This window comes from Nitrosospira lacus, from assembly GCF_000355765.4.
Taxonomy (GTDB): Bacteria; Pseudomonadota; Gammaproteobacteria; order Burkholderiales; family Nitrosomonadaceae; genus Nitrosospira; species Nitrosospira lacus.
The window spans coordinates 3,168,266-3,261,088 of record NZ_CP021106.3; the positions used below are offsets into that span (position 1 = coordinate 3,168,266).

The 92,823-nt window shown below is 53.8% G+C and carries 77 protein-coding genes, 1 tRNA gene and 1 riboswitch (1 of these 79 running past the window's edge); of the genes, 31 read left to right on the top strand and 47 right to left on the bottom strand.

The annotated features are described in order from the left end of the window. From EBAPG3_RS14455 to EBAPG3_RS14495, 9 genes are all read right to left on the bottom strand, one after another. Positions 1-290, bottom strand: the 5' portion of a protein-coding gene (locus tag EBAPG3_RS14455) for an NADH-quinone oxidoreductase subunit B family protein (RefSeq protein WP_004174412.1). It extends 256 nt beyond the left edge of the window; the window shows 290 of its 546 coding nt (coding positions 1-290); its start codon is at positions 288-290; the stop codon falls past the left edge of the window. Then, positions 283-1,008, bottom strand: a complete 726-nt coding sequence (locus EBAPG3_RS14460) for a 2Fe-2S iron-sulfur cluster-binding protein (protein WP_004174413.1) — start codon at positions 1,006-1,008, stop codon at positions 283-285. Before EBAPG3_RS14460 ends, EBAPG3_RS14455 begins: the two co-directional genes overlap by 8 nt. Continuing rightward, a complete protein-coding gene (locus EBAPG3_RS14465; RefSeq protein ID WP_004174414.1) occupies positions 1,005-2,798 on the bottom strand; it encodes an NAD(P)H-dependent oxidoreductase subunit E in 1,794 nt (597 codons plus the stop codon). The genes EBAPG3_RS14460 and EBAPG3_RS14465 overlap by 4 nt, the downstream gene beginning before the upstream one ends. An 18-nt stretch (positions 2,799-2,816) precedes the next feature. Next, entirely contained in the window at positions 2,817-3,827 is a 1,011-nt protein-coding gene (hypE, locus tag EBAPG3_RS14470) for a hydrogenase expression/formation protein HypE (RefSeq protein ID WP_004174415.1), read from the bottom strand. Further along, on the bottom strand, positions 3,820-6,090 hold the full coding sequence (gene hypF, locus EBAPG3_RS14475; protein WP_227869230.1) for a carbamoyltransferase HypF: 2,271 nt from the start codon (positions 6,088-6,090) through the stop codon (positions 3,820-3,822). The genes hypE and hypF overlap by 8 nt, the downstream gene beginning before the upstream one ends. An 87-nt stretch (positions 6,091-6,177) precedes the next feature. Continuing rightward, the gene (gene hypD, locus EBAPG3_RS14480; protein WP_004174426.1) at positions 6,178-7,311 is read right to left on the bottom strand and encodes a hydrogenase formation protein HypD; all 1,134 of its coding nucleotides are present in this window, start codon (positions 7,309-7,311) and stop codon (positions 6,178-6,180) included. After that, positions 7,308-8,042 carry a hydrogenase nickel incorporation protein HypB gene (hypB, locus tag EBAPG3_RS14485; protein ID WP_227869231.1) on the bottom strand — a complete coding sequence of 245 codons (735 nt, stop codon included), beginning with the start codon at positions 8,040-8,042 and terminating at the stop codon, positions 7,308-7,310. The genes hypD and hypB overlap by 4 nt, the downstream gene beginning before the upstream one ends. A 61-nt stretch (positions 8,043-8,103) precedes the next feature. Next, positions 8,104-8,490 (bottom strand): hydrogenase maturation nickel metallochaperone HypA/HybF, encoded by a 387-nt coding sequence (locus EBAPG3_RS14490; RefSeq protein WP_227869232.1) that lies wholly within the window; start codon positions 8,488-8,490, stop codon positions 8,104-8,106. Continuing rightward, complete coding sequence (locus EBAPG3_RS14495; RefSeq protein WP_004174436.1) at positions 8,465-8,683, bottom strand: HypC/HybG/HupF family hydrogenase formation chaperone; 219 nt, start codon at positions 8,681-8,683, stop codon at positions 8,465-8,467. Before EBAPG3_RS14495 ends, EBAPG3_RS14490 begins: the two co-directional genes overlap by 26 nt. A gap of 307 nt (positions 8,684-8,990) precedes the next feature. On the opposite strand from EBAPG3_RS14495, the gene EBAPG3_RS14500 reads away from it, so the two are divergent. The 4 genes from EBAPG3_RS14500 to EBAPG3_RS14515 all read left to right on the top strand — a co-directional run bounded on the left by EBAPG3_RS14500 (position 8,991) and on the right by EBAPG3_RS14515 (position 13,458). After that, a complete protein-coding gene (locus tag EBAPG3_RS14500) occupies positions 8,991-10,499 on the top strand; it encodes a hypothetical protein (RefSeq protein WP_004174441.1) in 1,509 nt (502 codons plus the stop codon). Between the two features lie 14 nt (positions 10,500-10,513). After that, on the top strand, positions 10,514-11,155 hold the full coding sequence (locus EBAPG3_RS14505; RefSeq protein WP_004174446.1) for a DUF3047 domain-containing protein: 642 nt from the start codon (positions 10,514-10,516) through the stop codon (positions 11,153-11,155). Positions 11,156-11,489: 334 nt separating this feature from the next. Next, on the top strand, positions 11,490-12,041 hold the full coding sequence (locus EBAPG3_RS14510; protein ID WP_004174447.1) for a Slp family lipoprotein: 552 nt from the start codon (positions 11,490-11,492) through the stop codon (positions 12,039-12,041). Between the two features lie 166 nt (positions 12,042-12,207). Continuing rightward, positions 12,208-13,458, top strand: a complete 1,251-nt coding sequence (locus tag EBAPG3_RS14515; RefSeq protein WP_004174448.1) for a YfiM family lipoprotein — start codon at positions 12,208-12,210, stop codon at positions 13,456-13,458. Positions 13,459-13,641: 183 nt separating this feature from the next. Here the strand turns inward: EBAPG3_RS14515 and EBAPG3_RS14520 are convergent, their stop codons facing one another. From EBAPG3_RS14520 to EBAPG3_RS14555, 8 genes are all read right to left on the bottom strand, one after another. After that, on the bottom strand, positions 13,642-14,031 hold the full coding sequence (locus EBAPG3_RS14520) for a TIR domain-containing protein (RefSeq protein WP_004174449.1): 390 nt from the start codon (positions 14,029-14,031) through the stop codon (positions 13,642-13,644). Between the two features lie 81 nt (positions 14,032-14,112). Beyond that, positions 14,113-14,505, bottom strand: coding sequence for a RidA family protein (locus EBAPG3_RS14525; RefSeq protein WP_004174450.1), 393 nt, complete (start codon positions 14,503-14,505; stop codon positions 14,113-14,115). Between the two features lie 98 nt (positions 14,506-14,603). Then, complete coding sequence (locus EBAPG3_RS14530; RefSeq protein WP_004174452.1) at positions 14,604-15,053, bottom strand: hypothetical protein; 450 nt, start codon at positions 15,051-15,053, stop codon at positions 14,604-14,606. A gap of 576 nt (positions 15,054-15,629) precedes the next feature. Beyond that, on the bottom strand, positions 15,630-18,020 hold the full coding sequence (locus EBAPG3_RS14535) for a sucrose synthase (protein ID WP_081607216.1): 2,391 nt from the start codon (positions 18,018-18,020) through the stop codon (positions 15,630-15,632). Then, positions 18,004-20,169: an HAD-IIB family hydrolase gene (locus tag EBAPG3_RS14540; protein WP_004174457.1), complete on the bottom strand. Its 2,166-nt coding sequence runs from the start codon at positions 20,167-20,169 to the stop codon at positions 18,004-18,006. Before EBAPG3_RS14540 ends, EBAPG3_RS14535 begins: the two co-directional genes overlap by 17 nt. Next, positions 20,166-21,077, bottom strand: coding sequence for a PfkB family carbohydrate kinase (locus EBAPG3_RS14545; RefSeq protein WP_004174458.1), 912 nt, complete (start codon positions 21,075-21,077; stop codon positions 20,166-20,168). The genes EBAPG3_RS14540 and EBAPG3_RS14545 overlap by 4 nt, the downstream gene beginning before the upstream one ends. Positions 21,078-21,472: 395 nt before the next feature. After that, on the bottom strand, positions 21,473-22,207 hold the full coding sequence (ubiE, locus tag EBAPG3_RS14550) for a bifunctional demethylmenaquinone methyltransferase/2-methoxy-6-polyprenyl-1,4-benzoquinol methylase UbiE (RefSeq protein ID WP_004174460.1): 735 nt from the start codon (positions 22,205-22,207) through the stop codon (positions 21,473-21,475). Positions 22,208-22,261: 54 nt separating this feature from the next. Further along, positions 22,262-22,678 (bottom strand): gamma-butyrobetaine hydroxylase family protein, encoded by a 417-nt coding sequence (locus EBAPG3_RS14555; protein WP_004174462.1) that lies wholly within the window; start codon positions 22,676-22,678, stop codon positions 22,262-22,264. 40 nt (positions 22,679-22,718) lie between these two features. Here EBAPG3_RS14555 and EBAPG3_RS14560 point away from each other — a divergent pair, with 40 nt between their 5' ends. Then, on the top strand, positions 22,719-22,958 hold the full coding sequence (locus tag EBAPG3_RS14560; RefSeq protein ID WP_040851117.1) for a hypothetical protein: 240 nt from the start codon (positions 22,719-22,721) through the stop codon (positions 22,956-22,958). A gap of 122 nt (positions 22,959-23,080) precedes the next feature. Here the strand turns inward: EBAPG3_RS14560 and EBAPG3_RS14565 are convergent, their stop codons facing one another. Beyond that, a complete protein-coding gene (locus EBAPG3_RS14565; protein ID WP_004174467.1) occupies positions 23,081-23,590 on the bottom strand; it encodes a hypothetical protein in 510 nt (169 codons plus the stop codon). A 238-nt stretch (positions 23,591-23,828) separates the two neighbouring features. Between EBAPG3_RS14565 and EBAPG3_RS14570 the strand changes: the two genes are divergently transcribed. The 4 genes from EBAPG3_RS14570 (at position 23,829) to lysS (ending at position 28,751) form a co-directional block, all read left to right on the top strand. Beyond that, positions 23,829-24,953: an S-(hydroxymethyl)glutathione dehydrogenase/class III alcohol dehydrogenase gene (locus EBAPG3_RS14570; protein ID WP_040851127.1), complete on the top strand. Its 1,125-nt coding sequence runs from the start codon at positions 23,829-23,831 to the stop codon at positions 24,951-24,953. 111 nt (positions 24,954-25,064) lie between these two features. After that, on the top strand, positions 25,065-25,919 hold the full coding sequence (gene fghA / locus EBAPG3_RS14575) for an S-formylglutathione hydrolase (RefSeq protein WP_040851119.1): 855 nt from the start codon (positions 25,065-25,067) through the stop codon (positions 25,917-25,919). Between the two features lie 186 nt (positions 25,920-26,105). Then, positions 26,106-27,210 (top strand): peptide chain release factor 2 gene (prfB, locus tag EBAPG3_RS14580; protein WP_151898968.1). Its coding sequence is split into 2 segments (ribosomal slippage): positions 26,106-26,186 and positions 26,188-27,210, totalling 1,104 coding nucleotides; the frame shifts between segments, so codons are not numbered across the junction. Between the two features lie 8 nt (positions 27,211-27,218). Beyond that, positions 27,219-28,751, top strand: coding sequence for a lysine--tRNA ligase (lysS, locus tag EBAPG3_RS14585; RefSeq protein ID WP_004174480.1), 1,533 nt, complete (start codon positions 27,219-27,221; stop codon positions 28,749-28,751). A gap of 124 nt (positions 28,752-28,875) precedes the next feature. Here the strand turns inward: lysS and hpnA are convergent, their stop codons facing one another. The 4 genes from hpnA to EBAPG3_RS14605 form a co-directional block, all read right to left on the bottom strand. Further along, positions 28,876-29,874 (bottom strand): hopanoid-associated sugar epimerase, encoded by a 999-nt coding sequence (gene hpnA, locus EBAPG3_RS14590; protein WP_227869233.1) that lies wholly within the window; start codon positions 29,872-29,874, stop codon positions 28,876-28,878. A gap of 197 nt (positions 29,875-30,071) precedes the next feature. Next, the gene (locus tag EBAPG3_RS14595) at positions 30,072-31,721 is read right to left on the bottom strand and encodes a MutS-related protein (RefSeq protein WP_085922071.1); all 1,650 of its coding nucleotides are present in this window, start codon (positions 31,719-31,721) and stop codon (positions 30,072-30,074) included. A 543-nt stretch (positions 31,722-32,264) separates the two neighbouring features. Continuing rightward, complete coding sequence (locus tag EBAPG3_RS14600) at positions 32,265-33,689, bottom strand: TolC family outer membrane protein (RefSeq protein ID WP_004174248.1); 1,425 nt, start codon at positions 33,687-33,689, stop codon at positions 32,265-32,267. 110 nt (positions 33,690-33,799) lie between these two features. Continuing rightward, positions 33,800-34,465, bottom strand: coding sequence for a protein-L-isoaspartate O-methyltransferase family protein (locus EBAPG3_RS14605; RefSeq protein WP_040851087.1), 666 nt, complete (start codon positions 34,463-34,465; stop codon positions 33,800-33,802). Positions 34,466-34,528: 63 nt separating this feature from the next. Continuing rightward, a riboswitch (TPP riboswitch) is annotated at positions 34,529-34,635 on the top strand. A gap of 40 nt (positions 34,636-34,675) precedes the next feature. On the opposite strand from EBAPG3_RS14605, the gene thiC reads away from it, so the two are divergent. Both thiC and EBAPG3_RS14615 read left to right on the top strand, forming a co-directional pair. After that, entirely contained in the window at positions 34,676-36,583 is a 1,908-nt protein-coding gene (gene thiC, locus EBAPG3_RS14610; RefSeq protein ID WP_004174251.1) for a phosphomethylpyrimidine synthase ThiC, read from the top strand. Positions 36,584-36,921: 338 nt separating this feature from the next. Next, positions 36,922-37,746, top strand: coding sequence for an undecaprenyl-diphosphate phosphatase (locus tag EBAPG3_RS14615; RefSeq protein ID WP_004174257.1), 825 nt, complete (start codon positions 36,922-36,924; stop codon positions 37,744-37,746). 53 nt (positions 37,747-37,799) lie between these two features. Here the strand turns inward: EBAPG3_RS14615 and EBAPG3_RS14620 are convergent, their stop codons facing one another. After that, positions 37,800-38,252 carry a rhodanese-like domain-containing protein gene (locus tag EBAPG3_RS14620; RefSeq protein ID WP_004174259.1) on the bottom strand — a complete coding sequence of 151 codons (453 nt, stop codon included), beginning with the start codon at positions 38,250-38,252 and terminating at the stop codon, positions 37,800-37,802. A 295-nt stretch (positions 38,253-38,547) separates the two neighbouring features. On the opposite strand from EBAPG3_RS14620, the gene glnA reads away from it, so the two are divergent. The 3 genes from glnA (at position 38,548) to EBAPG3_RS14635 (ending at position 42,118) form a co-directional block, all read left to right on the top strand. Further along, positions 38,548-39,957 carry a type I glutamate--ammonia ligase gene (glnA, locus tag EBAPG3_RS14625; protein ID WP_040851080.1) on the top strand — a complete coding sequence of 470 codons (1,410 nt, stop codon included), beginning with the start codon at positions 38,548-38,550 and terminating at the stop codon, positions 39,955-39,957. Between the two features lie 80 nt (positions 39,958-40,037). Continuing rightward, positions 40,038-40,697 (top strand): SEL1-like repeat protein, encoded by a 660-nt coding sequence (locus tag EBAPG3_RS14630; protein ID WP_004174269.1) that lies wholly within the window; start codon positions 40,038-40,040, stop codon positions 40,695-40,697. 164 nt (positions 40,698-40,861) lie between these two features. Next, positions 40,862-42,118 carry a putative Na+/H+ antiporter gene (locus tag EBAPG3_RS14635; RefSeq protein ID WP_004174271.1) on the top strand — a complete coding sequence of 419 codons (1,257 nt, stop codon included), beginning with the start codon at positions 40,862-40,864 and terminating at the stop codon, positions 42,116-42,118. A gap of 32 nt (positions 42,119-42,150) precedes the next feature. Here EBAPG3_RS14635 and EBAPG3_RS14640 read toward each other — a convergent pair whose 3' ends face one another. From EBAPG3_RS14640 to EBAPG3_RS14660, 5 genes are all read right to left on the bottom strand, one after another. After that, on the bottom strand, positions 42,151-42,453 hold the full coding sequence (locus EBAPG3_RS14640) for a LapA family protein (protein ID WP_004174273.1): 303 nt from the start codon (positions 42,451-42,453) through the stop codon (positions 42,151-42,153). Positions 42,454-42,650: 197 nt separating this feature from the next. Next, positions 42,651-43,481: a D-alanyl-D-alanine endopeptidase gene (pbpG, locus tag EBAPG3_RS14645; RefSeq protein ID WP_004174274.1), complete on the bottom strand. Its 831-nt coding sequence runs from the start codon at positions 43,479-43,481 to the stop codon at positions 42,651-42,653. A gap of 348 nt (positions 43,482-43,829) precedes the next feature. Further along, on the bottom strand, positions 43,830-46,895 hold the full coding sequence (locus EBAPG3_RS14650) for an EAL domain-containing protein (protein ID WP_051048884.1): 3,066 nt from the start codon (positions 46,893-46,895) through the stop codon (positions 43,830-43,832). A 119-nt stretch (positions 46,896-47,014) separates the two neighbouring features. After that, the gene (locus tag EBAPG3_RS14655) at positions 47,015-47,473 is read right to left on the bottom strand and encodes a response regulator (protein WP_004174280.1); all 459 of its coding nucleotides are present in this window, start codon (positions 47,471-47,473) and stop codon (positions 47,015-47,017) included. A 318-nt stretch (positions 47,474-47,791) separates the two neighbouring features. Next, entirely contained in the window at positions 47,792-49,798 is a 2,007-nt protein-coding gene (locus tag EBAPG3_RS14660) for a PAS domain-containing sensor histidine kinase (protein ID WP_151898969.1), read from the bottom strand. A 47-nt stretch (positions 49,799-49,845) separates the two neighbouring features. Between EBAPG3_RS14660 and EBAPG3_RS15250 the strand changes: the two genes are divergently transcribed. The 4 genes from EBAPG3_RS15250 to EBAPG3_RS14675 all read left to right on the top strand — a co-directional run bounded on the left by EBAPG3_RS15250 (position 49,846) and on the right by EBAPG3_RS14675 (position 52,128). Further along, positions 49,846-50,127: a hypothetical protein gene (locus EBAPG3_RS15250; protein ID WP_161493803.1), complete on the top strand. Its 282-nt coding sequence runs from the start codon at positions 49,846-49,848 to the stop codon at positions 50,125-50,127. A 144-nt stretch (positions 50,128-50,271) separates the two neighbouring features. Then, the gene (locus EBAPG3_RS14665; RefSeq protein WP_004174284.1) at positions 50,272-50,904 is read left to right on the top strand and encodes a MotA/TolQ/ExbB proton channel family protein; all 633 of its coding nucleotides are present in this window, start codon (positions 50,272-50,274) and stop codon (positions 50,902-50,904) included. 2 nt (positions 50,905-50,906) lie between these two features. Further along, on the top strand, positions 50,907-51,308 hold the full coding sequence (locus EBAPG3_RS14670; protein WP_004174286.1) for an ExbD/TolR family protein: 402 nt from the start codon (positions 50,907-50,909) through the stop codon (positions 51,306-51,308). A gap of 10 nt (positions 51,309-51,318) precedes the next feature. Further along, entirely contained in the window at positions 51,319-52,128 is an 810-nt protein-coding gene (locus EBAPG3_RS14675) for a hypothetical protein (protein ID WP_004174292.1), read from the top strand. 71 nt (positions 52,129-52,199) lie between these two features. Here EBAPG3_RS14675 and EBAPG3_RS14680 read toward each other — a convergent pair whose 3' ends face one another. The 7 genes from EBAPG3_RS14680 to EBAPG3_RS14715 all read right to left on the bottom strand — a co-directional run bounded on the left by EBAPG3_RS14680 (position 52,200) and on the right by EBAPG3_RS14715 (position 62,762). Then, entirely contained in the window at positions 52,200-54,020 is a 1,821-nt protein-coding gene (locus EBAPG3_RS14680; RefSeq protein WP_004174294.1) for a S9 family peptidase, read from the bottom strand. A gap of 326 nt (positions 54,021-54,346) precedes the next feature. Continuing rightward, positions 54,347-55,558: an endonuclease/exonuclease/phosphatase family protein gene (locus EBAPG3_RS14685; RefSeq protein ID WP_151898970.1), complete on the bottom strand. Its 1,212-nt coding sequence runs from the start codon at positions 55,556-55,558 to the stop codon at positions 54,347-54,349. Positions 55,559-56,701: 1,143 nt separating this feature from the next. Next, the gene (locus tag EBAPG3_RS14690; RefSeq protein ID WP_004174297.1) at positions 56,702-59,113 is read right to left on the bottom strand and encodes a S8 family peptidase; all 2,412 of its coding nucleotides are present in this window, start codon (positions 59,111-59,113) and stop codon (positions 56,702-56,704) included. Between the two features lie 22 nt (positions 59,114-59,135). Continuing rightward, a complete protein-coding gene (locus tag EBAPG3_RS14695; RefSeq protein ID WP_040851084.1) occupies positions 59,136-60,206 on the bottom strand; it encodes an AAA family ATPase in 1,071 nt (356 codons plus the stop codon). 282 nt (positions 60,207-60,488) lie between these two features. Continuing rightward, on the bottom strand, positions 60,489-61,007 hold the full coding sequence (locus EBAPG3_RS14700; protein WP_081607211.1) for a terminase small subunit: 519 nt from the start codon (positions 61,005-61,007) through the stop codon (positions 60,489-60,491). A gap of 201 nt (positions 61,008-61,208) precedes the next feature. Further along, positions 61,209-61,661, bottom strand: a complete 453-nt coding sequence (locus tag EBAPG3_RS14705) for a hypothetical protein (RefSeq protein ID WP_004174302.1) — start codon at positions 61,659-61,661, stop codon at positions 61,209-61,211. A 369-nt stretch (positions 61,662-62,030) separates the two neighbouring features. Then, positions 62,031-62,762, bottom strand: a complete 732-nt coding sequence (locus EBAPG3_RS14715) for a hypothetical protein (RefSeq protein ID WP_004174304.1) — start codon at positions 62,760-62,762, stop codon at positions 62,031-62,033. 285 nt (positions 62,763-63,047) lie between these two features. On the opposite strand from EBAPG3_RS14715, the gene EBAPG3_RS14720 reads away from it, so the two are divergent. Genes EBAPG3_RS14720 through EBAPG3_RS15110 form a run of 4 tightly spaced genes read left to right on the top strand, consistent with a single transcriptional unit; the run spans position 63,048 to position 72,739 of the window. After that, positions 63,048-66,374, top strand: coding sequence for a helicase-related protein (locus EBAPG3_RS14720; protein ID WP_004174306.1), 3,327 nt, complete (start codon positions 63,048-63,050; stop codon positions 66,372-66,374). Continuing rightward, complete coding sequence (locus EBAPG3_RS14725) at positions 66,367-70,506, top strand: Eco57I restriction-modification methylase domain-containing protein (protein WP_004174308.1); 4,140 nt, start codon at positions 66,367-66,369, stop codon at positions 70,504-70,506. The genes EBAPG3_RS14720 and EBAPG3_RS14725 overlap by 8 nt, the downstream gene beginning before the upstream one ends. Further along, the gene (locus EBAPG3_RS14730) at positions 70,503-72,437 is read left to right on the top strand and encodes an AAA family ATPase (protein WP_004174310.1); all 1,935 of its coding nucleotides are present in this window, start codon (positions 70,503-70,505) and stop codon (positions 72,435-72,437) included. Before EBAPG3_RS14725 ends, EBAPG3_RS14730 begins: the two co-directional genes overlap by 4 nt. 17 nt (positions 72,438-72,454) lie before the next feature. Continuing rightward, a complete protein-coding gene (locus EBAPG3_RS15110; protein WP_151898971.1) occupies positions 72,455-72,739 on the top strand; it encodes a hypothetical protein in 285 nt (94 codons plus the stop codon). A 150-nt stretch (positions 72,740-72,889) separates the two neighbouring features. Here the strand turns inward: EBAPG3_RS15110 and EBAPG3_RS14735 are convergent, their stop codons facing one another. The 3 genes from EBAPG3_RS14735 to EBAPG3_RS14745 form a co-directional block, all read right to left on the bottom strand. Then, the gene (locus EBAPG3_RS14735; protein ID WP_004174312.1) at positions 72,890-74,122 is read right to left on the bottom strand and encodes a tyrosine-type recombinase/integrase; all 1,233 of its coding nucleotides are present in this window, start codon (positions 74,120-74,122) and stop codon (positions 72,890-72,892) included. Between the two features lie 2 nt (positions 74,123-74,124). After that, positions 74,125-74,553 carry an Arm DNA-binding domain-containing protein gene (locus EBAPG3_RS15675; protein ID WP_040851086.1) on the bottom strand — a complete coding sequence of 143 codons (429 nt, stop codon included), beginning with the start codon at positions 74,551-74,553 and terminating at the stop codon, positions 74,125-74,127. 171 nt (positions 74,554-74,724) lie between these two features. Then, positions 74,725-74,817: transfer RNA gene (locus EBAPG3_RS14745), tRNA-Ser, on the bottom strand. 102 nt (positions 74,818-74,919) lie between these two features. Here EBAPG3_RS14745 and mltF point away from each other — a divergent pair. After that, positions 74,920-76,314, top strand: a complete 1,395-nt coding sequence (gene mltF, locus EBAPG3_RS14750) for a membrane-bound lytic murein transglycosylase MltF (RefSeq protein WP_227869234.1) — start codon at positions 74,920-74,922, stop codon at positions 76,312-76,314. Between the two features lie 199 nt (positions 76,315-76,513). Next, entirely contained in the window at positions 76,514-77,152 is a 639-nt protein-coding gene (locus tag EBAPG3_RS14755; RefSeq protein ID WP_004174315.1) for a peroxiredoxin, read from the top strand. Positions 77,153-77,305: 153 nt separating this feature from the next. On the opposite strand, the gene cysG is transcribed toward EBAPG3_RS14755, so the two are convergent. Further along, a complete protein-coding gene (gene cysG, locus EBAPG3_RS14760) occupies positions 77,306-78,718 on the bottom strand; it encodes a siroheme synthase CysG (protein ID WP_004174316.1) in 1,413 nt (470 codons plus the stop codon). Next, complete coding sequence (locus EBAPG3_RS14765; protein ID WP_085922074.1) at positions 78,719-79,069, bottom strand: hypothetical protein; 351 nt, start codon at positions 79,067-79,069, stop codon at positions 78,719-78,721. Positions 79,070-79,407: 338 nt separating this feature from the next. On the opposite strand from EBAPG3_RS14765, the gene EBAPG3_RS14770 reads away from it, so the two are divergent. From EBAPG3_RS14770 to EBAPG3_RS14800, 7 genes are all read left to right on the top strand, one after another. Further along, positions 79,408-80,250 carry a 3',5'-nucleoside bisphosphate phosphatase gene (locus EBAPG3_RS14770; protein ID WP_004174318.1) on the top strand — a complete coding sequence of 281 codons (843 nt, stop codon included), beginning with the start codon at positions 79,408-79,410 and terminating at the stop codon, positions 80,248-80,250. Positions 80,251-80,507: 257 nt separating this feature from the next. Further along, complete coding sequence (locus EBAPG3_RS14775; RefSeq protein ID WP_004174320.1) at positions 80,508-81,140, top strand: L-threonylcarbamoyladenylate synthase; 633 nt, start codon at positions 80,508-80,510, stop codon at positions 81,138-81,140. Then, positions 81,133-81,780: a site-2 protease family protein gene (locus tag EBAPG3_RS14780; RefSeq protein WP_004174322.1), complete on the top strand. Its 648-nt coding sequence runs from the start codon at positions 81,133-81,135 to the stop codon at positions 81,778-81,780. The genes EBAPG3_RS14775 and EBAPG3_RS14780 overlap by 8 nt, the downstream gene beginning before the upstream one ends. A 26-nt stretch (positions 81,781-81,806) precedes the next feature. Beyond that, a complete protein-coding gene (locus EBAPG3_RS14785; RefSeq protein ID WP_004174324.1) occupies positions 81,807-83,009 on the top strand; it encodes a tryptophan--tRNA ligase in 1,203 nt (400 codons plus the stop codon). A gap of 149 nt (positions 83,010-83,158) precedes the next feature. Next, positions 83,159-83,968, top strand: coding sequence for a segregation and condensation protein A (locus EBAPG3_RS14790; protein ID WP_004174326.1), 810 nt, complete (start codon positions 83,159-83,161; stop codon positions 83,966-83,968). Continuing rightward, positions 83,934-84,551, top strand: coding sequence for an SMC-Scp complex subunit ScpB (gene scpB, locus EBAPG3_RS14795; RefSeq protein WP_004174328.1), 618 nt, complete (start codon positions 83,934-83,936; stop codon positions 84,549-84,551). The genes EBAPG3_RS14790 and scpB overlap by 35 nt, the downstream gene beginning before the upstream one ends. A 147-nt stretch (positions 84,552-84,698) precedes the next feature. Continuing rightward, complete coding sequence (locus EBAPG3_RS14800; RefSeq protein ID WP_040851095.1) at positions 84,699-85,325, top strand: ParA family protein; 627 nt, start codon at positions 84,699-84,701, stop codon at positions 85,323-85,325. Positions 85,326-85,423: 98 nt separating this feature from the next. Here EBAPG3_RS14800 and EBAPG3_RS14805 read toward each other — a convergent pair whose 3' ends face one another. The 7 genes from EBAPG3_RS14805 to EBAPG3_RS14835 all read right to left on the bottom strand — a co-directional run bounded on the left by EBAPG3_RS14805 (position 85,424) and on the right by EBAPG3_RS14835 (position 92,639). Further along, positions 85,424-87,514 carry a CopD family protein gene (locus EBAPG3_RS14805; RefSeq protein ID WP_004179626.1) on the bottom strand — a complete coding sequence of 697 codons (2,091 nt, stop codon included), beginning with the start codon at positions 87,512-87,514 and terminating at the stop codon, positions 85,424-85,426. Beyond that, positions 87,511-87,918, bottom strand: coding sequence for a copper resistance CopC family protein (locus tag EBAPG3_RS14810; protein WP_040852906.1), 408 nt, complete (start codon positions 87,916-87,918; stop codon positions 87,511-87,513). The genes EBAPG3_RS14805 and EBAPG3_RS14810 overlap by 4 nt, the downstream gene beginning before the upstream one ends. Positions 87,919-88,028: 110 nt before the next feature. Beyond that, the gene (locus EBAPG3_RS14815; RefSeq protein WP_004179623.1) at positions 88,029-88,565 is read right to left on the bottom strand and encodes a hypothetical protein; all 537 of its coding nucleotides are present in this window, start codon (positions 88,563-88,565) and stop codon (positions 88,029-88,031) included. 103 nt (positions 88,566-88,668) lie between these two features. After that, positions 88,669-89,232 (bottom strand): hypothetical protein, encoded by a 564-nt coding sequence (locus tag EBAPG3_RS14820; protein ID WP_227869235.1) that lies wholly within the window; start codon positions 89,230-89,232, stop codon positions 88,669-88,671. Between the two features lie 280 nt (positions 89,233-89,512). Next, the gene (locus EBAPG3_RS14825) at positions 89,513-90,760 is read right to left on the bottom strand and encodes a methane monooxygenase/ammonia monooxygenase subunit B (RefSeq protein WP_004179619.1); all 1,248 of its coding nucleotides are present in this window, start codon (positions 90,758-90,760) and stop codon (positions 89,513-89,515) included. After that, entirely contained in the window at positions 90,760-91,584 is an 825-nt protein-coding gene (locus tag EBAPG3_RS14830) for a methane monooxygenase/ammonia monooxygenase subunit A (RefSeq protein ID WP_004179617.1), read from the bottom strand. Before EBAPG3_RS14830 ends, EBAPG3_RS14825 begins: the two co-directional genes overlap by 1 nt. 242 nt (positions 91,585-91,826) lie before the next feature. Beyond that, on the bottom strand, positions 91,827-92,639 hold the full coding sequence (locus EBAPG3_RS14835; RefSeq protein WP_085921897.1) for a methane monooxygenase/ammonia monooxygenase subunit C: 813 nt from the start codon (positions 92,637-92,639) through the stop codon (positions 91,827-91,829). Positions 92,640-92,823: the final 184 nt, after the last annotated feature.

The following is a 92,823-nucleotide window of genomic DNA, read 5'->3' on the forward strand; positions in this document are numbered from 1 at the left end:
AGGGCAGGAACATTGCCATTGATAGCGCATGCGCCGATCGCCACCAGTATCTTGCAGTTATCGCGGAATTCCTTGAGCACATGGGCGTTCTCTGCGTTACTTACACCGCCCTCCACGATGCCGATATCGCATGCCCCGCAATGCTTGATATCAGTAAAAGGCGTGCGGTCGAACTCGATCATTTCAAGAAGATCGAACAACTTTTCGTCAATATCCAACAGGGACATATGGCAGCCAAAACAGCCAGCCAGGGAACAGGTTGCCACCCGAATCTTGCGTTTCTCATTCATGATCCGGCTTCCCCTCTTCCGTCGATTCCATCTGGACTTCGCTGATTTTCTTGCGGTCGAATGTGCGCTGCCCGATAGGTATCCTATAGCCCTGACGCTTGATCAGGATGGCGCCTGTAGGGCAGACATGGGCAGCCCTGTCGGTTACGACGAGATTGGTATCACCTAATCTGCCGCTGGCTGCGTTCACCACCAGATGTGCGTGAATACCGCGGCCGGAAATACCGAATACGTTTTTGCCGTCAACCTCACGGCTGGCACGGACGCATAACTCACAGAGAATGCAACGGTTGAGATCGAGAAAAACATCGGGATGCGAAGCATCCACTTCCCGCGGCGGATAAAAGTGCGTGAAATGGGGGCTCAGCATATTCAGGTAATAGGCAGCCGCCTGTAACTGACAATTACCCGATGCCTCGCATGCCGGACAAATATGGTTGCCTTCCACGAAGAGCATCTGCACCAGTACCTTGCGATCATCGTTAAGCTCAGGCGTATTGTTTGCGACCACCATATCCTCCGCCGCGGGCATGGTGCAAGATGTCATGTTGCGGCCGTTGACGCTGACAACGCACAGCTTGCAGCTCCCGTGTGGCTTGAATTCCGGGTTATGGCACAGATGAGGAATATAGACTTGGGCTCCCAGCGCAGCATCCATGATGGTCTGGCCATCGGTGAATGGCACTATTTTCCCATCGATGGTGATTGTCTTGTTCATGGCAGGTGCGCCCACGGATCGTCCCTGCCGGTAATCTTGCGTGCGGTCTCCAAGGCACCGTCCAGGTCAAAAGCCGGTTCGAATACCAGATTCTTCAGCTTTTGCCCGCAGGCATCGGGGAATTTTTCCAGCATATCCAATACCGGATTCGGCGCCGTATGTCCCAGTCCGCAGTGACTCATAGTTTTCATGATATGGCCAAGATGCTTCAACTCCTCCAGATCGGAAGCCGTACCGTGGCCATTCGCTATTTTATCCAGGATTTTTTTCTGCAACTGGGTTCCCACGCGACACGGGGTACAGAAGCCGCAGCTTTCATGGGCAAAGAAATGCGCAAAGTTCTGCACTGCCTGCAATATGTCCCGCCCGCGCTTGAATAGGGTGATTGCCCCCGCGGTAGGCAGATCCTCAAAGGAAATGCAGCGTCCAAACTCCTTCGAGGAAACCAGAAAGCCGGAGGGTCCGCCTACCTGAACCGCGCAGGGATCTTCCGCATCGCAGTCGTCCAGTATTTCATGCATGGAAACGCCAAACGGGTATTCGTAAATGCCCGGTCGGGCGCAATCACCGGAGATGCTTAGAATCTTGCTGCCGCTAGACTGCCGTGTACCCATCCGCGCGAACCACTCGCCTCCGTGCGCCGCAATTCTGGCGGCGCAGGCGAAGGTTTCAACGTTGTTCATCACGGTGGGCTGATCCAGGTAGCCCTGCGCTGCCGGGTATGGCGGGCGATTGCGCGGGCGGCCGCGCTTTCCTTCCAGTGATTCGATCAATGCCGACTCTTCGCCACAAATATAGGCACCAGCGCCTCGATGAATTTCAATATCGAAATCGAAACCCGCCTCACCCAGGATATTCCTGCCCAATAACCCGACAGCTCGCCGCCTTGCCAGTATGTCTTCGAGCTTCTCCAGCAAATAGCGATATTCACCGCGTAGATACAGGAACCCCTTGACAGAACCCATCACCCTTGCACCGATGGTCATGCCTTCAAATACCAGATCGGCATAACTGTTCAGCAGCACACGATCCTTGAAAGTGCCCGGCTCGCCTTCATCCGCATTGCAAACAAGGTAATGCGCCAATCCTGGAGAATCCCGGCATCCTGTCCATTTATCGGCAGTCGGGAAACCCGCTCCGCCACGCCCGCGCAATCTGGATACTTTGATCTCCATCAGGGTCGCATCGACGCCTCGTTCCAATGTCGCCCTGATTGCAGCGCCCCGCTCCAGCGGCTCTCCCAATAATACGCCTGCTCGCCGGATGTTATCCTTGACCTCGAACAGCACGGATGGCCAGCGCGAAACGGGGATCCTGTCACGGATCAAATCCCCGATCAGGTCGAGCCGCTCCTGGTTCAGATTGGTGAGCGGCCAGCCGTTGACCAAAGCTGCCGGCCCTTGGTCACACATGCCCGTGCACGAAGTATGGTCGGCGCTCACCCGGTTGTCCTCCGACACCTTGCCTGGCTCCAACCATAGCTTGTTGCAGAAATCGCGCATCAACTCTGGATTGCCCAGCATCTGATCGGTAATATTATCGGAAAAGAGGATGCGATATTCGCCTGCCGGTTTGAGGGACAGGAAGGAATAGAAGCTGGCCGTTCCTTCGACGCTCACCCGTGGCAGCCCGAGGTCCTCTGCGATGCAGGTAATTGCTTCGGGAGGAATAAAGTGAAAAGCCTCCTGTACATCAAGAAGGATCTGCAACAGCCGGTTCGGCTCGCGTCCATGTCGTTCAATTATGGGCGCGAGCTGCTGTTCGATATGAGGAAACTCGCAAGGCTCCATATAAACCTTCCTTGATTATCAGCATATTCTGGGGAGCGGATCATCCTCCAGTTCTTCCAGAATTCTCTCGCCACCCAGTTCGGTTTGTAGCACCACATGTGCGCGTCCCGCGTTGACACTGCCGATGATCGCAGCCTCGCGCCCTTGTGGCAGCGCCTGAAGCCGCGTCAGCGCTTCAGGCGCCTGGGAGGCTTCCACCACCGCTACCACTCGCCCTTCGCAGGCCAGAAACAGGGGATCGTAGCCTAGCATTTCGCACACGGCCGCCACCTGTTCTCGCACCGGAATCGCGGTTTGGTTCAACCTCACCTCCAGCCCGGTGGCGCGGCAAATTTCATGCAGCACCGTTGCGAGTCCGCCACGCGTAGGATCTCGCATGAAGCGCAACCCGTTCAGCGATGCCAGCGCCTGTGTCAAAGGAAATACGCTTGCCGCATCCGACAATAATTCACCGCGCAGACCGAATTCTTCCCGCGCCAGCAGGACAGCGATACCATGATCGCCCACCGGTCCGCTTACCAGAACCGCATCGCCGGGTTGCACGCGATCCAGTCCAAGCTGAAGATGTTGGGCGCGAACGCCAACGCCAGTGGTAGCAAGATAGAGCCCTCCCACCTCCCCGTGCGGCAATACCTTGGTATCGCCTGCCACTATAACCACCCTTGCTTCACGCGCGGCCTCCGCGAGACTGGCGATAATGCGCTCCAGCCGGGCAATGTCGAAACCTTCCTCAATAAATGCATTAAGCGTCAGATAGTACGGCGTGGCCCCCGACACCGCGAGATCGTTTACCGTTCCATGCACTGCCAGCGAACCAATGGTGCCGCCCGGAAACTCCAGCGGCTGCACGGTAAATCCATCGGTTGTCACCATCACCACGCCTCCTCCCTCCATCGCGGGCAGTGCCACCGCATCCGCCTGCACATTGAGCAAGGGGTTGGCAAGATGGCGTGCGAATACGGTTTCGATCAATTCGCGCATATAACTCCCACCGTTGCCATGAGCGAGACGGATGTGCGTATCATCCATGCGCGCATTCCGCTTCGGCAAGCTGGCCAAACGCGATACCGCCGTCATTGCTGGGTAGCCTCTCTGGCAGGTGCGCATCGAATCCGGCTGCGGCAAGCTGCGCCGCTGCCAATTCGGCAAGTAATTTGTTCTGAAATACCCCACCCGTGAGGCCGACCCGATCGAAAGGGGTTGACGCGTGAATGTATTGTGCCTGGGCAACAATGGAACGCGCCAGGCTCATATGAAATTGCATTGCCCTTTGCGCCACTGGCACATCTCCCTGTAGTAACGCCTGTATCAGTGGTTTCCAGTCCGCCGTCAACAAGCCGGATGCATCCTTCTCAAGCGGCAAATCCATTGCTTCAGCGTTGCCCGCCGCAGCGCTTTCCAGATACATTCCAGCCTGACCCTCGTAACTCGCCTTATCGATCAACCCGAGTAAACTTGCCGCACCGTCAAACAAACGGCCAACCGCAGTGGTGACCGGTGCATTTAATTTCTTCTTCCATGCTTTTTTCAGCAACGTGGCATCAGCGACGCAAGGCTGATCATCAATACCGCTCTCCCAGCATAGCGACATGCCCGAACGCCATGGCTCGCGTCCGGCCCGCTCTCCGCCTGGAAGCCGGAATGGCCTCATACGGGCAGCACGGCGCCATGCGCCGGGATACCCATGCAGCGCCTCGCCGCCCCATAACGTGCCATCTTCCCCCAAGCCAACACCATCCCAAGTGAATATCAGCCATGTCCCGCCGCGATGGCGCTCCATACAATGTTCCATCGCCAGTGCCGACGCATGGGCGTGGTGGTGCCAGACGCGGATAAGCGGCAATCCCCGCTGTGCGGCCCAGCGGCTGCTTGCGTAGCCGGCATGCGCATCGCAAACGATGGCTTGCGGGATAACTCCATACAAGCGCTGAAAATCAGCGATAACCTGCTCGAATACGGCAAGACTGCGTGGAGCATCCAAATCACCAATGTGGGGAGCGAGTACCACTCGCCTGCCCCACCCCAAGGCAACACTGTTTTTCATGTGACCGCCAACAGCAAGCACTGGCTGCGCGAACAGGCGGGGAAAATCAAGCTCCATCGGTGCCACGCCGCGCCCCGCTCGAATCAAGCGGGCCTTACCCGCGATGATACGCATTACCGGATCATCCGCCGGACGCGCAATGGGGCGATCATGATGCAGGAAAATACGCGTCACATTGCCCAGCCGCTTTTCCACCTCTGTATTGTCCGTCATCACCGGCTCTCCGCTTATGTTTCCAGAAGTGGCAACCACCGGATTGTTAAACTCATCCAGCAACAGGTGATGCAGGGGGCTATAGGGCAGCATTGCGCCGATTTCCCTCAGCCCCGGCGCAATCGATTCCGGCAGCGTGGAATCCATGCGCCGGCGTAAAAGTACGATGGGACGCATGGGTGTGCACAGCAATACCCGCGCCGCGGCATCGATTTCCAGCTCCCGCTGCACGCGCTCCATGCCATCCGCGCCGCGCCATGGGAACATCAGTGCAAGCGGTTTGTGCGGCCGCTGTTTATTGGCACGCAGCCGCCCGACAGCCGTGCCGTTGTTCGCATCACACATCATATGATAGCCGCCGATGCCTTTAACCGCGACGATCTCGCCTTGGCGTAACGCAGATACGCAGGCAGCCAGTGCGGCAGCGCGCTCGACATGTCCGCTGGGCGTGACCAGGCAAAGTTGCGGACCGCACGCCGGGCACGCCACCGGCTCGGCATGAAAGCGGCGGTCGAAAGGGTTTTCATATTCAGCCCGGCACGCTGAACACAATTCGAACCCCGCCATGGTGGTGTTGAGGCGATCATAAGGCAGGCGCGTGATCAAAGTGTAGCGCGGCCCGCATTGAGTACAGTTAATGAAGGGATAGCGATAACGCCGGTCACCCGGTGTTTGCATCTCCCGCTTGCAGTCGTCGCACAGAAAATAATCCGGTGGAATATGAATTTCCGCTGCCTCAACCGCCGAACTCAAGACGATTTCGAAACGATCCAGCTTTCGATAGGAAATCCTTTCGACACAAATCATTTCGGGTTGCGCCAGAGGCGGCGCCTCGGCAAGCAGCGCAGCGCCAAACGCATCGAGCATGGGTTTTTCGCCTGCAGCTTCGATCAAAACCTGGCCCGATAGGTTTTGCACACGTCCCGTTAGATGGAATCGCTGCGCCAAACGAAAAACGAATGGACGAAAACCTACGCCCTGTACCCGGCCAGTCACCATCCAGCGGCGTGCCTCCGGCTCCGTACGTTCAACCACTTGCTGATCCTTTGCATTCATCGGGCGTATCGTGCAGCCGAATTGAAATTCCCGCTTCAGAGAATGACAGCAGGATTCCTGAAACCCTTAACCCATATCGGCGGTTGGTGTGTTTTTGGCTGAAATTGCCGCATTGGTCCTCACGCCGGCTGCCCACCATATCCGGCAGGCGCCTTCGTCCGATACCATGCACGGGCCGATAGGGGTTTTAGGAGTGCAGGCGCGGCCATAAATCTTGCACTCGTTTGGATTGATTTTTCCTAGAACCACGCTCGCGCACTCGCAGCCCGGTGGCATTTGGCCGGCACGCTTGCGCCCCTCGGTATCGAAATCCGGGTATTGCGAGCGCGCATCGTTCCCCGAAAAACGGGGGTTAAGCGCGAAACCCGAAGCCGGGATAACGCCAATGCCGCGCCAATTGGCATCGGTATCATCCAGTGCTTGCGCGATTTGTGCTTGTGCCGACCGGTTTCCTCCGGGACGAACCAGCTCGGGATAACAGTTATCGAGAAAACGCTCGCCTTCAAGCAGCTGGCGCAACACGGAATACATTGCCGCCAGCAGCGAGACCGGCATGAAACCGGCGACCGCTGTGGGGATATTGTGTTTTTTTACCACGAAAATCCATTCTTCCGGTCCCATCACCGTTGAAACATGACCGGGTGCAACTAACCCATCGAAGCCAGGAGTATCCGAGTCAAGCAGCATCGCGACCGCAGGCCAGGTGCGCCTGGCCGACAATAATACAAACAAATTATCCGGCACCCCCTCCATCAACATGGCCGCCACCGGCGCGGTAGTGGTCTCGAAGCCAGCGGCAAAAAACACCACTGCGCGTGCCGGATTCTGCTGTGCAATTTTTACGGCCTCACGCGGACTGGCAATTGGCCGGATGTCAGCGCCACCGGCTTTGGCCTGCTCCAGCGAACGCACCTGACTTTTGGGTACATTCACGGGCACACGCAACATATCACCAAAGGCAACCAGGATCACATCCGCACGCAGCGCAAGTTGAATCGCCTGGTACACATCTTCTTCCGGACACACGCACACCGGGCAGCCCGGCCCAGCGATCAGTTCAACGGTCTTGGGTAGGGCACTCCTTATACCCGCCATCGTGATCGAGCGCTCATGCCCCCCGCACACATTCATGATTCGCACCCGGTGATCCAGCGGAAGCGCATGGATCTTCGCAAGCCAATCCTGGGCGGTAAGCGTCACGTGACTCTCTCACGCAAATGCATACTATCGGATTGTATTCCGGATCGCGCAGTTTTATCCTGACTCCCCTGTGTGCGTTGGCTGGCCAGTTCATCGCGTAGCCAATCCAGCCAGGCCTGCAAGCCAAGCTTCCTGCGTGCGGAAATCTGCATCACGGGGGCCCGGCTCGCGAGTTTGCGAAGATTCGACTCGGCCCGCGCGGAAACGAAATCATCCAGCACCGGCAGCAGATCGCTTTTGGTAAAAAGCACCACATCCGCAACGCGGAATATCGGCGGATACTTGGCCGGTTTGTCGTCTCCTTCGGTAACAGAAAGCAGTGTGACGTTACGATGCTGGCCGAGGTCAAAGCTGGCGGGACACACCAGATTACCGACATTCTCGATAAACAGAATGTCCAGTTCTTCAAGCGGAAACTGATGCAACGCATCATGCACCATGTGTGCGTCCAGATGGCACGCCGAGCCAGTGGTAATTTGATATGCTGGCACGCCTCGGGCGCGGATGCGTTCGGCATCATTCTCGGTTTCCAGATCACCTTCGATCACACCGATACGGCACTCATTTCGCAATGCATCAATGGTTGCCTCAAGCAGCGTGGTCTTGCCCGAACCCGGGGAAGACATGAGGTTGATTACCAATAGCCGGTGCTCATCAAAGTACCGCCGGTTACATGTCGCCTGATCGTCGTTTTTGGCCAGCAGATTCTTCAGCACCGGAACGGCTGTCATGCCGCTCGCCGGCTTGTAGGCGAATTGGCGATTCCCGGGCGTAATATTGCAGCCACACGTATCACACATCATCCGTTCCTCTCTCTGACATAATCAGCCCGACGCTCATGAGTGTCATCTCATCGCCGCTCACCAGTCGGGTATGATAGTCACCACACGCGCCGCATATCAACCGGTTCGGCTCAGCTTCTGTCTCCGCACCGCAGGTCGCGCAACTCACTTTGAGCGGCACCGGTTCGATCACCAGCGTGGACCCCGCCGCCACCGTGCCTGCGCTGGCAAAGGGATAGGCATGTTGCAGTAATAAAGGCTCCACTCCGGCGAGGGGACCAACCCTCAATTTGACCAATTCAACGCTTTGCGCGCCATGGCTTGTTGCAATCCGTTCCACCTGGGCAATCAAAGCCTGACAGATCGAAAGCTCATGCACCGCTTGCCTCGGAGGCAAGCATCTCGTCGTGCAGCTCCCAAGCCGAGCGGGCCTCCTGTTCACTCATTATCTGGATCGCATACCCCACGTGCACCATGACGAAATCGCCAATCGCTATCGTCTCACCCTGCATCAGGAACAGGCTTACCTCGCGCGTAACACCTTTGGAGGCACAGCGCGCGTTAAAGCCGTCGATTTCGACGATTTGCATGGGGATGCCTAGACACATGGAAATATTGTCGGCTTAATTTCCGATGAATTCAAGCGTAACTTTCCCTAGGATCCAGGTACCGGCAAATTCCTGGTTGCTCCGTCTCATTCTCCATTCAAGGCAATTTCAGGAACTTGCCCCGCGTCGGGCTCAACCATTCGAGCCAGGCCTTTTCTTTAAGTTTTTCTTTCTTCGTATGAATTTTTTTGAATGCCTGTGTTCCAATCTTGCCCACTATAGATCCGTCTTTACAATTAAGGTGGACAGAAAACATACGGCGAGCGATAACATATAAAGGAAGAGATCCGTGGATAATTCCACCGGTTCGCATCGCACGACTCAAGCCTCCATAGCGCCAGCCAGGATAAAGTTACTCCCGCTGGTGTTCACGCTGCTTCTGACTGGCTGCGCCACGGTTGGAACCCATCCGGCTGCATCACTGGCCGACGCTTTGACTATCTGCCGCGCACTGTATCAGGAAGTCGATGCAGTCATCGACCGTGAGGAGGTGCGCGACCATGGTTCATCACCGGTTCGAGGTTTTCCCTATCTGCGTACGACCCGCGTACTCGCTTCGTTGCGTGACAAGCTGGCCGAACCCGGCCACTGGCGGACATGGATCGGTCATATGGCCGATCTTGACGCACAGGCGCGTGCGCTGGAATTGCGCAATCTGTCTGTCCCCATAGGGGGCTATCCCCAAGGTGCTCTACTCTACGAACTCAGCAGTTGCCGCGAACAACTGGTGACCGCTGATCTTGCGCACCCGGAGCGCCGCGCCCTGTTACGCAATGCTGTTCACGTACAGGATGACTATGTGGCCTGGTGGCAGGTGCTGGGCCTCTACCCGCTTACTGCGCCGATTGTGTCGGCCGGCATCTCAGCCTGGCATAACGAAACCCGCAATACCTTTTCCACAAAGCTGGCATCTCTTCCTGTAGCCGGCAGGCTGGTGCGTTGGATGTCCACATCATCCAGCATCCCGCTCAACGTCCGGCAAACAGCCGAAATTCTGCGCCGCTCACTTGATCCGCTCGGCATCCCGCTGCCAGCGGCTACTGACCTCGACCGGCTTTTCGATACCTATGCTCCGTTATGGGAAGTGGACGTAGTCGATGAGAATGATCGTATTGGTATGTTGCAGTGGAAAAACGGACCGGTGATAGATATTATCCGTCCAACACTATACCGGAAGGTTTCGCATACACGTCTCGGTAATCAGGTATTGCTGCAGCTTAATTACATCGTCTGGTTTCCGGCGCGTCCCGGCAACGATGTCTACGCTGGCCGACTCGATGGGATCAATTGGCGGGTAACCTTGAGCCCGGACGGGGAGCCATTGTTGTACGACGCCATCCATAACTGCGGCTGCTATCACGAATTCTTTCCGAGCCACCACCTACGCTTGCGCAAAGATCTTCCCGCCTTTTACTTTGAACCTCCCATGCTACCGCAACAAGCGCCAGCGCCCGAACGGCAGCCGCTGGTGCTGCGTATCGCCCATCACACCCACTTCATCCAGAGACTCTACCACGATGAATCGCCGCCCGGATTATTACCGGCACCGCAACCACTGGCGCGGGAAGAATATGATGTGCTGCGCTCCCTGCCTGCTGACGAAGGTTATCGCAGCCTGTTCGGTGCATTTGGCCTGATTGCCGGGACAGAGCGTACCGAGCGTTTTCTTCTGTGGCCGATGGGCATCCGGTCGCCAGGCGCAATGCGCCAATGGGGGCGCCACGCCACCGCTTTCGTTGGACGCAGGCACTTCGATGATGCTTTTCTCATCGAGTCGCTGTTCGAAAGAACACCGTAAGCATGGATACGCGCATGAACAAATTGCTATATTGGGCAGCGATCTGTTTCCCCGTGCTGTCATGGGCAGCGGATGACCGTGTTGACATCGCCCGCTTCTCACGGAGCGACCTGAGTGGCTGGCAATCTAAAGCGTTTGCTGGCGAGACCCGCTATTCCCTCCAGAACAAGGATGGGAGAACCGCCCTGCGCGCCGACAGCAATGCCGCCGCATCAGGACTGTACCGCGAGGTAAGTATCGATCTCGGCAAAACGCCTATCCTCAATTGGACGTGGCAAGCCGGGAACATACTGGCGGGTGCTGATGAGCGCACGCGCGCCGGCGACGATTACACCATGCGCGTTTACGTAGTCTTTTCCGGCGGACTGCTATTCTGGCGCACGCGCGCTATCAACTATGTGTGGTCAAACAGCCAACCTGTCGACAGCAGCTGGCTTAACGCTTTTACCAATAATGCGCGTATGATCGCAGTGGAATCCGGCCCTGCCCGCCTCAATCACTGGGTTAGCGAGAAACGCGACGTCCGTGCCGATTTCAAGCGCCTGTTTGGTGAAGAGCCTGGCCGGGTCGACGCCGTGGCAATCATGACCGACACCGATAACACGCGCACAACGGCAACGGGCTGGTATGGTGATATCTGGTTCACCAAAAAATGACGGCAGCTGTTTAGTCGCGGATGGTACTGCACGGGTCCGCATGCAATCGGACATCCACGTTTGTATATCGCAGGGTATGGCCGGACGGTCTTCTCATTTGGAGCGCCTGAAGAAAATCAATAAGATACTTGCAGATTTTCTCGCCGATTGAAAATCCTACTGATACCGTACTTTTTAGTATCCGATGCCGGAATCATCATCTGCTATAACTGTCTTATGGGGGATATTCATTGGTATTTCTGGTTCCCAAGCCATGCTCATCGGGATTACGGATAAACGCGATACTAAACTCTGGGCGGATATCCCCAGTGTTCATAATCGAGGGAGAATAGACATGAGACGGTATTCATTATTGGTCTGTTTGTTACTAAGCGCTTGCGCCGGGCTGCCGTCAGCGGTCAGGGATGTCCCCGTAAAGGATATTTCTTATAGCCAGGCCAGCCAAAATCTGAACAGTTATAAAGATACATCTGTCAGGTGGGGCGGAGTCATTATCGATGTGGAAAACGAGCAAAATTTCACCCTCATACAAATATTGTCCTATCCTCTCAATTACTATGGCCGTCCGCAATTAAACAAGTCCAGCGAGGGACGCTTTGTCATTAAAAGCACCGAGTTTCTTGATCCCGCGGTTTATGCGAAAGACAAGGAAATAACCGTTGCCGGAACGCTGCAAGGTGATATCGAACGTACCATAGGCAAGAAAACCGTCCGGTTGCCGTTGCTGGCATCCAGGGCCATTTATTTGTGGCCTGTCTATCAAGCCAGTCCCTATTATGGATACGGTTATTCGGGGTTTGGTGGATATGGCTTTAATCCCTATTTTGGATACGGATATTATGGCAGCCCGTATTACTGGGGAGGGTGGTACCGACCATATTGGTGAGAGGTGAGTTTCATCTCCTGCAGATCTTTCATTTTCCGCATGCTCATTTCATATACTCCGCGCTTATTCTTTAAGAATCAAGGTTGAAGCGATAAGCGGTCAGCCTCCAGAATGGTGATCTGGCTCATCTGTGCCATTTTGGCTCCAAAAACCACTGTAGATAGTCATGCGCAAACTCGCGTTTCTGGTTGTTACTCTGCTACTGGCTCTCCCCTTGGTGCTACTGGCGCTGGTGATTCTTGCCGTGGAAGACCGCCCTCGCGTCGACCGCCAGGTAATCCTTACCCCGGAACACGTGGAGCGTGCGAAGCGGATCGTTGATGCACATCGTGATTGGGTTCGCCCCGGAATGCTGGCCTCGGCCAGAATAATGCCAGGGGATGCTGATCTGGCTGCGAACTATCTGGCCAACCGTTTCGGGAAAGGCAGCGCACAGGTAGCGCTCGCTGACCGCAATGCCATTATCCGTCTGAGTCTCCCATTGAGCGGATATCCACTCGACGGCTACCTGAATCTTGAAGCAACGCTGGTCGAGACGGCCGAACTCCCGCAACTTCAATCGGTGACTATCGGCAACCTCTCGCTGCCCGACGCGCTTACGGACATGCTTTTACCTCAGCTTGTGCGTTGGCTGCGCTATAGCCCGGAATATCGTACTGGACTCGACGCACTGCGGCTGGTGAAAATGTCACCAAATGAATTGAGCATCTTCTATCGTTGGGAAGGAGGGGTTTCTGACGAAGTCCGGGCAGCAGTCGTCGACAAAGACGAGCGGGAGCGGCTGTTCCGTTATCAATCCCTGCTGGCCGCGAATAGCAGACAATATGGTGCCGTGGTGCCGCTTGCGGAGGTTCTGCCGCCACTGGTGCGCCTTGCGAGTAAACGTTCGGTAGATGGGGAAGTCGCGGCAGAAAATCGCGCGTTGATTTTAGTGACGACATTTTACGTGCTTGGCATTTCTTTGGAACGGGTTCTTCCGGAAGCAGCGGGCTGGCCTCGTCCGGTTCGTCAAACGGTTACAATCGATGGACGTGACGACTTTGCAAAGCATTTCATGGTTTCCGCCTCTATCGCCGCCTATGCCGATACTGCATTAGCCGATGCAATTGGCTTGTACAAGGAGGTCGAAGATTCACGCTCCGGGAGTGGCTTCTCATTCAATGACATCGCCGCCGATCGTGCCGGCACAAGATTTGGTGAAAGGGCTGTGTCAGACGAATCCTCGGCACAACAACTTCAACGCCGCGTAGCGGCAGGACTGAAAGATTCGGATTTGATGCCAATCTGGTCGGATTTACCGGAATTCATGTCCGAGGCCGAATTCAAACGGCGGTTCGGTGGGATTGATGCACCCGCCTACCGCGGGATGATGAAGAAGATCGAGCAAAGAGTTGCAGCCCTGCGTGTACTGCACTGAACACACATATCTACTTATAGCATTTACCCTTGGTTTCATCCATATTTCCGGCGAAAATTGCGGGGGTGACTGGGGAAGCGAACAGGCGCTCAGCATGGACGCCTCTGCTCAGCGATGGCGCCCTCCTGGATAAGGTCAGATTTTTTAGGCAATTTCCTTTAGGCCGCCTGCATGGGATTCGCTTTACAGTCTATTGAGAAAGGTTGAAATGGTAGGCCAGGTCCAGGAATCGATCTCGCGGTCGCCCACAGGATCAGGTAATTTAGATGGCAGCTTCTCGGCATCGCCATGAAGTAACAGCACGGGCATTCTGCCCTCGTAGGCACAACGTATTTCCCACAGTTGACCGTCTGCTCTGACAACGTTTTTCGTAATAAGGGCGATCACGCCATCACACCCGGTAACTTTGTCCCGGCACTCTTCTTTCCAGGCGGGTTCCCACGACTGCTTGACGGGCATATCCACAAACGAGAAGCCGGTTTGTTCCTTGTTCAATTGTTCGAGAAGCTGATCGCGCAGTTTGATATCTCTGAGTGCGAAGCTGACAAACACCTTGTTCGTTTTTGCGGCCATTCATTCCTCCCTGGAAATCAATTTATTTTAGCAACACCCAAACCATAAAACCACTTCACTACCACCCATTAATCTACCACGTCAAGCGTCAGCAGAGCCCCGGCGGGCCGTTGCCTGGATCTCGATACGCATTCGGGGATCGGACAAGCCGGCCGAGATCATCATGGCTGCCGGCCTAACCTCACCAAGATACTTGCGCATGGTCGGCCAGCACTTGGGGAAGTCCGCCGCGTCAGGCAATACATAGGTTACCCGGACAACATCCCGCAAACTGGATCCCGCTTCGTTCAGCGCCGCCTGAATATTTTTAAAACATTGTTCGGTCTGCTCCATCAGATTATCCGAAATTGTCATTTTGCTATAGTCGAACCCGGTCGTGCCAGAGACGAAAATCCAATCGCCATCCACGACGGCCCTTGAATAGCCGATCTCCTGTTCAAATGTGGAACCTGAACTTATTAACTGGCGCGGCATAAAACATTTCTCCTTGACTGGAATTCCACTAACGCCTGATGACTACGCGACAATTGGCAGAGAATCAATAGAAAAAAACCGTAACTGACCTATATTCCTCAATGAGAAAAACACTGGTTCTTGTCCGACACGACAGTACAGGCATATCGCATCTCCTGAACACCCCCTGCCCGGTTGAATACGTATTCCGCTCTCAGCCCTTTGAATTGAGCAGGAGTGAAGGAAACCCCATCGGGGATAAGGCGTTTCTCATTCCAGAATCTCACTCTGCAGAAGTCAGCCGCAGACCGGCATATTTTGCTAAGTGCGGCCCCATACACCGCCTTATCCATATCCCGCTTGCTATCAATCAGGACAAAATGAATGTAATTTCCTGAATTTCCAAGCTCAAGCGAGCGAACAAGCCGCCAGCCATCGCCATGCAGATCCGGTTGTGATTCAGGTTGCTGCTGCGGCTGGAGCTGCGACTTTGGCTGCTGCGATGCGGCAAAAACCGGCCACGAAAAAACGAGCGTGACTATTGCAACACTTATAATTCTCGTGCTCACAAATACTCCTTAGCTAATCTTTTGCCAGTCACATAAACTGGAAAATTCCATCTGGCTCTCTACGAAAGAATTTGGGAAGAAGCAAGTATCCCTCGCAAATCCGCGAAAGTGATTCGAACGCAAGGAAACAGAGGCGGAAAACGCACCTAATAAACATTTCAATGGCTTGCTTTCTTCTCCATCCAGTCGCTCATGCCATCTCAAAAATAGAGCACCAGTCAGACGTAACGATGAAACATAAGACTTTCATTCTATCAATAAAGAATCAGTCCGAGCAAATCGTAAGGGGTCTAATTATCTGACCAATCCGGTCGTGTTGGCCGCCACCTCGCGCAGGCCAGAGTGGAGCGAAAATGACGCGGTCTGCTCAAAGGCCTGATAGAGTTCCATTTGCCTTCTCTACCATCACTTGCTGGCGGAAGATACGCCTGCCTCCGGATTCTCCTGTACAAGCGAATAAGCCGCTTATCAAGCGGGGTGCACGCAAATTGGAACCGCTAGAAACACCACATTTAAAGGGAGGGGAAGAGATTTCCTGCAAACGTTCAATCGCGCCACACGCGGTGAAACAGGTTTTCAGTGATTTGGGAGCAGCGCCCGTGCCATGGGTCGAAACTGCAGATGATAAAACATATTGAGATAACGTGCGGTTTCTTCATGCTCCAGATTGCTTACAAATTTCCAGAAGCCGTAGATACGTGACAAAGTCATCATCTGTTCCGCATAAATACGCCATGTATAACGTGATTCGACTCGTTTCAGAGCCATTTCAGAGACTTTATTCCAGAAATCCGGATCGGCTGCTGAGCGTGCAAAGAAATCTGCCATGGCGGTGGCCGCCGCCAAACCATCGTTGGGGTCGAAGTGATAGCCGGAAACCCCATGCTGAATGATCTCTCGCGGACCGCCATAGCAAGTGGCAAATACCGGAAGACCAGAAGCCATCGCCTCGATAATGGTTAATCCGAATGCCTCAAATCGGGCTGGCTGTACAAAAATGCCACGCCTGTCGGCCACGTGGCGATACAGCTCGCCAGCCAGGTTCTTTTCCAGGCGAGTACCGAGCCAGCGCATCCGTCCTTCCAGCTTATATTCGTCCATGATGGCATGCATGTGGTCGATTTCGGCGCGTTCCTCGCTATCAGAGGAAGCGGCCGGATCAATATGCCCCCCGATTATCAATAGGTTGGCAGCATCGGATAGCTGCAGACATTGCGCAAACCATGCTGCCAATGAAGTCAGATTCTTGACCAGGTCTAGACGCGCCATCGTGAATATCAGAGGTTTGGCTGGGTCACTGAAATGACCGCGCCACGGTACGCCAGGATCAGGGGCATATAAAAGACGTTCAATGTCGGGCAACAGGGATTGCAGCCGGTGCTCGCGATCAAGATACGAAAAATACACCTCTGCGTCGGCGCCTGGGGAAACAATATTGAATTTGGGATCGAAAAGATCTATACCGTTTACGACTCGATATAAGCCGGGCATGGTGTAGTTCTGGTAGGTCTCATATTGGCCAACCGTATGAGGCGTACCGGCAATTTCCTGATAGGTGCTGGTAATAATGAAATCTGCGCTGTTCATCGCGATGAGATCCGCCGTGTACTGGCAATTGAAATGGTATTGAGCTTCATTCTCCCGCCAGTGCAAGGCGGAATGAAGATATTTGCTCTGCTCCAATGCATGCGCGATATTGCATTGCGTTACACCGGTTCGTTTGGAAATCAGCGAGGCCACCAGATTACCATCCGAGTAGTTGCCTATCACCAGATCAGGACTGCCACTTAGCTGCGCCAGCGCTTCACGTTCTACGTCGTGAGCAAAATTCTCGAGGTATGGCCAGATCTCAAAACGCGATATCCAGTAGCGAATAATTTCGCCGTTTGCTTTTCGAAATGGCACGCGCACGATCCAGGAATTGCGGGTACCGTAAACTTTTTCCAGTGGCTGGTTACACAATGTCTCGCCCGCTTCGGGAATCAGGCGTGTGCATATCAGGATTTTTGGCTGCGCCTCTATCCCTTGCAAAATGAGACGCTCGCTCATTTCCCGTTCCAGAGCACGTACCTGATCGAGGATATATACTACCTGACCGCCAGTGTCCGGCAATCCCAGTACATTGTCCTGCCCGAAATAACCATGTGGTGACAGAATCAATAATTTGGAGACCATTGGAATGCGCGCCAGAAAATTCTCAAGTATCTGCGGCGAGGCCGCTTCAAGAATGTCTACCAATAAACTCATGGTTTCACTTACCCGCATGACACAGTTGCCCCAGCCGGGTGCGAAGCCCAATCCGCTCAGCGGCTCGGAAATCGCCTGCCAAGGAGCATCCTCAGTATACGTATCGAGCAAATCAAGCGCGCGACGCAAACCAGTGCGCAGCGCTGCTACGTCGGCAAAGTTGCCATGGAGCATCAGTTGCTGGCCATCCATGGAGTGCACTGTCAAAAAATGCAATAATTTGGCTGTTCCTAGGCCGGATTGAGTGAATAGGGTGCCAGCCAATTGCCTGTTAAGAAACTTTACACCCTGGCCAATCGACCGGATTTCCTTAAGTCTCGGAAAATTGCGGTTAAAAGGGGTAAAGTCCAATTCCAATACCGGTTCATGCGCGCTATCCGGATGCACCAGCAGTTCCTTAAAAGCGAGATAATCGGAGACACTGATACTCTCAAGTATCAATCGTTGCTGGTGAATGCGCACGTAGGACCAGTGCCCCGCGCCCTCACGTAGCGCCAGGTAGGCCATGGGAGGCCGGCAAACTGCTTCTTGCAGCCACTTGATCAGTTCGTGCAAAGGAGTATTGACAAGAGGCTGGGGATGAAAATCGCGTACCAGGTCAAAGGCCTCAAGCAAATCCGAGCGCAGAAGAAGCGGACGTTCCAGTTCGAACCATTTACGCAAAAGGGCATGTAACTCATCACGATGGTCTACGGCCCAAGCATCAAATTTTTGGATCATTCGCGGTCTCCGGGATGGGAATACCAAATGCATAGTGCAACATGCCCTCTGCAATGCCGTCCGCATAACGGGCATTAGCGAAATAAATCTGTTCGTTTCCCCTCAGACTCGCAAGCTCAGGGCTGTGGTTGGCAACCACGACGCCGAGTGTATCTCCGATCAGCATTTCATGGTCGTTACCAGAATCACCTGCTACCAGAAAAGCGCGTAATGGCAACCCCCACTTGTAAGCAAGATAGCGTATTGCTCGTCCTTTGGAGGCACGCAAAGGTAAAATGTCCAGAAAAGCCTGACGAGAGTAGATTAAATTTGCGGACAGTTTCTGCTCGCGCAACAAGGTGCGAATTTTAGAAATTGGCGGCAGCGCCTCGGGGTCGACATTGTAACTGAGCTTGAATTCACGCTGATTTTCTGGTGATTGCAGGATGAGTCCGGGTACTTCACGCAGCGCCCCTTCCACCGCATCGCGGCGCCATGAGTATCTGATCAGATTTTGCCATCCAATATCAGGCCGGAGTTCCAGACCATAATTTATCTCGCTGCCGACCGCTGTGATAAGTATGTCTGGTAATGGCACCCCCCATTCCTTTAATATTTTCAATGTACTTTCCAGTGTACGGCCGGTCGCGATACCGAAACCCAGGTTTGGCGGCGTGGCGCGCAGTGTGGCAAGAAAACGACGTAAGGCGGCGCGATCTCCAAGCAGGGTATTGTCTATGTCACTTATTAACATCTGCGAGACCAGTGGCAGGGGGTGTCGTTGCGGCCGGTAAATTGCCATGTCCCGCCGGATTTGCTTTCGGTCGTGGTGCAGCAAACGGGATAAAACGTGCAAGTACTTCTTGACGTGGGCATCCCAAGTATAGTGATTCTTTACGCCTGTAATACCGTTGCGCGCCCAGCGCTGCCAACGACGCGGCTCAGCTAGTGCGTATTCGATGGCCCCCGCTATCGCATGGATATCCGAGGGATTAACCAGCACCCCATTTTTGCAATGGCCAACGATATCTCGCGGTCCACCATCTTCGGTAGCCACGATCGGAAGACCGCTGGCAGCCGCCTCAAGCAAAGTCAGGCCGAACGGCTCAGTGAGCGCCGGATTGACGAATACGCCTCGGCGTTGGGCTGCAAGCCGGTAGAATCCAGCGACATCGATGGGTTTATGCTGCTTTGGCAGTGCAACCTTACCCCACAGATCGTGTTGATCAATATCGAGCAATAGATGGGTCATCACCTCGGTCTGGGCAGCCTCAAGTTTGCGGATGTCTTCGCGGTTGCCAGCCACAATAGCAAGGTTGGCCTTTTCATGCAGTGTAGGTGAACTGCCAAATGCAGCGATTAAAGCGCCGAGATTTTTTCGCATTTCCGGACGGCAAATCGTCAATATCAGAGGCTTTCGCGGCTGCACCAGGAAGCGGTCAATGAGTCTGGCGACCTCCGGTTCTGGAGGAGTCCGGCGGCTGGGCGGAGCAAAGCGCGATATATCGGTCCCGGGCGGGATAACAACTGCACGCTCGGGCTGATAATTAGTATATAAGCCATATTGCTCGGCGCTCTCCTGAGGCGTGCTGGTTATGATCAAACTGGCTTGCTGCAATATGGCTTCCTCGGCAGCGATGCGTCGGTGAAAATTAAACTGACGTTCCAATGCCTGCGCTTTACGCCCTTGCGCTAGCAGATGACGCTGTTTGCTGCGTCCAAGTGAGTGACCGGTATGGATCTGCGGAATACCCAGCAGTTGAGAGAGCTGCATTCCAACATATCCCGCATCGGCATAATGGCTGTGGATGACATCGGGTAAGCGCTTCTGCTCGCGCAGAAAAAGCAATACACGATCCACCAGTTGGTCGAGATAAGGCCAAAGACTTTCCTTACGCAGGTAGCGACGGGGCCCGCATCGAAGGCGAATAATCCGGGCGTGATCGCCCAGGATCTCCTCAGGGCAGGCGTAGTCCGCCGATATAGCGGAATCTTCTACCCGGCGGGTTAGCAAATCCACCTTGCCTACTTGTCGTTGACGAGCAAGTGACCGGGCCAGTTCCACGACGTATAGGATTTGACCACCGGTATCAGCATCGCGCCCAAGTTCCAGATCATTCCCTCGAATCAGTCCGTGGAGACTTAGCATCAGCACATATAATTCTTTCATCTGTGCTCCGCCCATTCTTCAAGGAACGGCTCATAGAAATCGTTGTGCTCTGGAATTGCGCCACGTATCCGGCATATGGCGCCAGCGAAATGATGCGCGCGCTGCAAGGTGACCGGTACCGTCCAGTCATGCAGCAGGCCGAGAATGAAAACCGCGGAGAATGCGTCGCCGGCACCCACCGTGTCACGAATACCCGTTATGGGATCAGCCGCCATCTCTATCAGCTGTGCGGAATCATCCAGCCACCAGGCGCCTGCGGCGCCACAGGTTACGAGTAGCCCTCGCAGTTGATAGCGCTGAATCAGCGCTTTTGCCTGAGCTTCGGCAGATGCCGTTTCCAGGTCAAGCAGCCGGCTGATGCATTCAAACTCAGTATCATTGGCTTTGACAAAATCCGCATGTTGCAGTGACCAATCCAGCCTCTCCGCGGATATCCAGGGATTACGCAAATTAACATCGAAGAAGTGCTGCCCGCCCGCCGCGCGCAACATGTGGCGCAAGGCTCGATGCGAATTGGCACGCTGAGCCAGTGTCCCGAAATAAACCAGCTCCGGGTTTGCGGCCAAGGCAGTCATTCGGGATAACCGGGGATGAATATAATCATAGGCACGATCGGGAAGAATATCGAACCGGTGGCCGTCAGCGGTAAGGGTGACCTCCACCACACCCGTAGGGTGCATGGAATCAAGCTGTACCCCATGTACCGAAAGCCCGGCGCTTTCCAGGGCCTGCAACAAGCGCGCACCCGCATTGTCCAGCCCTATCCGGGTAACCAGGACCGGCATACAGCGAAAAGCGTGCAGGTGCCAGGCAACATTGAACGGCGCGCCGCCCAGGACTTCCTGGCCGGGAAACCGGTCTATCAAAATCTCGCCAAACAAGAGAACAACGGGGCGGGCGGCAGCCATCCCTGGAAGCCCTCGGGAAGGACTTGATCTGACTAAACCTGAATCCGGCAGTTGACTGCTCATTGATTAATCTAGCACCATGATCCACCAAGATTGCTTTCGAAACTTTACCTTCACCTTCTCGGTAAGTTTGCTGCGGGTGGATTTAGGTTAATAGAATTGACAAGGCTGCGCAGAGTACTCAGGTCAGGCAGCGAGTGAGAGTTAAATGATAAATATTCTTACCGGATGCGTATGTGCGATCACACACATAACCTGTAGAAAAGCGGATGACGAAGGATGCTCGGTTTTTCCGCTGAACGCGGGAAACTGCGCGAGTCGAATAGAAAATAAAGAGAATGGGGCGAGTACCTCACATCAATGCCGGGCGGCAGATTCTTTTGTGCCCCGGCACGCTAGAATTTATAGCCCCGATGCAGCGCAACCGCACTGGCAGCCAAATTGAAATACTCTACGCGCTCCAATCCAGCCTGCCGCATCAATTGCTTTAACTCTTCCTGAGAAGGGTGTACACGGATGGATTCGGCGAGATAGCGGTAGCTATCCTGGTCTTTGGCAACGAGTTTGCCCATTGCCGGCAGGACCTTGAATGAATAGATATCATAAAGTGGTTGCAGCGGTTTCCATATCTTGGAGAATTCAAGCACAATGACACATCCGCCAGGACGGAGTACACGCTGCATTTCTTTCAAGGCCATGTCTTTGCGGGTCATGTTCCTGAGACCGAAAGCCACGCTCACGCAATCGAAATAATCGTTTGGAAACGGCAGTTTTTCTGCATCGCATTGCGCTACCGATACAGCCGCGCCCTCATCCAGGAGCCGGTCACGGCCTATCGTGAGCATGGCATTGTTGATATCGGTAAGCCAGACTTCACCGCTCTCACCAACGTGCTCCACGAACAACGCACTCAAGTCAGCGGTGCCGCCGGCAATGTCGAGTACCCGGCCACCCTTCTTGATACCGCTTGTTTCCACAGCAAAGCGCTTCCATAACCGGTGCATGCCCGCCGACATGAGATCATTCATCAGGTTATAGCGTTCTGCCACCGAATCGAACACCCCCGCCACCTTGCGGGCTTTCTCGGCTTCAGGAACGGCGGTGAAGCCGAAATGGGTAGTTTTCATCATGAATTTCAGTTTCTAATATAGAAAGTACACGTTTATATCGTGCGGCGATTAAAATTATCTCGATCCAGGTTGCCTACCCAATGCCCGTGAACCCATAACCGGATCACGGCTTGCACCCGCCTCTTCCATTCGGTCCAGATACCGTTGCCACATTTTATCCTGATGCACGCCGTAGTCATAGAGTAAATCCCACGAATACAGACCGGTATTATGACCATCGGAAAAAGTTAGCTGGATCGCGTAATTACCCACCGGCTCGATGTGATTGATGTTCACGTCTTTCTTGCCCACTTGCAGCACTTCCTGCCCCGGACTATGTCCGCGTACTTCCGCGGAAGGCGAATAAACCCGGAGAAATTCACAGGGAATCCGGAAGGTTTTGCCATCTCCAAAAGAAATTTCCAGCAACCTGGACTTTCGATGCAATTTTATTTCAGTAGGATTGGGAGTATCTTTGCTTAACCCTGCCATCTCGCCATTCCTCTAGTCGAACCGCATATGATAAACCAGCATGGGCAAAACTGAAACCTCGCTACCGGAGAAAAACCGTTTCAACCTGGATTCGGCAGTGAGCAGGATACTCTCCTGCAGGAAGATATGCGCGGGGAATGTAACGGTCATCAAACATCAGGAGTTGCCAAAGGCGGGCGTCTTTGCCGTGCACATGGCAAAGACGCTGGATGATGACTGTGTCAGGATCGATCAGGCCACTTGCTCAGACAGCCCCGGCCACAACAACCCTACAGCCTGAGTCTCATCGGCACCGCAGACGAACGTGCGGTAGTTCCTTACGACTGCCTGACAGGACAAACTGGATCGATCGCTGCTTTACGCGGCAGTCTCAAGAGCTGCTCCATGTAACCCTGACCCCGATCAGGGGAATGCCGGTATTATCGGTTCCGTTCCCTCAATCTCCACAGTGGGCAAATGTGCTTTTATACGACCCTCAATTTCCTCAACCCTGCTCATCGGCACGTCGGCCAGAACCAATAGCTGACCCGCCTCGATCGCCGCCTCAAACTGCTTGATTCTCGAACTGGCGGTGCTTACGCCTATCATGCCGCCTGCCCACGCACCCACTCCCGCCCCCGCGAGGGCGCTCGCTAGCAGAACACCCCCTGCGATTACCGTTGAGGCAGGAGGAAGCGCCAGTGCGACCAATCCGGCGAGTGCGCCCGCCGACCCGCCAAGCGCAAGTCCGCGCTCGACAGCGGGAATGAAATCGGTTCTCTGAAGGAGATTTGCTTCCGGCAGATCCTCAAGCTCTGTGCCGCGCTTTGCGACCACATGGATATGCCGTTCGTCGATTCGTGCCAGCAGCAGCTCATCGACAATACGTTTGGTGATGGTGATATCGGGAACAAGAAAGTAGATTCGTCGCATCATGATCTCCTAAAAGTTTGTAAGATAATCACCCGCTCAGGGAGGGCGGAAAATTCAAACCAACCTCAATTTCATCATAGGATGGCTTACCTGAAAAAGCAATGTTCACGCGAATCACAACATGCTATAACGTGCCACGAACCATCAGTATGATAGTAGTCGATATCAAATATTTTGTTCAAGACGCATTTCAGGCGGCGATGCCATGATAGCGGGAAAAGAAGTGGAGAATGGTTATATGGAAATGATTAAGACACGTGCCGCGGTGGCCTGGGGTCCGGGACAACCGCTAAGTATCGAAGAAGTTGACCTGATGCCGCCACGAAAAGGCGAAGTGCTGGTGCGTATTGTGGCAACGGGGGTATGTCATACGGATGCATTCACCCTGTCGGGAAGCGATCCTGAAGGCAAGTTCCCCGCTATCCTCGGCCATGAAGGAGGAGGCATCGTTGAGGCCTTGGGTGAAGGCGTAACCAGCATTGCCGTGGGCGACCATGTTATCCCGCTCTACACTCCCGAGTGCGGCGAGTGCAAATTCTGCAAATCGGGTAAAACCAATCTGTGTCAGGCGATACGTGCTACTCAGGGACAGGGTCTGATGCCTGACGGTACCACGCGATTTCTTAAGAACGGAAAGCCCATCTATCACTACATGGGCACCTCAACCTTCTCCGAATATACGGTGATACCCGAAATTTCACTGGCAAAAATAAACAGGGAAGCCCCCCTGGAAAAGGTCTGTCTGCTGGGTTGCGGTGTAACGACCGGCCTTGGTGCCGTTGCCAAAACCGCGAAAGTAAAGAAAGGTGATACCGTTGCGGTTTTTGGACTTGGCGGTATTGGTCTGGCCGTTATTATAGGGGCGGCGATGGCAAAAGCTGGACGCATTATCGCAATCGACATCAATCCGGGAAAATTTGAGATAGCACGTCAACTGGGCGCTACCGATGTGGTGAATCCCAGGGATTACTCCAAGCCGATTCAGGATGTCATTATTGAAATGACTGGCGGCGGCGTAGATTTTTCCTTCGAATGCATCGGCAATGTCAAAGTCATGCGTTCCGCACTGGAATGCTGCCATAAAGGTTGGGGCGAGTCGGTGATAATCGGCGTTGCCGGTGCGGGCGAGGAAATATGTACCCGTCCATTTCAACTGGTAACGGGACGTGTATGGCGTGGCTCGGCATTTGGCGGAGTGAAGGGCCGCACTGAACTGCCGGGTTACGTGCAGCGCTATCTTGATGGGGAATTCGAGCTCGACACGTTCATCACTCACACCATGGGGCTCGACGATATCAATACAGCATTTGAACTGATGCACGAAGGCAAATCCATACGCACCGTTATTCATTTCAACAAGTAAACACCATCAGCACGCACTTGACTCATCCCAGAGCCAGGTCATGCCATGCCGGTAAAATCGGGAATTTGCCCGGAATTTTCCGGACTGAGCTACGTATTGAGGATTCTGAATATGCCGGAATTGAAACTCCTCTCATCCCACCGTTTATTCGATGGATCGCAAAGGCGCTACTGGCACCGTTCAGAATCGCTGAATTGTGGAATGAATTTTTCCATTTTTCTCCCGCCTGGAACAGGCAATGACAAGAAAATACCGTCGATTTATTGGCTCTCGGGATTAACGTGTACCGATGAAAATTTCACCCTCAAAGCTGGTGCTCAACGCGTTGCGGCGAAACTTGGCCTCGCGCTGGTCATTCCGGATACGAGTCCGCGGGGAGACGCTGTCGCGAGCGCGCTGGATGCCGCCTACGATCTGGGGTTAGGAGCTGGTTTCTATGTGAACGCGACCCAGGCCCCCTGGAATCGCCATTACCGAATGTATGATTATGTCGTCGATGAGCTCCCGGCCCTGATTGAACAGCATTTTCCCGTGAATGACCGGCGATCCATTTGCGGACATTCCATGGGTGGTCATGGTGCGCTGGTTATTGCCTTGCGGAACCCCCAACGCTATCAATCGGTATCCGCCTTCTCGCCTATCGCCAATCCGACTACTAGTCCTTGGGGTAAAAAAGCCTTCAACCACTACCTGGGTGATGATGTAAAAAATTGGCGGGATTATGACGCAACATTGCTGATTGAGGCTTCACGCGCATCGAAGCATCTGCCAATGAGGGTCGACCAGGGTGACGCGGACGAATTTCTGATCGATCAACTGAAAACCGAGCGCCTTATCGCTGCTTGCAAGGCGGTCAATTATCCTGCCCAGATCACCATGCGCGCGGGTTATGATCACAGTTATTTTTTTATCAGTACGTTTATCGAAAGCCACCTGCGTTTTCATGCGAAAGCGCTCGGTTCCTGACGCTCTTTGAGAAAAATTCCGCCGGTATCGAGATGTCTACCCGACAGCTGCACCTGTCATCTCGATTTCCTAATTGCTGGCAGCCTGCCAGGCGACCCTCTGCTCTCCTTGATAACTCAAGCGCGGCGGCAAATGCGCTCTCTGCTTGCTGTATAATCGATCTTTTTTAAAAAATGGCTCTCTCCTATGGAAGCGGAACAACTTAACGCAATGTTCTATCAACTCGGCGATCTCGACAACCGGGCGGCAGAGTTGCGGAGGTATCTTTGACTTCGATACCAAGCAAACGCGCCTGAATGAACTTACCCGGCTGACAGAAGACCCCGCCATCTGGGACGACAATAAACGTGCCCAGGAATTGGGGCGCGAAAAAAAAATGCTGGAAGATGTCGTCGTCACCCTGGAAACAGTCGGGCGGCAATTGCATGACGCCCGGGACTTGTTCCAGATGGCAAGAGAGGAGGATGACGATGCCACGCTGCGGAGCATCGGCAGCGATATCATGCAATTGGAAAAAACCGTGGCGGAAATGGAATTCCGCCGCATGTTTTCCAATCCGATGGACCCTAACAATTGCTTCGTGGATATCCAGGCCGGGTCGGGCGGCACTGAAGCACAGGACTGGGCGGCAATGCTGGAGCGCATGTATCTGCGCTTTTGTGAACGCCGCGGGTATAGCGTGGAAGTGATGGAAGAGTCGGCCGGCGAGGTTGCCGGCATCAAGAGCGCAAGTATCAAAATATCGGGTGATTATGCTTATGGCTATCTCCGTACAGAGACCGGGGTGCACCGGTTGGTGCGAAAGTCCCCGTTCGATTCCGGCAATCGCCGCCATACCTCCTTTGCCAGCGTGTTTGTTTATCCCGAGGTGGACGAAACCATCGAAATAGAAATCAACCCGGCGGATTTGCGCGTCGATACTTTTCGTGCCTCTGGCGCAGGAGGCCAGCACATCAATAAAACGGACTCGGCTATTCGCATCACTCACAATCCCACGGGTATCGTGGTGCAATGCCAGAGCGGCCGTTCGCAGCACCGCAATCGCGCGGACGCGATGGCAATGCTGAAATCGCGACTGTACGAAGCGGAATTGCGTAAACGCAATGACGAGAAGCAGGCGATCGAGGACAGCAAAACCGATATAGGCTGGGGACACCAGATTCGCTCCTACGTGCTGGACCAGTCCCGCATCAAGGATTTGCGCACCGGCGTTGAAACCGGCAATACCCAGGGGGTGCTCGATGGCGGGCTGGACGATTTCATTGAAGCAAGCTTAAAGCAAGGCATATAGGAGATCTGATGGCAACGGATGGTGTTTCGGAGAAAGACTTGGATGAGCCGCTCGGCAAATTGGAGCCGGAAACGAAACTCATTGAGGAGCGCCGCGCCAAACTGGGTGTACTGCGTGAAATGGGTAACGCCTTTCCCAATGATTTTCGGCGTGAAGATTTCTCATCCGATCTTTATCGGCAATATGGCGGGCACGCCAACGAAACGTTGGAAGCAACGCCAAGACTCGTAGCCATTGCGGGACGTATGGTATTGAAACGAGTGATGGGCAAGGCAAGCTTCGCCACTATCCAGGACATGAGCGGGCGCATCCAGCTTTACATCACTAATGATACTACCGGCGCGGAGGCACACGAAGCTTTCAAGCATTATGACCTCGGCGATATACTGGGTGCTCAGGGTGCGCTCTTCAAAACCCGGACTGGCGAGCTTTCGGTGCGCGTCACCCATCTGCGCTTGCTGACCAAATCCTTGCGCCCCCTGCCGGAAAAATTCCACGGCCTGACCGACCAGGAACAGAAGTACCGCCAGCGTTATCTCGATCTGATCACTAACGAAAATACCCGCAAGGTATTTATCACGCGCTCCAGGATCATCCAGTCCATCCGTGATTTTTTTGCCGCCGACGGTTATCTGGAAGTGGAGACACCGATGATGCACCCTATCCCCGGTGGCGCGACGGCACGGCCATTTGTCACTTACCACAATACGCTGGATATGCAATTGTATCTCCGCATCGCGCCCGAACTATATTTGAAGCGTCTGGTAGTGGGTGGAATGGAAAAAGTATTCGAGATCAATCGCAATTTCCGTAACGAGGGTATCTCTACGCGACACAACCCCGAATTCACCATGCTGGAATTCTATGAGGCTTACCGGGATTACACGTATTTGATGAATTTCACCGAAACCATGCTGCGGGAAGTGGCGGCAAAAGTCCTAGGCACCACCAAGGTGACTTATCAGGGACAGGAAATTGATCTTGCACAACCATTTGAGCGGCTCAGCATCACTCAGGCCATCCGGAAATTCCAGCCTGAATATACCGATACCCAACTCAATGATCGCGCGTTCCTAATCGAGAGGTTGCAGGAACTTGGCATTACTCACAAACTGGGAGACGGTATCGGCGGCTTGCAGTTATCGCTATTCGATGAAACCACCGAGCATTTATTGTTTGAACCCACTTTTATCATTGATTATCCGGCGGAAGTCTCCCCCCTGGCGCGGCGCAACGATGTCAATCCCGCGATAACCGACCGCTTCGAGCTCTACATAGCGGGACGAGAAATAGCCAATGGCTTTTCCGAATTGAACGACCCGGAAGATCAGGCTGCGCGCTTCCTGGAACAAGCCAGCGCCAAGGAGGCGGGAGACTCCGAAGCCATGCATTACGACGCCGATTACATACGCGCCCTGGAATACGGCCTGCCGCCCACCGCAGGTGAAGGCATCGGCATAGACCGGCTGGTTATGCTATTCACCGATAGTCCGAGCATTCGAGACGTAATTATGTTCCCGCAACTGCGGCGTGAAGACTAAAAACCCATCGGTCCGGGATAAACTCCTCCCCCATGATGCCACAGGCTCGCCTTGCATAAAGAACCCCGGGTCAAGCCGTCCGTGAAGCAAGGTGCTGGCAACGGGGGACTTATTCAGAGACCCATCAAGACCCGTCGCAATAGCCATTATCCTGAAACCAGGCCATCGCATCCTCGAGCGCTTCCGCTGCAGGCCGATAGCGATAACCCAGCACCCGTACGGCCTTTTCGCTGGAGTAAAACATCTTTTTTTTCGCCATGCGCACACTATCCACTGTCGCACGTGGCTCAATGTTCGTCACCATTGCCATTTTTTCCATTAGCCAGGCGGCAGGCAAAACCAGCTTGACGGGAATATTGAATCGTTTTGTCCGCTTGCCTCTGATCTCGTCGATAGTCTGTAGTATTTGCAATAAAGTCATATTTTCGCCACCCAGGATATAACGTTCCCCGGGTTCTCCATGCGCATGAGCCAGCAGATGACCATATGCGATGTCATCAGCATGGGCGATGTTCAAACCGGTATTTACATACGCCGGCATCCGGCCACATAAGGTATCAACCACGATACGTCCCGTCGGCGTGGGCTTGATGTCACGCGGCCCTATTGGCGTGGACGGATTGACGATAACCAGCGGCAGCTTGTGTTCGTCGGTAATCCGCTGAACAATTTGTTCCGCCATGAATTTTGACCGCTTATAATGTCCGGTCATCGACACGAGACTGGAAGGGGTGTCCTCGTTGGCGGAGGTACCATCCTGATGCGTTCCCAGTGTTGCCACGCTGCTGGTGTATATCATGCGTTTCATGCCGGCTTCCGCTGCCGCGAGTATCAGCGCCTCCGTCCCTTTTACATTGATGTCATACATGGTTTCGGGATTAGGCACCCATAGGCGGTAATCTGCGGCAACATGAAACAAACTATCGCAACCGGTCACCGCGCGCTTCAATGAGGGGGCTGAACGTAAATCACCTTCGGAAATTTCAACGGGCAGCTCATGAAGATTTCTCCGGTCACTTCCCGGCCTGACCAGACAGCGTACTTCGTGGCCAGCGTCCAGTAAACAGCGCGCGACCGCCGAACCCACAAAGCCGTTGGCGCCGGTAACCAATGATTTCATCATGCTCAACCTTTCTTCGGCTCCCGAATTGACACCGGGAACCTATAGCCGCGATCAAAAACTCCCATTGTTGGGACTACACGCCGTACCTACTCAATTCGGCCTTATAATTGGCAGATGAGGGCGTATCAAATAAAAATCATTAAACCGGGGCGTTTCGATCCGAAGCCAGGATAATCACCCGCCTTGCCATGACTACATCAGTCAGTGTGGCGCGTTGCAAGGTGCTTCTCGACATCATCCTTGCTGAAGCCCAGGGCAGCAGCCACACGATCGGCGTGGCTAACCCGGGACACACCCGGAATCAAACGATAAGTCGGGCCTTGAGGCAAAAATTCACCCTGCAGGTAACGGCCGATTCCCTTATGCTGCAAGCGCTCGCACAGCTCGTGATTATGGGTGACAAGTAATGTGCTGGCTCCAAGCTTGTGGAAACCTGCGAGAACGTATTCGGAAAGCTCCATCTTCTCCTCGAACGTTGTGCCTTCCGAAAGCTCATCCAGCACGACGAGACTGCGCGCGGTAGAGTTGAAGAATATCTCGCGTGTGCGTTTCAACTCGTGGCCGAAGCGGCCCATCCCCTCATCCAGCCGTCCCGGGTCCGGCACCTGATAGAAAATATGCTCAGCCAGCACCAGCCGCGCGGCCGCTGCGGGAATGTAACAGCCGATCTGGCCCAGAAGCTGAATCTGGACCACGGTTTTACAGTAGGCCGTCTTACCTCCGCTGTTCGGTCCCGTGATAACCAGCAAGCGTCCGGTATCATCAAGCCGTATATCGTTCGGCACGTAGTCTGGATTAGTCCCGGCAAGTAGCGGATTTCTTGCCTCCGTAACGCTCAGGGAATGGCGCTCGCCTTCCACTATTTCCGGCAGCACCATTTTTCCACCGAAGGTGAGCGAGTAGCGATGAAAGGACAGGATCTCATCAATCATGCCCAACGCATCCAGTACGCGCGCCAATTCAGGGCTCTGCCTGAATAGCTTGCGCAACGGATAGATGACGGAGTCGCGATCGGATGCCGCGATTGCGATCAGGAGGACGGGCAGAATCGGCACAGCCAGCACAAGTATCCCATATCCCAGGTAAGCAATCCCGAAACTGGCGAGCATGCTCTGGAAGAAATAAAGCGCTGCGCCAAGCAGCGCCAATGTCAGCAGTATTGGAAGCGGCTTGATAATCGATGGTGTGAAGCGCGGAACGGGTAAATAACGCGGCTTTTCCTCCCGCGTCTTGAACTTTCCTTCTACCGGAAAAATCGGTCCGCGCATCAGGGAATAAATACGAGAGGCCCCAAAGTCGCGAATGACGGCAAACAAGTCTCTCAGATACGGACTTTGCGGCTGTGGCAACGTGTTCATCGCCTCGACCAGATCGACCACAAAGCCGGTGCCATCGACAAACTGGTGGTAACCGTAGCCGCTAAATTCCATTTCATCTTTCCCATCTCTCGAGTTATCGATAGCGAGACCCCCGGTAAAGGTACCGTAGAGCAATTGATAAAGCCCATGTTCTTCCGGCACCGCACCTTTCAGGAAATGCTGAAGCGCTTCCCGCAGACTGGAATTTGACTCAAGCTCACGCAACGCTTCCTGTTTTTTTTGAGTGAGCCCAGGGTCGGTGCCTGGCCGCGCCAGCGATCGGTAAAGCACCGATTGTCCGACATGCGTAACGGCGTGATTGCAAGAATCGAATAACTGATCGATTTCGATCGCATCTAATGTCTTTGCATCCAGAACGCCGTTATCGGCGCCTGTTGGACGCGTGTCGCGCACACCCGCCAGCCGCTCGCCGCTGGCAAGGATAGGCGGGTGACTCAGACAGGGATCAAAGGCGACTGGATCGTTCATGGCCGGTCTTGAAAATCGCTGAATAAATCCTCCATGAGTATGTTGCAGACAAAATGAGTGATCAAAATGACTTACTGTAAAGGGCGAGGCCTTTCCACGATGTCCGGCGGCACGGTGAGTAAACCGGTTTTTCTTGCCACCTCAACTACCGATGATGGGATGGACTATCCGTCTTATACTCTGCGTTCTTCGCTCTGGATTCATCCAATCTAACCGGATTGTTAATGCGGATTTGTTTCCAAAACGTTGAGAACTGTACGGAGCACTCACAGGATTCCGTTCACAAGCTCATATCGTTCAAGGTAAAGGCGGCGAACTCTATGTCCTTCACATTCGATGCTGAAAATCTAACATTCAACCGGTGGCGCGTCAACGCACCCAGTACCCCGCGATGCTGAATAGCCCCATACTCGGGCTATGCAACGTACCGCCCCCATGAAGGCATCCACGGAGCGCTTGCGGCAAGACCCGGAACTTACTCAGAAATTGCCTGCGTCGGAAACTGCAATACAATTCCGTCTTTCTCTAACGAAAGACGGATTATTATTGAACATGGGACACTGAACTTGGGTCTTGCCCGTTGGAAGAGGAAACACCAAAGGCGCTTCCTTTTGCCAGCACCTCATTTATCTGCCTCAGATCTTCTTCATCCAACTCACCCGCTTCCGCCTCCAGTCTCAACTTGGACATGAGAAAATTGTAACGCGCCTGGGCGAGATCCCGCCGCGCGGAATAGTGCAATTGCTGCGCGTTTAATACATCCACTTCGGTTCTGACACCCACTTCCTGCCCCAGCTTGGTGGAATCCACCTGGCTTTGACTGGATGTTACCGCTTGCCGCAGCGCCTTCACCTGCGCAATGCCATTGGTGACATTAAGATACTGCTGGCTCACTTGAAGTACACTATTGCGCCGGGTATTATTCAGATCCTGGAATACCTTCTCCTGGGTGGCCAGAGCCTCGCGCACACGTGATTGCACCGCGAAACCCTGAAATATCGGAAAACTCAATTGAACTCCGATTTCCTTTGAGGTCAGGTCAATTGGCCGGCCGGTGATTGTCCCCCCAACACCTCTCTGATCACTGTACAGGGCAACCAGATCGAGAGTCGGATAGTGTCCCGCCTTGGCCCGTTCCACATCCTGTTTTGCGATTTCATACACCGATTGTTGAACTTTCAGGGCAAGATTATTCTGTTCAGCCACGTTGATCCAATCCTGCATATTTGCATACTTCAGATTGAGCAGATCAGGAAAGTTCTCGTTTGGACGTGTGAGATCATCCGGCAAACGGCCGATAATCTGTTGCAGTGCGCGTTTTCGGACTTCCAGATCGCTCCGGGCGGCAATCTCCTGCGAGAGCGCCAAATCAAATCGTGCCTGGGCCTCGTGTGTATCGACGATGGTGGCTGTCCCGACCTGAAAGTTGCGCTTGGCTTGTGCGAGCTGTTCTCCAATGGCTCTCTTCTGGGCTTCCGCCACCTCCACGTTTATCAACGCCAATTGAATGTCAAAATAAGCCTGCGCTACACGCAGGATCAGCTCTTGGGCCGCGATGATGAACTGGGAATCCGCTTGGGCGACTTGAAGCTTGGATTGCTCGTAGATTACGAAATTTTCCTTGCGGTAAATCGGCTGGGTTGCCGTGATCGTTATACTCGTGTTATCGATGACGACTTCGGGCGGCCTAACGCCGGTCCCGGTCCCGGTGCCGATCCCGGTCGTCACGCTCTGTATATCGATATACTGTCTCCGGCGCACACCCGCGAGTGTGATAGTCGGAAGCAGCCCGGCCCGGCCCTGCGGCAGTTTCTCCTGGGCCGCCTGATGCGCGGCGCGCGCGGCGCTGTATTGCGCATCCTGCTCCAGCGCCTCACGATAAATTCCCATCAGGTCGGTAGCGTGGAGCGGGGTATGGAAAGCCGCGCCGGAAATTAATAACGCATAAATATATTGCGGAATTTTCACTTTGATCCAGATTGCCTTATTTTGCCGGGAGAAGAAAAGCCATCGCCCGATTGAACCTGGTTAATAGGTCCGTCAGGCGGGTGCGCAATTCGCGGAGTTGATCTGGAAGATCAAAATGTGAATCTCGCCGGCTGCTTTGCGTTTCTTAGCGGGGCAATGCAGGTTTCAAACAGACCAACGGTATTGTATGCACCCGTTTTCTCTCCTTGTGCGACACAAGTGACGAGCAGCGCCTGCATCACCGGTGCATCACCCACCACCGCGAATAGGCGTCCGCCGGTTTTGAGGCTTTGCTGAAATGCCTCCGGCAAAACCGGAGTGGAGCCAGTCAGCACGATAACGTCATAAGGCCCATGCTCGGGCCAGCCACAGGCGGCATCGCCTAATTCCATCGTCACATTTCCGATCTCATGAGCCTGAAGATTTTTCTCCGCCATGGCCTTCAGTTCCGGCACGATTTCCACGCTGTAGACATATTCGCCCTTCTTTGCCAGAAGTGCGGAAAGGTAACCGCTGCCGCTGCCGACCTCCAGAATCCTGTCCGTTTTTTTTATCTGGAGTTCCTGCAAGATGCGCGCCTCAAGCTTGGGAGCAAGCATCACTTCACCGTATCCCAGCGGGATCTCCATATCGACAAACGCAAGGGAACGGTATGCTGCGGGGACAAATTCCTCACGCCGCAACTCAAACAATAATTTAAGAACCTCCTGATCCAGCACATCCCAAGGGCGAATTTGCTGTTCCACCATATTAAACCGGATTTGTTCGAGATCCATGCCCAGCCCTATATAAATTGTCATCACAGACTTGCAATTATTCCACATTTCCATTAGCTTCACATCAGCAGCTAGGGGTCCGTTTCCGGAATCATCCGGTAAACCGGTGAGAGAGTCCCTTAACACCTGATACGGGTAATGCCGCCGTAGGGAAGCTGGGATTAGCCGTCCCGCTCGTTTATGGCACCCAAAGACTTAAAGGAGCGTACTATGAATGCAACAGTTTTAAACCCCGCCCAATTTTCCTCCCCGTTTTCAAGCAAGACTGCCCATGTCGATGAAGGAGCGGTCAAACCTTTGCCTCAATCCCGCAAGGTTTATGTGCAAGGATCCCGCCCCGACATTCAGGTACCGATGCGGGAAATCAGCCAATCCGATACGCCCGCCAGCATGGGTACGGAGGAAAATCCTCCGATTTATGTCTATGACACTTCCGGCCCCTACACCGACCCAGCGGCAGAAATAGATATACGCTCCGGATTACTGCCATTACGCGAGAAATGGATAGACGCGCGTGACGATACGGAAGTTCTCGCGGGCCCCGCTTCCGCCTATGGCAGGCAGCGTCTGACCGATCCCCAGTTGGCGGAAATGCGCTTCGATCTGAAACGCCAGCCGCGCTGTGCCAGGGCGGGAGAAAACGTGACACAAATGCACTATGCCCGGCGCGGTATCATTACGCCGGAAATGGAATATGTCGCCATACGGGAAAACCAGCGTTGCGAACATCTCGGCGCCCAGCGCCGTGAACTGCTTATGCGCCAGCATCCAGGACATGATTTTGGCGCGCTCCTGCCCCAGCATATCACACCGGAATTCGTGCGTGACGAAGTGGCCCGCGGTCGTGCCATCATTCCTGTCAATATCAACCATCCCGAATCCGAGCCGATGATCATCGGGCGCAACTTTCTGGTGAAGATTAATGCGAATATCGGCAACTCCGCTCTCGGTTCAAGCATCCAGGAGGAAGTCGAGAAAATGACCTGGGCTATTCGCTGGGGGGGCGACACGGTTATGGATCTTTCGACCGGAAAGAATATCCATGAGACCCGTGAATGGATCATCCGTAACAGCCCTGTTCCCATCGGCACCGTACCGATTTACCAGGCATTGGAAAAAGTGAACGGCAAGGCGGAAGATCTTACATGGGAGATTTTTCGTGACACCCTGATTGAACAGGCTGAGCAGGGTGTGGACTACTTTACCATCCATGCGGGCGTGCGGCTTGCCTATGTTCCGATGACAGCAAAGCGTCTGACCGGCATTGTTTCGCGCGGGGGTTCGATCATGGCCAAGTGGTGCCTTGCGCATCATCGGGAAAGTTTTCTTTACACCCGCTTCGAGGAAATCTGTGAAATCATGAAGGCTTATGATGTCAGTTTCTCTCTGGGAGATGGTCTGCGTCCAGGATCGATCTACGACGCCAACGATGAGGCTCAGTTTGCCGAACTGGAAACCCTCGGCGAACTGACCCAGGTTGCATGGAAGCATGACGTCCAGGTGATGATCGAAGGCCCGGGTCATGTACCCATGCATCTCATCAAGGAAAACATGGATCTGCAATTGAAATACTGTGCCGAGGCGCCTTTCTACACACTGGGCCCGCTCACTACCGACATCGCTCCAGGCTATGATCATATTACCTCAGCGATCGGCGCCGCCCTGATCGGCTGGTACGGCACTGCGATGCTATGCTACGTTACGCCCAAGGAACACCTTGGCCTGCCGGATAAAGACGACGTCAAGGATGGCATCATCACCTACAAAATTGCCGCTCATGCGGCAGATCTGGCAAAGGGGCACCCGGGTGCGCAGATACGCGATAATGCGCTCTCCAAGGCACGTTTCGAATTCCGCTGGAATGATCAGTTCAATCTCGGCCTCGATCCCGACAAGGCCAAGCAATTCCACGACGAAACCCTGCCGCAGGAGGGCGCCAAACTCGCGCATTTCTGCTCGATGTGCGGCCCTCATTTCTGCTCAATGAAAATAACCCAGGATGTACGGGATTACGCCGCCAGTCAGGGAGTCAGTGAAAACCAGGCTCTCGAACAAGGCATGGAAGAGAAAGCCATCGAATTTGTAAAAAAAGGGGCGGAAATTTATAGCAAGATATGATTTCCCCAGCGCATGAGATAGCAAAAGCGCTGTGGCGCAATAATCCAGAATCCGGCGGCTAACGCCCATTTATCAATGATTATGGGCTCTTGGGTGGGGCCGCTACGGATTGGGATAATTCCTGAAACTACCTGCCCGGAAATTGGGAACTTCACATTTTGAGATCTTCTTCAGCCTGAGGCGGGGGTTCGGTGCGATAATATCCAGAATATAATCAACTGATCGAATCGCAACAACCATTCTCTATCGGATGCTCCCATTGTCCAGCAACACCCTGACTCACTTGTGCCTATGCGTGCTTATCCGGGGTCAAATGCCTTTACCCGGATAATCGCCGCATGGATTGGCTTCTATTCATCAAGGCCTTGATCCTCGGCATTGTCGAGGGCTTGACCGAATTCCTCCCGATTTCCTCTACCGGCCATCTCATCCTGGTAAGTGATTTGCTCGACTTCAATGACGAGAAAGGCAAAGTATTCGCGATTGTGATCCAGCTGGGCGCAATATTGGCGGTATGCTGGGAATATCGCGTAAAGATTGGTGGCGTGGTGATGAACATTGGCTCAAGTGAGGATGCGAACCGCTTTGTGTTGAATCTCTTCATCGCGTTTTTGCCCGCCGCGATTCTGGGTCTCCTCTTCATCAAAACAATAAAGCAATATCTGTTTCATCCGGTTCCGGTGGCTATGGCGTTTATCATCGGAGGATTTCTGATTCTGTGGGCTGAGCGCAGAAAGCACGTGGTGGATGTAGACCGGGTGGAGGACATGGACTGGAAACATGCGCTGAAGGTTGGATTGATGCAGTGCCTCGCACTGATACCCGGTACATCACGCTCCGGCGCAACTATCATTGGCGGCCTCTTTTTTGGTTTGTCACGCAAGGCAGCTACCGAGTTCTCTTTCTTTCTGGCAATACCCATCATGTTTGCGGCCACTTTCTACGATGTCTACAAACATCGCGACATACTGCATTTCACCGATATCGGCGTATTCATTGTGGGATTTGTGGCATCGTTCATCAGCGCGCTATTGGCGGTACGCGGCTTGTTGCGTTTTATCAGCCATCATGACTTCACTGTATTCGCCTGGTATCGAATTGGATTCGGGATCATCGTGCTGGCTACCGCTTATTCCGGACTGGTCAAATGGTCGGCCGCATAGATTTGTATCAGGATAAAAACTGCTTACCGGTTTCTTGATTCCGGATTTCTGACTCAGCCCTGTACCCACGGCAGCCCCGCGGCTTTCCACCCACCTTTGGTACCGCGATGACCGGTAGCGTCCTTGTCGCCTTCAAAGCCTTCAAGAATGTTGTAACAATTTGTGTAACCCGAGTCGGCGGCAATAGCGGCCGCTTGATGCGAGCGGCCACCACTGCGGCAAATGAACATCACCATGGATTCCTTATCCACTTGGCTGGAGAGATAATTGAGGAAGTCCGGATTGGCGCGCATGCCGGGATAGGACTGCCATTCTATTTCAACCGCACCCGGAATTCGTCCCACCCAATCCCATTCAGCCCGGGAGCGGACATCCACCAATCTGGCACCTGGAGCTTCCTGCAACAGTGTCAGTGCTTCCGCGGGAAGCAGTGCGCCTTCGTATGGCAAATTCATTTCCTTGGCGCGTTGTTGAGCTCTTTCGAGTATTGCGGTGATGGTTTCCATATGAGCTTCAGATAGCAATGATTGAAAGATGCAATGTTATTCCTTTTTGAGGCAGGTTGTAACTCAAGCTGGCCGTGCGACGAGGAAACTGATCAGAGGCTCATGAAGCGCCAGGCAGTCCGGCATGACAGCCCCTCGTCACTATGCGGGCCTATTTTAATAGCTTGATAACACCCTTTGACACAATGTTTGATTCGTTTGAGGTAATGACGGTGCCCATACTGATATAATTCTGATTTTGTGCGCCTTGTGACATAACTTTATTAAATAATTGAATTGCGGTCTGGAGAAAAATATGGCGGTAGTCGATGTTCTTAAAATGATCCAGGAAAACGAAATCAAGTTCGTTGATCTGCGTTTTACTGATACCCGCGGCAAGGAACAGCATGTGACACTTCCAGCCCATGCGTTTGATGCAGATAAGCTTGAGGACGGCCACGCGTTCGATGGTTCTTCCATCGCCGGCTGGAAGGGTATTCAGGCTTCCGACATGCTGTTGATGCCCGATCCTGAAACCGCCCATATGGATCCGTTCATGGATGAAGCTACACTGCTCATAACCTGTGACGTGGTCGAGCCCTTGGATGGCAAAGGTTATGACCGTGATCCCCGTTCACTGGCAAAACGCGGCGAAGCTTACCTCAAGTCGACCGGCATCGGCGACACTGCCTATTTCGGCCCGGAACCCGAGTTCTTTATTTTTGATTCTGTCACCTGGCATGCGGACATGTCCGGTTGTTCCGTAAAAATAGAATCCGAGGAAGCGGCGTGGAACTCCGCGGAAAAATACGAAGGGGGCAATACAGGCCACCGTCCCGCCGTAAAAGGCGGATATTTCCCCGTTCCACCGATCGATTCCCTGCATGACATCCGTTCCGCCATGTGTCTGGCGCTGGAAGAAATGGGTGTTGAAGTCGAAGTACACCATCACGAGGTTGCGACGGCCGGACAGTGCGAAATCGGCACCAAGTACAGCAGCCTGGTGAAGCGCGCTGACTGGACCCAGGTATTCAAATATGTGGTGCACAATGTTGCCCACTCTTACGGCAAAACGGCCACGTTCATGCCAAAGCCCATCGTCGGGGACAATGGTTCCGGCATGCATGTGCATCAATCAATCTGGAAAGCTGGGCAGAATCTGTTTTCCGGAAATGGCTATGCCGGACTTTCAGAAATGGCGCTGTTTTACATCGGCGGCATTATCAAGCACGCCAAGGCCTTGAATGCCATTACCAATCCTGGCACCAATTCCTACAAGCGCCTGGTCCCGGGTTTTGAAGCACCGATCAATCTTGCCTACTCGGTAAGCAACCGCTCCGCCGCGGTGCGGATTCCTTATGCCAACAGTTCAAAGGGACGGCGCATCGAAGTACGTTTTCCCGACCCCACCGCCAACCCCTATCTGGCATTCACCGCATTGATGATGGCTGGACTGGACGGCATCCAGAACAAGATCCATCCGGGCGATCCCATGGACAAGAATCTTTATGATCTTCCTCCCGAAGAAGCAGCGAGTATTCCGAATCCCTGCGCCTCGCTCGATGAAGCGCTGGACAATCTGGACAAGGATCGCAATTTTCTCACCCGGGGCGGCGTGTTTTCGAATGATATGATCGATGCCTATATTGAGCTCAAGATGGAGGAAGTCACACGCTTTCGCATGACCACTCACCCGGTGGAGTTTGATATGTACTACAGTCTATAGGGCACTCTCATAATTTTAATTGAGCGTTCACGCTGCCTCCGAACGTGACAAATAATTGGAATTTTGAAGGAAAATATTCGATGAATATTCTGGCCATTTCATTCCTTGCCCTTCTTTCTCTGACGCTGGCGGGTTGTGGCGAAAAAGCGCCAGTGGAGACACCCAAGACAGAAGCACCGGCCAAACTTGCGGATGAGTTCACGTCTGAAAAAGAGATCCCATCAATATTGGAGAAAGAGTTAACGCCGGAAGAAAAGTCTGCGCTATTGGACAAGATAATGCCGTCGTCCCCAAATGAGCCAACGCCGGAAGAAAAATTTCTGAAATTAAGAAAAGATGCGGATGCTGGAGATCCCAAAGCACAAAATGGTCTCGGGGTGATGTACTACACCGGGGAAGCCATATCCAAGGACTCATCAGGCAGGATTTTAAGCAACGATCCTGAGACAGCCGCGGCGTGGTTTCACAGATCCGCTGCACAGGGGTATGCCGACGCCCAATTCAATCTCGGCTTGATGTATGCCAATGGCGAGGGAGTAGCAAAAGACGCCGCCAAGGCCGTAGAGTTATTCAAAAAAGCCGCTGATCAGGGAAATGTCGATGCGCAAAATAATCTGGGGGTGATGTATTACTCCGGTGAAGGTGTGCCGAGAGATGCTTCCAAAGCCAAGGAGTGGTTTGAAAAAGCCGCCGCGCAGGGCAATGCGGATGCGCAAGCCAACCTTGATGCGATGAAATGATCTGTTGCAGTGAACTTGCCAATCAATTAGCGGTGTCAACTGCAGTGCGATAATGCCGTATAACCAGGCTCGAGCAACAAGATCCTTCAAATATAGAGCCTGTAGATTTTCTGCATGCCCCAGCCCCATGAGCATGAACTCCCCTGCAACGCGACAGGCGGTGAATGAATCCCACCTCCATTGAGATTATTGGCGCAATCCTGTTTGGTATTGCGCTAATTCATACCTTCTCGACCAAATTCTTCGAGCGGTTGGCACATACCCGCCCGGCTCACGCGGGGACCTGGCATTTTCTGGGCGAGGTGGAAGCGGTTTTTGGCTTCTGGGCAATGATCCTGGTCATCGCGATACTGGTCATTGAAGGCAAGGAGACCGCCATCACCTATCTTGATGGACAGAGTTTTATCGAACCCATGTTCGTGTTTGCAATCATGGTAATCGCGGGCAGCCGCCCCATCCTGCAATTCGCGATGCTTTGCGTAAAGATGACCGCGCGGCGTATTCCCTGGCCAGATGGGAAAGCATTTTATTTCATCACGCTATCTTTTGTCCCCTTGCTGGGATCCTTCATCACCGAGCCGGCGGCCATGACACTGGCCGGTTTGATTCTCCTTCAGCGTTATTATTCCAAAGAGATTTCCACGCGGCTCAAATACGTCACCCTTGGTGTTCTATTCGTCAACATTTCGATTGGTGGGACCATGACCTCGTTTGCCGCGCCGCCAGTCCTCATGGTAGCCGGCAAGTGGGGATGGGACAGCGCTTTCATGCTCACGACATTCGGCTGGAAGGCCGCGCTTGCCGTGCTGGTGAATGCCCTGTCAGCCACTCTCCTGTTTCAGCGTGAATTATCGGAGATGAGGAATGAAGAGGATACGCCGCGCGTTGGAGTTCCCGTGGCGGTAGTGCTTGTGCATCTGGCTTTTCTGATTGGAGTCATAGTGTTTGCGCATCACCCGGTTGTCTTCATCGGGCTGCTGCTCTTCTTCATCGGGTTTACTCACGCCTATGAACGCTACCAGGATCCCCTGATCCTGCGTGAAGGATTGATGGTTGGCTTTTTTCTGGCTGGCCTGGTCGTGCTGGGAGGATACCAGAAATGGTGGCTCCAACCCATATTGACGGGTATGGACAGTACCACGCTCTATTTCGGTGCCACCCTTCTCACTGCTGTCACTGACAACGCTGCGCTTACCTACCTGGGTTCTCTGCTGGAAGGAACAAGCGCGGAGTTTCGTTACGCACTTGTCGCCGGAGCCGTTACAGGAGGGGGTCTGACGGTAATTGCCAATGCACCCAACCCCGCGGGTTTTTCCATCCTCAAAGGCTCATTCAAGGATGGGGCGATTCATCCGCTAGGTTTGCTGGCAGCGGCGCTTCCCCCTACATTCGTTGCCATTCTTGCATTTCAGATGCTTTAAGGTATTTCCGGTACGTAGCATCCTGCTCAATCCTAGTATCCATACGGCGCGGATGGCGCATCTTTCTTTGTGGCGCGCAAATCATCATTCTCCATCCGTAGCATGTCGACCTGTTTACGTAGACGGCTTATAGAAATTCGCTCACGCAGCATCACCGGTACCGTCACTAATGCACCAATGAGCGCACCCAAGCCAAAGCATGCCGCAATCACCACGGCAAGCGAAGCATCGACGCGCCACAGAAAGAATAAGACGCTGACGGATACGGCATTCTGGACCGCAAACATGACAATCAGGAAAATAACGATGAGAGCGGAAACCAACTGTAATGGCATAACGGCTCCACTCGTGGGTGGTAGTTTTCGCCCCTAATGCGGTGCCCAGCAGCCTGCCGGACTTAAAGAAAACCGGCCACAAGAATGCTTGGCCAGTTTTTCGACCTTCTCGCTTCGATTCAAGTCTGGCGGGTTGCTATAGAACCGATCAGACCCGAACTCGAACATCGTCGCAGTGGCGCGCCAGAAAAAACCATTCAGCCGCGAACCTTGCGAGCGAAGCCAGTCTCCATCCATTTTTTGATACGATTGGCGTCGCCGATGCGGGTATTCTTTCCCGCGGAATCAAGCAATACAATAATAACCGGCCTACCGGTTATTTTTGCCTGCATCACCAGGCAGCGGCCGGCTTCGCTAAGAAAGCCGGTTTTTGATATGCCAATATCCCAACTCCCACTACGTACCAGATGGTTTGAGTTGGTAAACTGCAGGCTGCGATCGTCGTCTTCAAATTCCACCGCATGCGCGGCGGTAGTAGAAAATTCACGAATGATTTCGTAATCCTCCGCAGCATCGACCAATTTTGCCAGATCGCGGGCCGTGGAAACGTTGGCCCGGTTTAACCCCGTGGAGTCAACAAAATAGCTATTGCCCATGCCGAGCTCAAACGCCTTGTCATTCATTGCCACAACAAATGCGCGGATACCTCCCGGGTAACTGCGCCCCAGCGCCGCAGCAGCACGGTTTTCAGAGGACATCAACGCCAGCCGCAATAATTGCTGACGAGTAAGACTTACTCCCACCCGCAGGCGCGAGCGGGTGTTCTTGATAACGTCGATATCTGCGGCCTCTATCACGATTTCATCGTCAAGCGGCAGTTTCGCATCAAGCACCACTATCGCCGTCATCAGCTTCGTAATGGAAGCAATTGGCATCACGTTATCCGCGTTCTTGTTATAAAGAATACGTCCATGCTGCATGTCCAGGATCAGCGCGGCTTGTGATCTGAGATTCAATCCTCCCTGCTGAGCGGATGCACCACCGGCAAATGCACACAAGGCGAAAGCCGCAAAGATAATTTTTTTCATCTTGTCTTATCTATTGTAAGAATTCATCCGCTCACCCCACGGATCAGGAAATCAGCACGGTACCGGTTAAGTTAACAAATATTGAAGAATAGGGAAAGTACTTTATCAAAATTTGCCGCAACAAATAACACCAGCAGCATTGGTGCATGCCAAGTCCCGGGCTCACCGCTGAGGCGATAAGCGGAGGAATTCCTCATTCCTGAGATTTTACCGGCGCGGGATGATCGCCAGCGGGCTTGCGGAGTAACTCAAACATTCCCGCTAAAATCATAGCCAGGCCTGGTAGCGAAATGCCATGATTCATACCCCTTACGATAATCCTGGGGCTGGCCTGGGGAAATCCGGGGGCTAATTCATTAGTAACTGGTGGCCATTCATAAGCACCTGCGAAGCACCTTCAAGCGGCAGTGGCCGTGAGAAATAATAGCCCTGCATCTCGTCGCAACCGTGCAGTATCAGGAAATCCAGTTGCTCCTTGGTTTCCACACCCTCGGCTACCACTTCCAGCTCCAAGCTGTGTGCAAGCTTGATCATTGCTACCGTGATGGTTGCATCGTCAGGATCGGTAGTGACATCCCGGATGAATGTGCGGTCGATCTTGAGTACATCGAGCGGGAAACGTTTGAGGTAGGCAAGGCTCGAGTAGCCAGTGCCGAAATCATCCATTGAAATTTTCACCCCAAAGGCCTTCAGGTTTTGCAGTGCATTGGCGGCTGTCTCGGCTTCTTTCATCAATACCGACTCGGTCAACTCAAATTCCAGCAAGCGGGGGTTGATTCCGGTAATCTCGAGCGTTTTTCCAATCACGGCATCGAGGTCTTGCTGCTGAAACTGCCGTGCCGAGAGATTGATCGAGACCGGATGCGGAACCAGTCCTTGATTCTGCCATTTTCCTATCTGCTCGCAGACCGTTAGTACTACCCATTCACCAACGGGCACGATCAATCCGGTATCCTCCAGAACCGAGATAAACTGGAACGGTGGCACCAGCCCCAGCGCTGGATGCCGCCAGCGCAACAACGCCTCAAAGCCGGTAATTTTGCCATTGGACAAACTTACCTTTGGCTGATAGTGAAGCACGAATTCACGCCGTGCCAATGCGCCACGCAGTTGTGTTTCCAATTTCAGGCGCGCGACCGCGCGCTCATTCATTTGCGGCAAATAAAACTGATAAATAGCAGGTCCGTGTTCCTTCGCCTGGAACATCGCGGTATCGGCATTCCTGAGCAGGCCATCCGCATCCGTGCCATCTCCGGGATAGATACTGATGCCCAGGCTGGCGGAAATATAGATTTCCTGACTTTCCAGCTCGAATGGCAGTGACAGTGCGGCAATCACTTTTTCTGCCACCACGGTTGCATCCTCGGCTTGGGCCAGGCTGGAGAGAATGAACGCGAACTCATCCCCCCCCAGACGTGCCACCGTATCGCCGGAACGCACGCACTGTTGCAGTCGTTGCGCGACCTGGACCAGTAGCGCGTCGCCGGTGCTGTGGCCCATCGTATCATTGACGATCTTGAAGCGGTCGAGATCAGCAAATACAACACCGATTCGCCCGTGGTTGCGTTGCGCCTGTTCCATCACCTGTCCGAGACGATCGAGAAACAGGCTTCGGTTGGGCAATCCCGTAAGCGGATCGAACTGGGCCAGGTAGGTAAGCCGCTCCTCCGCATTTTTGCGATTAATCGCGGCCGCGAGGACATTGGCAAGACTCTGCAAAAAACTGATGCTGGCCGGCGTGAAACGAAGCGTGTCGCGGGAATAGGCGCCTAGAATTCCACTAGGGCCGTCGGTTCCCGAGATAAGCACGCCAACCCCACTCCGGATGTCATGAGTTCTGAGGATCTCCGAGGGCGTAAAGCGAGTCTCGGTGCGAAAGTCCTCCACAATGACAGGTTCACCGCTCAAGAGAGCAAACCGGTTCTGGGTATTCTCATCGACGGTGCATATTTGACGGCCAATCCATCCGTCTTGCCAACCCGAACCCGCTTTAAGAATAAAGGAACGGCCATCCAGAGTCATCAAAAGAATCTTGCAGAAGTCTATGTTTAAACCCTGAGAGGCAACTGTGGCCACCTGATTCCACAACTCTTCAAGATCGGTGCTGGCGAGCGCCTGTTGCCCGAATGCCGCGATGAGGCCCTGCTGCCTTGCGTGTTGCCGGATGGCTAATTCCGCCTGTTTGCGTTCAGTGATATCGATATTGGTTCCTACTACTTTTAATTCCTTATCATTCGTACCCCACGTCACTGTTTGGGCAACATGGAGATAACGCACCGTTTCATGTGCGCGCAAAATGCGAAAATCCAGGTGCTCCCGCCCTTTCTCGGCAACGATCCTGCGCAGCTTCACTTCCTGCTCTGCCAGATCATCGGGATGTACATAGGATTTCCACACCTCATAATTCATTGTGCACTCCCGTGGAACACCGTAGATCTCATACATGTGGTCATCCCAGATGATCTCGCCGGTAGCGGTATTCCACTCCCAGATGCCTATCGCGGCCGCTCCGGTGGCAAGAGCAAGACGTGTTCTTTCCTCCAGCAAAACCCGCTCTCTGCGAGCCGACTCGGCCCGGAGCCAAACATTTTCTATGACTGTGGGTAACCGCTGAAGATAGCCAGAACTTTTTACTACATAATCAGCGGCGCCCAGTTTGAGAGACTGCCGCGCAATTTCTTCATCCCCCTGCTCGGTCACGAGAATGATGGGCAAATCAAGTCCCCGAACCTGGCGAAGCTCCTTTATGACATCGGTGGCGGAAGCTCCAGGCAAACGATAGTCAAGCAAGAGAACATCCGTGACGAATTTCGGATTAGGGACTGAAAAGCAATGCAAGACTTGCTCGGCGGTCTGAAGGGATTCAATGTGGAGATGTGGGGCAATTGAAGCCAATTCCCGTTTTGTCAAGTCGATATCGTAAGCATTCGGTTCGACATATAGAACTCTCAGCGTTGTAGCCCGGCGGAACGTTTCCGTCTGGAATTTATCCAATGCCGCACGGAGCACGAGAGCCAATGTTTCCAGGAAATTGCTCCGTTTTATGACATAGTCATCTGCACCTCCACTGAGCAATGCCACCAGGGTCTCTTCGCTGCCCGAGCTGGTAAGCACTACGACGGGCAGCGGCAGGTGCTCACCGCGAACGTGATCAAGCAAAGTTTTGCCGCTCCCATCAGGAAGATTGAGGTCGGTCAAGACCAGGTCATAACGCGCAGGAATATCCCCGTTGGCCAGCGCGACTCCAGCCGTTTCCAGACTGGTCCCATAAATCTCACGGAATCGTTCGAGCCGTGCGAGCGCCTCGGCTAATGTAGAAACGACTTCCAGCTGAATATCCGGCGCACGCTTTCGCAACTCGATTCGCACAAGATCAGCGTCTTGGGCATTATCCTCAAGATAGAGGATTTTCATTATCCTAAATCCGGCGGTTGTGTCGAATTCACAAAAAACAAGATGCAATTCCTATGCGGCAAAGGTTCAGTATGAATCATGGTGCCGAGCTGAGAAATGAACGGTCACCGGATGCGGGATCATTCGCGCCGTGGCGGGCTGGCAATATTGAGAACAGTCCAGTAAAGCTCGATTTGCCTGGCTACTTCAATAAATTTATCAAAATCCACGGGCTTCACGATGTAGGAATTAGCCCCGAGCGAATAGGCCTCATGTATGTCACAGTCCTCAGCGGAGGAGGTAAGAATTACAACAGCGACGGTTCTAAAATCGGGATGTGCCCGGATGACGCGTAAAACTTCAAGTCCGCTAATTTTCGGCAATTTCAGATCAAGCAGTATCACTACGGGTATCGCCTCACCTGTTTTCCATTTTTCAATAAAGTCGAGCGCCTCCTGCCCGTCACGCGCCACCTGGAGTGGATTGTTGAGATTGTGCCGAATGAAAGCACGCCGCGTAAGGTCCACATCCATTGGATTGTCTTCAATGAGCAGTATCGGCGGAGTCATGTTCATAGTGTAGTGCATCAGAAATATCATCCCAAATCCGGCAGTCGGACTGGGTGAAGTATGTGGTTTTTGGGGTGCAGGGCAAGGCACAACAACGCGGAATCGCTGTTCCATTCAGAGAGTTGCAACGCAGGCCTATGCCGCAAAAACCGCACACTTTCCCGGTAGCGAACTCACTCACAAGATGAAAACCAAGTGGCGCAAAATATCGTTATGAATCATAGCGCCAAACTGACATAGGAGCGGTCAACTGCCGGATTCAGGATCATTAGGCAATGACTATGGTTCAGCCAAGACATACAGAGACTTATCGTTATTTTTATGCAACAATATTTCCGGCGCACAATGCTAACCATCCCTGGAAAGCGCTACGGGCTCCGTACCGGATAATGGCAATGCCAGAAAAAAAGTTGCGCCGGCACCCGGTTGGCTTTCCGCCCAAACCCGTCCTCCTATTCGCTCCATTGCCTTGTGTACCATTGCAAGCCCAATGCCAGTACCGGGATACTCTTCGGCACGATGGAGGCGCTGGAATATCTCGAAAATTTTGTCGTAGAAACGCATATCAAATCCAATCCCATTGTCTCGCACCGAGAGAACGCAATCACTGCTCGCAGCCTGCGCCCGGATTTCGATTGCCGGTTCAGACGCATATCCGGAGAACTTGAAGGCATTGTCAATCAGATTGCGCAGTGCTATCGCGAGGCCATCCGGGTCGACACTGACGTGAAAATCGCTGACCTCGACAGTAAGACGCACATTCCTGGAGCGGGCCTGGTACTGGTCCAAGAGATTGGATACAAAACTGGAAAGCTCTATAGCCGTCCTGGATACCCCTCGCCGTTCAAGCCTTGAATAGGCGAGCAGATCGTCGATTAGATTTGTCATATGCTTCGTTGCTGTCCGCACGTTTATCAGAAAATTCCGGCCTTCCTCATCGAATTGATCGTGGTATTCCTCTAATAAAAGGCGGCTATAGCCGTCTATTCCACGGAGGGGCGCCCTGAGGTCATGCGAGACGGAATAGCAAAAATTTTCCATCTCCTTGCTCTTGGCCAGGAGCTGGGCGGTACGCTCGTCCACCTTATGCTCAAGGTTTACCTTTGCATCCCATAGTGCGTCTTCAGCATTTTTTCGCTCGGTGATATCCTTGATGATAAGAAATGCCAATTCCTTGTCATCACCATAATGTGAAAGCGCCCCGGAATAACTGAAGATACGCTCCCAATCTCTGTCCACGCGCCCAATCCGCAGCTCCAGATCCTGCAAATGCTCACCCCTGAGGATGCGTGTCAATGGCCATTGGTCGAATGGCAAGGCGATTCCTTCGACGCTCGAAAGTTCATAGAGCTGTGCAAAAGTATGGTGATTAAGCGGCATTTCCTCCGTATCGCCGATATCATGCATCTTCAGCGCCGCCGGATTCCAATGCAGCGGTTGGCCTGCGAGGTCGGAAATGATAAGACCTTCACTCATATTTCCCATTACTACCTCAAACCGCCTCTCCACTTCACGCCGAGCCTTTTCCCCCAGCCTCTGTTCATTTACATCCGTGTTGGTTCCAAACCACTGCGTTACCCGGCCTTCCACGTTCCTTAATGGCTCTGCCCGAGTCAGAAATATACGAAACTGCCCATCCGCTCCGCGTAATGGAAACTCCATGTCGAACGCTTTCCCGGCGGCGGTGGCACTGGTCCAGCGCTCCATTACTTTAGGCAGCATTTCGGGGTGGTGCACCTTCTGCCAACCCAATCCTTCCATTTCTTCCGGCGTTGTGCCCGTGTAGCCATACCAGCGCTGGTTATACCAGCTTCTCGACCCATCGGCCTCGGCTATCCAGGCAAGCTGCGGGATGGTGTTGACTATGGTCCGGAACCGCTCCTCACTCTCCCTTAGCGCAAATTCGGCACGACGGCGAGTGGTGATATCGAGAATGATTGCCAGGAATACCGCGCGCCCTGATTGGATAAATAGCTGCAGGTGAACTTCGACCGGATAAAGTGTGCCATCGGCACGCAGATGCATGGTTTCAAAAATGAGTATTTTCATCTCCCCATGCAGAAGCGGATTGGTCATGGTTCTGAATGACGTTTCATCAAATTCCGGCTTGATATCCAGGGGCGTCATCATCCGCAGCCTATCCATGCTATAGCCAAGGTTGAGTTGTGCCCGGCTGCTCACATACTCGAAATGCAGCGTCTGGGTATCAAAAAGATAAATTTCATTCAAACTCTGTTCAAGAATGCCGTCAACCCGGATGCACGTATTTTCAATCTGCCCGGGTTCGCAGGCCACGCGAGTCATCTCGGAGGCACATGTAACCCTTCCTGCAAGGTTCTTGATTGGAGATATCATTATGAAAACCTGGCGCTCTTGATCTTTCTTTTTCCAAAAAAATAAATATGCATATCGCTTTATCGTTCCAGGTGTTAAATTCAATCAATCCGTACGATCAGCTTGCTATTTCTGTCGCGCTGCTCAACATATCAGGCGAAGATGATCCGCCCGAGCCAATGGGCGAAATTCGTGCCCTTTTACTTTTGGCTGGACGCGATCCTTTTTGTGACAGCGCTGTAATGAATCGGCATCGTAATCATTCGATCGTTTATCGTCTTCCTCAATCGATGAATCCGGAATACGCTGCGAGGCTGGTTCGGCCAACCATAAGCGCTATGAAACCTTAAAACGAGCGCAATGGATAGCTGTAAGATCTTACAGCTTGGCACAGGTAAAATTATGACTTGAATACCTGGACCAAACCGCCCTGCGGGGACGACTAGTTTTTTAAACTAAAAAGGGGAGGAGTATCACCCCGTTTGGAGATAAACATGCAAGAACTACAAGCAACCTGGACCGCGTTAAAACTCGGCGGGTTAATTATTGTGCCTTTATCTTTGCTGGCGGTAATCGCTTTGGCCATCATGCTCGAGAAAGCCTTTGTCTACTGGCGTTATGCGCGCCTGTCGCATGATTTGCTGAACCTCGTCGAAACCTATGGTTTTGCGTGGGCCGACCTCGAAAAAATATTATCGGGATTGGATGAGCGCCATTACTACAAGCGATTCTTCGAGGTAGTGATCAGCAATAGACATCGGCCATCGTGGTGGACCGAGTCTCGCGCGGCGGATGAAGCCCAGCTGATCGAAACCTCTCTTGCCAGCCGGCTATGGATACTGGAAACAATCGTCACCGCCGCGCCATTGCTCGGGCTTGTGGGAACAGTCGTCGGGATGATGCGTGCTTTCCAGATTATCGGTGGAGAGGGAATCGTCAATCCCACTGCCGTAACGGGAGGCGTGGCCGAGGCACTCATCGCGACTGTGGTGGGTCTGGTGATCGCATTGATCGCCTTGTTCGGATTCAATTATTTCTCGCGCTTGCAATCACAAATAATGGATGAGATGGAACGCCTTGGAACGCGCCTGATTGATCACATCCGCCTCGACCAGGAGGGACGGTAACGATGAAGCTGCGTAAATCCAGAGCGTTTCGCAAAGGGCGTATCGAAATTATCCCGATGATCGACGTCATGTTCTTCCTGCTTGCGACATTTATGTTGTCTTCATTATCAATGCAAAATCTCGATTCCTTACAGGTGAATCTTCCCCAGGGTTCAGCCGAAAAACTCAATGCCAAGACTCCCGTGACGCTGACGGTGACAAGCGACAGCCAAATTCTTATCAACCGTACTCCCGTCACATTGGACACGCTGGCCGATACGCTAAAACCACTACTGCAAGATTCGGAACAGAAGCTGATTGTGTCTGCCGACAGCGATGCGCCGCAGGGCATTGTCGTGCAGGCGATGTTGCGCGCCCGCACTGCCGGAGCGCAACACTTTCTGATCGCGGTGAAGCACGAGTAACGCACTCAGCATGCGGTATTCCAGAGCGAAGGAGGTTCGAGTCTGGTGGCCATTGCCACTGGCGGCCCTCCTCTGGCTGATTATCATCTGGGGATTCGGATTTTTCCTCACCTCTCCCGAGGTGAAAACCGAAACGCCCCCTCCGGTCCAGGCAAGCTTTATAGAATTACCTGAAGAAAAAAAGGAACAGAAATCGGCGGCCATACCTCAGAAGAGTCCCAAGGTACCGCCCCGGCCTAAATCTCAGCCGCGTCTGGGTGCCGAAAAAGCAAAACCGATTCCGCGCGAAAAAGGAACCGCCAAGAAGGAAGCAAAAGCGGAACGCACCCCAGCCCCCAAGCCGGAGCCCCCAAAGGATCTGACGGATTACATGAAGGAAGCCAAGGAGCGCCGCACTGCGGGAGGAATTTTTGAGGATGAGCCCACGGAGCCCAAAAATGTTGAACGCGAGGCCACTGAAGAAGAACTCAGAATGGCTAACGTCAAGCGTAATCTTCGGGAACCCGGTACGAGTGGAATATTTCAAATCACCCGGATGGGAGTTCGATCTGCACAGTTTTTATTTCGTGCCTGGAGAACGGATGCCAGTAACCCCCGGCGCGAAGTAGTTGAAGTTGCTGCCGGTCCGGATGGTGACATACAGCGCGCTGTCGTTCGTAAGATGATAGAACTGATTCGCCAGTACCACAAAGAAGAATTTCAATGGGAATCGTACCGCCTCGACCGCGTGGTGACCCTGTCCGCACGCATGGAAGATAGCAAGGGATTGGAGGATTTTCTGATACGAGAGTTTTTTGACGCAAACTATGGACTTCGATAAGGGGGGCAATTTGCAATATCCACGCTGGGTGGCATTAGCTTCGTTGACCGGCTATTCCAGCTCCCGCCTTGTTACCGCTTCAAATATTTATCCAGAAACTCCAGTATCCGGCGATTGGCCTCGATCTGGTTTTTCTTCTTTGTGAAGCTGTGACCTTCATCATCGAAGACAACGTATTCCACCGGGACATTATGCCGTTTGACGGCCTCCACGATCCCGTCACTCTCCGCCTTGATGACACGAGGATCGTTGGTGCCCTGAATAACCATCAGGGGCTTTCGTATTTCCCTGGCGTGAAAAAGCGGCGAGGTCGCGACGAGAAAGTCTATGTCCTTCACCGGGTCGCCAATCTCATCGTAAATGGCTTTGCGCACCGATTCCCAGTAGAGGGGTATGCTTTCCAGCGTTCGCAGCCAATTGCTGACGCCAAAGATGTCCACGCCCACCTTGAAAACCTCGGGGCGGAAGGCCAGCGCCGCCAGTGTCATATAACCGCCATAGCTGGCGCCCATGATGCCGATGCGCTCATGGTCGATGTAACCGAGGCTGGCGAGATAGGTTTTAGCCTCCACGCAGTCCCATAGCGGTTCCCGCCCATGTTTACGATTGGCGGCAGTAAAAAAGGTTTTGCCATACCCGGAACTGCCGCGATTATTGATTCCCAGCACGGCGTAGCCATGATTCACGAGGTATTGGATCTGGGCGTTATAACCGCGCATGGTCTGACCGCCTGGTCCGCCATGAACATACACTATGGCGGGCGCCTTATTGGTCACCGAGGCGTCATGCGGTTTGTAATAGATGGAAGGTATCACCATCCCATCAAAAGACCTGAAGCGAACCACTTGCGCTTCCACCAGATCTGACGGGTCGATATCCGGGTTCAGGCTTTGGGTAAGCTGCCTGATCTGCCCTGGCTGTCCGGTCCCCAAATCATAGACGAACAGATTATCGGGAGAACGATCACCGTTCACGTAAAAGGCCATGCGAGCGCTGGTCCGGGAGAAGACCACGCCCCGAATCTCTCCTTCCGGAAGCACGGGAAGCTGCACAGCCTTTTCCTCATTCCCCTCGGTCACAACAATCCGGATCACGATGCTGCCGTCCTGGTTAACACCCGTCACCCGGAAACGTCCGTCTCTGGAAAAATAAGTGGAGATCACATCCCAATCGGCACTTTCATGATCTCGTATGTCACCCGTGACCAGGTCATAGGTGCACAAGCGCTTGAATTCGCTGCCCTCATTGGTGAGAAAAAAAAGCCTTTGAGAAACCGGATCGAACGTCTCGGCACGGAAACTGATGGCGCCTTCGTGCGGAGTGAGGTGTTTTATTTCCTGCCGGTCAACATTGAACAGATAAATATCGCTGTCGGAGGTCGTATTGGCCCTGTTCAGCGCAATCCAGCGCTCATCACGGCTGATCGGACCCAGGTCGAACCCCAGTTCATTCTTATAGAGTAAAGTGCGGACATAGGTCTGCGCGTCATAACGGTAAATATCGAAGAATTTAGGATCACGCTCATTACTGGAAACAAAAAAAGCACTCCCGTCCGGGCGCCAATCCATGAACTGCGCCTTGAGCTTCTCGCCCGGGGTCAAGTCTTTTTCCGTGCCATCCAGATCCAGCAGGAAAAGATGAAAATTCTCGTCGCCACCGTGATCCCGCGTAAAAAGAACACGGTCATCGCCCGGAAAGAAGCTGACGGAAAAAGTGCTGTCGATTGTGGACCGGGTTAGCGGTTCCAGCGTGCCTCCCTCAACCGGCAGCGTGTAAGCATTGAAGATACCGGACGCATTGCTGCTGAAAAGAATACGCTCCTCACCGGTACTGAACGACGCACCTAACATGGAGGTCGTCGCCATGAATTGTTCTATGGTGTAGCGTTTCATGGGGGATAGAAACCTGGCTGACCGGTTATGCTCGCATGCAAGCGCATGGAACCGATAATATTATTACCCAAATGAGCAACGTCGACCACTAAAAAAGAACGCAGGGGCCGCCGCCATTGATGGAACCACCACGTGGAGCTACCCATCCAAAGAGACAAATCTCCCCCAAAATGGTTCGCTCATACTGTCCTTTCGTCTCTTGACACGAAACCGTTCAGCTTTCCGGCGGGAAAATACCATTCAAAGCAATGCAGTAATTCTGAGTATTGGCGGCATGATTGTGGAGCGGGGTTTCTTGAATCGTCAGTGTCTTACGCTATCTCATCCTACAACTCCAGCACCGTAATATTCGGGCAATGATCGCTTGTCACGATGGATTGCCGGTATGTTTTTACCACAGCAATCCTGCGTGAACTGAGCTCGCGACTCTGCGATTGCCAGATGGCATTGCTGATAACAATATGATCCAACCCTTTTAAACCGGTGCAGCCTCGCTCGGTCGAAGTCAGCGGGACCTGATGCATCACGGGAAACCCGTCAGCGATCTCTTGCCAGAGATAGCTGCTCTTGACTCCTCCCCACTCATCTTTTGTGTTCGACCCCGCCGGGTCCGAGCCGTCGGTGCGGACTTCTGAAATTGCGACCGGTGCCCTTTCCTCCTCGTCTATCCGGCGATTGAAATCGCCGAAGAGGACGAAACGTGGAGTTTCCGTAGCTACCTTCTCGACCCAATCCTCGATAATGGGAACTTGCCGGTTAAGGATTTCGCACGCCGGGTCCGGATCAGTCAGTTTGTGACCCGCGAACCCCCGGCCCGTTTTTAAATTGGCACAGCCGGACTTGAGATGAATATTCAGGAAAGACACCGGGGCGCCATTGATCACCAGTCGCAGCGCCAGGCCGGGCCTGACGCGGTGGCCAACCGGCTCGCCCTGAAACTGCTCCCCGATTGCCAGATGCGGGTTCGGTACACAACTGCTCGCATTGGATGGAACTGATGAAATCGATTTATCCCAGGCGAACGCCAAGGTTTGAAAGGCGTCGTGCGGCGCAACACAGACATCAAACTGTCCGGCAAAATCGCCAAGCACTTGCTCTATCACCTCCCGGGACTTTACTTCCTGGAACGCAATGATCTTGATATTTTCATTCTGGATCAGATTCTCGACAGTGGCGCGCAAACCGCTTAACTTCGCATTGTAGTTCTCCACCGTCTCTGCCCTGGCTGGATGCTTTCTTTTCCCATATGCGTTGCAGGGAGCGGTCATCATCATCGCCTCAAAGCCACCGGCCGCCACCATGGTTGCTTCCCGGCACCGCCTTGTACGGATTTCCTCTTCCGGTGCCGCGCGCTGCGTACCACGGGGAGTCCTGATGCGGCTGTTACACCAGTTGACCTCGGGCACGCTGCAAACCTCGACATGACGTATAAAGTCGTCAATGGTCCCCGCCCATGCCATGTTAAAGGTGGCAATCCCGACTGGTGCGGTTTCCCGGGCCTGCGCGCTGATCGGCAAACCAAGGGATAGAAATGCCAAAAGGAAAATGAATCGGGAAAGAGGCACGAAACGCGAGTTAGGACTTAGGCTGTCCGGGGGTCTTGCATTTTATTTCCCATAAAAGCGTCCTTCTTGCAGAACCTGCTCCCAATGCTTCCAGGAAAACAGGCGTTTGCTCGTCAATGAGTGTATATCCTGATTTACAAATTTCATTCGCGCGTTTCGCCAATGTTCGCGTTGCCCAATCCCGGCTGGACTGACAAGGTTTAAAATCAGTTTTGATGAAATAGCGTGTCGTCCCGTCATTTAATCTCATCGAAGTCTGCTCATACGCGGGCTTGCTCGCACAACCCGCCAATGATGCGACAGTCAATAATGCGATTAGGATAATTTTCATTATTTCATGAGCATGCGTGTAAAGAGCGCTGATATGAGAAGCGGGCGAAGCTCAGTGGAAGGAGAGATAAGAAATTGTGCATAAACACCCCTACGTTGCAAACGTTTGCATATTCATAATCAAGAGGGTGTCCTTCACATTGAAGTCTGAAATCCCCGTCATTACTGTGTTTCATTGTTAAAGCTAATACAAGTTACCACGTTTGTTACCACGGTTATACTCTTGATACCCTCTTTTTTAAACCTATCGGAAGGGGATCATAAACCGCCTCTTTTCTGGATACCAAACTGGATACTGCTAAAATATTAATTTTACCACCCCGGCGCATTGAGCGGATATACCTCATCGCTTTGGCAAAATAACCTCACAGTATCTTGTTCCTGCCTGGTTAAGGCTGCGTCTAAATTCGCTTCACTGTTCTTTTCTAGAACCTCTAGCAAGATCTCTCGAAGCGGCATGTGTACTGCCCCAGTTGAGAATTTTTTCCAGCATCCGAGATTCTTCGCGACTGCCGCTTGATAAATAGGACTGACACAATCAGCACGACGTACGCTAGCTTCACTTGCTCGCGTCTTGCCAACTCAGTCTCTAAAGCCTTCTGCTGGTCCGCCGTCCTGTGCCCTGCTGTTGGCAACCCTATCGTTAGTAGTTGAAGCGCGAACAAGTGGTGGCATTTTGCAAGCCTTGTGCCGATGAAGAATACCGAGCAGTGGGCGATGCTATCTCAAAGCAAACGAGTTTTCGCGCACGGTGATGCCGTTTGCAAACCTCGGACTTCTGCTTATCTATCTGACATCTATTCTTGGGGCAATAGAAAGTCGAGCCCGCACTTCCTCATAGATCTGCGTGACCCCCGGCATTGCGAACGTTACAGCTAGCGCAAACGGAATAGGCTCATCGATCACCGGACCTTGGTCGGGTTCTCGTCGAACGGTCAATGTTACAACTTGATTTGTGCCTATCACTGGGGCCTGTGCTCCTTCCCAACGTCGTGAGTAGACTGTGCCACGGCGACCTTGATTTTGATCTGGTTGTGCCTTGGCCGCATCAACTCGCAAAGAAAACAACTCGTCCGACTCGGTGAGAGTGAGTCGAACGGCTCGGTAAGACTGTCGGCCTGGCAAAACTGGCGTAAACCAGGCCAGGGTTGCATGCAGTGCGTGTAGCTTTGCCTGTCCATTTATGCAAATAGGGATTGGAACCTGAACCGTGACCGCTTGTTCACGCGGTAATGTGCCGGTGGCCCAAAAGGTGGCTCGATCTTCAGTGCAAGCGACAGCCGCATCAGGATCAGCCAGGCCGAACCCGAGAAATCTCCTGATGTTATCCTTCTGACGAACATGCTGCCTATTGTCAGATGGTCCCAACACTTGTTTGATCAGCTGGGAGGCAGCCGGTGGCCAAGACGCGGTATGAACCAGTAAAGCCTTCAGCAGTGTCGCACGCAGGGCGTGGTTTAGCGATCTAAATGCGTCTCCGTATGCTGTTTCAAGCGCGTCGTGGATCTGGTGACAAGCGCGGGAGGCTAAGGCGGCAGCAGCACTTGTCCCATTGGTGAAGTGCTCAACGCTTTCAACCCCATTGCGTGGTGGTGCTGCAACTTTGAGTCCGTGAGCACGGGCTGGTCCGCTCGGCCTGACTGACAGTGTGGCCCCACTCGCGACAAAGCTCACGTACTCTTTGGCCCCGGGCATCAGAATGTCGGGCTTTACGCTATTCGCGAAACCCGGACCAAGCGCGCTGGACGGATTGGGAGTCGTAAGGTTTGGGAAAGGATCAACGTTTACCCGCGCAAGTCGTCGGTCAGCCGGGGAAACAGCATCCACGTTGACAGCCCCAACCGTTACGCTGTTCACCGATTCAGAGGGCGAAAGGAGCCGCCGCTCGGCGACCAAACGCCCTACTGCGAACATTGCTTCGCGCGCCCGTTGGGCATCCTCCGAACGTTCGAACTGACCGAAGTTCGCAAAGCCCGGAATAGCAAACGGTGCCGTATGATTACCCGCACTTATAACAAAAAGAATCCCAAACCGGTACGAGAGGCGATCGATAAGTCGTGCCCAGGCCGACATTCGCCCTTGAAATGGCTTTCGCGAGTTGCCGAGTGAAATGTTGACAATCAAAATGTCTGGTGCCGAAGGCTCATCCCCCTCTCGCATTGCCGAGATGGCCTGGTAGACCATGTCAATGATCAGCCGATCGTCTGGGAACCTATCATTCGCACCAAGAATAGGTACTAAGTGAAGTCGCCGCCCAAGCCTTTGCTCCGCCTTATTCCGATCTCCGCACATAATCAGCGATGCCATTGCGGTGCCATGATGGCGATCGGTAACTTGAGCAAATGGCTCCAAGCCGAATTGATCATCAACGACCAATGCTCCCGCCAAAAGAGGATGTTGAGCAACTGGAACACCATCAAGCAAAGCTAGGATTGGGGAGCGATCAACGACCAACGGCTCTTCCGGTGCAGTATCCTCAGCTTCTCCAACTTCTATTGTCGTTGCTATGCTTTGTGGTCGGATGTACATTACTGGATCAAGGCCCACGATGCTTTCCGGCGACATGTTGATAATGCTTCGAACCATGACAACAGTTAATTCGGCCAAAATTGCGTGATACCCAATGTCGGCAATCCGGCAACGGCTAATGACATGTCCTCCAGCTGCTATGATTACGTTGCGCAAATCTGTTTCTGACTCATCAGCACGTGCCTCGCTTGCCCTATAAACAAGCTCGATTTCGAGCCGAATTCGCTCGGCATCAGCCCTGAATGCAATCTCTTCAGCGATAATATCTCGCTCCTCGGCTTGGACGCGATCTTGTGGCCCCCATGGCCGAATATTTCTCAATGTCGCGAATACATCGCGCCACGGAGCAAAACCTATTCCCAAGTCTTCCCCCTGGGTCCACCGAAACCATAGCGACGCGATATTGCTCAGAGCCTGAGCATCGGGTACTAACAGATAGACGGTTGGCTCTCTGTCTTGTGCGTCCCCATCAAGCTCTTCCTCGTCAATTAATTCGAGGCCGGGGACGCGTCTGATGGAATTGATGAATGACTGAACTGATCCCCGAACTTCGAAAACGAGCATACGCTCTGGCGCGAGTGCAGTCGGGTCACTTCGAAGTTCGATACCGCTCTGATCACGCTCTAGAATAGATGCCAGTCGATCGAATTTCGGACCGAATGCTGACATCTGATGATCGACACTAAATTGCTCAGGTCTTGGTGGGACTCTTCGGCGCCCGGGTGGTCTTTGTTGTGGTCCGCTGACGTTTAGCCAAAGGAGGGGTTTGTTTGGGTCGATCGACATTCGTTACCTCTGGTTTCACACGGCTAGCCCACAAGTCGAGTTCAACTCGAATCGCAGAATCGATACTGACTTCACCAAGTCCGAGAATATGGCGTCGCCGCACGTTTTGGCAGAAATCGCGCGCTTCTGCATACGACATTGCTCCCAGCCAATCCGCCAATATCAATGCCGAAACCTTTGGCTTCTCCGACCAAGACTCGATAATCTTATGAAGGAACGCTGCGATCTCGTTTTCCTGAGGCGCTGGGAATGCCATTCTCAATTGAAATCGCCGCCAAACCGCACGATCCAAGAGTTCGGCATGGTTTGTCGCCGCTATAGTCAGCACATAACTTGGCAGTTGATCGATTTGCATCAACAAGAATGAGACGACCCGCTTGATTTCACCAGTCTCGTGTGTGTCGCCCCGCTCTTTACCAATCGAATCGAATTCGTCGAAGAACAAGACGCAAGGCTGCGTTCGAACATAATCAAAAAGCTTGCGGAGGCGCGTATTGGTTTCACCAAGATAACTACCAATAAGCGCATCATAACGAACGACGAAAAACGGCAGAGCAAGTGCCTCTGCAACAGCCTCGGCATAGGATGTTTTGCCGTTCCCAGGGGGGCCCGATAGAAGAACCTTGTGGCGTGGCTCGTACCCGTGTGCCCGTAGCACGTCTGCTCGCATGTGCTCTTCAATGAGCTGCTTACCTTCAGCGCGAGCTGGAAGAGTCAAGACCAAATCTTCGAATCGAACCCGCGGCGTCAGTTCAAGAATAATATCGCGGCCGTTGCCCTGAATCGGTTGAGCATTGGTTAAGACTGGCGGTGTGACCGAGACGGCTTGAAGTGCCCGCTGAAGCCGATCCGCCAAGATGTGATGGCTCTTCGCACGCTCGTCCGCCATAAGCGCCTCGACCGTCGAGCGCAACATAGCCTTATCACCAACGGCGCCAGCGCGAACAAGTGAAAGGATGAGATCGCTCTTAGCCATAATTAAATGTAACGGTAGTATTGACGACGCATGGTTAATTGCTTCTAAAATTCACATAGATGAGTGAACTAATTGTTTATCTTCCCATGTCCCGCTGACTTTTACTAGCATTTTGATCAGGTACTTTTGTGACACCAATCAGCCATTTTGTTTAAACTTTTGAGCGTCTGCTTTGACTTTATTCTGTTAAAAAAGTTGATAGCGTTTCAAAAGCAGGCCCATAGAGTTTTAAAACTGTGCGAATTGAAATAAGCTAAGCTTGGCTTGGCATTGACAAAAATATTAAGTATTGGATTTGTCTGGCGCAGGGACGAACGAAACCTGCACGTTTTGCTCTACGTGCGGCTTCTGGCTATTATCCTTGTCGAACAAGCCAAAGTGCTTGCATAGATGCTCTTGTGCTCTATTTTTATCCCACACCTTGATCTTGCGCACTCCTGCCGGATCAACCTCGATGGACGCGATAGCCGCAGCAGTCGCATCATCAAGTTCATGGATTGCCTTTAGCGATCCATCGGCATTAAACAGCTTGCGTACATCAGAGAAGGCGAGCGCCGATACCTCGCGTATCACCTTCTCGGCGGTTACTTCACATCGCTTGGCAATTTCTTTCTGCTTTTCCTCGATAACCTTTTGCACCTTAACATTGCTTAACAGTCTAGAAGCCGCCGCTTCGGCGGAATTGCTGCGCGCGCCATACCCAGCGCGGATATACGCGGCAGTAGCATTAAGGTCAACACAATACTCTTCTGCGAATCTCCGCTGTTTTAGCGTAAGTTCGAGTTGATCTTTTTGGCTCATTTCAAATACCTCATCAAGTACCTCTGGCGCTGCCCGCATTGGAACGGTTTCAATAAATCAGCAATAGTATGGCTATATAGAAAGGTGCACGGCGGGCGTGTCATAACGTTTTTGAAATTAGCTCATATAGCACGGCGGGCGTGTCATATTCCCTACTTTCTTTTTTTGGGTCACCCGCTGGACGTGTCATATCGTTCTTATTTAACCCGCCGGGCGTGTGAGTGAATTTGATTTTAACGGCGGCAGGGGTTCATGCTTACGCCACAAGCTCATCGGCCTTTCGGTGGCTTTGATGTCAAGCTTACCGCCGCATTCATCAATGGCAAAGAAGGTCAATGCATAGAGCTGGGCACGTTTGCGGTCGCCATATCGGCTAACCTCGATCAATTCCTTATCAAGCAGCTCTCGCCTTGCTTTGTTGAGGGTATCGCGGGATTTCCACCCGCGCTTTTTCATGGTTGTCCATGCGAGACACAAATCACCATTATTTAAGCCCTTGAATTGCGCCGACAGGTCGATCAGCAGCTTGACCGCGTGTGCGGAAAGGCTAATGTAAACCTGACTTTCCAGTAGGCAATGAGGCAGAGCTGCGAATCCACCAGGCTCTCGGCGCTCCGGCGAAAGCCAGTTTTTCTTTTTCCTGTCCCAAGCCATGTATTTATTTCGCAGTCCGTTCGATTAGAGCGCGAATATCTTCCACCCTCCAGGCAGTAATACGACGACCTAAGGTTCGGACTGGCTGTGGATAATGCCCGGATTTGACGCCCGCCCACCAGGTTGACTTACTTACGGGGATTACAGCGGGGATAGGAGGTTTTGCTTTCGGATTACCGATAATTTGAGGCAGGCGCAAATAACCGGCTTCAGGTAGTTGGTACATTGTGGATTACTCCCGTCTAAATAAGACCATCGCTGGCCGACAGGCGAATCCTAGTTTATCCGGCAATTGATAAATACGAAAAGGGGTTTCCTTTTAAGAGTAGCACCTCTTGTAAACCGGCGCCAACACTGGCGTTTCGGGTATCACTGTTCTTCCGGCTTGCGTCCGGTTGGCGCCCATTCAGGGCGAATGAGGGTTGCGGCTTTCCAGGCAAGAGTTGATGAAAATCCATTTTGCTCAAACCATGCTGCGACTTTCCCATTGTCAGGATGTGTGTCACGCTCATTTCGGTCGGCGTTTGCCCAAAATTTCTCCGCAGCCTGATTCATTCTTACCAATTTTTCAGACAAATAGCCGTGGTTCGTTAGTGTCATCTTTCCTGACACGCCGGTTTTTATCGGCATCGTAAATCCCTCAGCTACGGTCATGTGCAACTCTGATGGGATCATTGGTGAATAATTCAGCTCCCGGTCACCAGGGCGCTCTTCTAATCGAATATGGCTATCTGAACCATAGAAACGGGTAAACGCTTGCTCAAATTCATCTTTCCAGACGAATACGCCAGCCGGTAAAAGCGGTATCGAATCGCGCCGCCAGACAAGATTATTCTCATCTTTAATCTTTTCACTCAACTGGAGCTTGTCGGACAAGGCTTGCAAACCGGCCGTAATACCGTCCCATTCTTTGGGCAACATGCTCGCCGGTACGCCATTGGAAGACAGATGATGGGCGGTAATACCCTTGAGTTTTTTCGGCAAATCGATATTCGCCAGCGATGCAGCCACATTGATCGGAGACATCAGCCCGCCGGTAATAAAAGGTATTGCGCGAACCGGGATTACTTCCCGGCTATCAATAAGTAGGATGACATTCATAACGTATTTTTCTTATTGGTTATTTGGGACGACTGATAAAGCTCGAAACAGCCGCACTGGCATTCCAAGAATAAGGAATATGCTGATTTTACGGTATGGGCAGCATGCTATACACTTGCGCGCAATAAAACGGAGAGAGAAACATGTCTTATTTACAGCACGCGATGACTGATGGCTAAGCGAGAATTACAGGTGAAGGAAGTACGCGTACCGCACCGGGTAGAATACGCGCTTTGCGCAGTCGTTGAGGAAAGCAAAACGGGAACGTGTGATATAGGGAACTGAATGACAATAAAAACAATTGCAAATAGCCACGGCATCCGTGACAACCATGGACGCGGCAAAGTAGCGGATTTCCTGGTCGAAAAAATATCGGACAACAGCGTTCTATCTGTCGTCTCGGCCTATTTCACCATTTATGCTTACGAGGCGTTGGCAAACCAACTCGATCGCGTCCAGACCGTGCGCTTCCTGTTTGGCGAACCGCGCTTCATTGCGACGCTTGATCCGGAAAAGACGGACAAGAAATTCTTCAAGATTGAAGATGAGGGACTCGAACTCTCCAATCGGCTACAACAGAAGGAAATCGCCCGCCGTTGCGCAAACTGGATTAAGGCCAAAGTCGAAATCCGCTCGATCCGCCAAGCCAATCTGCTACACGGCAAGCTTTACCACATTCACGACGGGCACCGCGAGCACGCCATCTTGGGTAGTTCCAATTTCACCCGCCGCGGTCTCGGATTATCCGCCACTCCGAACATAGAGCTCAATCTGATCGTTGATAGCGACCGCGACCGGGCGGATCTCAAGGCCTGGTTTGACGACGTCTGGGCCGACGCCAAGCTGGTCGCCGACGTCAAAGATGAGGTGCTGCGTTACCTCGCCCAACTTTATGTCGATCATGCGCCCGAATTCATTTACTTCAAGACGCTGTTTCACGTTTTTGAACGCTTCCTGTCCGAGCAAGCCGACGATGCGCGTCTGTTCGAGCAAACTGCAATCGTCGATACTGAAATCTGGAAGACATTGTTTGACTTCCAGAAGGATGGGGTCAAAGGGGCCATACACAAGATTAACTCACATAATGGGTGCGTCCTGGCCGATAGTGTCGGCCTAGGGAAGACCTATTCCGCACTGGCAGTAATCAAATATTTCGAGTTACGCAACCACCGCGTACTTGTTCTTTGCCCAAAGAAGCTGCGCGATAACTGGACTGTGTATCTCGCCCAGAACAACAGTGATTTGAATCCATTCCTTCGGGATCGCTTCGCCTACACGGTGCTCTCCCATACCGACTTGTCCCGCGAAAGCGGAAAAGTGGATGGGGTTGACCTCGCCACCCTGAACTGGGGTAATTTCGACCTCATCGTCATCGACGAATCCCACAATTTTCGTAACAACGTAAAGGGTAAACGCGACGAGGATGGCAAAGTCGTCCGCAAGAGCCGCTACGAGCGGCTGATGGAAGACATCATCCAAACGGGAGTAAAAACCAAGGTGATGCTACTCTCCGCCACGCCGGTGAACAATGACCTCAAGGATTTACGCAACCAGATCTATTTCGTTACCGAAGGACATGATGCCGTATTCTCGCAAAGCTTGGGTATTCGCAGCATCAAAGATACCCTCTCTACCGCTCAAAGAACCTTCATGGAATGGGCCAAGCGCGCTGGCGAGAAGGACGCCAAAGAATTGATGGATCGTCTGCCGGCAGGTTTTTTCACCCTGCTTGACGAGCTTACCATTGCCCGGTCCCGCAAGCATATAAAGCGTTACTACCGCGCCTCTCTGGCAGTCATCGGTCAATTTCCGAGGCGTGCCAAGCCACAGTCGATTTACGCCGACATAGACACCAAGCATCGCTTCCCTACCTATGATCGGCTGAATCAGGAAATCGGGAAATACAAGCTTTCCCTGTTCAAACCGTCTGAATATGTATTGCCGCAGTTTAAGCACCTTTACACGGGGGAAAGCGTTATCAAGAACTTCAGCCAGGAAAAACGGGAAGACTTCCTTATTGGCATGATGAAGGTCAATTTCCTTAAGCGTTTGGAGAGTTCCGTGCGTTCTTTCGCCATCACCATGGACCGCACGGTCAGAAAGCTCGAAGACCTGGAAGCGCGTATCGGCAAATTTCGCGAGTTGCGCGATGCCAAAGCACAGGAATTGCAACCGGAACTGTTCGTCATGGAGGCAGAAGAAGACGAGGAACTGCGTGAGGCCTTTGAGGTCGGGACGCTCAAATATCGCCTGGAGCACATGGACGTTGATCGATGGCTGGCAGATTTGACCAGCGACAAGCAGCAGCTATCCATGCTTGCGGAAAGCGCCGATGGCGTAGCCCCGGAGCGCGATGCCAAACTTGCTGAACTGAAAAAGATCATCGAACACAAGGTCAGGCACCCCAGCATCAACAACCTCGGGGACGAGAATCGCAAAATAATCGTCTTCTGCGCCTTCGCCGACACAGCAGCCTACCTCTATGAAGAGATTGAAGGGTGGGCGCGTAATAGATTGGGTGTCCACATTGCCTTGGTTTCCGGCGGTGCCAAACCCAACCGCACCACCTTCGGCCAAGCGGATTTCACTCAGATACTCACCAACTTTTCTCCCCGCGCGAAGCAGCGAGCAAAGATGAAATCGATGCCCCAGGATAGGGAAATCGACATCCTGATCGCCACGGACTGCATCTCCGAAGGCCAGAATCTCCATGATTGTGACCTGCTGGTGAACTACGACATTCACTGGAACCCGGTACGCATCATCCAGCGCTTCGGCCGGATCGATCGCATCGGCAGCGAGAACAAGGAAATCCAGCTCATCAATTTCTGGCCGACACCCGACCTCAACAAATACATCAACCTGAAGAATCGGGTCGAGGCACGCATGGCGCTCGTGGACATCGCCGCCACCGCCGAAGACAACATCCTGGAGGCCGAGGATTTGAGGGAGCTGATTCAGGAAGACCTGCGTTACCGCGACAAACAGTTACTGCGCCTCAAAGACGAAGTGCTCGATCTGGAGGATTTCAACGAATCGGTCGCCCTTAACGAATTCACCCTCGACGATTTCCGCATGGAACTCGCGTCCTACATCGAAGCCAACCGAGAAAAGCTTGAACAGGCGCCTTTTGGTCTCTACGCCGTCGTGCCGCCTCATACCGATCATCAAACCATCAAGCCCGGCGCCATCTACTGCCTCAAACAACGTATCGATGCCAGCGGCAACGAAGCAGTGAATCCACTACAGCCTTATTTTCTGGTCTATATCCGCGATGATGGCGAAGTGCGCTACAACTTCACCAGCCCGAAACAGATACTCGAAATCTTCCGGGCGGTAGGTCAGGGCAAGACCGAGCCCTATGCCCAGCTATGCGAACTCTTCGATTCGAAAACCAAGAATGGAGAGGACATGAGCCAATACAGCAGTCTGTTAGACCGTGCCGTTACCGCCATCGCCGCGCAATTCGAGCGAAAAAATGCCGGCAATCTTTTTTCCGGGCGTGGTGGCAAGCTCACCGACGCGAGTAAGCAAGTAAAATCTGCCGGGGATTTTGATCTCATCACTTGGCTGGTCATCAAGAGTACAGAGAAGGCACCCACCGATGCTTGAGTTTAATCCACAAAAGCTGGGCGCGCTGCGTACCGCACTGACGAATTTCCAGAATCGCCCACTAAGCGAGGCTAGTTCAGAGCTACTATCATTGCTTGGATACAAGAGCGACAAGACCGCCGACTTCGGCTCCAAGCCAGAGCAATTCATTGCGGCTGTAGAAGATGCTGCGCACAGCACTTTCAACCGTGACAGAGCGCATGTTTCCCGATGGAAGCAGTGCGCCCTTTTGTTCCAGCTTACTAACGATGAAATCCCTTCGCTTGCACTTGGGCAGCAAGTCTTGGCCACCGATACCAGGCTGGCGCGGAGCCTCATCGAATCCTTTGTTTTTCTGGCCATCGAATTGCAGGGGGAGAACTGGTCTCGTACCAACCTTGCTGCTATCGCAAGGGAACTGAATCGTCACTTTCCCATGCCCGCCATCGTGATCTTTAAATACTGCGATCTAGTTTCTCTGGTAGTGATCGACCGACGCGCCAACAAGCGCGACACTAGCCGTGACGTTATCGATAACCGCATCACTGTCATTAAGGACGTGCGGAGTAAAAATCCTCACCGCGCCCATTTGGACATCCTGGCCGGGCTGGCACTGGAAAATCTAGGCGAAAAAAAACGCCGCCCGACCAACTTCCGTGAGCTGTACGACGCCTGGATCGTCGCACTCTCTACACAAGCGCTCAATAAGCGTTTTTATACCGAGCTTTCTCGGTGGTATTTTTGGGCAGTGAAACAGGTTGCCTTTCCACCGGGCGGTGGCGAAGACGAATCCAAGCGCAATTCTGTTGCCGTCATCCGGTTGCTCACGCGTCTGATCTTCGTTTGGTTCATCAAGGAAAAAGGGTTGATCCAGGAAGATCTGTTTGAAGCTGCACAACTCAAAACGTTGCTTAAATCCGACCCTTCGGCAAACGGTGAAGACAGCACGTATTACCTCGCTATTTTACAAAACCTGTTCTTCGCCAGTCTTAATGTTGAAATGGGCTTAGACCGTAAATGGGCAGCGGACGGCGGAGGCATGAAAAGCGACAGGCTGATTCATTCGCTCTATCGTCACAAGGAAATGTTTCGTGACCCGGACCAAGTTCTCAAGGAATACTTCTCGAAAATCCCCTTCTTAAATGGGGGCCTGTTCGAGTGTCTGGATCGAGAACTCACCGAACGTGACTTTCAACGCAACCCGGAACTGAAATCCATAGCTGTCAAAGAAGGTAATGGTTACGTGCTGCGTGTGGATGGCTTTTCCCGCCGCAAGGATGCGCAGCCTGTCGTTCCCAACAAGTTATTTTTTGGTGGTGAAATGCAGGCCGATCTCGGTGTCGACCTTGGCACCAAGGGCAAGCTTATCGACGTTTATGGACTGATTGATATTTTTAGACGCTACAAATTCACTGTAGATGAAAACACCCCAGCGGAAGAGGAAGTCGCCCTTGATCCCGAACTGCTCGGTAAGGTTTTCGAGAACCTGCTCGCGAGCTACAACGAGGACACACAAGCTACCGCCCGCAAATTATCCGGCTCGTTCTACACGCCACGCGAGGTGGTGGACTACATGGTAGATGAAGTGCTTATCGCGTACTTTGATCGAGCTTTGCATACACCTCAGACTAAGAGCGTTGGCAAACGGAAAGCCATGTTATCCCACGCCGTCAACGAATTTCTTGACCTCGGCAACCAACCCGGTGAGCTTGCATTGAACATCACTCCCGCGAAAGCGGGAATCCAAAAAACTGAAGCTGATGAGTTGGTTTCAACTTGTCGCGGGAGTAATGATATTGAGGTGCGTCTGCGCAGCTTACTTTCCTACGTAGACACCCCGCACGAATTCAGCTTGGTGGAAGTGAAATCGATCATTGCAGCCATCGAGCAACTGAAAGTTCTTGACCCCGCCTGCGGTTCCGGCGCATTCCCGATGGGAGTGCTGCAAAAACTTGTGCATATACTTAGGAAGCTGGACCCCAACAACGAACTGTGGAAAACGCAAAACCGCACCCCGTTGGCGGCGCAACTCGCGGAAGCAAAAAAAATCCGCGACCTGTCTTTACACGCAGCCAAGGTGGAGGAAGCGGAAAGCGCGCTCACAAAATTCGACCGTGACTTCGCCAACGCCAAACACGCCGATTACACCCGCAAACTCTATCTTATTGAAAAATGCATCCACGGCGTAGACATTCAACCTATCGCCGTGCAGATCGCTAAGCTGCGTTTTTTCATCGCGCTGGTGGTGAGTCAGGAAATGGATAAATCAAGAGATAACTGGGGTATCACTGCGTTACCTAACTTGGAAACCAAGATTGTCGCTGCCGATAGCCTCACTCCAATTCGTGATGTAAAAAGTAACTTGACCGAGAACTACCAGCTTGGTCATGACGCCATCAAAGCGATTGAAGCGGGCCTGCACGATGCCAGCGAAAATTATTTCTCTGCACGAACCACCAAAACCAAACGCAAGTTCCGCGAGATCATCCAAAACTTGCGTGACCAGCTAGCCAGCGAACTGGAGCAAAGCGGATTCTCTACAGCAAAAGCCCAGCAACTGGTGCATTGGAACCCCTTCGATCAGAATACTGCCGCTGATTTTTTCGATCCGGAGTGGATGTTCCAGTTGGGTAACGGCTTTGACGTGGTGATTGGTAATCCACCCTATGTGCGGCAGGAAGAGATCAAGCACCTCAAAGACGGCCTCAAGGCACATTATGATTGTTACACCGGCACTGCCGATCTCTACGTTTATTTCTATGAACGTTCCATCAAGCTACTCAAACCTCACGGCGCGTTTGCCTTCATCACCTCCAACAAATGGTATCGCGCCAAATACGGCGAAAAGCTGCGCGACTGGATGAACTGCAACACCAAGCTTAGGCGCATCATCGACTTCGGCGATGAGACCGTATTCACGGCGATTGCCTACCCCACTATTGTCATCGCAACGCGCCGCGCACAGACGGTCAAGACACCGGGGCAAGATGAGGATGTGCTGGCGCTCAATTGGACGCAGGAGCACCCGGTCGAACAGTTTCCCCAAGTATTCGCCGAAACGGCCTTCCCTGTACCACAGGCGGAACTATCCAAGAACGGTTGGCAATTGGAGCCACCCGTAAAGCGTCGCCTTCTGGAACGTATCCGCACCGCAGGCAAGCCGCTGGGAGAATACGTCCGGGGCCGTTTCTATTACGGCATCAAGACCGGCTTCAACGACGCCTTCGTCATCAACGGTGCGAGTCGCGCCCAGCTGATCGCCAAAGACCCGAAATCAGCGGAGATCATCAAGCCCTTCCTGCGAGGGCGCGATGTGAAGCGGTGGCAGGTTGAGTTTTCTGACCAATACCTCATCAAGATTGAGTCATCGGAAAACAAAGGCCATCCGTGGTCAGGTAAATCGAAAAAGGAAGCGGAGGAGGTTTTTGCCACAACATATCCCGCAATTTACGAGCACTTCCAATCGCTACGAGATGTTGAGTTGGATAAACCCGATGCTCGTGGTTGTCGCAACAAGTTCGAGCAACTCCAGCGCAGAGATGATCAAGGCAAGTTTTTTTGGGAACTACGATCATGTATCTATTGGCAGGAGTTTGAACAACCGAAGATTGTGGTGCCGGCCATTGCAGAAGCACCGAGTTTCGCGCCTGATTTTAAGGGGCATTACAGCAACAATAAGAGCACGATATTTCTTCCGCCAAAAATCAATTTTGCGCTCGGCGCTTTAAATTCCAGTATCAATGCGTGGCTTGCCACACAGGTTTGTTCAACCAAGCAAGGTGGGTTCCTCGACTTCGAGCCAAGATACTCCGGGCAGTTGATTATCCCATCGGCTGACATCGCTCAGATTACGCTGGTGGAAGCTGCCGTTTCTGCCGTCCTTGTAACCCGCGATGTCCACTTGGAGCAACTCATCAGCGGCCTCATCTATGAACTCTTCTTCCCCGAAGACCTGCACCGCGTCGGCATTCGCCTGTTTGACGCTTGCGAAAAGGCAGGCATCGCCAACCTCGCCACTCTCCAGGGTCAGGTACTGGTCGATGAAGCCAACAATCTGGCCGCCCGCATCTTCGTTACCAACAACCCCATCTACGCCATGCTCTTCGACCTGCAAGCCTTGGACGTGGTGCGCATCATTGAGGGACGAGAATGACAGCGCACCTTCAGTCGCTGCGCATCAAGCGTCTGACACTCACCGACTTCCGTGCCTTCCCCGGTCCAGCGCCGACGGATTTCGATCTCGACGGCAAGAACCTGCTGGTCTATGGCGAGAACGGGGCGGGTAAGTCGTCCATCTTTCATGCACTAAACGGTTTCTTTTCACTCAAACCCAAGAAACCGCTACGTGAACATAAGAACGTATTCTCTGGCCAACCGGATAACAATTGTAGGGTTAGCGTGGAATTTACCGATGGCGCGGCGGCAGTAGATTGGACGGTTTCCAAGCACCCGGGTGCCGTTGATTTGTCAGTTCCAGTAGATAACTGGTACAAATATTTTTACCGCAATGCCGATTCGCGTGTTGTTACAACTGCATTACGGCGCACCTGTCTGGATTATCGATCGCTGCTGGATACCAACTACAAACACCATGACGATGCGATTAACCTATTCGACATTGCGGTTGAGCATTTGCTGCGGGATTTCCCGGTTGTTGTTGAGGGTGGAAAGAATGCGAGCATCGGTGAGCTCTGGGCCAAGGTGTTAAAGGCCAAACCCAGCCAACACACATCCGCCGCCATTACACGCATGAACCAAGCATGCCTGGAATTCAATACCGCTTTCCGTAACGCCATTCCTGCACTGCTTCCCCACATCAACGCACTGATGCGAGAACTGGGCTGGGACGATGTGGAACTCAAGGGGTTTCGGACACCAGGACTTACCTATAACAACGCGCGGCTGAAACAGCATCGGGCCATCGAGGGCCAGGTGCTGACACCGGAATTGACCTTCCGCGACCATCCATTGCCTGCTCCGCAGATTTTCCTGAACGAGGCTAGGCTTTCAGCACTCGGGCTGGCGATCTATCTTGCCGGGCGCCTCGCTTGCACCCCGACAGCCACGACAGACGCGCTGAAGCTTCTGGTGTTGGACGATGTGCTGATCGGCCTGGATCACTCCAACCGATTGCCGGTTCTTGATGTGCTACGCAAGCATTTTTTTGATTGGCAGATCGTCTTGCTCACCCATGACCGAGTTTGGTTCGAGATGGCGCGCTTTCATATTGGCAACAGCGGGCAATGGAAATGCCTGGAGGTCTTTGAAGGCGAGGATGCGACGCGAGGAATCCCAGCACCGACAGTTCGTTCTGCTGGTGACAAGGCGGCGAGGGTCAGCCTCGATCAGGCTCGTACCTTTCTCGCTGACCATCACATTTCGGCAGCTGCCAATTACACGCGCGCAGCCTTCGAACTCACGTTGAAGTCTTTCTGTGAGCGGTTTGGTGTGCCAGTGACATTCAAGACTGACCCTCGCCATTTGGATACAGACAAGCTGCTTTGCGCTGTGGAAGTCTGGTTCAGGACTCATGCGGGGAAGGGGTTTTTGGCAGGTGTTATTGAGAGGGTTAAGCTATTCCGCAAGGTTGTGCTCAACCCCCACTCCCATGCTTCGCCTCCCGACATTGCGCGCGCCGAAGTGAAAGGTGCAATAGCGGCGGTTGAGAATCTACTTGCCATTTTGGATCCCGGTGGCGTGGAGGGCGACCCGCTCCAGGCTGCACAAAAACTGATTGCGAAAACATCTCCTTCGATTGAAGATCTGCACGCTGCGCTAGGATTTCTGCGCGCGGCGTTCCTTTTCAGTCTTCGCCGATTCGGTGACCGCAAGCATTTGCATATCACCTTCACGGAGCAGGCAATCAACGGTTTGACTCTGTGGAAAGCTGTTATAGCTGACCAATCGAGACTATTCCCCTCACCGCATGACGGCGTTCCGACTCAGGTCGAGGCCGAGCGCCGCTGGCTGATCTCGCCTGTCAGCGCCGCCGATCTAGCGGCCCTGACCCACGCGGACCTCGTTCGACTTACCGGATTACTGGCGCCGGCCGGTTCGTTGGAGTTAATACTCGATTCACTTTAAGGTACTTCGAGAGCAACGTGCAAAATGATCTCGCACGTCCAAATGCACCCCTTGACGGCAAAGAAACCGCTCAACAAACTTTTGCACACTACGGCCACCTTGATGATGAAGATCTAAAAACGGAAATTACCGTTGAAGGGAATTTGGACAGTGGCGGCGCAGGAAGAAGTGTAACTCTGTCGCCCGTCTCGCCGCTTGTTTGCTGTGCGGCAAGCTATCAAGCCGCTTTGGTTTTTAGTGGGATAACCATTGCCCCACGCTGGGCGGCAGCAGGTTGTGCCCCCACCATTGGAACAGTTTGACCCGCCATCGAGCCGCGCGCCACCCTCATAGGCCCGCGCAACTTTTCGTGCGCATGGTCAAGGGCAAGCTCCACCACGTCGCGGGCAGTGCCGTTGTCGTGCGCAAGAGTGGAAAATGAACTGCGCCAGCCGTGGGGCGAATGTTTCCCATTAAGAGCCTTGACCGTACAATGGGATCACCTTCGCACCAGCTTCTATTGAATCCAAATAATCCGCCCACTGTTGCATCATTCGCTTGCGCTCGGGCAGATACTCAGCGCGATTATAGGCACCCCTCACTTCGTTGCGTTCGCAATGGGCAAGCTGACGCTCAATCACATCCGGATTGAAGCCGGTCTCGTTGAGGATTGTAGAGGCTACAGCACGGAAACCGTGCCCTGTCATTTTTCCCTTGTAGCCGAGGCGATAAAGCGCAAACAGCATGGTGTTATTGCTGATGGGCTTGTCCTGGTTGCGGCCGGGGAATACGAAGCGGCTGCCACCTGATATTTCCTTGAGTTCCGCCAGCATCGTGAGTGCCTGCCCTGACAGCGGGACAACATGTTCCGCTTTCATCTTCATGCGCCCGGCTGGGATGATCCACAAGGCATTATTCAGATCGAATTCCCCCCACTCCGCGCCTATTAGTTCATTGGTGCGTACAAAGGTTTGCGCAAGCAGTTGCAAAGCAAGACGGGTTTGCTTGTCGCCGGTTTCATCATACTTGGCGATCGCACGTAACAACTCTGGCAATTCCTCGGGACGGACAGCGGCTTGATGCTGTTTCTTGTGTGGGGTCAGCGCACCGCGCAAGTCGGTGGATAGATCGTGGGTACAGCGCCCGGTGGCAATGCCATAGCGAAACACCTGCCCGCATACTTGCAGGACACGATGGGCTAGATCGTATGCGCCACGGGCTTCTATCTTGCGAACGGTTTGGAGTAGTTCAGGCGCTTGAATCTCACCGATGGGGCGCTTACCCAGTGTTGGGAAGATATTGTTTTCCAAACGCCGTCTTACGTCGCTTGCATGGTGTGGCACCCAGGTATGCAGTTGCTTGTTGTACCACTCCATTGCCACCGCCTCGAAGGAATTTACATTGGCGAGCTTCTTACGCAGGTTAGTAGCTTTACGTTCGGCGGAGGGGTCGAGGTCAGCATCCAGCACTTTACGCTGCTCATCGCGCTTAATGCGGGCCTTCTTGAGGGAAATTTGCGGGTAAGAACCAAAGGACAGAGACTTCTCCTTGCTCGCAATCCAATAGCGCAAACGCCAGAATTTGCGGCCATCCTCGTAAATCCATAACAATAAGCCGCCCCCATCATGTAGCTTATGAATTTTCTTTCCCTGACTGGTGGCATTCCGACAATCGGCGTCACTCAGCAAATTTAATTTCGATGCCATATCTACCCCACCGTAGCCTGGAGAAAAGCCCTTAACGCTTCCGTTTGAGATCGGGTCAGGGTTACAACGCGGATTGATGTCTCGATAGTCAACTCGCCATCGTCAGATAAGATGAGCCTGAATTGATTTCGATGACTTGAGGCCTTTGCAGCATGCCTCCTTGCATCCTTACGCAGCTCGGAGGGATTTAATCCATTCTTGAGCTGAGCCCTGATTTGATCGCGCTCATTGCGAGCATCATCAATTGTGACGGAAGGATATACTCCCAAGGAGAGGCTATTTTCCTTGCCTGCCTGGCGATAACGGTATCGCCAGTATTTTCTGCCATCAGAGTAAACCCAAAGATACAGACCGTCCCCATCAGCTAGCTTGAGAATACGCTGCTGATCACATCGGGCACTTGCGCATATCTGATCACTTAGGACGCCCATCGATCAATCCTTGGTAAATTTTTCCAAACTTGGTAACACACCAAGTAATTTACCAAGAAAATGTTACGGATGCAACTGGACGTTACTACACCACCCTGGACAATAACTACGCATAACTACCTGTATTTACCAGTGTTTCTGGACTATATTGGATGGGCTTGGATGCTAGATTGGCGGAGAGGGTGGGATTCGAACCCACGTGCCAGGTTACCCTGACCATCTGATTTCGAGTCAGCGCCGTTATGGCCACTTCGGTACCTCTCCATTGCGTAGCGGATATTTTACCAGTTTATCCCGCGTTTATCTTGCGCTCGTTCAGCGCAAAAACATGGCAGAATGTTCCTGTATTCTGCCCGCCTCTCATCCATGCGCAACCTCTCTCGCCCGTTTGTTATTCTTATTGTTTGCGGTCTCACGCTTACCGCCTGCGATACGTTTGAGAAGCCGGTGCTACCGTTCGACAAGACTAATGAACTGGTGGTCATTACTATTAACAGCCCTGATACCTACTACGAAAATGCCGACGGCAGCTATGCCGGACTGGAGTTTGACCTTGCTTCCGAATTCGCGCGAGACCTGGGCATGCAGATAAAATTCAGGATAGCGCCTGGATTGGATCAGGTACTGACGAAGTTGGAGGAGCATAAGGGACATTTCGCCGCAGGTTTAACCGTTGGCACCAAGCATGAACTGCACGCTCGTTTTGGCCCTGTTTATCAGCGTATCCAACCTCAGGTTGTCTACAATACTGACTACCGCAGACCCAGGAATATCCCTCAGCTCGTAGGAAAAACCATCGAGATCGCGCGAGGGACAACCTATGCCGAACAGCTCAATAAAGCAATGCAGCAAGCTCCCGGCCTGAAATGGACTGAAGTGGATATCACGGGCGAAGATCTGCTGGCAAAACTCGCGGAAGGAAAAATCGACTATGTAGTGGCCGACTCCACGCAGATAAATCAGGCCAAGAATTTCTATCCCAATCTCGACGCCGCCTTCGATCTGGGCGAACCCGTCGGCAAGGCGTGGGCGTTTTCACCCTATGCCGAGCGGGAATTATTGGAGAAGACTCGGAAGTTTTTTGACCGTATCGAACAGGATGGTACCCTGATGCGCCTGCTGGACCGGTATTACGGTCACATCCAGCGGCTTGAGCAGGCGGATGTAAGTGGCATCCTGGATAAAAGGCGCACGCTGCTACCGGATTTGCGTGGCCATTTTCATGAGGCCGAGGAATTGACGGGGATCGACTGGCGCCTGATCGCGGCATTGGCATATCAGGAGTCCCACTGGAATCATCTGGCGGTTTCACCCGCCAATGTACGGGGCATCATGATGTTAACGGAGACGACCGCCGACCGGATGAAAGTAACCGATCGGCTGGACACGCGACAGAACATACTCGCTGGCGCGCGTTACCTGCGATCGCTCATGGACAGGTTACCTACCCGCATCCTGGAACCCGACCGCACCTGGATCGCGCTGGCGGCATATAATCAAGGCGCCAGTCACATCGAGGATGCGCGCATTCTGGCGCAGCGTCTCGAATTGAACCCGGATTCATGGGTGGATCTGAAAAAGACGTTGCCGTTATTGAGCCTCAGCAAATACTTCCAGAATTTGAAACACGGCTATGCGCGCGGCGGCGAAGCGGTGATCCTGACAGAATCCGTGCGGACTTACTACAACATTTTACTGAAATATGAACGCCCTTATTCCTGGGGATTTCCGGTTGCCAATGAAACCGGCGCGCTATCCTGAGGAGCCTCCAAATGATTCCCCAAGTCTTGCCAATTCGATAAGGCATACTACTTGGCGGAACGGAATGCGGTGCGGAGATTATCCATCCCCATCGATTCGTCCCTGAATAATAGTTGTTGAGTGATTGAAGCAGTCGGGCTATATTGAAGCTGTCAATTTGTGACCCGTTTCTAACCAACTTCAACTTAGGGAGGATGCCATGACTTTACGCTTAGGCGATATTGCACCTGATTTCGAGCAAGATTCCTCAATCGGCAAGATTAAATTCCATAAATGGATCGGAGATTCCTGGGCTGTACTGTTTTCGCATCCCGCCGATTACACGCCCGTTTGCACCACCGAACTGGGGATGACCGCGAAACTCAAGTCTGAATTCGACAAGCGCAATGTCAAGGCGATCGGGCTATCGGTTGATCCGGTGGACAAGCACACAGGATGGATCAAGGATATTGAAGAAACACAAAATTGCAGCGTCAACTTTCCCATCATCGCGGATGTGGACAAGAAGGTCGCGGCCCTCTATGACATGATTCATCCGAATCAGTCTGAAACCATGACTGTCCGTTCGTTGTTCATCATCGATCCAAAAAAGAAAGTGCGCCTCATCATCACGTATCCCATGAGTACCGGCCGGAACTTTGACGAAGTACTGCGGGTTCTCGATGCGCTCCAACTGACCGATAATTGTTCAGTGGCGACCCCGGCCAACTGGAAGGATGGAGATGACGTGATTATCCCACTGACAATTCAGGACGAAGCAGTCATCAAGCAAAAATTCCCGAAAGGTTATAAGGCGCCTCGCCCCTACCTGCGCGTGACGCCGCAGCCGAATAAATAACAACCCGCCATTCGATTCGGAAATGAAAAGCGCCCCAGTCCAGGGCGCTTTTTTGTAGGGCAATGAAATGGACTCCTCCCTCCCTACGGCATCGAAGTGTGCCAGACTGCAGTTTCGATCAAACTGTCAGCAGAAGGAGGAATCTTCATTATCCTACAGCTTTTTATTTGTGCTTTCAGGCTCGAACCAGGCAAGTCGCCGGTGCAGTTTAACGACCTCGCCAACAATGATAAGAGTCGGGGGGGCAAGATGGGCTGTTGCGGTCAGGTCCGGAAGGCTTTCCAGCGTACCGGTCAGTACCCGCTGGTTGCGAGTGCTCGCCTGCTGCACGATGGCTGCGGGTGTCGTGGCGGACATCCCATGCGCAATCAATTGCCGGCACAGCACGGGTAATCCAAGCAGCCCCATGTAGATCACGATGGTCTGGTTTGGCCGTGCCAGCATGGGCCAATCCAGGTCGACGCTGCCGTCCTTGAGATGGCCGGTCACGAAGACGCAGGACTGGGCGTAATCGCGATGAGTGAGCGGAATACCGGCATAGGATGCCGCCCCGGATGCGGCTGTAATGCCGGGTACCACCTGGAAAGGAATACTCTGCCCGGATAGCGTTTCGATTTCCTCGCCGCCGCGGCCGAATATGAAGGGGTCGCCCCCTTTCAGCCGCAGTACGCGTTTACCTTCTTTCGCCAACCGCACGAGTAATTCATTGATGGATTCCTGGGGCATGACATGCTTGCTCCGCTCCTTACCGGCATAGATACGGGACGCATCGCGACGCACCATATCGAGTATCTCGGGCGACACCAGGCGGTCATACACAACCACATCTGCTTGCTGCATCAGGCGCATCGCGCGAAAAGTCAGCAGTTCGGGGTCTCCCGGCCCGGCGCCCACGAGATAAACTTCTCCCTGCACGGCTTCGTCCGCTTCGCTTTTCAGCGAATGCTCCAGGTAGTCCTGTGCCGCCCGGTCCCGCCCGGCGAAGACCATCTCGGCAAATGGCCCTTGCAATGCTTTTTCCCAGAATATGCGCCGCTTCTCCGGATGCGAGAAATGCAATTTCACTCGCTCACGGAAACCGGCGGCGTAAGCCGCGAGGCGGCCATACGCGGCCGGTATCATGGTTTCCAGACGAGCCCGCAGCAACCTTGCCAATACCGGCGATGCGCCGCCACTCGAAACCGCGACCAGAATAGGGGAACGATCTACAATGGAAGGCATGATGAAGGAACAAAGCGCCGGATTGTCCACGACATTGACGGGGATGTGCAATTGTCCTGCCGCCTCGGAAACTTCCCGATTGACTGCCGGGTCGCCGGTAGCGGCAATAACCAAGACCGTATCGCCCAGATGATCGGGGCGAAAGGCTTCGGTGCGATGAGTGATGACCCCTGGGGGCTGTTCGCGCAATTGCTCGCTCAGTTCGGCACATAGCTCGGGCGCTATTATTGTGATGCGGGCATGCGCGCGCAACAGCAATGCAATCTTGCGGGCGGCGACTTCCCCGCCGCCAATCACCAGGCAATTGCGATTTTTAATGTTGACAAAGATGGGCAGGAAATCCATTTATCCTAAATCCGGTAGTTGGACGGGGTAAAGTGCGCGGTTTTTGGGGTACAGGGCCAGGCGCAACGACGCGGGATGGTGCAACCGCGCAGGATGGAAGAGTACCTTCTGCAGGAAGGTATGACTCCGTAGCGGGGTGCGGGCGCGCCATGCGTGGAACATCAGCACGGTCGCGGCATCCCCTGCGCTGCCCGATCCCCACTTCACGGGGCACCTCGTGCGACGCTCCGGGGCGCCCCATTCCAAGAAATTGCACCACAGCCATGTACCGCAAAAACGATGCAATTCATCCCATAGTGGCTTCACCCGGAAGGTAAGCGTCAGATAATAAGAAATATTGTTATTACTCATAACACCGGTGTATTAAATGAGCGATCAACCACTGGGTTCAGGATTGTTCCATTTTAAAGAAGCTATAACCTGGTTTGCCGCCACTTGACCTTTTGGGGATTTTTATGAGTTCGCTACAACTCCCGGGCTCGCAATAACGATTGCGCATTCCGTATTACTTTACCCGAAAATTCATTAGAGTGAGTTGGCCCACGCCTCGCGACCCATTTCCTTTTCGTGAAAAAACATGAATGCACCCTTCGAACATGGAATGCACTCTTCTTTTAGGGAGTTCATTTTTCATGGCTCCGCTTATTTGCTATGATGCGTGTCTTGCTGAGCGCGGAATAGCTTCCTTTATGCCCAATATCGACCTCCATTGCCATTCGACGGTTTCCGACGGCTTGCTATCGCCCACGCTGTTGGTGGAACATGCAGCCGCACGCGGGGTGGATGTGCTGGCGCTAACCGATCATGATGACGTTGCCGGACTGGAGGAAGCGCGCCGGGTCGCCGCCGGGAAGAATATTACGTTTATCGACGGTGTGGAAATCTCTGTTGACTGGCGCGGACAGACCCTGCATATTGTCGGGCTTGGTATAGATCCCGCGCATTCGCAACTGGCCGACGGCCTGAAGTCCATTCGCGATGGACGCACCGTGCGCGCCCTCAATATTGCCGCGCAACTGGATAAATTTGGTATCCATGGCAGTTTTGAAGGTGCTTTCGCCCACGCCGGGAATGGACGGTTGATAGGCCGTACACATTTTGCTCGTTTTCTGGTCCAGCAAGGTTACGCCAAAGACGTAAGATCCGTATTCAAGAAATATCTCGTTAAAGGAAAACCCGGTTACGCGCCGCACCAGTGGGCACCATTAAGCGATGCGGTCAACTGGATACGCAATAGCGGCGGCAGAGCCGTCATTGCTCACCCGGCACGCTATAAATTGGGCAAAGACGCGCTGGATGAGTTGATGCGAGAATTTCGCACCTTGGGCGGCGAGGCTATCGAGGTCATCACCGCCAGTCACACGCCAGAGCAATCTCTGCTGTTTGCAAATCATAGCCGGCGTATGGGTTTGCTGGCGTCGCGCGGCTCGGATTTTCACGGACCGGGCGAGAGCTATTTTGACTTGGGCCGGATGCCGGAATTGCCGGCCAACTGTACACCCGTATGGCATGATTGGAAGCAGGTGATGTAGTGGAGGGGTACGCCCCGCTTCCACAATCTCTCATCCTCCAATAACTATAATGCCGTCACTTTGCCGTACTGTTCGCAAGCAAATTATTTTCCTGGCTGTCTGGCGAATTCGAAGAACCGAGGCGAGAAAATGGCAGGCCGAGGATAGCGTTTGAAGACTTTGAAGGCCAATCAATGCGCTGGCGCCGGCTCTCGATCTTGAGATTTTTTTAGAATTGCCCTTAAAACTTATAACTGCAATCAGAAACTGTTTCTCGCGTGGCTCAATTCTTTTCCATTCACCCGGCAAATCCGCAGTTGCGCTTGATAAGACAAGCTGCGGCCATCGTACGTGCCGGCGGCGTGCTCGCTTATCCAACCGATTCCTGTTATGCGCTGGGTGGCCACTTGGGGGACAAAACGGTCATGACACGCATTCGCGCCATACGGCAAGTGGATGAGCACCATCACTTTACGCTGATGTGCCGGAATCTGGCCGAGATCTCGCATTATGCGAAAGTCGATAATCGACAATACCGGTTACTCAAGGCGAGCACACCCGGCAGCTATACGTTCATATTTCAGGCCACGCGCGAAGTGCCACGCCGCTTGCAGCATCCGAAACGCAACACTATCGGCCTGAGGATACCTGACCATCCGGTAGTGCAGGCACTTCTGGCAGAGCTGAACGAGCCGCTGTTGAGTTCCACTTTGATGCTGCCTGGAGACGAGTTTCCTCTCAATGATGCCGGGGAAATCCGTGATCGCCTCGAACATCATGTAGAACTGGTATTGGATGGCGGCGCCTGCGGCCTGGAGATGAGTACCGTGGTCGATCTGACCGGTGACGAGCCGATACTCGTACGGCAAGGAAAGGGCAGTCTCGCGCCATTCGGAATCGTGCATGGATAGCGTTATCCAGAACATCGCTATTTATGCGCTGCCAGTGATTTTCGCCATCACCCTGCACGAGGCTGCGCACGGGTATGTAGCTAAGCATTTCGGCGATCTCACGGCCTATGCGCAAGGACGCGTCAGTCTGAATCCAGTTCGGCATATCGATCCGGTGGGTACGATTCTGCTTCCGTTGTTAACACTGCTGCTGGGCGGGATTCTATTTGGCTGGGCAAAGCCGGTACCGGTTAATTTCTCGGCACTGCGCCATCCGAAACAGGATATGCTTTGGGTAGCGTTGGCCGGACCGGGCGCGAATCTCTTCATGGCCTTGCTTTGGGCGTTGGTAATCAAGCTGGGGATCGGCCTGCCGGAAAGCGATCTGGCAAGACCCATGATACTGATGGGCGAAGCAGGCATCAAAATCAATGTGATACTAATGGTGCTGAATCTCTTGCCGCTGCCACCGCTGGATGGCGGGCGGATTGCGGTAAGCCTGCTGCCTCACCATATGGCACACAGTTTTTCGAAGATTGAGCCTTATGGCTTTATGATCCTGTTATTGTTATTGATCACCGGCGTGCTCGGTGCGATCATCGGGCCTTTTATCAGTATCACGATACAAATGGTGGTGTTGTTTTTTGGTCTGGAAGTTTAATCAGGGATTATCTAAGGGCAAGCAACATGTTCGCTGATCGCGTTTTATCGGGGATGCGCCCCACCGGCGGCCTTCATTTAGGGCATTACCACGGGGTGCTGAAGAACTGGGTGGAGCTGCAGCACCAATTCGAATGCCTTTTTTTTGTTGCCGACTGGCATGCACTCACCACGCATTACGATACTCCGGAGGTCATCGAGCAACATGTCTGGGACATGGTGATAGATTGGCTGGCCGCCGGGGTGGACCCGGCACAGGCGACCTTATTCATCCAATCCCGGGTGCCCGCCCATGCCGAGTTGCATGTCTTGCTTTCGATGATTACCCCGCTGGGCTGGCTGGAACGCGTTCCATCCTACAAGGATCAGCAGGAGAAATTGTCGGAGAAGGATCTGAGCACCTACGGCTTTCTGGGGTATCCCCTGCTTCAGAGTGCAGACATCCTTATTTATCGGGCCACTCGGGTTCCGGTAGGGGAGGATCAAGCGCCGCATATCGAATTTACCCGCGAGATCACGCGCCGCTTCAACCATATTTTTGGCAAGGAAGCCGGCTTCCAAGAAAAAGCCGAATTGGCCATAAAAAAACTTGGCTCCAAGAAATCCAGGGTCTATCGCGAACTACGGAATCGTTACCAGGAGCAGGGCGACGATGGCGCGCTGGCCGCTGCAAAATCGCTGCTTGAGGAGCAGCAGAACTTGAGCATGGGCGACCAGGAACGGTTGTTTGGCTACCTCGAGGGCGGCGGTAAAATGATACTTTCCGAGCCTGAAGTCATGCTTACGCCGGCATCGAAAATGCCGGGGCTGGATGGACAAAAAATGTCCAAATCCTACAACAACACCATCAATCTGCGGGAAGATGAGGCCAGCGTCATCAAGAAAATCCGCACGATGCCAACCGATCCGGCGCGCGTCCGGCGCAGCGACCCGGGTGATCCCGCCAAATGTCCGCTATGGCAATTCCACCTGGTGTACTCGAATGCAGAGACCAAGGAATGGGTACAACGGGGATGCACGACCGCCGGTATCGGCTGTCTGGAATGCAAGCAGCCCGTCATTGACGCAATACTGGCGGAACAGAAACCCATGCATGAGCGTGCCCGGATGTATGAAGAAGATCCCACGCTGGTACGCAACATCATCGCTGATGGATGTGAGAGAGCGGACAAATTGGCACAGGAAACGATGCGTGACGTCAGGGAGGCGATGGGGTTGAATTATTTTTAAGACACGCCCATCAGATTCATGGGGGATTATTTGTCAATTTGCTTGCCCCGTTCATGCCTTCCGTTTGCCAGTCATGTACCAGCTGAGGGCAAGCCAATGCCGAGTGCGCCTGTGATGGTTCCGTTAATAATGGAAGGTGACTTCCCGGAATGAATGACTTCCTTCATCCGGTGGTCAATGACCCGGTCGCGAAGATCCACGGTGAACCGCTAAGGGAGTTACCATCGGATTTGTACATTCCCCCAGATGCGCTGGAGGTGTTTCTGGACACCTTCCAAGGGCCTCTTGACTTGCTGCTCTATCTTATCCGCAAACATAATCTGGATGTGCTGGATATACCCATGGCCGAACTTACGCGGCAATACATGGCCTATGTGGAGATGATGCGGGCCAATCAATTGGAGCTGGCGGCAGAATATCTTCTGATGGCCGCGGTGCTGATCGAAATCAAATCACGTATGCTGCTGCCGCGCCCCGTCGATAGGGCCGAGGAAGAGGGCGATCCGCGCGCCGAACTGGTGCGCCGTTTGATGGAATATGAGCAGATGAAACTCGCGGCACAGCGGCTTAACGAATTGCCACAGGCGGAACGTGATTTCGCGTTGACGCAGGTATCGATCGATCGGGCCGTGGTCAGGCATCTGCCGGACGTCAGCATGGATGACCTGCGTAGCGCCTGGCTTGCGTTGATGGCCCGCTCGCAGGCGAATCGCCGTCATCGTATCACTCGCGATGAGCTTTCTGTTCGTGCGCACATGAGCCGCATCTTGCGTCATCTCCATGGCCATCGGTTTATCGAGTTCAGCGAACTATTCAGTGCTACCGCCGGAGTAGCGGAAATCGTGGTAACTTTTCTTGCGTTGCTGGAGCTGGTCAGGGAAAATCAGGTGGAAGTGGCGCAGCCTCAGGCTTTCGGGACTATTTATGTCAGACCCATCAGTTTCCTTGCCCCCGTCTAATTTCACCGGCTCATCCAGCCCCGGCGAGATAAAGCGAATCCTGGAAACGGCGTTGCTTACTAGTCAGGAGCCGCTGCCCCTGTCGGAACTGAGAAAATTGTTTGACGAAGAGCTGGGGGCGGAAATTCTGCGCAGGCTGCTGGAAGAATTGCGCGAGGACTGGGGTGAAAAAGGGGTGGAGCTGGTAAAGGTTGCTGGTGGCTGGCGTTTTCGAGCCAAGCCGGAAATGCAGAAATTCCTTGATCGGCTTGATCCTCAAAAGCCCCCGCGCTATTCACGCGCGGTCCTTGAAACGCTCGCCATTATTGCCTATCGCCAACCGGTGACGCGCGGCGACATTGAGGAAATCCGTGGTGTCGCGGTTTCAGGCTCGATACTTAAAGCACTTGAGTCACGTGGCTGGATCAGTGCCGTTGGGCATCGAGATGTTCCCGGCAGGCCGGTCTTGTATGCGACGACCATGAGTTTTCTTAATGATCTTAATCTGCGCGCTCTGGAGGAATTGCCGCCGTTGGAAGAATTGGGTACGCTACTCGAGCCCGGTGAAAATATGGGAAGCATGGAATTATTACCGTCTCCCTGACCCGTCGCGGGTGCAGGCTATGAAGGGGTAATCCAGTTCATGCGGATCTCGCATAGTGTGCGGGTAGAGTCTGGCGGCAGCATTCCGCTGATCCGGGGAAAGAGTGCGTCGTAGGGATAATGGGATAGTGAGGCTATGGAGCAAGCGATGCGAACAATCCTGGTGGCAAACCCCAAGGGGGGATGTGGGAAAACCACGCTGGCAACCAATCTGGCCGCTTATCTGGCCGGACAGAATCAGCGGGTTGTCATGTGGGATCTGGATCGTCAAAAATCATCCCTGGACTGGCTCGCATTGCGTCCCTCGGAATTGCCGACCATCACCAGCCTGGATGCGGATCGCAACGAGATCCATCCGGATATTCCAGAAAACAACGATTGGCTTGTGCTGGATTCTCCAGCAGGAATGCACGGTAAAAACCTTGCCCACGCATTGAAACTTGCACACAAAGTCATGGTGCCGGTCCAGCCTTCGGTATTCGACATGGCCGCCACCCGCGATTTTCTGGATCAGCTGATGGAAGAAAAATCCGTGCGAAAACACAAAGCATTCATTGGTATCATTGGTATGCGTGTGGATCCCCGTACGCGCGCGGCAGCTACCCTGGAGCAATTCCTGCAGCAGTATGACCTTCCTGTTCTTACTTATCTACGCGACACGATGGTGTATGTCAACGCCGCTTTCAATGGCAAAAGTATTTTTGATTTGCCGCCCTATCAGACTGAACGCGATATCTCGCAGTGGCAACCGATTATTGAATGGGTGAATAGTTAAGAGGCCCGTCTGCGAGTTCCGAAGCTTGCCGGCAATGTGCTCCGCAAGGTAAGTCCATCGAAAATTTCCTTGTAGGATCTGAGCGTGTTTTGATTGTCTCAATGCACATGATCGCCGGGTGGAGGGAGGATTTCCTTTTCGCGGTTGAGCTGGGCGAGCTGCTGCATGAGCATGCCGGTATTGTCCCATCCCGGGCCATCGGCTTCGGGGATCCAGCGCGCGCGCAGGTAGCCGAAGCGGTCGACCAGGAATTCCATGTGCCTGGGCAGGGTGCCCTCGCCCAGCAGGTCGGGCTTGTTGAGCGTGCGCCGGAACAGGGTGTAGCTGCGCACGATCTCGGGGGCCCCCTGGGTGATCACCGGGAAGGGAACCTGGGCGATGATTTGCGCGATTTCCTGCGAATCCGGGTCATCCTCCGGCACCGCCAGCAGCACCGTGCTGGCAGCCCCAAGCTGGGCATGGAGCGTGCTCAGCTGCTCCAGCCGCTCGCGCGAGGCCGGCCAGGAGAACAGGACCAGCAGCACGTTCTTCTGGTTGCGGAAGTCTTTGAGGGTGCCGCTTGAGCCGTCGTGCGCGGTATAGGAGAAGTTGGGCGGGCCCAGGGACGGCTGGGGCTGGTCGGGCACGACGCGCGGGCTCATCAGGCGTGCCTGGTAGCCGCGCGACATGGCGTGCAGGAAGTTGACCACGTCCCAGCGCTCTTCTTCCGAGAGTTTGTCGGCAAATACCGGCATGCCGGTATCGGGAATGCCGAAGGTCAGCCAGTGGAAGAAGTCGCCCGCGGTATGCTTGGCGGTGTGCGGTTCGGTCAGCATGTCCACCGGGGGCTTGGCAAAGGTCTTGGCCAGCACGCCGTTGCCCTTGCCCTGGAGGCCATGGCAGGCCACGCAGTTCTCGGCGAACAGGGTGGAGCCGTTGGCAATGGAGATGGTGTCGAACGGCACCGGGGTCTTGCGATAGGTTTCCGGGTAGGCATCGATGGCCAGCGGCGGCAGGCCCACCGCCAAGGCAAGCACCGCGACCAGCGCCGGGATGCCGATGCGCCGCTTCCTGTCCCAGTGCCGGGCGCGCCCGTAGGCGATCGCGCCGGCGGCCAGGACCAAGAGGGCGATTCCTGTCCAGGCGCGCAGCATGACGCTCTCTTCTCCCCAGGTGGCGGCCAGGGAGAAGCGGAATGAGTAGGGCCAGGTCTGGATGATGGCGTGCTTGGCCGGGACGGTGTTGGCCACGATGGTGGCCAGGAGTACGATCCCCAGTCCGAGGATGAATTCGACGCTGACCCACTTGCGCAGCCGCTGTCCCGCCGCCAGGGCCTTGTCCGCGTTCTGCGGCGAGATCTGGGAGAGCAGCGGCAGCCAGGTGGCGCGCGCACGCGCGGCGATGACCAGGACTACGGCCAGCAGGCCGATCTTGGCATTGAGCAGCCAGCCGTACTGGGTGGATACCATGGCGGCGTAGGTGGTGTCGACCATGCGGTCGGTGATGATGATGCCGGTGGCGATGACGGCCAGCATGACCGGCAGGGCCATGACCGAGAAGCGCTTGAGCGCCTGGGCGCCGGCCTGCACCGCTTCTTCGCGCGCCTGGAACAGTTCGTGGATGCGGGTGATGGCACCGGTCTGGATGCCGGGGTGGGGGGCCGCATGCACGGGAGTGGTGCAGGCGAAGCAGACGACGAGGAAAGCCGGCAGTGCGCCGAACCAGACGCTGGCCAGGATGATGTGCAGGGCGTAGGGCAGGATCGAGGCCACCGAGAGTTCTTCGGCTGCGGAATGGCTCGCGAGCGAGCCCACCACCAGTGTGAGGGAGGCGACCGTCGCGCACAGGAGGTAGCGCCAGCGCGCCGCGGGGGCATAGCGGATGTAGAGGGCGATGCCGGCGACCAGGAGGGCCAGGAGCGCGCGCCCCGCCCAGATGTGTCCCATGCGGGTATTTTGCATGAGGGCGAGCCAGGCCTGCGGCCGCCAGGCGTTTTCGGCCACGCCGGTGGCCTGCGCCGTGGTGGTGATGAGGATGCCCAGCAGGCCCACCAGCAGCAGCAGGCCCAGCCACGGCAGGGCGCGCTGCAGTCGGGTAACCCAGGGGGAGTGGAACGATCCGGCAATGGCCAGAAAGACGCAACTGCCGACCAGGATCATGTTGGACGCAAGCTGTAACCAGCGCAGGAGCGTCGCGATGACCTCGATCATTTCTCTTGCGCTTTGCTCTTTACGGTAAAGTCATAGGACGAGTCAACCACGTGGCCGTCCACCGATAATACCCGGAACTTTACCGTGTACTTGCCAGCGGCCAGTTCCGGCAGGGGCAGAACGATGGCTCTGGGGTCGTCAGGCGCAATCGTGGGCTTGGCGTCGGTGACAGGGGTCTTGCCGGCGTTGAGTACGGTCAGCGCCGCGTAATCCTTTTCGATTTCTTCATTGAACCAGAGCCGTACCTGCCCCGGTGTGACGGTGAGCACCGCGCGGCGCGGCGGTTCCGCCTTGACCAGCATCGCATGCGCCAGGGCGGGCGCGCTGTGCAGGCTCGCCATCGCCATGATCAGCATGCTGCCCGCCATGATCCGCTTGAGGGCGGAGGCCATCCATGATTCCATTCTGACTCCTCGTTCAGTCCGCCGCCCCAAAGCGGGGCGGGGTGTCTATTTGACTGTATTGCTTGCGTATGGTTCGGCTTGACCGGCAGCCCTCCGGCCTGGCCGCGGGCTCAGGCGGGGGCGGATTTGCGCCGCCCGCGCAGGAGGAAGACCGCCGCCGCGCCGATGATGGCCGCGATGGCGACGATCAGGTAGGGCGAGGTGCCCTTGGGCTCGCCTACCGAGAAGGGGAAGCGCGAGACATATTCCGATTTTTCGCCCACGGTCACGAGACCGACGAATTTGCCGGGCTGCATGAAGTCGTATTCAAAGTTGATGGAGCCATTGGGGTAAACCTTGGCCGGTATGTGCAGGATGGTGATTTCGTCCAGGTTGCCTTCGGCGCCCGCCTGCGCGCCGGTGTCGCGGATGATGCGCACTTCCGTGGGCAGGGGGCGCAGCGCTTCTTCGATGTAATCGAGCGCGACCACGGTGCGGCCCGTGGCCGGAATGTCTTCGCAGAATTCCTTCTCCTGCGTGGCTTCCGGCTGGTAGCCGGTAAAGTGCATGGTGTACGGGCCGATCGTGAGTTTGCAGATGTCGTCCGCGAGGGAGAGGCCGCCGTGCGCCTGTACCTGCGCGGAAAAGGGCAGGCCGATCGTGAGCATTAAACCTATCAAGGCAGGTTTCAGTGTGTGTAAGGACATTATCAAGATCACCTATAAAGGAATGTTGAATCGTGCATTCTTGCCGTGAGTCCGCACCTTGCGCCTAGGAGCGGCGGGAGGCTCGCCAGCGCTGCATGCGCTTGGATTTCATGAGCTTGTAGCCAAACAGGGTCAGTACCAGCAGGGCTATCAGGGGTCCCACCGCGGTGCGGAATATGTGTGCATAGTTGATCATCTGCACCCGCAGGGGATACTGGTAGCGCAGCGGAGGCTGTCCTTCGGCGGTAATGATGACCGTGTACAGCCCCTGATCCAGGCTGGCCTCGCCCTTGATCACGCCATCCGGGTGGTAGCTCGGGCGCAGGTAGGTCACGGTTTCATCTTCGGTTTCGTTGGTGCCTTTTATTACCCGCAGGCCGATCGGCATGTCGCGCAGCGCCAGGTCCACCAGGTCCACTACCAGGTAGGTGTCCCCGCCCTTGGGAATTTCTGTGCAGTATTGCGCGCTGGGTTCAAATTGGGGCTGGTAGGCGCTCAGATGCACCATGCTGTCACCAATCCGGCGCACGCAGCTGTCTTCTTCCATCGAGACTTTACCATGCGCCGCCACCGCGCCGGCGTGAAGCGCCGCAGCCAGGATGAGAACCGCGGCGCACGCCTGTCTCATTTGCCTAACCACGAACGGGTCCTCCCGTCTGGATATTACGAGGGTTCACTGTTCAACCTAATCCGGTAGCGAGCGAACTTACTATCAAGCTGAAGCTCAAGTGATGCAATAAGTCTTTGCGAATCATGGTGCTAATATAAAAAACAAACGGTCAGCGAGCAAATTCAGGTCCATCTGCGTCCCTTCGATGCGAGGGGATGGGTTGTTGCGGCACATTAAAAAACACCGATCCACCTTTCCGTCTGGCGACGGGGGCGGACCGGTGTCATGCCTGGGTTGCTTAGAGCTTGGTGAAGACCGGTATCACTGCCCCGGCTATGCTGTTGATGTTGCGGTCACCTGAGTCGCTCCATGTCATCAGCAATCCGCCAAAACGGCTTTCCGGATCGCCCAGCAAGGCCATCAGACGCTGCACTTCCCACAGTGCGTCCTTGGCTTCCATCTTGACTTCGCGCGTCTCGCCAGGCTGGATCGGCGCGTCGTTGTCCATCGACAGACCCGTGGCCACCAGTTCCTTCGGATAGTTGCGGTCCAGGTGCTTGAGGCCTACTTTGTTGATGAAGCGCACGCCCGCAGTGGTGAATTCGCCTATGCGGTAGGCGGTGTCGCCGCTGTTGGTGATGCTCATGGTCACGCGCAGGGCACGTCCCGGTACGTCATAGTTGGCGTGCGTCACTTTGATGGCGATGGGGTTGGGTTTCACCGGCATCGGTTGTACCTTCGATTCGCCCGCCTGGATCGGCACCGTGTACGGGTGCTTGGTTTCCGTGTAGCGGTAGCCGCCCCAGACGATGCCAAAGGTGGCGATCAGGACGATCCAGGCCACTTTCTTGTCCATCGGGTCGAGCAGCAACTCGTCTCCGTAGGCCAGCAGTACCCGGCTGCGCGGCAGAAACATGGGCCGCGCAACGTAGTAGCCGATCCAGAAGCAGCCCAGTCCCAGCCACAGTAAATGCCAGAAGATGCCGTTGCTGAAGTTGAAGGTCTCGGTGTCGATGGTCTCGCCTGTCAGCAGTTTTACCGGGTTGGTGAAGTCATCCCAGCTGCCGGTGATGTTCATCCAGGCCGCAGGGCCGGCAATCGGGCCTGCGTCCTTGATGTTGACCATGGCGTGCATGTGGTGGCGTCCCGGTATGCGGGCTTTCAGTTTGACTTCGAAGGCGTAGTCGCGCCCAATCTCGAGCGGGCCCGAGATGTAGGTCGGTTCGCCGTTCAGCTTGGTGGAGAGCCGCACGAACACGGGGCTTGGGCTGCCAACGTTGAAGAAGGCCCGTCCCGGTTTGCCTACCGCCCGCGGCCAGTCTTCGGCCAGGTGGAATTTGCCGGTCATGGTGGCAAAGTCGTTGACCTTGGTGGTGTCAGGACCCCATTTCATGTCGTACCATTGGATGGTACGCATGCGCAGGAACGGTTCTTGCGAGCGTTCACCGTGGGCTGCAGCCGGCGAGATGTCCAGTGTGCTCAGCGCCAGGGTGGCCATGCCGTAGAGGCCAACGACCCCCAGTTTGAACAGGTTTTTTGCGTTCATTATTTGATCCCCTCCGGAAACCCTTCTTCGCCATAGGCGGTGACGTCGTTCTTCATGGTAACCCGGCCGCGTGGACCTTTGACGTAGTAGAACGCGGTGCAGTAGAGTTTGCCAAAGTACCACCAGACGCAGAACATGAGCATGGAGACGAAGGCGGAGAAGAAGGCCGCAATCACGGTGGTGTGGCCACCGAAGGTGCGCAGTGAGCCTTGTTCGATCAGCCGTACGTATTCCGGGGTGCCGGTGCGTACATACAGGAAGCCGGTGTAGTCAGCCAGGGACAGTAATACGCCTTCGGCTACCAGCGGCAGGTGGGTCGGCCCAAATATCGGCCAGTTGCCCGGGTAGAACAGGAGGCCGAATGCGCCGCCGCCTACCAGTGCCGTGATCATCCAGTTGCGCGTCAGCAGCAGGACGGTGTCCATGATGAGGGCACCCGGTATCATGGTGGAGGGCAATACGAAGTTGATCGGGTAGTGCGACCACCAGTAGAAGCCCCAGAAGCGGGTCAGCCATTCGCCCGTCAGCAGGCACACGATACAGAGTGTCGCGCCAAAGGGCAGGCGGTAGTTCACCCACAGGTAGTACATGATGGTGGCACAGTAGGTGATGCCCACGATCGGGGTAACCACCGGCCACCATTGGCGGTCTTTCCAGTCAAGCCAGAAGTCCCAGTCGCCCGCCAGTAACATGAAGTGCATGTGGTAGGTCCCTACCAGCAGTATGCACAGAATCGGGAAATAGACTGCGTCTATCATCCTCGACATCTTTACCGCTTCCGGCGGCATCTTGGCCGCCTTTAATATTTCGTCTGTCCTGCTCATCGTGCCCTCCCCTCAAATATGTCGTACGATCTTTAACATGAAAAATAGGTGCCGCTGCTGCTCGTTCCCGTGACACTCGCCTGCCGTGTCACGTCGCCGTTCCTGCCACCTTCTGCCCCACCCGCTGCCTTTTCCGGTCTTCGCCGCGCGAGCTTGAAGGTTTTTGGCCGGGTCCAGCCCCCCGCTCTCCCTATTCTTGCAGGAGCGGGCGGCCGCCCGGCCAGGTCTCTCAGGATCAGCCGTTACGGTACGATCCGGTTGTTGAGGATGACTTTGCTCTGTCCGTTCCAGACGACGTCGGTCAGGTTGGAGTAGCGGGTGATGATCTGTGCCGCAATGCCCCCGGCAAACAGCCCCGACCAGCCCAGTATCACAAAGCCCCAATGCAGCGGTGCGCTAAACAGTTCTTCCATGAACCAGAAGGCATGGCCCCATTCGTTCAAGCCTACGTTCGGCAGGATCATGAGCGGTCCGGCAATGGCCATGACCAGCGGGAACGAGGTGCCCCGGGCGTACAGCGGCAGACGGGTCATGGCATACAGGTAGCTGGCCACGCCACAGACGATGTACATCGGGAAGGAGCCATAAAACACGACTACATGGCTCGGGGTGAAGCTGGTGTCGCGGATGATGACCTGGTGCCAGGAGGCATCCTGCTCGGTGAAGAAGCTGCCACCCCAGTACACGCCAAACAGGTAGACGCCCAGCCACATCATCCAGTAAAAGTAACGCTTGATTTCCAGCTTGGGGTCCAGGTTGTCCAGGTTGGTGTCGCGTGTCTTCCAGATCCATCCCCACGTGACCAGCGCAAAAATCGGCATCACGATCATGTGCACCCGCCACAACCCCATCCATACCTTCTCGAATTCCGGCTCCATCGAGTCCATGCCGTGCGAGTAGGCAAACGTCCGCTGAAACCAGATCCAGAATATCGCTACTCCAAGCATCGTGATCAGCCCAAATTTGTACCACCTTGAGTCGTACCACAGCGACATGTCGTAGTCGCGTCCGCTCGACCCGGCATGGCTGCCTGATGTTCCCAGTGTTGTTGCCATTTCTTTATCTCCTCTTACGTTAATCGAGTACCCTGTGCTTCTCTATGCTTGCGCGCCGGCAGCTACTCCCGCCTCCCTCCTTCCCGCAGACAGAATGCGCCGCCGCTATATTACTAAACCATTACATACCCACAACCCTGTAAAGACTATCCCCGAAGATGCGCCAAGTCAAGCAGTTTGTCGG

What these genes read in the sequence shown, in the direction of transcription:
- hypE (WP_004174415.1), bottom strand. Translation starts at nt 3,827, where the DNA reads ATGGATGATACGCACATCCGTCTCGCTCATGGCAACGGTGGGAGTTAT.
- EBAPG3_RS14825 (WP_004179619.1), bottom strand. Translation starts at nt 90,760, where the DNA reads ATGAACGCAAAAAACCTGTTCAAACTGGGGGTCGTTGGCCTCTACGGC.
- EBAPG3_RS14465 (WP_004174414.1), bottom strand. Translation starts at nt 2,798, where the DNA reads ATGGAGCCTTGCGAGTTTCCTCATATCGAACAGCAGCTCGCGCCCATA.
- EBAPG3_RS14785 (WP_004174324.1), top strand. Translation starts at nt 81,807, where the DNA reads ATGTTCGCTGATCGCGTTTTATCGGGGATGCGCCCCACCGGCGGCCTT.
- glnA (WP_040851080.1), top strand. Translation starts at nt 38,548, where the DNA reads ATGGCGGTAGTCGATGTTCTTAAAATGATCCAGGAAAACGAAATCAAG.
- EBAPG3_RS14565 (WP_004174467.1), bottom strand. Translation starts at nt 23,590, where the DNA reads ATGCGACGAATCTACTTTCTTGTTCCCGATATCACCATCACCAAACGT.
- EBAPG3_RS14720 (WP_004174306.1), top strand. Translation starts at nt 63,048, where the DNA reads ATGACAATAAAAACAATTGCAAATAGCCACGGCATCCGTGACAACCAT.
- mltF (WP_227869234.1), top strand. Translation starts at nt 74,920, where the DNA reads ATGCGCAACCTCTCTCGCCCGTTTGTTATTCTTATTGTTTGCGGTCTC.
- EBAPG3_RS14730 (WP_004174310.1), top strand. Translation starts at nt 70,503, where the DNA reads ATGACAGCGCACCTTCAGTCGCTGCGCATCAAGCGTCTGACACTCACC.
- EBAPG3_RS14660 (WP_151898969.1), bottom strand. Translation starts at nt 49,798, where the DNA reads ATGATATCTCCAATCAAGAACCTTGCAGGAAGGGTTACATGTGCCTCC.
- fghA (WP_040851119.1), top strand. Translation starts at nt 25,065, where the DNA reads ATGCCGGAATTGAAACTCCTCTCATCCCACCGTTTATTCGATGGATCG.
- EBAPG3_RS14520 (WP_004174449.1), bottom strand. Translation starts at nt 14,031, where the DNA reads ATGGCCGCAAAAACGAACAAGGTGTTTGTCAGCTTCGCACTCAGAGAT.
- hpnA (WP_227869233.1), bottom strand. Translation starts at nt 29,874, where the DNA reads ATGATGAAATCATTGGTTACCGGCGCCAACGGCTTTGTGGGTTCGGCG.
- EBAPG3_RS14640 (WP_004174273.1), bottom strand. Translation starts at nt 42,453, where the DNA reads ATGCCATTACAGTTGGTTTCCGCTCTCATCGTTATTTTCCTGATTGTC.
- EBAPG3_RS14675 (WP_004174292.1), top strand. Translation starts at nt 51,319, where the DNA reads ATGCGGTATTCCAGAGCGAAGGAGGTTCGAGTCTGGTGGCCATTGCCA.
- thiC (WP_004174251.1), top strand. Translation starts at nt 34,676, where the DNA reads ATGAATGCAACAGTTTTAAACCCCGCCCAATTTTCCTCCCCGTTTTCA.
- EBAPG3_RS14560 (WP_040851117.1), top strand. Translation starts at nt 22,719, where the DNA reads ATGGGCAAAACTGAAACCTCGCTACCGGAGAAAAACCGTTTCAACCTG.
- EBAPG3_RS14670 (WP_004174286.1), top strand. Translation starts at nt 50,907, where the DNA reads ATGAAGCTGCGTAAATCCAGAGCGTTTCGCAAAGGGCGTATCGAAATT.
- EBAPG3_RS14800 (WP_040851095.1), top strand. Translation starts at nt 84,699, where the DNA reads ATGCGAACAATCCTGGTGGCAAACCCCAAGGGGGGATGTGGGAAAACC.
- EBAPG3_RS14505 (WP_004174446.1), top strand. Translation starts at nt 10,514, where the DNA reads ATGAACAAATTGCTATATTGGGCAGCGATCTGTTTCCCCGTGCTGTCA.
- EBAPG3_RS14615 (WP_004174257.1), top strand. Translation starts at nt 36,922, where the DNA reads ATGGATTGGCTTCTATTCATCAAGGCCTTGATCCTCGGCATTGTCGAG.
- EBAPG3_RS14555 (WP_004174462.1), bottom strand. Translation starts at nt 22,678, where the DNA reads ATGGCAGGGTTAAGCAAAGATACTCCCAATCCTACTGAAATAAAATTG.
- EBAPG3_RS14755 (WP_004174315.1), top strand. Translation starts at nt 76,514, where the DNA reads ATGACTTTACGCTTAGGCGATATTGCACCTGATTTCGAGCAAGATTCC.
- cysG (WP_004174316.1), bottom strand. Translation starts at nt 78,718, where the DNA reads ATGGATTTCCTGCCCATCTTTGTCAACATTAAAAATCGCAATTGCCTG.
- EBAPG3_RS14770 (WP_004174318.1), top strand. Translation starts at nt 79,408, where the DNA reads ATGCCCAATATCGACCTCCATTGCCATTCGACGGTTTCCGACGGCTTG.
- EBAPG3_RS14620 (WP_004174259.1), bottom strand. Translation starts at nt 38,252, where the DNA reads ATGGAAACCATCACCGCAATACTCGAAAGAGCTCAACAACGCGCCAAG.
- EBAPG3_RS14765 (WP_085922074.1), bottom strand. Translation starts at nt 79,069, where the DNA reads ATGAGTAATAACAATATTTCTTATTATCTGACGCTTACCTTCCGGGTG.
- EBAPG3_RS14460 (WP_004174413.1), bottom strand. Translation starts at nt 1,008, where the DNA reads ATGAACAAGACAATCACCATCGATGGGAAAATAGTGCCATTCACCGAT.
- EBAPG3_RS14805 (WP_004179626.1), bottom strand. Translation starts at nt 87,514, where the DNA reads ATGATCGAGGTCATCGCGACGCTCCTGCGCTGGTTACAGCTTGCGTCC.
- EBAPG3_RS14810 (WP_040852906.1), bottom strand. Translation starts at nt 87,918, where the DNA reads ATGGAATCATGGATGGCCTCCGCCCTCAAGCGGATCATGGCGGGCAGC.
- pbpG (WP_004174274.1), bottom strand. Translation starts at nt 43,481, where the DNA reads ATGAAAAAAATTATCTTTGCGGCTTTCGCCTTGTGTGCATTTGCCGGT.
- EBAPG3_RS14665 (WP_004174284.1), top strand. Translation starts at nt 50,272, where the DNA reads ATGCAAGAACTACAAGCAACCTGGACCGCGTTAAAACTCGGCGGGTTA.
- EBAPG3_RS14830 (WP_004179617.1), bottom strand. Translation starts at nt 91,584, where the DNA reads ATGAGCAGGACAGACGAAATATTAAAGGCGGCCAAGATGCCGCCGGAA.
- EBAPG3_RS14525 (WP_004174450.1), bottom strand. Translation starts at nt 14,505, where the DNA reads ATGCCGCGCCAGTTAATAAGTTCAGGTTCCACATTTGAACAGGAGATC.
- EBAPG3_RS14725 (WP_004174308.1), top strand. Translation starts at nt 66,367, where the DNA reads ATGCTTGAGTTTAATCCACAAAAGCTGGGCGCGCTGCGTACCGCACTG.
- EBAPG3_RS14715 (WP_004174304.1), bottom strand. Translation starts at nt 62,762, where the DNA reads ATGAATGTCATCCTACTTATTGATAGCCGGGAAGTAATCCCGGTTCGC.
- EBAPG3_RS14495 (WP_004174436.1), bottom strand. Translation starts at nt 8,683, where the DNA reads ATGCAAATCGTCGAAATCGACGGCTTTAACGCGCGCTGTGCCTCCAAA.
- ubiE (WP_004174460.1), bottom strand. Translation starts at nt 22,207, where the DNA reads ATGATGAAAACTACCCATTTCGGCTTCACCGCCGTTCCTGAAGCCGAG.
- EBAPG3_RS14705 (WP_004174302.1), bottom strand. Translation starts at nt 61,661, where the DNA reads ATGGCTTGGGACAGGAAAAAGAAAAACTGGCTTTCGCCGGAGCGCCGA.
- EBAPG3_RS14515 (WP_004174448.1), top strand. Translation starts at nt 12,208, where the DNA reads ATGCGCAAACTCGCGTTTCTGGTTGTTACTCTGCTACTGGCTCTCCCC.
- EBAPG3_RS14650 (WP_051048884.1), bottom strand. Translation starts at nt 46,895, where the DNA reads ATGAAAATCCTCTATCTTGAGGATAATGCCCAAGACGCTGATCTTGTG.
- EBAPG3_RS14790 (WP_004174326.1), top strand. Translation starts at nt 83,159, where the DNA reads ATGAATGACTTCCTTCATCCGGTGGTCAATGACCCGGTCGCGAAGATC.
- EBAPG3_RS14680 (WP_004174294.1), bottom strand. Translation starts at nt 54,020, where the DNA reads ATGAAACGCTACACCATAGAACAATTCATGGCGACGACCTCCATGTTA.
- scpB (WP_004174328.1), top strand. Translation starts at nt 83,934, where the DNA reads ATGTCAGACCCATCAGTTTCCTTGCCCCCGTCTAATTTCACCGGCTCA.
- EBAPG3_RS14635 (WP_004174271.1), top strand. Translation starts at nt 40,862, where the DNA reads ATGAATCCCACCTCCATTGAGATTATTGGCGCAATCCTGTTTGGTATT.
- EBAPG3_RS14735 (WP_004174312.1), bottom strand. Translation starts at nt 74,122, where the DNA reads ATGGCATCGAAATTAAATTTGCTGAGTGACGCCGATTGTCGGAATGCC.
- EBAPG3_RS14835 (WP_085921897.1), bottom strand. Translation starts at nt 92,639, where the DNA reads ATGGCAACAACACTGGGAACATCAGGCAGCCATGCCGGGTCGAGCGGA.
- EBAPG3_RS15250 (WP_161493803.1), top strand. Translation starts at nt 49,846, where the DNA reads ATGCATATCGCTTTATCGTTCCAGGTGTTAAATTCAATCAATCCGTAC.
- EBAPG3_RS14570 (WP_040851127.1), top strand. Translation starts at nt 23,829, where the DNA reads ATGGAAATGATTAAGACACGTGCCGCGGTGGCCTGGGGTCCGGGACAA.
- hypB (WP_227869231.1), bottom strand. Translation starts at nt 8,042, where the DNA reads ATGACAGCCGTTCCGGTGCTGAAGAATCTGCTGGCCAAAAACGACGAT.
- EBAPG3_RS14690 (WP_004174297.1), bottom strand. Translation starts at nt 59,113, where the DNA reads ATGTCAGCATTCGGTCCGAAATTCGATCGACTGGCATCTATTCTAGAG.
- EBAPG3_RS15675 (WP_040851086.1), bottom strand. Translation starts at nt 74,553, where the DNA reads ATGGGCGTCCTAAGTGATCAGATATGCGCAAGTGCCCGATGTGATCAG.
- EBAPG3_RS14535 (WP_081607216.1), bottom strand. Translation starts at nt 18,020, where the DNA reads ATGATCCAAAAATTTGATGCTTGGGCCGTAGACCATCGTGATGAGTTA.
- EBAPG3_RS14595 (WP_085922071.1), bottom strand. Translation starts at nt 31,721, where the DNA reads ATGAACGATCCAGTCGCCTTTGATCCCTGTCTGAGTCACCCGCCTATC.
- EBAPG3_RS14510 (WP_004174447.1), top strand. Translation starts at nt 11,490, where the DNA reads ATGAGACGGTATTCATTATTGGTCTGTTTGTTACTAAGCGCTTGCGCC.
- EBAPG3_RS14545 (WP_004174458.1), bottom strand. Translation starts at nt 21,077, where the DNA reads ATGGCTGCCGCCCGCCCCGTTGTTCTCTTGTTTGGCGAGATTTTGATA.
- EBAPG3_RS14540 (WP_004174457.1), bottom strand. Translation starts at nt 20,169, where the DNA reads ATGAAAGAATTATATGTGCTGATGCTAAGTCTCCACGGACTGATTCGA.
- EBAPG3_RS14780 (WP_004174322.1), top strand. Translation starts at nt 81,133, where the DNA reads ATGGATAGCGTTATCCAGAACATCGCTATTTATGCGCTGCCAGTGATT.
- EBAPG3_RS14605 (WP_040851087.1), bottom strand. Translation starts at nt 34,465, where the DNA reads ATGGATCTCGAACAAATCCGGTTTAATATGGTGGAACAGCAAATTCGC.
- EBAPG3_RS14700 (WP_081607211.1), bottom strand. Translation starts at nt 61,007, where the DNA reads ATGAGCCAAAAAGATCAACTCGAACTTACGCTAAAACAGCGGAGATTC.
- EBAPG3_RS14630 (WP_004174269.1), top strand. Translation starts at nt 40,038, where the DNA reads ATGAATATTCTGGCCATTTCATTCCTTGCCCTTCTTTCTCTGACGCTG.
- EBAPG3_RS14820 (WP_227869235.1), bottom strand. Translation starts at nt 89,232, where the DNA reads ATGAGACAGGCGTGCGCCGCGGTTCTCATCCTGGCTGCGGCGCTTCAC.
- EBAPG3_RS14695 (WP_040851084.1), bottom strand. Translation starts at nt 60,206, where the DNA reads ATGGCTAAGAGCGATCTCATCCTTTCACTTGTTCGCGCTGGCGCCGTT.
- EBAPG3_RS14815 (WP_004179623.1), bottom strand. Translation starts at nt 88,565, where the DNA reads ATGCTCACGATCGGCCTGCCCTTTTCCGCGCAGGTACAGGCGCACGGC.
- lysS (WP_004174480.1), top strand. Translation starts at nt 27,219, where the DNA reads ATGGCAACGGATGGTGTTTCGGAGAAAGACTTGGATGAGCCGCTCGGC.
- EBAPG3_RS14655 (WP_004174280.1), bottom strand. Translation starts at nt 47,473, where the DNA reads ATGATATTTCTGATGCACTACACTATGAACATGACTCCGCCGATACTG.